This window comes from Rhodococcus huquni (assembly GCF_055231055.1).
Genome location: NZ_JBUYWE010000006.1, coordinates 54,966 through 168,306 on the forward strand (window position 1 = coordinate 54,966; position 113,341 = coordinate 168,306).

The window sequence follows — 113,341 nt, forward strand, 5'->3', positions numbered from 1 at the left end:
TCTCCGGAGACACTGCCCTGCTCGAGGAATTCGCGCGAACGTTCGCGATCGATCAGGCGTAGGCGAGTACGTCCACGCGGTCGAGGGAATCCCACACCATCTCGAAGCGCTTGTGAGTCATCTCGTCCGCATCTGCGAGCAGGGCCATCAGCAGAAGTCGTGGATTCGCCTCCCAAGCGAAGGCTGCATCTGCCACCACCCGATTGGAGAAGAGGCCCGAGCGGGCGATGGAATCCACCCAGTCGTCGACCTCGCCGTTGTGAATGCGGGCCACGGACTCGAGGCTGTACGGCCCCGCCAGGAAGTCGAGCCCGAACACCGCGCTGATGTAGTCACCGGGAGTGAAGGTCGTTGCGTTCGAGGACAGGTTCGCTGCGCTCATTGTGGGCCGCCTTTCCTATGCTGCGAGAAACTTTCTCGCTGCTGTCGAACTGATGAGAACGACATTAGGAGCGGGTTTTGTGAGGACCGTAAACCTTTTCTGAGAGCTCGGACAGTTCACGAAACGACGGTCCGAACTGGTAGACAGGGCGGCATGTCCGACAACGAGATCACCTTCGACAGCGGCGACGTCACACTCCACGGAAGCCTCCGGATCCCGGAAGACTCGAGCAAGGCCCCGGCGGCCCTCATCCTCGCGGGCAGCGGCCCCACCGATCGCAACGGCGACAGCGGCCTGCTGGCCGGTGATATCGGAACCCTGCGTCACATCGCGGATGTTCTCGAGAAGAACGGCTTCGCGAGCCTGCGCTACGACAAGCTCGGCAGCGGAGAGACGGCGCTCGGCCCGTACGAGGTCGACGACATCGCAGAACTCGGATTCAACACCTTCGTGGATGCTGCATCGGCCGGACTCGACTTCCTCGCTTCCCAGGACGGCGTCGACGCATCCAAGGTGGTCGTCATCGGACACAGCGACGGCGCGCTCGTGGCCATGGCGCTCGCCACCGGCAAGGATTCGTCCCGTGTGCGCGGCCTCGGGCTCCTCGAGCCGCTCAGCGTTCGCCTTCTCGACCTGTTGACCACCCAGATTCATGCGCAACTCGACGCGGTGGTCCAGACGAACCAGCTCCCTGTCGAGCTGGCCGACGAACTTCGGCTCGCACTCGCCGGCGCGGTCGAGTCTCTGCGCAGCGACGGCACGATCAGCGACGAACTGCCCGAGCCGCTTCGCAACGCGGGCCTCGTACATGCGAACGCCAAGGCACTCGCCGAAGAAGATGCCCTCGATCCGCGCGAACTCGCCGGGTCGCTGCCCGCAGACTTCCCAGTTCTCACCAGCTGCTCGGACAAGGACATTCAGGTCGACGCAGCAGACGTCGACGGTCTCGACTCCGCGCTCGCACACACCAACCTGGTGTCGGTTCGTATGCGCAACGCCAATCACGTCCTCAAGGACGTCGGAGACGAGCCGTCGACGGGTGCCGATTACGTTGAACCACTCCCCTACTCGGCCGAGTTCACCGAACCGTTCGAGCAGTGGCTGACCTCGCTCTGATCGCCGCCGTGCCTACTCGGTGACGGCGCCGCCCAGTGCCCCGAGCAGTGCGCTGGCCAGATCCGAGGCGAGTCCGATGTTCTCGTCGTTGACGAGATCCTGAAGTCCCTCGACCCCACCGGCCTCCATCAACGGCTTCAGCATCGCCAAGACTCGCGACAGGATCTCGGACGAGTCCGAGGTCTCGTCGTCGGCACCGGGCTCCGTGGACTTCGGTGTCTGCTGAGCCTTCGGCTGCTCCTTCGGGGTCGTCGGGGTTGCCTTCGGGGTCGACGGTGCGGCCGGTTCTGCCTTCGGCGTCGTCGGTGCTGCCTTGTCGCCGCCGGGTGGTGTGGCCGCGGCGGCCGTGCCCGCATCCGCGGCCGGTGTGTCGGCTCGCGTCAGCAGGTCCGTGACGATGCCGGTCGTGATCGCGATGGCATGCTTGACCTGGCCGTCCGGACTCTCGAGAGCCGCAGCGTCCTCGGGGTTCGCGCCGTTGCCCATCTCGACGAACACGAGCGGTACCTGAGTCAGCGCCGGCCCGGCGATGTCGGCCCGAGTCTGAATCCCGTCGACGACACCTGCGTAGTTCGCGGGAACCATGCCGTTGGTCTTGTACGCGTCACGCATCGCATTGGACGCGGCCAAGCCGGCACCCGACTGCGCAGCGTCCGCCTTGGCGTCGGGAATCGGCAAGGTCGGGACGATCATGTGGAAGCCGTGATTCCCCGCGTCTTCACCGACTGCGGTGGAATCGGCGTGGATGCTGACCGCAAGGTCGGCGCCGGACTCGCTGGCCGCCCGAGCACGCTCGTCGACGCAGCCTCCCCATCCGGTGTCGTCCTGGCGGCTCTTCTGCACGTTCGCTCCGAGACTCTGGAGACTCGAGGCCACCATCTCCGAGATCTTCCAGTTGATGGTGTGCTCGGGGACGCCTCCGAGTGACGTCATGCCGGTGGTCTGGCAGTCCTTCGTCCCGCCACGACCGTCGTCGACCTGCTTGGCGAGGTCCTGGCCGTCGGCCGACCCCTGGTGCCCCGGATCGAGGAAGACGGTCTTGCCTGCGAGTTCGTTACCAGCGGGTGCGGCGGGGGCCGGCGGTGCCGGTTCGGCATTGGCGGCCACCGGAACGAGAACCGATGCCCCTACGGCAACGGCGCAGAAGCCAGCCCTGATTGCACTTTTCTTCATACGGAAATTGGACGATCGATGTGCGATCGCCACTCTCCTTCCACATCACACGGCAGATGCCACTCGAGTCACATCGCCCACAAGTGAAACACCAACCACAGTGGTAACCGCAAGTTCGCCACCGGATCGAAAGCAACCTGTGACCTGGAGAATCGGGCATGAACGCCGGGCGACAAGCGTCTCACCACCGAGTATTCGAAGTGCAAAGCGCACGGACTCGAGGTAACGTCGTTGGCCAATCAGCGATACACCGGATGAAAGGTACGGCCATGATGCAGCTTCACGCGCTCGTCGGCTCCGTAACTTCCTGGCATCGCGACGCCGCAGACAAGCAGATTTTCAAGCGTAAGACCCCCCGAGAATGACCAGACTCAGTCGATCCGTTCTCGGGCACCCCAGGCAAACGCCTCGGGTGCCCTTTCTTTTACCTTTCACTTTCAGGAGAACCACATGAAACTTCGTATCAACGAACTGTCCACCTCGCCCCCGTATCTCGATCTACCCGACGACCTCACCGGCTATGCCGTGACACTCGACCTCTCACACGCCGAGGCAGGCGACGAGGCCGGGTTGGGCGCACTGATCAGTGAGATCCGCAGTCGCGGCGCAGCACGAGTCGTGATCAGCGGATCCCGCCGTGAACTGATGGGAACAGGCCAAGCCGCCTGAGCACCGAGAACACAAAGCCCGGCCCGGCCGCACTCGAGCGGCCGAACCGGGCATTGGATGGAAATCAGTGCGCGAAGTGACGCGCACCAGTCAGATACAGGGTGACACCGGCTTGCTTCGCGGCGTCGATCACCTCGTTGTCCCGCACCGAACCACCGGGCTGAACAACTGCACGAACGCCACCGTCGAGAAGGACCTGCAGTCCGTCCGGGAACGGGAAGAACGCGTCCGATGCGGCAACCGAGCCCTTGGCCCGATCACCGGCGCGCTGCACGGCCAGATGTGCGGAATCCACGCGGTTGACCTGGCCCATCCCGACTCCGACCGACGCGCCGCCGGAAGCCAGCAGGATGGCGTTCGACTTCACCGAGCGGCAGGCGCGCCAGGCGAATTCGAGATCCTTCAACGTCTCGGCGTCCGCTGCCTCACCGGTGACGAGGGTCCAGTTGCTCGGATCGTCACCTTCGGCGTCGAGAACGTCGCGCTGCTGCAGAAGCGCACCACCCGACACCGGGCGCAATTCGATTCCGCTCGGTGACGGCGCTTCCGCGAGGAGAACGCGAATGTTCTTCTTCCGCTGTAGGACTCCCAAGGCTCCGTCCGCGTAGGACGGCGCGATGATCACCTCGGTGAAGATCTCGGCGACCTGCTCCGCCATCTCGACGGTGACCTCACGGTTGGCCGCGATGACGCCGCCGTAAGCGCTGACCGGGTCGCACGCATGCGCCTTCCGGTGTGCTTCGGCGATGTCCGCACCCACGGCGATGCCACACGGGTTGGCATGCTTGATGATCGCCACAGCCGGGTCCGCGAAGTCGAACGCGGCACGCCAGGCTGCGTCACCGTCGGTGTAGTTGTTGTACGACATCTCCTTGCCGTGGAACTGCTGCGCCTGCGCCAGACCGGCCGGTGCGGCAGCGTTCACGTACAGCGCCGCTGCCTGGTGCGGGTTCTCGCCGTAACGCAGAACGGTCGATCGCTCCCAAGTGGCGCCGGCCCACGCCGGGAAGTCGGACTCGGTCTCGGGTGTCGCGACGGCAACACTGTTCATCCAGCTCGCCACCGCCACGTCGTAGGACGCCGTGTGCTGAAACGCCTGAGCAGCGAGAGCCGTGCGCTCCGCGAGGGTGAATCCGCCACCCGACACGGCGGCGAGCACGTCCTCGTACTTCGCCGGGTCCACCACGACAGCCACGGACGGATGGTTCTTGGCGGCAGCCCGGACCATGGACGGCCCACCGATGTCGATCTGCTCGACACACTCGTCGGGCGTCGCACCGGAGGCGACGGTCTCGGTGAAGGGGTACAGGTTCACGATCACCAGTTGGAAGGCCTCGATGCCGAGTTCGTCCAGCTGCGCAAGGTGCTCCGGCTTGCGAGTATCGGCCAGAACACCGGCGTGCACGCGCGGGTGCAGGGTCTTCACGCGGCCTTCGAGGCACTCGGGGAATCCCGTCAGTTCCTCCACCCGGGTCACCGGAATGCCGGCATCTGCGATCTTGGCGGCGGTCGAACCGGTCGACACCAGCTCCACCCCGGCTTCGTGCAGGCCGGTGGCCAGCTCGACCAGCCCGGTCTTGTCGTAGACGCTGACAAGTGCGCGGCGCACAGCCTTGCGTTCACTCACTGGGGATCACGGCCTTTCGTCCATCGGATAGAACTCCATGGGTGGCGACGGCGGCGATGACCTCCGCCAACAACCGTCGCTCCACAACTTTGATGCGCTCGTGCAGCGTCGACTCGTCGTCGTCTGCGAGCACCGGGACCGATTCCTGGGCCAGTACCGGCCCGGTATCGATACCCGAATCCACGAGGTGCACGGTCGACCCAGAGACCTTGACGCCGTAGGCGAGCGCGTCGGCCACTGCCCGAGCACCGGGGAAGGCGGGCAACAGTGCGGGATGCGTATTGACGATCCGGCCACCGAAACGCTCGAGGAAGGCCGGGCCGAGGATCTTCATGAAGCCCGCGCTCACGACGAGGTCGGGCTCGAAAGCAGCTACCCGCTCGGTGAATGCCGCGTCCCAGGCTGCGCGATCGGCGTGGTCTCGCAGCGAAACCTCGAAATGCGGGATCCCGGCCTGCTCGGCCTGCCCACCTGCGCCGCACTGCCGATCCGTGCCGACCGCCACGATATCGGCGGGGTAATCGTCGACGCCGGACGCGTCGATCAGAGCTTCGAGGAGAGTGCCCGCACCGGAAGCGAGTACGACGACCCGCGCCGGCGTCGGCGGCCGCACATGTACCCGCGGGGCAGTCAGCGCTCTACTCCTGAGAACTCGAAAGGTGGCAGCCGAGATCATCGACCACCCCGAAGCCTAGTCGCTGGGGGTGTGCCTGCTCGTCGGCAGGTCGCCTTCCGTCTCGTCGGAGTGCTCGTCGGAGGGCTCGTCGCCCTTGTCGGCCGCGGCCCCCTCCAACTCCTCCACTTCGGCATCCACGACCTCGGTCTCGGCCGGAGTGGGGCTCTCGTCCTCCGCCTCGATCGCACTACTCGCGTCCGGGTCCTTCACTTCTTCGTCCTCGACGATTTCGGCTTCGAGAACGCGACCCGGCGCACTCGCGGCCGAAGCGGCGGCGGGGCGCGCGGTCTTCTCACTCCCCTGCTCGAGCGCCTCCGGCGCACCCGACGGCGTGGCCACGATCGCCTCCGGATCGGTGGGCTCCCCGGGCTGCTGGGGTTTGTCGGACGGGTCAGCCGGGGCCTCGTCGGCAGGCGCGCGACGCGAACGCACCCACGCGACGGCAACCGCCGTCACCGATCCGGACAACGCAAGCCACACGAACGTCAACAGGCCGAACGCCCACCAGTTGAGGTCCACTCCGCCGAAAGTGCCCAGATCACCACCGGCCATCAGGCCCGCGAATGCCGCAACCACGCCGACACCCGCTGCCGCCGCCAACACGGTGAACAGCGCCTGCTGACCCGAGACCGTGCGTCCGCAATCTCGGCCAAGAAATATTCCGATCACGAAAGGCACGGCCAACAGGATCGGCCACAAACCACCGGCGGGACCGTCCGGCACCGCAGCAAGAACCGGTAGCGGTGGCAACGCCCCGCCGACGTCGCCGAACACACTCACCGACACGTCGCCGATACGGGCGGTGGCTCCGGTCAGCGCCGCAGTCGCTCCGATCACGACGTTGGGGAGATACAGAACCGACAGCACCGTGAGCCCGAGCATGCCGAGGACGGTTTCACCGCGTTCGAGCAGTTCACCCGTCGTCGACCACGCGAAGACCATCGACACCAACACGGCCAGCGCACCGACTCCGACGAGGGCCGCCAGCGCCCTCGCGGCCGGACGGATCGCCCCGAGGACCCAGGCCGGAACCGATTCCTGCACGTTCGGCCACAGGGACGTTCCCAGTCCGATCGCGAGCGCGACCCCGTGTACCGCGAGCGTCCACAGCACTGCCACCACCAAATTCGGGGTGGACAACGGGATGACGACGGAGGCGTCCGCAATCACCGCCATGGCTGTAAGAGTGATCAGGAAGGGACCTGCCAGCGACGCACCCGCCACGCGAAGGATCCAGTTGCGAGAACTCGCCGAATTCACCGCGCCGGCACTCCCCTTGACGGAGAACCAGACCATCAGCACCGTCGGCAGTATCGGCAACACGCCGAGCGTCGTGTCGTCGATGGTCACGGGAACCTGATGGATGGCGAGCCACATGGAGGCAATCGCACCGAACGTTCCGGTCAGATCACTGTTGGCGGCCATCAGAGTGACCACCACCAGCACGGACAACAGCACCAGTGTGACCACAGCAGGACGGAACGCCGCAGTCAGCAGCGTCCGCACCTCATCCGGGTCCGTGCCTCGGCGGCCGCGGGTGGATTGCCGCTGCGCACGATCGATCAAAGAACTCATCCCCTCGAGAATGGCACCTCGGCGACGGCAGACCCCTCAGGCGCGCCGCCGCAGCGGTCCGAGTGACCGCATGACGGTGGCCTCCGACCGCTTCGGTCGGAGGCCACCGTGACCAGCCGAATTTCTACTTGTCGTCGGTCTTCTTGGAGTCCGACTCCGAAGCCTGCTCACCGTACTCGAGCGGACGCTCGAACGGCGAAGCCTCGGACGGGTTCTGGCCGTACGTCGGCGCTGCGTGCTGAGCCGAACCGAAATTGCTGCTTCCGGCCTGGAACTGCGCGGTCGGCGCTGCGGAGCCCGGGGCCGAATCCTGCGAAGTGGAACCCGCCGTGTCGCCGCCGCTCTGGCCTGCAGGCGAGGTGTAACCCTGGTACTGCTGCTGGCCGTAGGCCTGTTGGTAAGGCGACTGCTCGCCCGAGACCGGGTAGGCACCGAACGGGCCGGTGGTGTCGTTGTCGGCCGACCCCTGCTGCGACTGCGAAGACGCCTGGTCCTGCGCAGACGGCTGGCTGGTGGGGACCTGCTGGGTCGGCGTGGAGGCCGACGAGGTCTGAGCCTGACCGAACGCAGGCGCGGCCGGCGAGGTGTAGCCGGGGTACTGCTGCTGCTGGCCGTAGGCCTGCTGACCGTACTGCTGCTGTGCATAGCCCTGCTGACCGTAAGGCTGCTGGCCATACGCCTGCTGACCGTAGTTCTGCGACTGATCGGTCGGCGCCGACGCCTGACCCTGGCTGTACGGCGACTGCTGACCGTAACTCTGCTGCTGAGCCTGTCCGTACGCACCTGCCTGCTGGCCGGTAGGTCCATAGCCCTGACTCTGGCTCTGCTGCTGACCCGGCACCTGCTGCTGGCCCTGACCGAAGGCCTGCTGCTGCTGGGCACCGTGACCGAAGCCCTGCGACGGCCCGGCGAAACCCTGCGGCGTCGCGGGCTTGGGCTCCGGGGCCTTGACGATTCCCGTCGCGAAGAGAAGTGCCGCCACGGTCACGACGACCTGGATGAAGCCCAGAACCAGAATCGCGATGGCACCGATCTTCAGTGAGCCGTCGGACGACAGTGCCTCGGCCAGAACCGTGAGGAAGCCTGCCACCGTTGCGGCCGCTGCGGCCCCGCCGTAGTTCTGCTTCGGAAGCAGGGAAACGCCGGCGAGCAGACCACCGAGGAGCAGAAGTCCCACGCCGTAGATGCCCGCTTCGAAGGCGTTGGCCGCGATCGCGGGAACGCCGAACGTCGAATCGCCGCCGATCTCGAAGAACTTCGCGAATCCGAGCAGGAAGCTGATGACACCGAGAGCCGCCGCACCTACGAGGAGAAAGAAGCCGAGATCCTTCGAGCTTCCCTCCGAATTCGATGGCGCCGGGGTCGGCTGCGCGGGCGGGCCGTAGCTCGGCCCTCCGGGCGTGAACGTCATGACTTCTCCTTGTCGACATCGTGGTCGTCGGCGTTGTGCGTGTTCGTTTCGACGCTAGCCTACGTAGTCACTCAGGTCACGGCGCGAGTCGGCGGTCTGGCAGGCTCACGAAACCCGCGAGAATGAGGTCATGCAGTACACGCTTGCCGGCCCCGTCGGAACCGAGACGACGGTGGAGACGGAGATCAAACACTCCCGCTTCATCGCCACCCTGCGCCGTGTCTCGACGGAAGACGATGCGCGTGGGTTCGTCGACGCGCAGCGGCGACGCTTCCCCGACGCACGCCACCATTGCTGGGCCTACATCGTCGGCGACGATCAGGTCGACCGAGTCGAACGGTCCAGCGACGACGGCGAGCCCGGGGGCACGGCGGGTCTGCCCATGCTGCAGATGGTGAAGGGGCGTGAACTCGTGAACGTCGCGGTGGTGGTGACTCGCTACTTCGGCGGAATCAAGCTGGGTGCGGGTGGGCTCGTACGCGCCTACTCCGGCGCGGTGGGTTCGGTCGTCGACCAGGCGACGTTGACCGGACGTAGCCGCCTCGAGATGTTCACGCTGAGTGTGGGTCATGCAGATGCAGGGCGGGTGGAAGCGGAATTGCGTGGGCGTGGTGTCGTCGTCATCGACACCGCCTACGGGGAGAGTGCCGTTCTCACCCTCGCTGCGCGCGATTCGGGGGCACTCGAAGAATTGGTCGCCGCCGCCACATCCGGGACGGGAACGCTGGAACCGGCCGGCGCGATGTGGATCGACGCCTCCGGCCTGTGAGTGGTTGACGAGTCTCTGGACTCGTCAACCACTCATAGGCGGCGAAGCCGCCTATGCCTCGACGGAGAGGCTCTGCAGGATCTCGCGCGCGAGGGCAGCGGTCTCGGACGGCGTCTTGCCGACCTTGACGCCTGCAGCCTCGAGTGCGTCCTTCTTGGCCTGCGCGGTTCCCGAGGAACCGGAGACGATGGCGCCGGCGTGGCCCATGGTCTTGCCCTCGGGTGCGGTGAAGCCTGCGACGTAGCCGACGACCGGCTTCGTCACGTTCGCCTTGATGTAGTCGGCGGCACGCTCCTCGGCGTCGCCACCGATCTCACCGATCATCACGATGACCTTGGTCTCGGGATCCTTCTCGAACGCCTCGATCGCGTCGATGTGGGTGGTTCCGATGACCGGGTCGCCGCCGATACCGATGGCGGTGGAGAAGCCGTGCTCACGCAGCTCGAACATCATCTGGTAGGTCAGCGTGCCCGACTTGGAGACCAAGCCGATCGGACCGGAGCCCGCGATGTTCGCCGGGGTGATCCCGACGAGCGACTCGCCGGGCGTGATGATGCCGGGGCAGTTCGGGCCGATGATGCGGGTCTTGTTGCCCTTCGACTCGTTGTACGCCCAGGCGTATGCGGAGTCCTGCACCGGGATGCCCTCGGTGATGACGACGAGCAGCGGGATCTCCGCGTCGATCGCCTCAACGATGGCGTCCTTGGCGAACTTCGGCGGGACGAATGCGATCGAGACATCGGCAGACGTCTCTTTCATCGCCTCGGCGACGGTGCCGAACACGGGAAGCTCCACGCTCGAACCATCAGCAGCGGAGTGAGCCACGGTGGTGCCGGCCTTGCGGGCGTTGACGCCGCCGACGACCTGCGTGCCGGCCTTCAGCATGAGCGCCGTGTGCTTGGTGCCCTCGCCGCCGGTGATGCCCTGGACGATGACCTTGGAGTCCTTGGTCAGGAAGATTGCCATTTGTATATGTCCCTTACTTTGCGGCGAAGGCCAGCTCGGCTGCCTTGTCGGCTGCCTCGTCCATGGTTCCGACTACCGTGACCAGCGGGTGAGCGGCCTCGGCGAGGATCCGGCGACCCTCATCGACGTTGTTGCCGTCCAAGCGGACGACCAGCGGCTTGTTGGCCTCGTCGCCGAGAGTCTTCAGTGCGCCCACGATGCCGTTGGCAACCGCGTCACATGCGGTGATACCGCCGAATACGTTGACGAACACACTCTTGACCTGCTCGTCGTTCAGGATGACGTCCAGGCCGTTCGCCATGACCTCTGCGGATGCGCCGCCACCGATGTCGAGGAAGTTGGCGGGCTTCACGTTGCCGTGCTTCTCACCGGCGTAGGCGACGACGTCGAGGGTCGACATGACCAGCCCGGCTCCGTTGCCGATGATTCCGACCTGTCCGTCGAGCTTGACGTAGTTGAGGTCGTTCTCCTTGGCCTTGAGCTCGAGGGGATCGGTTGCGTCCTTGTCCTCGAACGCGGCGTGCCCGGGCTGACGGAACGATGCGTTCTCGTCCAGGGTGACCTTGCCGTCGAGGGCCAGGATCTGGTCGTCCGGCGTACGCACGAGCGGGTTGACCTCGACGAGGAGAGCATCTTCGTTGATGAAGACCTCCCACAGCTTCTGAATGGTGACCGCTGCGGCGTCGAGCACCTCGGCGGGCAGCTTGCCGGCTTCGGCGATACTGCGCGCGAAGGCGAGGTCCACACCCTTGACGGCGTCGACCGGAATCTTCGCGAGGGCGTCGGGGTTCTCCTCCGCCGTGACCTCGATCTCGACACCACCCTCGACGGAACACATCGCGAGGTAGGTGCGGTTCGTGCGGTCCAGCAGGAAGGAGATGTAGTACTCCTCCGCGATGTCGCTCGCTTCGGCGACCAAGAGTTTCTTGACGACATGGCCCTTGATGTCGAGCCCGAGGATCGACTCGGCGTTGGCCTGAGCCTCGTCGGCGTTGTTGGAGTACTTCACACCGCCGGCCTTGCCGCGGCCTCCGACCTTGACCTGAGCCTTGACCATCACGGGCTTGCCGATTTCTTCGGCAATCTCACGTGCCCCGGCGACCGTGTCGGTAACACGCCCCGCCGATGTCGGCACCTCGTGCTTGGCGAAGAGTTCCTTCGCCTGGTATTCGAAGAGATCCATCTGCTCACCGTCTCGTCTGCGTTGACACCCGCTCGAGGGGTAGGAGCGGGCCTGTTTTGGACTTTAACTAGTTGTCGCGGTCCGATTACGTCCGCATACATGCTATGTGGCCCAGATCACGCAACTGAAGCCTTTGAGGTGCACCTCACCGAGATTTCGTGCGTGATGTGAGGATGGCTGCAGCCCCGATCAACACTATGCCCAGACCAGTGGCGACGACACCCGCCCCCGGGCGAACCTCGTCGACTCGCGCGCTCGTGAGTGGCAGTGCGAGGAGATGCACCACGCCGAGGACCGCAGCGCCGAGCAACAACGCGGCCGCCCGCGCCGGACGTGAACGGGACGCGACCACGAGAGCGACGAGCACGGCGACCGCAAGAATCGCGGGCCCCCACCACTCGAGGCCGCGGCCGAAGTCGGCGAGAGTCGCAGCCGAGTACTCGTCACCACGCACGTCCACCCCGCGATAGAGCGGGAGGGCGAGCCCGACGACGAACGCCGCCACACCGAGCCCACCGACGACCAGAACCGCTTTGTTCGCCGATCGCTCGTCGGACACGTCGATCTCTTCCCGCTCCGCCGACCCTGCGAGTCCGGCGAAGAATCCGACGACCACGGCTCCCGCAGCCGCCACCCACATCACGACGACTCCGATGCCGATGCCGACACCGGGTACATCCGCGGCCGTGACGGCCGATGCCGTGACACCGGTGACGGCGAACGGCACGCCGACCCACAGCACACCGACCGCGGGTCGTAATGCCGCCGCGAACTCCGAGAACCACAACCAGATGCTCGCCACGACGAGAACGACACCGGCGACGAGCACGAGCCGGGTGGCGTAGATCTGCGGCGATGCCGCGACGACCTCTTCGGCAGCCGCATCGAGATTCAGCACGGGAAGAAGCGAACCGACCGCGGCCAGGGCACCCACCACGACTCCGAGCGTGCCGGTGGCGACGTGCCAGCGGGTACGTCTCTGCGCCGCAGCGGTCGCCTCGGCACGCATGGCAGCTTTCGCGACACCCTTCGCGGAAGGAGCGACAGCGCCACTCTTGGCTGGGCGCGCGCCGCCGGCCTCCGAGTCCGTGGACACCGCGAGCGTGCGGAGAACCCGGCGATCGCGAATTCGGTCCAACGGCACGACTGCGAGTCCGGCGAACAGGAGCACTGCCGCCGCGGCCGTTCCGATCACCGATCCGATACCCGGGTCGATGCGATCACCTGCCGACACGGCCGCGACCAGCCGAGTACCTGCCACCGCCAACGCGGCGAGAGCCGAGCCGACGATCGCCGCGGCCGCGACGGGCGGTGCGATCGACGCGAGAGCCGAGGCTGCCACCAGGAGGACTGCGACGGCGATGATGGCTGCGCCCGCCGAGGCAGTGACGTCGGAGTCCACTACGGGTGGCACCAGAATCATCGGATCGTGGGATTCGAGGGCCGGGGCGAACAACGCGCCGCCGAACACCACGGCCACGACGACCACCAGCGCGGAGAGCAGAAACCCGATACGCGACCCGGTGGCCCGTCCGACCTGCTCCGAACTGCGAGCCGAACCGTAGCCGTCCGCAAGAGAAGCCCGGTGCACGGCGAACAAGCCGAGCAGTCCGCCGAGGACCATCAGGAGGTGGCCGGCGAGAACTGCATAGGCACCCGGCCCCGGCCCGAGATCCACGGCGGTCTCCGGCGTGAAGAGTTCGAGCCGGTTCGCATCGACGGCGTCGGTCCACAGTTGAACATCCGCGACGGCGGCACCGAGTGCGACGACTCCGGACCCCGCCAGCAGCGCGCCGGACACCGCCACCCGCCGCGCCAAGAGCGCCACCAGCGCAAGCACCGCCGGCGCGAGGGCGAACACCGCAGCCCAGGCGACTGCCGGCACGGCGCCGGACGCCCAGTCCCCCGCCGATTCGGAGCGGACTGCACCCAGCATCGGGCCGGCCGCTACGGCGGCGCCGCCGACGATGGCGAACGCCACGGCGAGAACGCCGCCGCCACTGCTGTCGGGTTCGTCGTCGAGTTCGGCAAACACGGAGCGTGAGGGAATCCGCTCGGGCTCCGCGCGGCGACCGTCGCCGGCCGCTTTCCGGTCCCCCGGTCGAGTTGTTGATGCCACGTGGCGACGCTAACGCGTCGAGGCTGATTTCGGCGTCGGCATGACACGCGTCGACCGCGTTCCCATCCCGCATGGTGGACACCCATGCGTTCGGCGTCTGTGACACAGATCGTTTCCCCAGCTCATGAAGTGATGCACGTCACATATGGCCAAACGGGCGCGTTACAGGTTGCGCCCATCGCAACCGTTTCGTTACCGTTCCCAGGTCTTAGTCACAGGCAGGTCACAAGCAGGAGGACGAACGGGCACATGCATCATCGCAGCCAGTTCACGACCAGCCGATTCAGAAAGTCCTCGGATCACGTGAACCAAGGCACGCCCGCTCATTCCACGAGGTCGGTTCCGAGCTATCTCGGCGCTGATGGTTCCGAAAGTTCGACCAGCATGTTTCGTAACGAGAACAACGCCGACGCGTACGCCGGCCACTACGCGACCGACTACGGTTACGACGCCGACTACCAGCCGGAATACGAGTACCGAGAGCACGAGTACACGTACTCGCAGTCGCCCACCTCGTACTTCACCAACCCGGGATCCGCTTCACAGGACCGGATGACGCAAGAACCAGCTCCTGCCACTCGTCGCAGTGGAGCTCACCGCATTCCCACCCCTCCCACCGCCCTCAAAGGCCGCGCCGCAGTCCTCGCGGTCGCCGCAGGCGCCGTGGTCGCAGCCGGACAGGCCGGACTCTCCAACAGCTCTTCCGATTCCAGCCAGACCGAGGTCGCGCTCGCATCGGACAACGAATCGACCATCGGCACCACCGCCGAGCCGCAGGCCGCCCAGTTCTCCACGGTCGCAGACAACGGTTCTTCCGCCGCGTCGAAGTCGGATACTCCCCAGGTCCTCAACGTCGCGAACCCCGCGGACCTCTCGCAGTTCAACAACCTTCTCGCCAAGGGTCAGCGCTTCAGCGAAGAGCGCGCCGCCCGCGAAGCCGCTGCGCGTCGCCCGCTGTTCGTTCTTCCCGCCATCGGAAACTTCACCTCCAGCTTCGGCAGCCGGTGGGGAACCTTGCACGCGGGCGTCGACATCGCCGGCCCGATCGGAACGCCGATCGTTGCAGTGGCAGACGGCAAGGTCATCGACTCCGGCCCGGCCTCCGGCTTCGGAATGTGGGTTCGACTCCTGCACGCGGACGGCACCATCACCGTGTACGGCCACATCAATACGTCCGAGGTCACCGTGGGCCAGGAAGTGATGGCAGGCGATCAGATCGCCACCATCGGCAACCGCGGATTTTCCACGGGCCCCCACCTCCACTTCGAGGTGCACCTTCCCGGCGAGAACAAGATCGACCCGATTCCGTGGCTTGCCTCGCGTGGCATCAGCCTCGGTATCGAGCGCGACTGATCCGTTCACCGCTTCACCATGTCTTCCGGTATCACCGACGTTCAACGACGCCTGCTCGACGGCTGGTTGGGGACCTGGCAGATCGTCGACGACTACTCGTGGCCACTCCAGGACACCACCGTCCTGCACGTCCGCACCGCGCACGAGGACTGCATCGTCAAAGCCAGCGCCTCCAGTCACCACATTCCGCGTGAGATCGCAGCCCACCAACAGTTTCTCGGTGACATCCCCGGCGCCGCGCCCACGCTCCTGCACGAATCCGCTGGCGACTTTCTCCTAGTGACCCGCTACGAGCCCGGTGAGATCGTCGAGGGTTCACCAGCCGAGTGGGCGAGCGACACGTACCGACAAGCGGGTGCACTACTCGCTCGGCTACTCGTTCCGGGAGAACAGTCGAGCGACTACGCGGAGAGACTTCGTCGGCAGTGCGCCTTCGATCTCGACAACGCCGCCGGACTGGTGCCGGACGACCAGGTGACCTCACTACGGAGTCAGCTCGATTCCGTTGTCGTACAACCAGTCCCCGTCTCCTTCACACACGGCGACTTCCATCCGCGAAACTGGCTCATCGACGAGGGCCAGGTGTCGGTCATCGACTTCGGCCGTGCCGAACAGCGACATTGGACGAGCGAGTTGTTCCGCTTGCGCAATCAGCAGTTCGTCGGTCGCCCACACCTCGAAGAAGCCTTTCTCGAGGGGCTCGGGCGCACCCTCGACGAGGCCGACGAACACGTCTGGAAGCTCGAGCAGATTCACCAGGCGCTGTCCACGGTCGTCTGGGCGGACAGCATCGGCGACTCGCAGTTCGCCGATGCCGGCCGTGTGATGGTCGGACGACTCGCCTGACGGTTCTCTACAGCTTCACCATCGGCACGCCGCCGATCAGCATCAGACGCACTTTGCCCGCACTGCCGAAGTCGATGGTGACTGTCGCGGTCGCACCCGCCCCCTTCGTTTCGAGGACCGAGCCGAGGCCGTATTTGTCGTGGCTCACCCGATCCCCCACCGACAGAACCAAATTGTTGTTGCGCTTCGCCGCGCCGAACCCTGTCGAATTGCCGCCCGCACCGCCGCCGCTGCTGCCGTAACCGCCGCCGTAGCCTCCACTGCCACGGAGTCGGCCACCGCCGATGGCACCGCCGGCACCGGGGCCGGGATCGACCCGGCGCCAGTCGAGAAGTTCCGTCGGTATCTCCTGCAGAAAACGCGATTCCGGGTTCTGGATCGGCTGACCCCACGCGGACCGCATCACTGCGCGAGTCAAGTACAGGCGATGACGCGCACGCGTGATTCCCACGTAGGCGAGTCGTCGTTCCTCGGACAGTTCTGCCGGATCTCCCAGTGCCCGCATGTGCGGAAACTGGCCGTCCTCCCAACCGGTCACGAACACGACCGGGAACTCGAGGCCCTTTGCAGTGTGCAGGGTCATCAGCGTGACGACGCCGTCTTCGGAGTCGGGGACCTGATCGGCGTCGGCAACCAGCGACACACGCTCGAGGAAGGCTGCGAGCGAACCGGGCTCGGGTTCGCCGTCGCGATCTTCTGCCACATCCGGGGCTTCGTCGAGGCCTGCCGCATTGCGCGCGTCCGCACTGAATTCGCGTGCCACGCTGACCAACTCGTTGAGGTTGTCGAGCCGAGCGCCATCCTGCGGATCGCTGCTGGACGCGAGTTCGGCCTGGTAGCCCGTGCGTTCGAGCACTGCTTCGATGACCTCGCCGAGGTCGCCGATCTCGTCGCTGTCCGGTGCGGGTAGGAGCGCTCGAAGCTCGTCGGTCATGGTCACGAACGCCGCGATGGCCTTCTGCGATCGGGTGTTGAGCAGCGCCACCTTGCCGTCGGCGCCGTCGCGCAGGGCTTGCGCGAAGCTCATATCTCGCTGTTCGGCGTGCACGGCGACGCATGCCTCCGCGCGGTCGCCGATACCGCGGCGCGGCGTGTTCAGGATGCGGCGCAGGCTCACCGTGTCGTTCGGATTGGCGAGCACCCGCAGGTACGCGACGATGTCGCGCACTTCTTTCCGCTCGTAGAAGCGCACACCGCCGACGACCTTGTAGGGCACGCCGAGGCGAATGAAGATCTCCTCGATCGCGCGCGACGAATTGTTGGTGCGGTAGAAGACGGCCATGTCGGCGAACTTCGCGTCTCCGGCATCGACCAGCTTGTCGATCTCTGCGGCGACGAAGGACGCTTCGTCGTGCTCGTTGTCGGCCACATAGGCGGTGATGAGTTCGCCTTCGCCGGAGTCGGTCCACAGTTGCTTCTCGCGCCGTCCGGAGTTCCTCGAGATCACCGAGTTGGCGGCGGACAGGATGTTCTGAGTGGACCGATAGTTCTGCTCGAGGAGGATGGTGCGCGCATCCGGGTAGTCGCGCTCGAACTCCTCGATGTTGCGGATGGTCGCGCCGCGGAATGCATAGATCGACTGGTCTGCGTCACCGACGACGCACAGCTCTGCGGGAGGCACACCGTGCTCCCCCTCCGCCGGCTCGGATCCGACCAGTTCACGCACCAGCATGTACTGGGCATGGTTGGTGTCCTGGTACTCGTCGACCATGACGTGCCGGAATCGGCGGCGGTAGTACTCCGCGACCTGAGGGAACGCCTGCAGCATGCCGACGGTCTCACCGATCAGATCGTCGAAATCCAGCGCGTTCGCCGACCGCAGCCGCTGCTGATAATGCCCGTACACCTTGGCCACGAGCTTCGGGAGCTCCGACGGCTCCTTCTCGGCATCGGTCACCGCCTGCTCGGGATCGACGAGCTCGTTCTTCAGGTTGGAGATGTGCGTGGCGAGAAGCCTGGGCGAGTGCTTCTTCGAATCGATCCCGAGGTCCTTCGAGATCATCGTCAACAACCGACGCGAATCGTCCGAGTCGTAGATCGAGAAGTTGGAGTTGAGCCCGGGCAGAAGTGCTGCCTGAGCACGCAGAATCCGGACACAGCTCGAGTGGAAGGTGGACACCCACATGCTGTGAGCACGGGGGCCGACGAGCTGCGCCACCCGCTCGCGCATCTCGGCAGCAGCCTTGTTCGTGAACGTGATGGCGAGGATCTGGCCGGGGCGTACGTCCCGCTCGGCCAGCAGGTATGCGATCCGCCGGGTGAGGACTGCCGTCTTGCCCGACCCTGCACCCGCCACGATCAGCAGCGGCGACCCGGCGTGCAGGACGGCCTCACGCTGATGTGGATTCAATCCGTGAAGCAGGGCGTCGGACCGAGAATCGGAGTGCGCCGAACTGTCGAGGGGAGCTGTGGTGCCGGCTGGAGCATTCCGACCTGAAACCGACGGGCTGGGAAAGGTAGTCATCGCTCCTCTACGCTACCGTCGCGCACCGACAGGATCGCAGGCGCGCACCTGCACTTGGCCGCGAGACGACGAGCGTGGCAAACTGGTACATATGTTCAGCGCTTCACGTCGCGCACTGCGGCGATTTTACGGGCACCGGCCGCCGGTGCCCGTGAACTGAACAGCTCACGAGCCTCGAGGTCCCACCCGGATCCCGGGGCTCTTTTCGTCAGTGAGCCTGGATCGGTAACGACCCGAGCCGAAACAACGATCCAAGTTCTGAGAAGAGGAGACGAACCCATGAGCATTCAGACCGTCACGGAAGCCGGGGCGAACACCCCCGTGCCGACCACCGAAGCGGAGATCGACGAGCTTCGTCACGAGATCGACCGCCTCGACGCCGAGATTCTTGCTGCGGTCAAGCGCCGCGCAGAAGTGTCACAGCTCATCGGCCGCACGCGCATGGCATCCGGCGGTGTCCGACTCGTTCACAGCCGCGAGATGAAGGTTCTCGAGCGCTACAACGAGCTGGGCCAGGAGGGTCACACCCTCGCAATGCTGCTGCTTCGTCTCGGACGCGGACGCCTCGGGCACTGAGCCGCAGGCGTCTCTCTGGCACTGAGCCGCAGGCGTCTCTCGGGCACTGAGACACCCATACTTCGCGCGACCTCGCGCACCGGATTCGAGTAATCGGTGCACGAGGTCGTTCGCGTCTGTGCCTACTCCTACTGCAGAGCGATGTACTTGGTCTCGAGGTACTCCTCGATTCCCTCCGAGCCGCCCTCTCGTCCGAACCCGGAGGACTTGATTCCGCCGAACGGCGCGGCCGGGTCCGAGATCACTCCCCTGTTGACGCCGACCATGCCGGTTTCGACCGCCTCGGCAACACGTAGCGCCCGATCGAGATCCCGGGTGTAGATGTAGGACGCCAGGCCGTACTCCGTGTCGTTGGCCGCCGCGACGCCCTCTTCTTCCGTCTCGAAGGTGGTGATCGCGGCGACGGGTCCGAACACCTCTTCCTTCAGAATCCGGGCGTGTGCAGGCACCTCGGCGAGCACCGTCGCCGGGTAGTACCAACCCGGCCCGTCCTGCGCCTTACCGCCCAGACGGACTGTCGCACCCGCGGCCACCGCGTCGTCGACCAGTTCGGACACCGTCCGGAGCTGCTTCTCGCTGACGAGCGGTCCGAGTGTGGTGGCGGAGTCGGAACCCGGTCCGAGCACGAACTCGCCCATCTTCTTCGTCAGCTTCTCGGTGAACTCTTCGTGAATCGACTCGGCCACGTGGAATCGGTTGGCCGCCGTGCACGCCTCGCCGCCGTTGCGGAGCTTCGCAAGAATCGCACCGTCGACCGCTGCGTCTACGTCGGCGTCGTCGAACACCACGAACGGGGCGTTTCCACCGAGTTCCATCGACGTGCGCAGCAGTCCCTTCGCCGACTTCTCGACGAGCATCCGGCCTACCCCGGTCGATCCGGTGAAGGTGAGCTTGCGCAGTCGCGGGTCTTCGAGCAACGGGTCGGTGATGTCACCCGATCGGGACGTCGGCAGCACGGACACCACGCCCTTGGGTATTCGCGCGTCGTCCATCAATCGCGCCAGGTACAGCAGGGTGAGCGGCGTTTCCGACGCCGGCTTGACGATCATGGTGCAGCCCGCGGCCAACGCAGGTGCCAGCTTCCGGGTGCCCATCGCCAACGGAAAATTCCACGGCGTGATGGCCAGGCACGGCCCTACGGGCTGCTTCGTGACCAGGATCCGGCCGGTGCCTGCGGGAGCCTGCGTGTATCGGCCGGCGACCCGCACGGCCTCCTCTGCGAACCACCGGAAGAACTCTGCGCCGTACTTGATCTCGGCGCGACTCTCGGGCAGGGCCTTACCCATCTCCAGGGACATCAGGAGCGCGAGTTCCTCGGTGCGTTCGACGATCCTGTCGTAGACCCCGCGCAGCAGCTCACCGCGTTCACGGGCGGGTGTACGTGCCCACTCCGATTGCACGGCGACCGCAGCATCGAGGGCGCGTCGGCCGTCGTCCGGGCTGGCGTCGGAAACCGTGGTGAGCACGTCACCGGTCGCCGGGTCGTGTACCTCGAAGGTGGCGCCGGCCTCGGCGTCCACCTCGTGACCGCCGAGATACAGCTTGGTGGGAACCGTTCGAATGAGTTCGAGTGCATCCATGGCCTCCATCATGCGCCCGAAAGCTCGGTAGAGGCTGGTGAAGGACAACGCGGGACGATTCGGGCACCAGACACTAAGCTCGACTCTCGTGAGCACAGACATAACCCGAACCGACGCCTGGCAAAACCTTCGCGCCCACCACGCCGGTATCGAATCTGTGCACCTGCGAGAGCTCTTCGCGAACGATCCTGCCCGCGGCAGCGAACTACAGGTCACTGCCGGCGATCTGTACGTCGACTACAGCAAGCACCGTGTCGACCGGGAGACACTCGCTCTGCTGGTCGACTTGGCTCGCACAGCTGGAGTCGAGGAGCGCCGCGACACCATGTTCGCCGGCGGCCACATCAACACTTCCGAGGACCGCGCCGTCCTCCACACCGCACTTCGACTCCCCCGCGACGCCACGCTGGAGGTCGACGGTGAGAACGTCGTCGCCGAGGTCCACGAAATTCTCGATCGCATGGGCGATTTCACCGACCGAGTGCGCTCCGGACAGTGGCGTGGTGCCACCGGCAAGAAGATCGAAACGGTCGTCAACATCGGTATCGGTGGCTCCGATCTCGGCCCCGTGATGGTCTATCGCGCGCTGCGGCACTACGCCGATGCCGGTATCAGTGTCCGGTTCATCTCCAACATCGATCCGTCCGACCTGGTCCGGAGTCTCAACGGGCTCGATCCGGCGACCACGCTCTTCGTCGTCGCGTCCAAGACGTTCTCGACACTCGAGACACTGACCAACGCTACCGCCGCGAAGCGCTGGCTTCTCGAGTCACTGGGCCTCGGAAACGATGCGGTGGCAAAACATTTCGTCGCGGTGTCCACCCACGCCGAACGCGTCGCCGAGTTCGGTATCGACACCGACAACATGTTCGGATTCTGGGATTGGGTCGGCGGGCGCTACTCCGTCGATTCCGCGATCGGACTCTGTGTGATGGCGGCGATCGGCCGCGAGCGATTCGCCGAGTTCCTCGCCGGCTTCCACCTGGTCGACGAACATTTCCGCACGGCTCCCCTCGAACACAATGCGCCGGTCCTTCTCGGACTGCTCGGCCTCTGGTACTCCAACTTCTTCGGTGCGGAGTCACGCGCGGTACTGCCGTACTCCAACGACCTCGTGCGCTTCGCCGCATACCTCCAGCAGCTCACGATGGAGTCGAACGGCAAATCGGTCCGGGCCGACGGCAGTCCGGTGTCGACTTCTACCGGCGAGATCTTCTGGGGAGAACCGGGTACCAACGGTCAGCACGCTTTCTATCAGCTGCTCCACCAGGGAACCCGACTCGTGCCCGCCGACTTCATCGGCTTCGTCCAACCCACCGACGACCTGCCGACCATGGACGGCACGGGCAGCATGCACGACCTGCTGATGAGCAACTTCTTCGCCCAGACCAAGGTCCTCGCCTTCGGGAAGACGGCAGAGGAGATCGCGGCCGAAGGCACCGATCCCGAACTGGTTCCGCACAAGGTGATGCCGGGCAACCGGCCCTCCACCACCATCCTCGCGCCGAAGCTGAGCCCATCGGTCCTCGGCCAGCTCATCGCGTTGTACGAGCACCAGGTGTTCGTGGAAGGCGTCATCTGGGGAATCGACTCGTTCGATCAGTGGGGCGTGGAACTCGGCAAGACCCAGGCGAACGAACTGCAGCCCGTCCTCACCGCGGACGAAGCGCCCGAACCGCAAGACGATTCGTCCACCACAGCGCTGATCGACTGGTACCGCAAGGGCCGCGGAAGGGCCTCCGGCCCTGTGAGCGGTTAGCGAGTCTCCGGACTCGCCCGCCGCTCACGGTCGCGTAGCGCTCAACGTCCAGTTCTGGGTCGTGTACTCACGCCCGTTGCGGTCGACGAACCGCGCGCGCAGACCATGTTGCTCGATCCATCTGATCGCTCCGATTCGGCGGGACAGCGCCGCCTCCGCGGCCGCGTATGCCCACAGCGGGTCGGCGCCGACGACGGTCACCTGGTCCCACTCCGTTTCGTCCGGCACCGGATCGTCCGCCGAACCGGACCTGATCGCGGTGGCCATCGCCGTTCCGTTGACGAGTTCGACCACGCCGTCGGAGGGAACGTCGATCTGCCAGCCCCCAGCCGGACAGTGGCCGGCGGTCGCGACCACCTCCCCGATCCGTACTGCGGCACCACACTCGAGTTCGGCAGCGACGAGCTCGGCCGCACGCGCCACCGTGTCGGCCTTGGCGGTCTCCGTGAGGTCGAACGAAGCTCCCCACGGGGCGAATACGACGTCGTCGTCGATCTGCACGTCCTGGTACGTAGGTACCGGGTGAACGGGCGGCATCTTCTCGTCGTCGAAACGCGGCAACGCGAGTGGTCCGACGACACCGTCGGTCATTCGGGCCGCCCACAGCGACGACCGCAGCAGCGACGACATGCGTTTGCTCACCTTCACCGGCGCGCCCTGGGAAAGGTTCACACCGTGGATCTCGGCGTCACCACGCCGTAGATCGCAGACCGACGCCGCATCCTCGATGACTCGGGCGATCAGCGCACTCGCAGCCGACAGCGCCGCGCCCTCGGTCACATCGACCTCGACCACGGAATCCCACATAATCCACTGCTCGGCACTGACCATGTCCCTACTCCGTGCGCTAGTCGTCACAGCTCACGTTTCCAGTATGCGCCGTTTGTCCAGTGCTGCCTTTCACCGCTGGTCGCACGCCCGGCGGCCGTAGACTTCCGCTCGTGAACGCCGGACGCCTTGCCCCCGACGCGACCCGACTGAGTGTGGTCGACGAGATCTTCCTCCGCACCCACCACGGCTGGGGCAATCCGGTGGTGATGCAGGGTCTGTGGCGGTGCGCGGATCGGATCGGCCCTGTCCTGCTCGAGTCGGTGCACCAGGCGATCGCCCATGGTCGTCTGGGACGACGCGTGGTGCGCTCCCGCGTTCCCCTGGCGAGACCACGTTTCGTCGCCGACGTTTCGGCCTTTCCCATCGAGTCCCGCTCGCTGCCTGCATCCGACCTCATGAGGTGGGCGGACGAGCAGGCAACGTTCGATATCGACCCGGAGATCGGTCCCGGCTGGCGAATCTCGTTCGCCGATCTCGACGACGGCGGGACCGTCGTGTCACTGGTGTGTTCCCACGTGATCGCCGACGCGCGGGGTCTCGCCGCCGCGATCGAAGACGCGCTGACAGGGGCGTCGCGCGTCGAGCCATGCACGCCGCGCACATCGGACCTCCGTGACGCGCTCGGGCTAGCGGGCAAGGTCCTGTCCAGAACTCTGGTGGCCGTCGCAGGTCTGGTGGTCCACCCGGAACGCCGTCGTGAGCTTCGGCAGCCGGACGCCACTGCAGTCCCCTCCGTCAGGACGTGCACTCGCGTGATCGCCGAGTGGGACGCGAAAGCGTGGGATGCCGTCGCCGAAAGTGACGGCGGGACACCGAACAGCCTGTTCATCTCGGTGGTGGCCGAACTGGCGCGCACCTATCCAACCGAAACAGTCATCGTGAGCGTTCCGATGGACGTCCGCTCGCGTCCGGGCATCGACAACTCGGTCGCAATGGTCGAAATCGTGCTGTCCGGCAACGAATCGGGCCGCCGGACACGCGATATCAGCCGCGCTGCCTACGCATCCCCACCGATGTCCAGCCCCGCGGGCTTCCCGGAAGAGCTGCTCCAGGTGGTACCGGATCGGCTTGCCCACAAGTTGTCGGGCGAGGCGGGCGAACGAGATGCCCTGTGCTCCAACATAGGAAAGCTTCCCGACGGCATGCGGTCGCTCGGCCCCCACACCGCAATCGGAATCGCGACCCGAGCCGTTCACCCACACCCTGTGGTGACCCGGTCCCGAATATTCGCATTCCTCAACGAGTTCGACGGCCGATACACCCTGGCCCTGGAGAGCTCCGCGGATCGGTCGCCCGATGAACTCCGCGCCCGCGTCACGGACGTACTGACCGGGCGCGGCCTGAACCCTGATTTTTGGTAGGTACTACTGCCCGAAGGTGAAGCGAAGGTTCCCATTGATCAGCTCGTTCAGGCGCTTGCGCATTCGAAGGACGGTTTCGTCATCTGGGGGCGGATCGTCGACGAGCAGTGTCCACCGCAGAACCGTGTGGCCCGAACCCTCCCCTTCCAGGTCGAACCTGATCACCGCGTCCGGTCGCCGCGCCCAGATGGACGACCACACGACGAGATCGGGTTCCACCTCCTCGAGCACGGTCGGACGTTGTTCATCGTCACGCATCGTCAACCACCGACGCCGCGGATCACGGTCGGGTCGAATCAGAGCCTCGAAGACCACCTTCTTCGGCGGAGGCTGGGTGCGCCGTCTGGTCGCGACCTCGATCATGGCAACACCGTAACTAGCCGTCATAAGGCTGACGGGCGGTTTCCGGGTCGCCGTATGTGACGGCGCGCTCGCGTCGGGAGTCGGTGGCGAGAGTGGCGGCCCAGTTCAGGAAGGTGCCCATCCGGTTTCGTGGACTTGCCAGGAACGCGATGTGGATCGCTCCCCATGAGACCCAGCCCAGGAAGCCCGAAAGATTCACCGGCCCTACCTGAACGATCGCCTGACGCCGCGCGATGTACGCAGCGGTGCCGAGATCGCGGTACTTGAACTTGGGCCGCAGCTTTCCGTCGCCGAGCACGGCGCGAATCTGTTTACCCGCGAATCGGCCGCCCTGCATGGCGACTTCGGCCACCCCAGGAAGCTTGTCGAGTGACATGACGTCACCGACCACCCATACGTTCGGATGGCCCGGAACGGTCAGATCCGGGAGCACCGGGATGCGTCCACCCGAGTCCGGCTCGACGTCGAGCGCGGTCGCCAATGCGCCCGCGAAGGGCACCGCCTCGACGCCTGCAGTCCACAGCACGGTTTTCGCCTCGTACCGCGTGACCGTTTTCGGTTCGGCTTTGGCCGTGGCTTCGACACCCGTCGCGGACACGTCGGTGACGTGGACGCCCAGATGCGTCTCGACACCGATCAAGTCGAGGGTCTTCTGAGCGGCAGCCGACAACTTGCGATGAAATCCTGGCAGCACACGATCACCGCCGTGGAACAGCAGGACTCGCGCCTCGGTCGGGTCGATCTCGTCGAACTCGTTTGCCAACGCTCGGGTGGCGAGTTCGCGAATCTGTCCGGCGAGTTCGACGCCGGTCGGACCACCGCCGGACACCGCGAACGTCAGCCACGGCCGTCGTTCTTCGGCGGTGGGGAGCGTCTCGGCCATCTCGAACGCGGTGACGATCTTTCGCCGAATCGCGAGTGCATCGTCCAGCGTCTTCATGCCGGGCGCCCACTGGCTGTATTCGTCGTGCCCGTGATACGACTGCCGCATTCCTGCCGCCACGACCAGGTAGTCGTAGGGCAGCGTGAACGTCGTTCCGTCCAGACGAAGGGCTGTGAGCTCCCCCGCTTCCGGGTCGATCGAGTGCGCCTCACCGAGGCTCACCCGCAGGCTCGGCCCCTTCCGGAGCAGGTGCCGCAGCGGGCTGGTGATCTCGCCCTGCGACAACAGCCCGGTCGCGCACTGATAGAGCAGTGGCTGAAACAGGTGACTGGTGCCGCGATCGATCAGCGTGACCTCGGCGTCGACGTCGCTCAATTGCCGCGCGGCGTAGAGGCCCCCGAATCCACCACCGACGATGACGACGCGCTTGACCATATTCGAAACCTACGCCTTCGGCCTGTGCGCGGTCAGCGAGTCCGGAGACTCGCTGGCCGCTCACAGGGGTCAGGCCATGCGAGCAGTGAGAGCGTTCGGGAGGAATCGCAGCGCCACGTCCACCACCTGCCACTTGAGGCCGGGCAGAGCCACACGGGTCGATTCCTTCTCGATCGCGTCGACCATGGCGTCCACACCCTGCGTCAAGGTGGCCGTCATCTGTGCGCTGTCGCCGGCCTTGGAAGACATATCCGTTGCGATGAATCCGGGCAGCAACGTCGTCACCGCGATGTCGGTCTTCGCGAGTTCGGTCGTCAACGATTCTCCGAGGGATGCCACGGCGGCCTTGCTCGCCGAGTACGCAGCCTTGGGCCCGGTCAGACCCCGGTCCGCACTGATGGACGACACCAGCACGAGATGGCCCGAGTTCTGACCCCGGAAAGTCTCGAGCGCTGCCTCGCACTGGGACAGCGCGCCGACGAAGTTCGTTCGTGCCGTCGCGAGATTCGCATCGGCCCGGCCGGTTCCGATCCTGGCACCCTTACCGAGTCCCGCGTTCACGATCACCCGGTCCAGTCCGCCCAACTCGTCCCGCAGCTCCCCGAACACCCGAACGACAGCCTCGTGATCGGTGACATCGAGAGCACGGACGGCGATGCGAATGTTCGGGTGCTTCACCTTCAGCTCCGCTGCCAGAACCTCGAGGTTCTCGAGACGACGCGCGCACAGCGCAAGGTCGCGACCCATCGCGGCGAATCGTCGCGCCATCTCCTCTCCGAGACCCGAACTGGCACCGGTGACGAGGATCTTCTGTCGTTTCATGCAGACACCGTATCGGGTCGTCTCCGGCGGCTTACCGTGGACGAATGGACGAATTCGATGTCATCGTCATCGGAGGCGGGCCGGCAGGCGAAAACGCCGCCGACTACGCAATCGCAGGCAGCACGCGAACCGCGGTGCTGATCGAACACGAACTGGTCGGCGGCGAATGCTCGTACTGGGCCTGTATGCCGAGCAAGGCGCTACTGCGGCCCGGGCAGGTACTCGGGGCGGCGCGCCACATGCCCGGAGTCACCGGGAACGGGCTGGACGTTCCCGCCGTCCTCGCGCGCCGAGACTCCTACACCAGCGGCCACGACGACTCGTCCCAGGTGAAGTGGGCGAACGACCTGGGCATCGAGGTGGTCCGCGGCCATGCTCGCATCAGTGGCGAGCGCACCGTCACGGTCGACGACGGTCGGACACTGCGTGCCCGTGAAGCCGTGGTGATCGCCACCGGCACCACCGCGTCGATTCCAGGTACCCCGGGGATGAAGGAATCGCTCCCCTGGACTTCACGGGACGTGACGAACCTGCGCGAGGTCCCACGCCGAGTGGTGGTCGTCGGCGGTGGGGTCGTGGCGTGTGAGGCCGCGACTTGGCTTCTCGATCTCGGTGTGGAGGAACTGACCCTCGTCGTCAGAGGCCACGGCTTGCTCGCCCGAATGGAGCCGTTCGCAGGTGATCGCGTTGCCGAGGCCTTCACAGCTCGCGGTGCGACGGTTCTGCTCGGCACGGACGTCGCGTCCGTGTCAAGACCGAGCGCGGCGGACACCGGGATCGGCAACATCCACGGCGGCACGGTCACGGTGAACACCTCGGGCGGCGAATCCGTGGAAGCCGACGAAATCGTCGTGGCCACCGGCCGAGCGCCGAGCACAGCAGACCTGGGCATCGATTCGAACCTGCTCGACGACCGCGGGTACGTCGAGGTCGACGACACACTCGCGACCGAGAACGGCTGGCTGTATGCCGTCGGCGACTGCAACGGCCGGTCTCTGCTCACTCACATGGGGAAGTACCAGGCCCGGGTGTGCGGGGACGTCATCGCCGCGCGGGCCGAGAACCGGAGCACCGACAGCCCCCGACTGCGGGCGACGGCCGACCACGGACAGGTACCGCAGGTCGTGTTCACGTCACCGGAAGCCGCCTCGGTGGGGATGACCGAGGAGGAAGCACGAAAGGCCGACATCGATGTCGAAACCGTCGAGGCGGACATCGCGGTGGCCGGATCCTCACTGGCTCGCGACGACTTCTCCGGCCACGCGAAACTGGTCGTCGACCGAGCGACCGACACCCTCGTCGGCGCGACGTTCGTGGGAACCGAGGTGTCCGAACTCGTGCACGCCGCGACGGTCGCGGTGGTCGGGCACGTCCGCATGGACACGCTGTGGCATGCCGTTCCCTCGTACCCGACCGTGAGCGAGGTGTGGTTGCGCCTCCTCGAGGCACGCGGCTGACTCTCAGGTCGGCTCAGCATCGCTGCGTATAGTCGCCGCTATGGCGCGCAGCACAGTCGTGGAGACGACCGAAGGTCCGGTTCGAGGACGTCGGTCCAAGGGCCTCGTGGCGTGGCGAGGGATCCCCTACGCCGCCCCTCCCGTCGGCGAACTCCGCTTGCGCGCGCCCCGACCCGCAACCCCGTGGACCGACGTCCTCGACTGCAGCGCTTTCGGCAACGCCGCCCCGCAGGGCAAGACCTATACGACGTTGCGCCCCGGGAAGTACCAGCCGACCAGCGAGGATTGTCTGACGGTCAACGTGCTGGCGCCCGACAGCGACCCCACCCGGAAACGTCCCGTGATGGTGTTCGTCCACGGCGGCGCCTACGTCCTGGGGATGTCGGCAACCGGGTTGTACGGCGGCTCGTCGCTGGTCCAACGCGGGGACGTCGTGTACGTGTCCCTCAACTACCGACTCGGCGCACTCGGCTACCTCGACTTCAGCACCTACTCCACCCCACAACGCACCTTCGACTCCAACCTCGGACTACGCGACCAGGTCGCCGCACTCGAATGGGTCCAGCGCAACATCGCCGCATTCGGCGGAGACCCCGACAACGTCACCCTCTTCGGCGAATCCGCAGGCGCCAACGCCGTCACCACCCTCATGACCACCCCCACCGCCGAAGGACTCTTCGCCCGCGCCATCGCGGAAAGTTCCGCGCCAGGTCTGGTCACCACGTCGGAACAGGCAGCCGTATGGGCGAAGAGTTTCGTCGATCTGCTGCCGATGGATGTCACCGATCCCGTCGAAGCCCTCGAGTCGGCGACACCTGCGCAGTTGGGCCGTGCCGCCAATCGTCTGAATGCCAAGGTGGTCACCGAAACTCCCGGCCGGCATCCGTTCGGCCCCGTGGTGGACGGGGACTTCCTGCCGCGCACTCCCCTCGAGGCGTTCACCGACGGCTCCGCCCACCGGGTCCCGCTGATCATCGGGAACAACTCGCACGAGGGCACACTCTTCACGAAGTTTCTCGGTGGACTTCCGACCACGCCCGAGCGGATCCACAAGATGTTCGCTCTCACCGAGCCCGAAGCGGAGTCTCGCATCACGGCCGCGTATCCGGAGTACCCGGACGAATCGGCGGCAATCGCCATCGGCGGCGACATCACGTTCTGGGTGCCGTCCATCGCGATCACCGAATCGCACGCGGACCACGCACCCACGTACAGCTACCGGTTCGACTTCGCCCCCAGGTTGTTGGACTTGCTCGACCTGGGCGCCACTCACGCTTTCGAGATGTTCGCCGTGTTCGGCTACGGCAACAGCCTGCTGGGGCGGGCGATCACCCTGCTCGGTGGCCGCCGCGGGATGCGCGCCGTCACGGATTCCGTGCAGGAGAACTGGCTGGCGTTCGCGCGTACCGGGGTTCCGTTGGCATCGTGGCCGGCATACGACTCGGACACTCGCGCGACGATGATGTTCGATGCGACCAGCACGATTCAGAACGATCCACGTCACGAGCGGCGGCTCGCCTGGTCCGGGTACCGGGGCTACACGTCCACACCCGATTCCTCCACAGACGATGACGAACCGACTCGAGACGGGCAGGAGGAACATGCCGACAGTAGATGAGCGGTCGATGCACCTTCGCATCACGACGGACGCCGGCGACGTACTCGGCAAGGAGATCGACGGCGTCACCACCTGGCGCGGAATCCCCTACGCCGCACCACCCGTCGGCGCTGATCGCCTGCGCGCACCGAAACCGGTAGCCCCGTGGTCGGGGGTTCTGCATACGCACGAGTTCGGTTCGCACTCGGTTCAGCCGTCGGTCGAGTCCAGCGAGGACTGCCTGATACTGAACGTCGTCACCCCGCCCGGCGCACCCACCGACGACCAGGCGCCACGTCCGGTGATGGTGTTCGTCCACGGCGGCGGATACTCCGGCGGCTCGTCCGCGTCGGGACTGTACGACGGGTTCTCACTGGTGCGTCGCGGAGACGTCGTGTACGTGTCCCTCAACTACCGGCTCGGCGCACTCGGCTACCTCGACTTCAGCACCTACTCCACCCCACAACGCACCTTCGACTCCAACCTCGGACTACGCGACCAGGTCGCCGCACTCGAATGGGTCCAGCGCAACATCGCCGCATTCGGCGGAGACCCCGACAACGTCACCCTCTTCGGCGAATCCGCAGGCGCCAACGCCGTCACCACCCTCATGACCACCCCCGCCGCCGAAGGACTCTTCGCCCGCGCCATCGCGCAGAGCCCCTGGCCTGCCGCGGTATACGGGTCGAACCGAGCCGCGCGGTGGGCACAGGAGTTCATCGAGACGGCCGGGGCGTCCGATGCCGACGCCGCCGAGTGGCTGGCCGGCACGGAGCCGAAGGCGATCGCCGACGTGGGCCGCCGGCTCGCCAACCGAATCGCCGACGACGAGCCCGGCACCCGAGTCTTCGCCCCCACCGTGGACGGTGACTTCCTTCCGGAACATCCGATGGACGTCTTCGCGTCGGGCAAGGCACATCCGGTTCCTCTCATGATCGGAACCAATGCCCATGAGGGGCGGGTCTTTCCGTTCTTCCTGAACATTCTGCCGACCGACCGGGCCCGCATCGAGCGCATGCTCACAGGCCTCGACCCGGCCGTCGTGAGGCGGATACTGGATGCCTACCCGAAGTATCCGAAAAGGTTCGCCGCGGCGGACCTGGGCGGCGACATCATGTTCTGGGAGCCGTCGATTTCGGTAGCCGAGGGGCATTCACCAACCGCACCGACGTATTTCTATCGGTACGACTTCGCCCCTCGCCTGCTACGGATCACCGGCCTCGGGGCGACGCACGCGACCGAGATGTACGCCGTGTTCGGGCTGAGTGGACTGTGGCGGCGAGTGTTGACGTTGCTGGGTGGGTCCGATGCCTTCGCACGAGTGACGGATTCGGTGCAGGGCCACTGGCTGCATTTCGCGAAACACGGGACACCGGATGCCGATTGGCCCGGCTACGACGAAGAGGATCGCCGAACCCTGATGTTCGACGACGTGAACCGTGTCGAGAGCGATCCGCGGCGTCACCGCCGACTTGCCTGGCAGGGCTACGAGCACCCGCGGTAGGTTCGGTCGTTCACTTCAGCAGGCGCGACATTCTGCGGTCTGCCAAGATTTTTCCTCCGGTCTGGCAGGTAGGGCAATACTGAAACGACCGCTCGGCGAACGAAACCTCGCGGACCGTGTCGCCGCACACCGGGCACGGTAGTCCGGTGCGGGCGTGCACTCGCATTCCCGATCGCTTCTCGCCCTTCAACCTTGCCGCATCCTGCCCGGCCGAACGCTCGACCGCATCGGTCAGCACGGTGCGCATCGTCTCGTACAGGGTGTGCACCTGTTCCGCCGGTAGCGTCTTCGAGGTGGCGAAGGGTGACAGCGTTGCCGTGTGCAGGATTTCGTCGGAGTAGGCATTACCCACGCCGGCAAGCAGCGATTGATCCACCAGTGAGTTCTTGATGCGGGCTGTCGTCGATCCGAGAATCTCCGCGAACTCCGGCTCGGTGACGGCCAGTGCATCCGGCCCGAGCCGCGCGATACCGGGCACCTCCTGCGGATCGCGCACCACCCACACAGCCAGGCGCTTCTTGGTCCCCGCCTCGGTCAGATCGAACGCCGGCGTCGCGCCTTCGCGTGTGAAGAAATGAACCCGCAGCGCGAGCGGCCCCTTCCCCGGTTTCGGGGGCGCCGACGAAGGATTGTCCGTCCAGCGCAACCAGCCGCCCCGGGAAAGATGGGTGATCAACGAGATGTCACCGCAGTCGAGGGCGAGATGCTTTCCATAGCGCGAAGCCCCGGTGACATCGCGGCCCTGCAGGTCGGTGATGGGCGGGTCGAAGGTCTTGAGGACGCTGAGAGCGGCCACGTCGATGCGGCCCACGACCGCGCCTACCGCGTGGCTGCGCAGGAATCCGGCGAGTGCCTCGACTTCCGGAAGTTCTGGCATAGCCGAAGACTACCCACGTCGGAGCATGTACGTGTCCATGATCCAGCCCTTGCGGGCACGAAGTTCGGCGCGCAATCGCACGATCTCGTCCTCCACCTCACGCAGATTTCCTGAGACCAGCACCTCGTCGGGGGTGCCGAGGTAGGCGCCCCACCAGATGTGGACGTCGTCGCCCGGCACCTGGGTGAAGGTGCAATGCGCGTCGAGCATCACCACCGCGTTGTCGACGCCCTCGGGTAGGCCCTCCGCCAGTCTGCGCCCCGTGGTGATGTGAACCGGCTCCCCCACGCGGTGCAGCACGGTGCGATGCGCGGCGGCCAGGGTGTGAACGCTCGTCACGCCCGGAACCACCGACCACTCGAAGGTGACGGCTCCCCTGGCGAGAACGCGCTCGACGATCCGAATGGTGCTGTCGTACAGCGCCGGGTCGCCCCAGACGAGAATCGCGCCCACGTCCTCGCCGACGGCAGCGAACTCGGATTCGAACAGCTCCGCCCGGCGCTCGTGCCAGTCGACCACGACGCCTTCGTAGTCGGCGGGCGTGCGATCGCGGGGCGGATCGACGATGTCGACGACACGATGGGGGTGCGTCACGTGCTCGGCGAGCAGACCGGTGCGTAGGTCGACCAGGTCCTGCTTCTCGTCGCCTTTGCCGATCACGAAGAACACGTCGACCCTGTTCATGGCCTTGACGGCCTGCACCGTCACTTGGTCGGGGTCGCCGGCACCGATACCGATCACGAGTAGTTCACGCACACCCGAACGGTAGCCTCGGCCGAGGTCAGTCCCCGATCCGGTCCCCGGAATCGGGGTGGAACAGATGCACAGCCCCTTCCTTCTTGCGCAGGGTGACCGTGTCGGCGAGCCTCGCCGGAGTGCGGGTGAGCGACCGTGCGACCAGTTCCTCTCCGCCCTCACGGACGTGTGTATGGACGTAGGACTCGCTGCCGAGTTCTTCGATGAGATCGACGACCACCTCGATACCGGCGCCGTCGGTCAGTTCGAGTTGTTCGGGACGCACACCCACGGTGACGGTGTCCACGCCCGCCGAATGCAGACTCGCCATCTGATCGCGCTGGAGCTCGAGCACCGAGCTACCGATTCGCACACCGTCGCTGACGATCGGCGCCGTGAACAGGTTCATGGCCGGCGATCCGATGAAACCCGCCACGAACGCATTGATCGGCTTGTCGTAGAGGTCCGTCGGGGTCGAGAACTGCTGCAACTTGCCGTCTTTCAGAACCGCGACCCGGTCTCCCATGGTCATCGCCTCGACCTGATCGTGAGTGACGTAGACGGTGGTGGTGCCGAGCCGACGCTGCAGAGCCGCGATCTGCGTTCTGGTCTGCACCCGCAATTTGGCATCGAGGTTGGACAGAGGTTCGTCCATGCAGAACACCTGGGGTTCACGCACGATCGCGCGCCCCATGGCGACGCGCTGACGCTGACCGCCGGACAGCTTGGCGGGCTTGCGGTCCAGGTAGTCGGTGAGATCGAGCAGTTTCGCCGCCTCCGCGACCTTCTGCTTGCGTTCGGCGGTGCCCACTCCACGCATCTTGAGCGCGAAGCCCATGTTCTCGCCGACGGTCTTGTTCGGATAGAGAGCGTAGTTCTGGAACACCATTGCGATGTCGCGGTCCTTGGAGGGCACTCCCAGCATGTCCTTGCCGCCGATGGTGATCGTTCCCTCGTCGATGTCTTCGAGCCCGGCCAGCATTCGCAGTGCGGTGCTCTTCCCGGATCCGGACGGGCCGACGAGGACGATGAACTCGCCGTCCTCGATCTCGAGGTCGAGAGAATCGACCGCGAGAGTGTCGGCGCTCTCGTAGATGCAGGATGCTCCCTTGTACGCGATGTCAGCCATGATTGCTCCTGAGTTCGAATCCGAAGTGGGTGTGGACCGGGAGGTGGATCATTTGATCGCTCCGAAGGACAGGCCGCGAACGAGCTTGTTCTGCGCGAACCATCCGGCGAGGATCACGGGCAGAGCCGCCAACGTTGCTGCGGCGGACAGGCGCGCCCAGTACAGCCCTTCACCGGTGATGAACCCGACCAGGTAGACCGGAATGGTCTGAGCCTGAACGGCGGTGAGGTTGACCGCGAAGAAGAATTCGTTCCACGAGAAGATCACGCAGATCAATGCGGTGGCCGCGATACCCGGCGACACCAACGGCAGGATCACCTCCCGCACGGACGTCCACAGGCTCGCACCGTCCATCGTCGCGGCCTCGAGCAGTTCACCGGGAACCTCGAGGAAGAACGACCGCATCATCCACACGGCGATCGGAAGATTCATCGCCGTGTAGAGGATGACGAGCGCCCAGATGTTGTCGAGCAGGCCGATGTCGTTGACGATCACGTACAGCGGCACGATGGCCGCGACGATGGGAAGCATCTTGGTGCTGATGAAGAAGAACAACGCGTCCTTCGTCTTACGCACGGGCCGCAGCGACAACGCGAACGCGGCCGGCACACCCAGCAACAGCACCAGGATCGTCGACATCCCCGTCGCGAACGCCGAGTTGAGCAAGCTCGTCCCGATACCGCTCTCGAGGACCGAACGGAACTGATCCAGCGTCGGTGTGAAGAACAGCTTCGGCGGATCGGTGTAGGCGTCGCTTTCCTGTTTGAACGCGGTGAGCACCATCCACGCAATCGGAAAGAAGAACCCGAGGGCGACGATCCAGGCGACCACACCCCAGATGCTGAATTTGCGAGTCTTGCGTGCCCGTGTGGTCTTGCGGCCCACCGGTGTCGACGCCACCTGGTCAGCGGCGGTATCGGTACTCATCAGGCTGCCTCCTCGTTGCCCGTGAAGCTTTTGAAGATCAGACGTAGAGCAAGCGTCGCAACCACGATGGTGGCAATCACGACGATGACGCCCATCGCGGCCGCTTGACCGATGTCGAACCCGAGGAAAGCGCGCTGATAGATGTAGAACGGGAGATTCGCGCTGGCCGTACCCGGCCCGCCCTGCGTCATCATGTAGATCGAGTCGAACGTGTTGACGAGATAGATGGCTCCGAGCACGGAGCCCAGTTCGATGAACCGCCGCAGGTGCGGCAACGTGAGTTCACGGAACATGGCAAACGGCTTCGCGCCGTCCACCCGTGCCGCCTCGAGGATGTCTCTCGGCATCGACTGCAGGCCCGCAAGGATGAGCAACATCATGAACGGGGTCCACTGCCACACCAGATTGGTCATCACCGCGGCGAGCGGAAACCTGCTCACCCAGTCGATGTCGCCGACCCCGAACGGCGACAGCACGAAATTGATCATGCCGAACACCGGGTCGAACATCGTGGTCTTCCAGAGCAGCGCACCGGCGACGGGTGTCACCAGGAACGGCGTGATGAGAAGAGTTCGCACGATCCCGCGTCCCAGAAAAGCCCGGTCGAGAAGCAGTGCAAGCAACAAGCCGAGGACCACCGAGATCAGCACCGTGCCGACGATGAGTATCACCGTGTTGACCGCGACCTCACGAAACTGGCTGTCCTTGAACACGTCCACATAGTTCTGCAAGCCGACGAAGGCTCTCGAACCCGGCCGCACCAGGTTCCACGACTGGGTGGAGTAGTACAGCGTGAAGACGAAGGGAATCTGCGTCACCACGACCATGAATATCAGCGCCGGCAGCAGCGGCCCTCTCCGCCGCCATCCTTCGGCCTTCGAAACGCTGTCGTCCTTGGCTGCCCGCAACTCACGAGCCCGATCGGCCGTGCGTTCGGCAGGTCTCGCCGCGATGGTTGTCATTGGTCCTCCCGATACGTGGCGCCGACCACCTCGGCGTACTGCTGTGCCTGAGCGAGCGCATCGGGCACCGACTTCTGGCCGGCTATCGCCGCACTGATCTGTTGGCTGACCCTGGTACCCAGATCCTGGAACTCCGGGATGGCCAGGAACTGCACCCCGGTGTACGGAACCGGGTCCACCGTCGGAGCCTCTGGAGTCGCGTTCTCGATGGCTTCGAGAGTCAGCGGTCCGTATGCAGCCGCGGCCTCCTTGTATTCCGGAATCTCGTAGGTGGACAGGCGACTGCCGGGCGGCACCCGCTCCCAGCCGAGTTGTTCACCGACGGTGCGCATGTAGTTCTTGTCCGTCATCCAGGAGATGAAGCGCCACGCTGCGTCCGGGTTCTCGCTGCTGACGGGAATTCCCAACGCCCAGCTGTAGAGCCAGCCCGCGTTGTCCTTCTCCTCGATGGGCGCGGGTGCGTAGCCGATCTTGCCGACGACCGCGCTCGACGCCGGATCCTCCAGCGTGGACACGGCGGACGTGGAGTCGTACCACATGGCCACTCGCCCCTGAGAAAGCTGCGTTGCGCACTCGCCGAATCCACTGGTCGCCGCACCGGACTGGCCGTGTTCGCGGACGAGATCCACGTAGAACTGCACTGCACGTTCCACCTCTGGGCTGTCGAGCTGTGCGTTCCAGTTCTCGTCGAACCACCGGCCTCCGAACGTGTTGATCACGGTGTCGAGCGGCGCGAGAAGCTCGCCCCACCCAGGCTTTCCGCGAAGGCAGATGCCGGACACGTCCGGGCTGTCGAGCCTGGCCGCCGCGTCCGCGACCTCGGTCCAGGTGGGCTTGTCGGACAGCTGGATTCCGGCCTGCTCGAACAGATCCTTCCGATACATCAGGAACGAGGATTCGCCGTAGAACGGCATCGAATACATGTCGCCTTCGTACGAGAGCGACTCGCGAAGGGTGGGAATGAAGTCGTCCTGGTCGTACCCCTCGGTCTTCTCCGCGTAATCGGACAGATCGGTGAGCCAGCCGTTCTCGGCCCACTGCGGGGTTTCGTAGTTGCTGATCATCACGACGTCGAACTCGCCGCCACCGGTCGCGGTGGAGGCGGTGATCTTGGCGCGGGCCTCGTTCTCCGAGAGCGTGACGAATTTCAGATCGACGTCGGGATTGTCGGCCTCGAACTGGGATGCGAGTTCACGTGCGTCCTGCATCTGCGAGTTGGAGACCATCGCGATGGTGATGGTCTGATCCGAACTGCCGAACGAGCCCGCCCCTGCACACCCACTGAGCGTGAGACAGAGCGCACCTGCCCCTGCCGCCAGCGCCATTGCCGGTCTTCTGCGTACGGTCACCAGTTCTCACCTCTCCTACACGGCTACTGCTCGAGCAGCCAACGGGCACAGTCGATATCGCAGACGAGCATCTTTGCCAGCCCACCGCGGAGGGCACCGAGTGCCGCTCGATGTTTCACGACGCCGCCGGTCACGAGAATCGACCCCTCGCAGGCACGAATGTCGTCGAGTCGCACGGACATCGCCCGCCGATCGAGCTCGCCCCCTACCTCGGTGCCGTCGATTCGATAGAAGCGGCCACCGACCTCACCGACCGCACCGAGCCCGGTCAGGACCGACAGCATGTCGGTGTCGATGAAACTGCCCTCGAACAACGTGGTCGATCGGGACACGTCCCCGGTGCCGAACATCATCATGTCGGCACTGCTCCCGGCCGCCAGGGCCCGCGAGAGCACCGAGTCGTTTCGCATCGACACCACCGTCGACTCGTCCGCGTACAACGGGACCGGAAGTCGAACAGTGTCGGCATGCAGTTGCTCCGCACACCTACCGAGGATGTACTCGGTCCCGGTCTGGTAGTTGATCGCACTGACCGAGCCGTCGAGTTGGACGACGGTGGCGCACGTTGCGGTACCGGACGGCAGCGCCTGCGCGAGCGCCACCGTTTCGGGGCCCCAGGTGAATCCGAGCGTGTCGCCGCGTCGAATGCGACGAACCACCAGCGACGCTGCCGCTCGGCCGACGCCGTTGAAACTGTTGTGATCATCCACGGAACCGGCGGCATCGACCGAATCCGCCACCACCACAGCCTCGACGAGACCGAACTTCGCTTCGAGCGCGTGCTCCTCGCCGGAACGCAATGACTCACGCAAGTGGTCCGGCACCGACACCTCGATGCGGACCAACCCCTGCGCCCGCGCCCGCGCCACGAGGCGGCCGGCGGTCGCACGCGAGACGCCCAACCGCGTTGCCACTTCCGCCTGAGTGAGGCCGTCCAGGTGGTACAGCGTGGCCGCCCGCAAAGCCAGGCGCAGATCCTCCGTCGACGCGGTGAAGGCGGTCCGCTCGCTGGACGTCACTGTCACTCCTCGTCGTGAAAGGGAAAGAGTCGGTGAGCAGATGCTCACTAGCCGCTCTTATGCTCAGTAAGCTAGCATCGAAATGTGACCCACACAACAGTCTCGCCGCAAATCCCCAGCACGATGCGTGCGTCGGTACTCGCGGAACCGGGCCGAGTCGAGGTCCGTGAGCTACCCGTGCCGCTGCCGAACCGGGGCGACGTCCTAGTTCGGGTCCACTCGGTCGGTGTCTGCGGATCGGACACTCACTATCTGCGCGAAGGCCGAATCGGGGAGTACGTGGTGGACGCGCCGATCGTGCTGGGCCACGAGGCCTCCGGCGTGATCGTCGACGTCGGGGCCGACGTCTCCCCCGAGCGAATCGGGCAACGGGTGTCGATCGAACCGCAACGCCCGGACCCAGCCAGCGACGAGACCAGGCGGGGTCTCTACAACCTCTGCCCGCACATGCAGTTCTACGCAACCCCACCGATCGACGGCGCACTGTGCGAGTACGTCACCATCGGATCGGCATTCGCGCATCCCGTCCCGGACGACATGACGGACGACGCGGCTGCACTGTGTGAACCCCTGTCCGTCGCCATCGCCGCCGTCCGGAAAGCGGGGGTCTCCGCAGGTTCCCGTGTTCTCGTCGCAGGCGCCGGCCCCATCGGAATCGCCACGACGCAAACCGCACTCGCCTTCGGTGCGGTCGACGTGATCGTCTCCGATCTGGATTCGGGGCGTCGCGACGCCGCCACCGCCTTCGGCGCCACCGATGTGGTGGATCCGAGAGAATCGGACCTGTCCGAACTCCGGGTCGATTCGTTCATCGATGCGACCGGTGTTCCTGCCGCGGTCGATTCCGGCATTCGGGCCGTGCGCCCAGCGGGGTCCGTGGTGCTGGTCGGCATGGGCGCCTCGGACATGAGCCTCCCGATCCAGGTGATCCAGAATCGTGAACTGGTATTGACCGGCGTGTTCCGATACGCGAACACGTGGCCCACCGCAATCGCCCTCGTCGGCTCGGGGCGCGTGAACCTCGATGCGATGGTCACCGCGACCTTTCCGCTCGACGAAGCCGAGGCCGCGTTGAATGCCGACAGGATTCCCGGCAACCTCAAAGCCGTCGTCCGTGTTCGATCGTGAAGGGGTGGACAGTGGACCGGCCAGAACGAGAAGAGGAGTGATCCGATGCGGCTGAGCGCGCAGACGTTGCCGAGCCTGGGCAACGACGTGGCGGTGCCCGAATACGACCGTGACGACATCACGGTGGGAATCGTGCATTTCGGTGTCGGCGGGTTTCACCGTGCCCACCAGGCGATGTACGTCGACCGCCTGCTCCGCTCGGGTGCGGCCCGCGACTGGGGCATCTGCGGAGTCGGCGTCCTGCCCGGCGACCGGCGCATGAAGGAGGTGTTGGACGCCCAGGACGGGCTGTACACGCTCGCGCTGAAGCATGCCAACGGCACCTGGGATGTCAGCGTGATCGGCTCGATGGTCGAGTATCTCTTCGCACCCGACGACCCGGAAGTCGTCATCGAGCGAATCGCGGCCGAGAGCACCCGAATCGTCTCCCTCACCATCACGGAAGGCGGCTACAACTTCACCCACGACACCGGCGAGTTCGACCTGCAGAACCCGGACGTCATCCACGACCTCACCGACGGTTCCGCTCCGCGAACCACGTTCGGCCTGGTGGTCGAGGCCCTGTCCCGCAGGCGCGCGCGGGGGCTGACCTCGCCGACGATCATGTCGTGCGACAACATCGAGGGCAACGGCTCCGTCGCCAGGACGATGTTCCTCGCCTACGCAGAGCGCAAGGATCCCGAGGTCGCCGCCTGGATGCGCGAGCACACCTCGTTTCCCAACTCGATGGTCGATCGCATCACCCCGGTCACCACTCCCGAAGTCACTGCGGCACTGTCGGACCGGTACGGGATCGACGACGCCTGGCCGGTAGCGGCCGAGCCGTTCACTTCGTGGGTTCTCGAAGACTCGTTCGTTCTGGGCAGGCCCGCATTCGACGACGTCGGGGTGCAGGTGGTCGACGACGTGGCCCCGTACGAGTTGATGAAGCTGCGCCTCCTCAATGCCAGTCATCAGGCCCTCTGCTACTTCGGGTACCTGTCCGGATATCGCCTCGTCCACGATGCGGCCGGCGACCCGTTGTTCGCGCGCTTCCTGTCGGCGTACATGGACGAGGAGGCCACACCCACCCTGCGGCCGGTTCCCGGGGTCGACCTGGACGGGTACAAGCACACACTGATCGAGCGATTCTCGAATCCGGAGATCCGGGACACCATCGCGAGGCTGTGCGCCGAGTCCTCGGATCGGATTCCCAAATGGCTCCTCCCGGTGATCCGCGAGAATCTCACCGCAGGCGGCTCCGTTCGACTGTCGGCCGCGATCGTGGCGAGCTGGGCCAGATACGCAGAGGGGGTCGACGAGGAAGGTGCGCCCATCGACGTCGTGGATCGGTTGAAGGAATCCCTGATCCCCATCGCGCAGAGCCAACGCGACGACCCGACCGCATTCATCGTGAACCGTTCGGTGTTCGGCGATCTCGCCGATCACGCAGCGTTCGTAGAGGCGTACGTGTGGGCGCTCGACTCGTTGCATCGACAGGGCGCCCGCGCCACTCTCGAGTCGCTTCTCGGAGAGGGTGCGTCATGACGGTTGTGATCGGCGAGGCACTCATCGACGTCGTGCGTGACGTCCACGGCAACACCGCCGAGTACGTCGGTGGCAGCCCACTCAACGTGGCCGTCGGGCTCGCACGACTCGGTCACCCCACTTCCTTCGTCACCCGCATCGGAGACGACGAGCGGGGCAATCGAATCCGTGCTCACCTCGACGAGTCGGGTGTGCGCCTCGCCCCGGGTAGCGTCACGACCGCGCGGACAGCGGCCGCACAGGCCACGCTCGACTCGGCCGGTTCGGCGACCTACGAGTTCGACATCGACTGGGACATCGACGGCGTGCAACCTCCCCCGCGGCCGCTCTGCGCCCACACCGGATCCATTGCCGGGGTGATGGATCCGGGCTGTCAGACCGTCGCCGAAATGCTCGCGAACTACCGAACCTCCGCGACGATCAGTTACGACCCCAATGTGCGGCCCAGCCTCGTCCACGACGCGCAGGCTGCGCGCGAACGGATCCGGCGGCTCGTGAACCTCGCCGACATCGTCAAGGTCAGCGACGAGGACCTGCACTGGTTCGATCCGGACAACAGTCCTGAACACATTGCTCAGCAGTGGCTTTCGATCGGACCCGCCGTAGTCGTGGTGACTGCGGGCGCCAAGGGCGCGTTCGCGCTCACCGACACCGGGCGCATCGACATACCCGCGCACGACGTGCAGTTGGTCGATACCGTCGGAGCGGGAGACTCTTTCATGGCAGGGCTCCTCGACGGGTTCGCGGCACAGAAACTCCTCGGCGCCGAACGTCGCGAAGCCCTGCGCGCCGTCGACGACGCATCACTACGAGTGGTGATGAACAACGCCGCAACCGCCTCGGCGCTCACCGTCGCGAAGGCCGGCGCCGACCTTCCGACACGTGCGATTCTGGACGAAGCCTTGGGAGGGCAGCCATGACCCTGGTCGCCGGAATCGACTCCTCCACTCAGTCGTGCAAAGTGCTCGTGTGCGATGCGGACAGCGGAAGCATCGTCCGCGAGGGACGTGCTCCGCACCCGGACGGAACCGAAGTGGATCCCCAGGCCTGGGGGCACGCGTTGGACGCGGCAATCGGTGATGCGGGCGGGCTGGACGACGTGGCGGCGGTCTCCGTCGGAGCACAGCAGCACGGGATGGTCTGTGTGGACGACTCGGGTTCCGTCGTGCGCAAAGCACTCCTATGGAACGACACCCGCTCCGCCGATTCGGCCGAGCATCTCGTCGCGGACTTGGGCGGCCCGGATGCGTGGGCGGAGGCGGTGGGCGTCGTTCCACTGGCCGCCATCACCGTCACGAAACTGCGCTGGCTCGCCGATCACGAGCCGGTCGACGCCGATCGAACGACGGGGGTCTGTCTACCGCACGACTGGCTCACCGGACAGCTCACCGGCGCAACAACTCCGGATGCGCTGGTCACCGACCGGGGGGATGCCAGCGGCACCGGCTACTGGTCCGCCGCCGAGAACAGGTATCGAACCGATCTGTTGTCTCTTGCCCTGCGCGGACGAACCCCCGCCGTGCCGCGCGTGGCGGCCCCGCACGAACGCGTCGGCGAGACATCGTGGGGCGCTCTCGTCGGCCCCGGGACCGGGGACAACGCTGCGGCCGCGTTGGCGCTCGACGCGCAGGAGGGCGACATCGTGGTGTCCGTCGGCACCTCTGGAGTGGTGAGCGCGGTGTCGAACACGCCGAGCCACGACGCCAACGGATTCGTTGCCGGGTTTGCGGACGCTTCGGGCCGGCACCTGCCGCTGGTGTGCACTCTCAACGCCGCACGGGTGCTCGATGCCACGGCGACACTGCTCGGAGTCGATCACGACGAGCTGTCCCGACTGGCACTTTCTGCGCCGTCCGGTAGCGGCGGTCTGGTGATGGTGCCGTACTTCGAGGGTGAGCGAACGCCCAACCGACCACACGCAACCGGGGCCGTTCACGGGCTCACCCTGTCCAATACCACCCCCGCGCACCTCGCGCGTGCGGCCGTCGAAGGGTTGCTGTGCGGTTTGGCGGAGGGAATCGATCATCTGGTGGAGCAAGGCGTGAACGTGCGGCGGATCCTGCTCGTGGGCGGTGGCGCCCGATCGAAAGCACTGTGCGAACTTGCCCCCGCAGTGTTCGGTGCTCCGGTCCTCGTTCCACAACCCGCGGAGTACGTCGCGATCGGGGCGGCCCGGCAGGCCGCATGGACACTGGCCGACGAGGAAGCACCGCCACGATGGCAGGGCTCACCCGCCACGACCTTCGAAGCGGACCCCACGCCCACGGTCCGCGAACGCTACGCAGAGGTTCGCGGGTAAGACCCCTCATTGCTCCGTGAGTTGTTCGCGGAGCGTGCTCAGGGTTCGCGCCAATATGCGGGAAATCTGCATCTGGGACACTCCGACACGACTCGCTATCTCTGTCTGCGTCATCGAACCGAAGAACCTCAGCATGAGCACGCGCCGTTCGATCGCCGGAAGCTTCTCCAACACGGGCCTTATGGCATCGTGAATCTCCACGTTCGCCAGCTCGGCATCCTCCTCACCGACCAGTTCGGACAGTGACAGATCTTCCGAGTCTCCGAACGTAGCGTCCATGGACAACGTTTGATACGCATTCTTGGCGAGGAGACCCTCGGAAACCTCGTGAACATCGATACCGAGTTCCGCAGCGATCTCACTCGCAGAGGGCGAGCGGCCGAGCGTTTGCGACAGCCGATCCACCACCTGGTTGATGTGGGCGTTGAGTTCCTGAACTCGTCGTGGAACGCGCATGGTCCAGCCGGCATCTCGGAAGTGACGCCGAACTTCGCCCATGATCGTCGGAACGGCATAGGAGACGAATTCGAAGCCGCGTCCCGGCTCGAATCCGTCGATCGCTTTCACGAGGCCGAGGCGCGCGACCTGCACCAGATCGTCGTGGGCCTCACCGCGCCCTTCGAATCGACGTGCGATGTGCTCCGCCAATGGAAGGCACCGGGTGATCGTGGCGTCGCGCAGCGTCGATGCGGCCGCGGAAGACAGATCCAGTTCAGCGAGCTCCGACAGTGCGGGCACCACATCCTTGTAGTCGTCCCGCTCTCTCCGGCGCCGCTCACCGGGCGGGGATGTGGGTGCCATCTAGTCCAAGTTCTTCCGCTTGACCAGTTCGATCGTCGTTTCGTGCTCCCCTGTCGCAGTCTGGTCGTGAGACACCGAGACACTCGACATCAAAGTCTCCAGCACGTGCCAGCCGAAGCTCTCGCGTTCGGGTAGTTGCGCAGCCCCTGTGACAGAGCTGAGCGTGACCCGCATTTCCGATTCCGTTACCGCGAACGCGCAGGTGATATCCGCACCGATCGGAGCTGCCGCAACAAGTTCGGAGCACACTTCGTCGACAGCCAGTTTGATATCGGCGACATCATCGAAGACGTAGTCGCCGAGAATTGCGAGTGTTTCGGTGACCGCACGCACCACCGGAAGCTGCTCGAACTCGGCGGCGATGTGCAGTACCACCGGAGTGTCCGATCTAGCCTTCATCGAAGTCACCTCGTCGACCTTGCGCATCTGATCTCCACATCCGTGCCCTCCATCCCAGCAGCACTTCACGCGCAGCATACCCAGCCGCGATTCCGTGTAATCGCGCCTGAATCAGAACCAAGCTTCGGTACTGGGCTGAAGCCTGCACTTCACTTTCTCGCAATCCGCCACCTCTTCCGTGCGTCGCCCAGCACTTTGGTCGGCAGTGGCCGTGCGACATCCGTCACGGAGGCACGCCGGTCGCTGCCCGACGTCGGAGATCCGATCCGGACTGAATTCACGTGTGCCTCCTCGGTATGTTCGACGCGACCCGTCGCCGTGTGCCCACTGTTCCGTTCGGATAAACGATGGGCTCAGATATGACGAAGGAGTGCCGCGCATCCGTCGGTGGGGGCAATCCGGTCGTCGACTCTGATCAGTTCTCCACCCAGCGCCAGAGTCGCGTACGGCAATGCTTCGTCGGCGCGACGGGTGCTCACCGTTGCCGATCCGAATTCGGACAGCTGCCCGGCGTCGGTGGCGACCCAGGTCGTCTCGTCCCCCACCAGCACTGTGCGGTCCGCAATGTCGCCGATGACGAGAGTGTCCACGTTTCCTGCGCGCAGCGCATCACAGACCGCGTCGAGGCCGTCGGCCGCCAGGCCGGAGCTCTTGCCCAACTCTGCGTTCAACCGCTCGGCGATATCGTCGATCGCCCCACGTCTGAGTTTCGCAAATTCCTCGGCGACGGCGGTGCGCACGGACTCCGTGTCGGCTCCCTCGGCCCGCGCTCCCGCCTCCAACTCGACGGCAAGTGCCCGCGCGCGTTCCGACAACGCCCCGAACAGGTCCTCACGCGAGCGTGTCTCGCCGACGAGGAATATCGGGTCGGGGTGGTGTTCCCCCGACAACTTGTCGATACGGTGGGCCACCTCGGATACGTTGCGTCGCATCGCCTCCTCCGCGCGCGGCTGCGGGTCGCCATAACCGGGTGTCTCGGCGCCGGCGGCCTTGTGTATCGGATAGTCACTGCCACTCAGCGTTTCGGACAGCAGGGTGCTCTTTCCGAAATGGTGGATCGAGATGTCCGCGCCTTCGTGGTCCACGAACACCAGCATGTAAGTCTGCCCACTGACACCGTGTTCGACCGCCGGAACGAGGTACGGCTGATCCGAGTACCGTGCCTCCGATGCGTCGGGTGGGCGCAGAAGTGGCTCGTCCACGAGGACCCTCTCCTCGTTCGCGATCACAGCGCGTCCGCTGCGGCCCACCGCAGGGGTGGCCTGCTCGACCGCATCCGCGAGAATCTCGAGTGCCTTCGGCGAGGCCCCCTGCTCTTCGAGACGAGACCTCATGTCGCGCAGTTCCAGTTCCAGGCGTTTCGCCGCGTCTTCGGTCCTGTGAGAATTATCGAAGTAGACGGACGTAAACGGGCCCGGAGCCGTGATCAAATCGTGAAACCGATTGGTGTGCACAGTCACTCCTCCAATCCGTGCGACGTTCACCGAACGTGTGCCCGGAAGTCGCTGCGGCAAACAAAACGCCGCTGGTTCACCCGGGCCAACTCCACTCCGCAACTTCCGGAATATCGGCGCCGTACTGCCGGGTCCACGCACGAGCATTCGCTCTCGCGTCGACCATGTTCTGACGAAGCCCGGCTGCGCTCTCACGTAGGTGTGGCACGCGGTCGACGACATCGATCACGAGATGGTATCGGTCGAGGTCGTTGAGCATGACCATGTCGAACGGCGTAGTGGTGGTCCCGTTCTCCTTGTAACCGCGGACGTGCATTCGACCGTGAACGGCGCGCCGATACGTCAAGCGATGAATGAGCCAGGGGTAGCCGTGGAAGGCGAAGATGACGGGGCGATCACGTGTGAACAACGTGTCGAACTCACTGTCGGGAAGGCCGTGCGGGTGCTCCGTGTCCGGCAGCAGACGCATCAGGTCGACGACATTGACGACCCGAACCCGCAAGGAGGGCAGACGCTCTCGCAGAATCGATACGGCAGCGAGGGTTTCGAGTGTGGGGACGTCTCCGGCACAGGCCAGGACCACGTCGGGAGTTGTCCCGGGATCATCGTTGGCACTTGCCCATTCCCAGCTTCCCACGCCGCGCGCGCAGTGCAGTGCTGCTTCTTCTGCAGACAACCAGTCGGGCTGCGGCTGCTTCCCCGCGACGACCACATTGACGTAGTGGCGTGAACGTAGGCAGTGATCGAACGTCGACAGCAACGTATTGGTGTCCGGAGGAAGGTACACCCGCACGATCTCCGGCTTCTTGTTCACCACGACATCCAAGAAGCCCGGGTCCTGGTGGGTGAAACCGTTGTGATCCTGGCGCCACACATGGGACGACAACAGATAGTTCAGACTTGCGATGGGGCGTCGCCACTCGATCTGTGCGCTCGCATCGAGCCATTTCGCATACTGGTTGAACATGGCGTCGACGATGTGCACGAACGCCTCGTAGCAGGTGAACACGCCGTGCCGGCCGGACAACAGATACCCCTCCAGCAGCCCTTGGCAGACGTTCTCGGAAAGCACCTCGACGACCCGGCCGTCGCGCGCAAGATTCTCGTCGAACTCGCCGATCCGCGGCTGCCAATCGCGGCCAGTGACCTCGAGAATGTCCTGAAGACGATTGCTGGCCAACTCGTCCGGCGCGAAGGTGAGAAAGTTGTCGACGTTCCGGGCCGTGACATCACGCAACCAACCGCCCAGCACTCGTGTCGCCTCGTGATTCGTCCGGCCGGGGCCGGGCACGTCCACCGCGTGGTCACGCCAATCGGGCAGACGCAGATCACGGAGCAGAACCCCACCATTGGCGACCGGATTGGCACTCATCCTTTTCTCTCCGGCCGGGACGAAGTCGTAGATGCCCGCGACCGGCCTGCCGTCCTCGTCGAACAGTTCTTCCGGCCGATACGACTGCAGCCACTGCTCGAGCGTTCGACGATGAGCCTCGTCCGTTCGTGCGGTCGGCAACGGCACCTGATGAGAGCGGAACGTGCCTTCGACCTTTTCACCGTCCACCATCGGCGGGCACGTCCAGCCCTTGGGGGTGTGCAGAATGATCATGGGCCATTCGGGCATGGCCTCCTCCGCACCCCTGCTCCCGCCGCCGCGCGCGTCCGCCTGGATCGTGGCCACTCGATCGAGGCATTCGTCGAGCGCCGCCGTCATCGCCTGATGCACTTCGGCCGGATCGTCTCCCGCGACCACGAACGGGGTGTAGCCGTAGCCTCTCAACAGCTCGAGCAACTGCGACTCCGGTATGCGGGCGAGGATCGTGGGGTTCGCGATCTTGTATTCGTTCAACGCGAGAATCGGGACCACCGCCCCGTCTCGCGCGGCATCGATGAACTTGTTCGAGTGCCAACTCGCTGCCAGCGAAGCGGTCTCCGCCTCGCCGTCACCGATCACGCAGAAAACGGTGAGTTCAGGGTTGTCGAAAGCTGCACCGTAAGCGTGCAACAGCGAGTAACCGAGTTCGCCACCTTCGTGGAACGATCCGGGCGTCTCGGGGGCGCAGTGGCTGGGTACTCCGCCAGGGAAGGAGAACTGCCGGAAGAACGTCGACATGCCCTCGACGTCCTGGGAAATGTGGCCGTACAACTCCGAGTACGTTCCCTCGAGCCACGCGCAGGCGTTCGGCCCTGGTCCGCCGTGTCCCGGGCCCGCGACGAACACCGAATCGAGATCACGCCGAACGATCTGTCGGTTGACGTGCGCCCAGATCAAGTTCAGTCCCGGAACAGTCCCGAAGTGCCCCAGCAATCTCGGCTTGATGTGCTCTGCCTGCAACGCCTCCCGCAACAACGGGTTGTCCATGAGATAGATCTGTCCGACCGACAAGTAGTTCGCGGCCCGCCAGAAGGCATCGATGCTTTCCACTTCTGCACGAGAGAGAGGGCCGGACGCGTCACCGAGTTCGTAGGGACGCGGAGCAACCGTCTGCAGACCGTTCTGATCCGCCTCGGCATCCGGTGCGTCGTCCGTTCGTCTGCCCTCTCCCAGCGCATGCTCGATCATCTCGAGCGCCTGGGCAGTGGCGGCGTCGACGACCGCTTCCGGATTCCCCTCGAATCGATGCAACTCGGCAGTCGTGCGCCCCTTGTCGAACAGCCCGAACCATACGGTGCCGGGCGAGTCTCCCTCCTGCGAATCCGGGCCGCCGACACCTGTCACGGAAATGGCGATATCCGCCTCGAGTAGGTCTGCTGCGGACCTCGCCATCGCACGCGCGCTTTCGTCACTCACCACTGACCCCGGCACACCGAGGATTCGGTGTTTTACCGAGGACGCATAGGCGACGACGCTGCCTCGGTACCACTCCGACGAGGACGACGCTGCACCGAGGAGGCACGAAATACGCCCACCGGTAAGCGATTCCGCCGCAGCGACCGTAAATGCTCGTCGCCGCGCCACCTCGGCGATCCTTTCCGCGGTCTTTTCGTTACTCGTCATGGCACCTCGGCCTCTTCCGTAGGTGATGTCGGTATGCGTCGGCGTGCGCGATGGCTGGTGTCAGACAACGGAAAGAGCTCGCTCCGGCGACACCTGCACACGGCCACCACGAATCGGTCGGAGGACACCACGTGCCCGTCGGGCATCGTGATGCTCACGGGACCCCGCACCAGTGTGGGCCGCCCGGTATTCGTCGAACGCATTCGACCCCCGGCGAGTTCCATTCCGGAAAGGCACGTTCACTGTCGCGGCAGTCGGTCATCCCGGCGAGTGCCCACAGCGGCCGCGAACGAAACGCCTGGACGAGAACGATTTCACCGGCTTCAGCCAGATCGGATACTCGAGCCCCATGTCGGACGGATGATCGGCCGTCCCCGCTAGTGATAGCCGAAGAACTTGGTGTGTAACCGTCCAGCGGGAGTCCTCGGGTCGGCACGGACCCGGTCTCTGCCACCGATGTAGCGCTCGATGATAGTCACGAGGCCCAGGCTCGCAAGTAGCAAGACGACGACGAGCAGAACGTTGACATCCATGTTTACTCCTCGATCAACCGGTGACTGCTACGCCACCGAAGATGAACAAATACACCAACATGAGAGTGAAGAGGACCCAGCCCGCCCCCTGCCATAGCGGCCAGGTCCCGCCTCGCGTCCAAGCGCGGTACGCGCGTACGAACGCGCTCACCCCGCCGGCGAGCAGAATCGCCGTGGGGACGCCCGCCAGCAGGTATCGATCGGGACTCTCGCATATACGGAAGGCCGCGTCGTCGCACGCTCCCTCGGCCCCGATCGTTGCCCACACGACGATCCCCACCATCGAACCGAGCGCTAGAACTATCGCCACGCCGGTGTGGAGCGCCGCTTTCCGGAAGGTGGTTCGGTCGGACCATCTCTTCTCGACGTCGTTCACCACGGCGACCGTCCTTACTACCCTCGATTGCTATCCATTCGAGCCGAGCCGTGCAGCAAGTAGCTCCTTGCCTGCTCACCGCCCTTCCGGCTCTCGGCCTGTGCCCGACGGAAGAAGTCGGCCAGTCATGTGCGCTTCTCCTTCTACCGTGGACGGTCCGCTACGCCTACCCGAACCGGGTCGTTGCCAATCAGGCCGCACCATCGCTCACCAGTTCGCGTGCGTTACCGCTGCCGCTGCGTTCGCTCTCGCAGTGTTGATGGCAGTGTGGTGATCGGAGCGTGCGAATTGCCGCGCACCAAACAGGAGGTGTGATGACCGACCCGCTCGGGCACTCGCTTGCCGACATGGCCCGCGATCTGCTCGCAAAGCCCACGGTCCAGCAAACCTTGGACGCCATCGTGAATCACGCGGTGGACCTGGTCGACGGATGCGAGGCGGCAGGCATCCTTATCGTGCGTAGTGGCGTCGTGGACACTCTCGCGGCGAGCGACAACGTCGTCCGCGCCTCCGACCGGATCCAGAGCGATCTACACGAGGGGCCGTGCTACGACGCATCCCGCACGCTCACGGAGGCGTACCGCCTCGCCGACGTGTACGCCGCCACCGACAGGTGGCCGCGGTACGCGCCGCGAGCGCAAGAGCTGGGCATCGGCAGCGTCCTCGGCTACTTGCTGTTCACCCACGATGACCAGAATCTCGGCGCGTTGAACCTGTACTCGTCGCAGCCCGGTGTCTTCACAGATCAGTCGGAGACAGTGGGTTGGTTGCTGGCCTCCCACGCCGCGGTGGCTCTGTCGAGTGCTCGCACAGACGCGAACCTGCAGGAAGCGATCGAGACGCGGCAGAACATCGGCGAGGCGGTCGGGATTGTCATGGAACGACTCAAAATCACCGACCATGCCGCGTTCGATCTACTCGTGCGCATCTCTCAACAACAGAACGCCAAACTGCGCACCATCGCCCACACAATCGGCACCACGGGAGAAATTCCGGAGATCTCCGATCGATAGACCCCGAATATATTCTGATGCACTAGGTTCCGCGAGTTGTCTGCGTTCGACGTCAGAAGCGGTCACCTCATCGGCAACGCGGCGATCACGTATTCGATGGACGCCACGACCGAAAACGATCTCGAACAACGAGTTCGTTTGAGCTCAGGGCCCTCGGGTAGTCGGTGCCGTGCGCGGAGCTGCGTGCACGGCAGCACACCACCGTAGGAGGTGACGTCGATGGCGAATGAGAATTCGGGACCAGCAGAAGGCGTAAAGGGCGTCGTCGAAGGTGTCAAAGGCAAGGCAAAAGAAGCGGCCGGCGCCCTCAGCGGAAACGACGACATGACTCGTGAGGGCAGGGCCCAGCAGGACAAGGCCGACGCTCAGCGTGAAGCCTCCGAGAAGGAGGCAGCGGCAGAAAAGGCCCGTAGCGAGGCGAAGGCCGAAGAACAGCGCCAACGGGCGCAGCAGGACGACTGACTACGGCCTCGATTCCGCCTCGTCGAATGGCGTGGCGGAATCGTGGGGCGTTCGTCCAGGGCCGACACTATATCTCTCGTTTCGTGCTGCCCGAAAGCGGACGATCGGCCGCGGTAGATGCAGCCGCGATTGGCGGCCACGCGCCCCTGGCCGGAGACGGATTCCAGTGCGGGGATGTCCACTTCGCCGCTACGGCCGAACTCGCGACTGCACGAATTGCGAACGGGCGTAGGGATCGGTCGTGACCGGCGTCCGGGCGGAGTTCAGCGGTTGCCGAAACACTGGGCTCGTCGTAACGTTGACCGTGCGTGGTTGAGAACACAGCCCCAAGGATGGTCCGGAGACCACCGTCGGTGGCGGCAACGTACTTTGCGTACGCCTCCTCGACCAGCTGCCTGGCGCCTTAGGCATCAGCTGCACTGGCCGAATCTGATACGGCCCTCTTCGGACATCGGAGATTGCAGTCGATATTGCATGCGCGATCGGAGAGTCATGAAACTGTCACGTACCGCCCTCTCGACGAACCACCTGCCCGCGCCATCGAACGCGGCCTATCCGGCAGAGGACGCCGAGATCGTTTCGGATCCGGGACTTCAGATCGTCATCGATACGTACAACCCCGTGGTCGTCGGCCGCGTTCTCGGCGATATCGACATCCTGACCTCCCCATCACTGGCGCTCGCTCTCGCTCAATTGGCAGAGACCGAGACCCCTTTCGTGCTCGACATGACAAATGTCGGCTTCGTCAGCGCGTCCGCTCTCTCGGTTCTGTCCGAGTTCGCCACCACGTCTCGCGACCAGGGCATCCCGTGGACACTGGCCGGGAACCGTTCTCTCTTAAACCTTTTTGAAGCCACGTCGATCTGTACGGATATGTCGACATGCGCTTCGGTCGAGGAAGCGTCGCGGCAGGCTCGCGCATTCTGAGTCAGGGAGACTTGAACCTACAGTGAACGGCCCGTGGGAATTCCATTGCGTTCGTTGCGAATACGTCTTCGCCGCACCCGCAGAGGATCGTATTGCCGCCACCACCGCCGCGCGCCTGAACGGTTGGATCGTGAATCGCTCCGTGCGCGGTGACGAGATACACGAAACGGCGCTGTGCCCAGGGTGTGCCGGCGCCGCTGCTCGGCCGTCTTCGCCGAATCCGACTCGAACCACGACGGATCATTCAGTCATCCGCGAATGGGTCGAGAATCGGGGCGGCGCACCGGCAACCACCACGGATCGAGCGGAATACGAAAAGCGATTACGAATCGACTTCACCGGCGGAGCATCCGAAGAGCCCCTCCAGCGAATCGGATGGGAGCCGTGGCTGGCGAGGTTCGAGGCCGAGGGACTGGCTTTTCGCTGGCACGATGCGGATGTACCCGGCGTCGACACCAGCTATTTCGAACTCGTCCCTCGGGCCGCCGAATGACCTATGTCAAGGCGCCGGGACGGCCGGCGCGAACACGCAATACATCCTGAGCTGCGTGTACGCCACGATCGTGTGCCGCTCATGCCCATCCAGGAGGTACATGGTGCCGGGCGCCAGTGGATAGGTGGTCTCGTTGTCCCGGTCGATCAGTTCTCCGCGCCCCTCGATCAACCACACTGCTTCGATGTAGTCGGGGTAGTGGAGCGGAGTCTCGGTGTCCGGCGCCACTGTCGTCTCGTGGTAGGAGAATCCGACCTTGTCGTCCGCGAGGATGATCCGCTTGGAAGTCCAGTGATCGGAATCCACTTGCCTGTCGGTATCGGTGATGCCGGCCGTTGTGCGTACGATCATGCGTCTACCTCCGTCCGTGTTCTCAGGAATCTGTCCAGTTCGTTTCGCGCCGAACGCCCCTCGGGCATGCGGTGCATGATCCAGTTGTGGAACATGGCATGGAATTCGTTGTAATCGACGTGTACCCCGGCCGACGTCGCCCGCTCACGAAGGTGTCGTGCATCCGCCAACAGGATGTCGCTGGTGCCGGTGAAGACCGCGATCGCTGGAAATCCCGTCAGGTCCATGAACAGCGTGCTCAACTGTCGGTCGAGTGGCGACTCTTCGCCTGCGTACCAACGTCCTGCCTGTTGTAGACCCGCCATACCCAGTTCCGGGTCCTTCGGATCGATTTCGACCGAAAGCGGATCGTCCGTCGCGAGATTCAACCACGGCGAGAACAGTGCAAGCGCGGCCGGCATCGGCCCCTTTTCTTCCCGCAATTGCGCGGTCAACCACAGCGCCAGGCCGCCACCGGCTGAATCGCCGAAAACGATGCGGTCTTCGTCCGCGCGCGGGCCGACGAAACGGTCGTACGTGCCACGCACCATTCGCTGTATCGCTGGATGATGATATTCGGGAGCCATCGGATAGATCGGAAACACCACTGTGGCATCGGTGGTCTGGACGATCCGAGTGATGAACCGCCAGTGGTGTCGTTCCGGTTGTTCGACGAAAGCGCCGCCGTGTATGTGCAGTATCCGGACCGAACTTCGACGCTCTTCAGGCTTCGGGGACAGCAGGTAACACGGGAATCCGTCGACAGTCTCACGCCGTACGTTGGTCGCGCGTCGTACGAATCGAGGCGGAACTGTCCGCTTGGGGTCCTGATGGTGAGACAGGCGATCACGCATCTTGTGTGGGTCGGTGTAGAACTTCTTGCTACGCCGCGCACGTAGCGAAGCCGTCACAGCCCACGCCCGTAACGAAACCATGGACCCGCATTGCCCGGATTCGGGACTTCTCAAACAGCGTGGACCTCCGATCCGCCAGCCACCGATTCGACCTTGATTGCGTACCGCACTCTCGGGTACCCGGCCGGAAGATCGGAACGGACATCTAAAAGATGAGGTGGCGAGGCACGTGGAACGGAATGTCGAACGCGGACGCTACGACGGCGATACGTCGCGAACTCAACGCGAACACGCCGGCGAAGCTTTGACGGATGCCCGCGGGTATCCGGGCTTCATCGCGATAGGCGTGTCCTTCGTTCTTCTCGGACTCTTCCTGGTTGCTCTGGGCGGAGGGTTCGAAGGCTGGGCGATCATCGCCGGAATTGCTTGTGCAGTACTACTGATCGGGGGCGTGGTCCACGTACTCCTCGAGTACCGGCGAGTTCGTCAGATCAACAATCAGCAAGGACGGCCCGACATGGAAGGCCACTGATTCTCACAGCACGTCGAGAACAACCCATACAGCGGCTGCGGCGAAGAGCAGCACCAGCACCACAGTGGCGATGATGGCGCCTATCCCGGTAGGTGGAAAGGACCAGCTCGTTCGCGGCTCCGGTGCTGAGAGTCCTGAGGTCTGGCCCGACTCGGGCGGAGTCTCCCCGGGCGACACCCCACCGCCGGCTTCGAGGTTCGGAGTGTCTTCCGGGTCCGGGTCTGGTCCCGAAGTCGGGTCGGTCATCGGCAATTCTCCTCGTCCTCGAAATCTGCAAACGGAGCTTTGTTGTTCAGTTACCCGAAATCCAGATTTCGACACGAGGGATCTCGAAGTCACGCAAAGTGCATGTTCTCTGCTGATCTGGGTAACACTCGGCCATGACTGATCTACGCGCACTTGCACTCAATTGCTCACTCAAACCCTCACCGGCAGAATCGAGTACCGATCTGCTCGTCAAGCAGGTCCTCGACGAACTCGAAAAAGCAGGCGTGGGAACAATCGATACCGTTCGACTTGTCGACGTCGATGTTCGGCCCGGCGTAGAACGAGATATGGGCAGCGGAGACGCCTGGCCCGGCGTCGCCGAGAAGGTCATGGCGGCCGACATTCTCGTCTTCGGTACGCCGACCTGGCTCGGTCACCCCTCCAGCGTCGCGCAGCGCGCTCTCGAGCGGTTGAACGCCGAGTCTTCCCAGACCAGCGATGACGGTGTGCCAGTCCTGTTCGGAAAAGTGGCCATCGTTGCCGTGGTCGGCAATGAAGACGGCGCCCACTCGATCATCGCCGACACGTTCCAAGGGTTGAACGACTGTGGATTCAGCATTCCAGCTCACGGCGCGACTTACTGGAACGGTGAAGCGATGAGTGGCACCGATTACAAGGACCTCGAGGAAACCCCGTCGGCCGTGGTGGGCACGAACAAAACGTCCGCTCGGAACGCCGTTCATCTCGCTCGATTGTTGAGTAAGTCGGGATATAAGCCGAGCGATCAGTAAGGACCCCATGGAAACCGGGCAGTTGCATCGACTGGCGGCCGTCGACGGTCCGTTCACGTCGATCTACTTCTCCGATCCGGGAATCACGGTCTCGGCGTTCGAACGAGAAGTCCAATGGCGAGAAGAGCTGCGCCGACTCGGCGAACTCGACGTACCGAAACAACACATCGAGCACCTCGAGTCGACGGTCCTCGATGGGGCGCCGCCAGAGCCACTCGTCGGTCGCGCACTGATCGCGAACGACCAACAGATCTGGCTCGACCAACTCCTGTGCCGAGCACCGAAAACAACAATTGCGCGACACTCGCGCCTACCGCATCTGCTTCCGCTCATCGAATCCGGCCTGCCGACAACGGCGTACGCGTCGGCAGGCCGTCCGTTCGACAACCCGACTTGGGTGGAAGGTTTGTGGGCTGTGTGCGACGCCCTACGGCGCGGAGCCGTCGGCACTCTGGCAATCGGGGATCTGCGCGATCGAGAAGTCGTCGTCGGTGACATGCCGAACTGGGTTGCGACCGAGACCGACTTGGTTTCAAGCCTCGGCTCGATCACGGCAACGACCGAGCTTGCTGTCGACGCTTTGCCCTATGCGGCCGTTGCCACCGCCAGCGCGATCGTTCTCCTGCGCGGTCAGTTCTCGGTCACCGACGGATGCGGTGCTTTCATTCGCTCCGACGTCGACCGCCACGTCCCCACGACGGGAGAAACTCTTCCGGAAAGCTCGAGACACCCCGGGCCGGTGGCCGACGTCAGGCACATATAGCGCGAAGACTTCGAGGTCACGGACCTGCATCTGGCGTTGTGCGCCTGCTACGAACTGCATTGTCTTGAAGGAGGCGGAACCCCACATCTGGGTCGTGCGGCGCCTACAAGGGCAGTCGAAGGCTCAATGCCGGGCTCCGCGCGCATGGTCGCTGCCCTGAAACGTTTGGAGGCCCCGAGGGACTGCGTTCACTTCTACGCGGAACATGTGGAGGCGGATGCCGTACACGAGCAGGTGGTGCGCCACGACGTCGTCGGTGATCTGCTTCGCCGGGAACCGCACCTCGAAGCAGACGTCGTGTTCGGCATCGAGGCCACCGAATTGCTCGAGAGTCGGTTGAGCAATCACCTACACGGCGCCTGGATCGTCGGACACAACTCGTTCGTTCGTAGCAGTGATTGAAAGATGTTCATCCGGGTAATCGCCACCGTCATGGCCGCACTCTGTGAATGTCAGGAGGTCAAGGATGCCCAAGACGGCAAAGTCCGGAAGTGCCGAGAAAGGCGAACTGCCCGAGACGCTGAGGCGCTCGTCTGCGAAGGCTCAACGCACCTTCGCGAAGTCACACGATTCCGCTGCCGAGGAATACGGCGAGGGTGAACGGGCACACCGCGTCGCGTACGCCGCCCTCAAAGACAGCTTCGAGAAGGTCGGCGATCACTGGGAGGAAAAGAAGTCTCGTGGCCCGTCGGACTCACGAGCACGCAGCGGTGGTCCGAACGCCAAAGGCACATCGGCCGAAGGTGTCGATGCCAACTCCTCGAAGAAGCATCTGTACGACATCGCAAAACGACTCGATATCTCGGGACGTTCCACGATGTCCAAAGCGGAACTCGTGGAAGAGATCCAGAAGAGCAACCGACGTTCGTCTGCACGCAGCCGCGGCTGAAGGCGCTATACGGGCCGCAGGTCCGGAACGTCCTGCGCTGTGCCCGAGCCCAAAGCGTATGCGAGGTGCCCGCCGAGGGCGCCGGCTGCACCGACCAGCGAGACGGCACCAGCGCTGAGCGCCTTGGTGAGTGCATCCGGGGCCCCGCCATCGCGCCGCCGTACGTACGAGACCAATATCAAACCTGCTCCCGTGGCATTTCCCGCAGCATGTATCAATCCCACACGACGTTGGCGTTCGTCACCCACGGACCAGTCCGCCCATCCGGTGGCCAACACTCCCCCGAGAGACAGCAGACCGATCCCCAGCAGACGTCTGGACGCTGCAGCGTCGTCGGTGAAGGTGTCGAACACCGTCGCAGCAATCCAGGTGCCGATCGGGAGCGAGACGAGCGCAGGATGCAGTGGATGCCCCAGCCAGTCACCACGTAGAGCGCGATCCGCCGCCGAATCGTTCAGAACTCGCCGGATTCCGTCACGAATCGGGGTGCCGATTCCGTCGAGGGCCGTTGCCTTCTCGCTGTAGCTCAACAGCTTTCGCACAGGACGTGTCATGGTGTCAGTCCAATCTTTACGGCTCCGTCCAGCTTCTTCTGGAAAATGTCGTAGGCATGAGGGGCGTCGTCGAGCGCCATTCGGTGGGTCGCGAATCCGTCGACACCGAGAGGATCCTCATCGGTCAGTAACGGCAGAATCTCGGGAACCCAGTGCTTGACATTTGCTTGCCCCATATGGAGCTGAATCTGTTTGTCGAACATGGTCAGAAGCGGCATCGGGTCCGCGACGCCCCCGTAAACGCCGGACAGTGAAATGGTTCCACCGCGACGCACTATGTCTATCGCGCTGTACAGCGCGGAGAGACGGTCCAGTCCGGCCTTGGACAGCACCGATTTTCCCACCGCGGACGGAAGAAGTGAGGTGAGTGTCTGCGCCGCCTTCGCGACCGGCGCGCCGTGCGCTTCCATGCCGACTGCATCGATGACCGAATCGGTCCCCCGCCCGTCGGTCTTGTCTCGCACCGCGTCTGCTGGGCCGTCACCCAGAGATGCGAGGTCGAGTACGTCCACACCACGCGCTGCGGTTCGCTTCAGCCGCTCCGGAACCAAGTCGACGCCGATCACCCGGAATCCGCGATGGTGCGCGATCCTAGCCGCCATGTCGCCGATCGGCCCGAGCCCCAACACTGTCACGGAGCCGCCGGGCGGAATGTTCGCATATTCGACTGCCTGCCATGCGGTGGGCAGAACGTCGGAAAGGTATACGAAACGCGAATCCGGAGGGCCGTTCGGAACCTTGATGTGGGTGTAGTCGGCATGTGGCACGCGCAGATATTCGGCCTGACCACCCGGGACGCTTCCGTACAACTCGGAGTATCCGAAGAGGGCAGCGCCGCTGCCCATCTCACGAACCTGCGTGGTTTCGCACTGAGTCTGCAGTCCGACATCACACATCACGCAGGCACCACACGAGATCTGGAAGGGAATCACCACTCGATCACCGATGGACAGATTCGTCGCCTCGGCGCCGACTTCCACCACCTCGCCCATGGCTTCGTGGCCGAGGATGTCTCCCTGCTGCATGAAGGCGCCCAGCACTTCGTACAAATGTAGGTCGGAGCCACATATGTTCGTGGTGGTGACACGAATAACGGCGTCCGTCGGCTTCTCGATCCGTGGATCCGGAACGGTGTCCACGCGTACGTCTCTCTTACCCTGCCAAGTGACGGCCTTCATCTCGAGATCGCTCCCTTCCCGAACCTGGCGGTTCGAGCGACCGAGTACCCAAGCGCGACGTGCTCAATCCGGAGCCGCGATATTCATCTCGTCCGGGTGCGCACCGACGCGGTTGCCGTTGTCGAGGGTGTCGAGTTCGCTGAGGTCCTGATCGGTGAGCTCGAAGTCGAAGACGTCGATGTTCTGCGAGATCCGCGCCTCGTGCACCGACTTGGGTATGACGATCAGACCGTTCTGAAGGTGCCACCGGATCATGACCTGGGCCGGCGACTTGCTGTGCCGATCGGCGATGCGCGTGATCATCGGATCGACCAGCAGAGTGTTGGGCTTCGACGCCTTGCCCCAACCGGAGTTGCTGGTGCCACCGAGCGGACTCCACGACTCGACGGCGATACCGTGCTCGGACGCCTTTTCACGAATCGCACGTTGAGGCAGGTTGGGGTGCAGTTCCACCTGATCGACGGCGGGGAGCATTCCCCCGCGGTCGACCAGAAGCTGCAGGTGGTGCGGTTCGAAATTGCACACGCCCACCGACTTCGCGCGACCGGACTCGGCGATCTTCTCCAACGCCTCCCACGTGCGGAGCAGTCGCTCGTCGTTCTTCAGCGGCCAATGGATCAGATAGAGGTCGACGTAGTCGACGCCGAGCTTGTCGAGACTGGCGTCGAACGCTTTCTGCGCCGGCTCGTACCCCTGGTCGGAGTTCCAGAGTTTGGTGGTGAGAAAGACGTCTTCGCGGGCCACGCCGGAGTTGACGATTCCGCGCCCCACACCGGTCTCGTTGCCGTACGCGGCGGCGGTGTCGAGATGACGGTATCCGGCCTCGTCGAGCGCATACGCGACGCCGCGCTCCGTCTCGTCGTCGGTGGCCTGCCAGACTCCCAGACCGAGCTGCGGGATGGTGGTTCCGGAATTCAGCGAGATGTCGGGAATGCTCATCAATCCAGGCTAACGAGCCGCCGCAGTGCCTGCAGACCTCCTGCGTAAACTGGCCGACGTGACTGTGCCTACCCCGTACGAGAATCTCCTTCGGCTGGTCCAGACCGAGGGCACCGCCAAGGCCGATCGCACCGGGACCGGGACCCGGTCCGTGTTCGGCCACCAGATGCGCTGGAACCTCGCCGACGGTTTCCCGCTGGTCACCACCAAAAAAGTGCATCTCAAGTCGATCGTCTACGAACTCCTGTGGTTCCTGCGCGGCGAATCGAACGTCGGGTGGCTGCGGGACAAGGGCGTCACCATCTGGGACGAGTGGGCAGCCGACGACGGTGAGCTGGGGCCTGTGTACGGCGTGCAATGGCGAAGCTGGCCCACGCCGTCAGGCGAGCACATCGACCAGATCACGCAGGTCATCGAGACACTGAAGACCAACCCGGACTCACGGCGCATCATCGTCTCGGCCTGGAACGTCGGTGACATTCCGGAGATGGCACTCGCGCCGTGCCACGCGTTCTTCCAGTTCTACGTCGCCGACGGGAAACTGTCCTGCCAGCTGTACCAGCGCAGCGCCGACCTGTTCCTGGGCGTTCCCTTCAACATCGCCAGCTACGCCCTGCTCACCCACATGGTGGCGCAGCAGACCGGACTCGAGGTCGGTGACTTCGTCTGGACCGGCGGCGACTGCCACATCTACGACAATCACGTCGACCAGGTGAACGAGCAGCTCACTCGTGAGGCGTTCCCCTACCCGACGTTGAAGCTGAACAAGCGCGACTCGATCTTCGACTACACCTTCGAGGACGTCGAGATCGTCGGCTACGAACATCACCCCGCGATCAAGGCGCCGGTGGCCGTCTGATGGCGGATCGAAAGGTGAGCCTCGTCTGGGCGCAGACGCGCGGCGGCGTCATCGGAATCGACAACACGATTCCGTGGCACGTCCCGGAGGACATGGCCCACTTCAAAGAGGTCACCGCCGGCAAGCCGGTCGTGATGGGCCGACGCACCTGGGACTCGCTTCCGCCACGATTTCGGCCACTGCCGGGCCGACGCAACATCGTCGTGACCCGGCAATCGGGCTGGACGGACGTGGGTGCCGAGCCGGCGACTTCGGTCGAGGAAGCGCTCGCCCTGTCCACCGAGGACGTCTGTGTCACCGGCGGCTCCCAAATCTATACAGCGGCAATGCCGTTCGCCACGGAGCTGGTGGTCACCGAGATCGACGCGGAATACGACGGCGACACCTACGCACCCGAAATCGGCGAAGACTGGAAGGCCGGCACCGTCGGCGCATGGTTGCGCTCGGAGAAGAACGGGGTTCGCTTTCGTTTCGTGACCTGGACACGGCCGCGGACCGCACGCGGTTAGTCGATTCGGCGCTACCGCCACAGCCTGGTGGGTCATACTCCAAGGAAGTAATTCGCAGCAGCCCCTGCGATGTCGGACCCTGCCAGGAGTGGCTCCACATGGACAAGAAGTCTCTGACCGCCCTTGCACGCCAGCAGCTCAAGCTGGCGGCCGGAGCGTCGAGCGGCCGCAGTTCACAAACCGTGTACGGCGGACACGCACGCAGCCTCCGCCAGACGCTGGTGGCACTGACCGCCGGCCAGGGAATGGCAGAACACGAGAGCCCCGGAGAGGCCACCGTCCTGGTTCTGGACGGAAAGCTGACCCTGACGTGCGGTGACGACTCGTGGAAGGGCTCCACGGGAGACTTCCTCGTCCTACCGGCAGGGCGACACAGCGTCGAGGCAATCGAGGACGTCGCCTTCCTGCTCACCGTCGCAATGTGAGGGACCGCCTCTCCACCGCCGTCCGCGGCCTGAATCCCGGGTACTTCGCCTTCGTCATGGCGAGTGGGATCGTCTCGGTCGGTCTGCATCTACAAGACGTACGTGCGCTGTCGGCTCTCCTGCTGGTGATCGCCGCAGCCGGGTACGTCCTACTCCTCGCACTGAACGGCTGGCGCCTTGCGTGCCACCGGACCGAGATGCTCGACGATCTGAACGATGCACGGCGCGGATTCGGCTACTTCACCTTCATCGCCGGGACCAACGTTCTCGGTGTTCGCCTCGCTATGGACGACCACCACATATTCACCGCCGTCCTGTTCGTGATAGCCGTGGCGGTATGGCTCGTGCTGGGATACGTCGTGCCGTGGACCGCTGTACTCGGCACCGAGGAACGGCCGGTCATCGCCCGGGCCAACGGCACGTGGTTCGTGTGGGTGGTGGCGAGCCAATCGATCGCGGTCTCCGCTGCGACCCTCGAGCCCATCTACGACGGTGCCCGCGAGATCCTCGCGGGTGTCGCCGTCGTGTCGTGGTCGGTCGGCATATTCCTCTACGCGGCAGCTGGAATCTTCGTGGCAGCGCGCATGCTGATGTACCCAGTGCGCCCGAAAGACCTGTCGGCGCCTTACTGGATCGCAATGGGCGCGTGCGCCATCACCGTCCTCGCCGGCGCACGGATCCTCGAGATGGCCCACACGCCCATGACATCGGCGACCCACGGTCTCGTTTCCGGTCTGTCCGTGATGTTCTGGGCGTTCGCCACCTGGCTCGTTCCGGTCCTGGTCGCGGCCGGTTGGTGGCGGCACATCCGCAATCGGGTCCCGCTGCGCTACGACGCATCACTGTGGAGCATCGTCTTTCCGCTCGGCATGTACGCGGTAGCGGGGATCTACCTGGGTGACGCCGACGACCTATCCCTCGTGCGCGCCATCGGAAGCGCGGAACTGATAGTCGCCGTCGTCGCCTGGATCTGCGCCACCGCGGTCATGTCACGTCACCTGTGGCGCACGATCCTCACCGACAGGGCCGCGTGACAGGCTCGGCGCCGAGCCGAGCCTGTCACCTTCGACAACCGTGCGCAGCTACCCCGACAAACCCAACTTCAGCCCGTCCGCCGAGCCGCTGGGTAGCCGAAGGTTCGCGTCCGGGACGCCCGTGCCATCCGGGCCGAACGGCACCTCGGGCGCGTAATCACTGGTACCGGGCGCAGCCTGCAAGGTAGTGATGTATTTCCACAATCCGTCGGCCAGCGCTCCGCCACCGAGTGCCAGCGTGCCGATGACACCGCCTCCGGCGGCGAACGCAGCCATCGTCGCCGGCACGGTGGCCAGACACCCGGGGCCGACGACCAGGCACGAGCCCAGCCCGACCACTCCCCCGACTGCCGCGCCGACCAAGAGTCCGATGAGGCTGCCCACAGCAGGCCCCTTGCTCATCTGACCGGCGAAATCGTTCATCGCCAACTGGTTCTCCATGGGAGAAGCCACGGCGTGGATGCCGGTCTCCGGCGCCAACTCCAAGGTGCGACCACCGTCGGTGATGTCGTGGTCGATCGAGTGCGATACGCCGTCCAGGATGTAATCGAGCGGAAGTGCGACCAACTGCACGCCTTCGTCGTCACGGACCGCAACCGATCGGCCATCCGGCGCCGGAACGAAAGTGGCAGCATCCATGGTCGTGACGACGGAGCCGTTGCCCGTCGAGATGTGATACCCCAAGGGCGCGTCCGATTGGGGTGCGGCGGTCGCGGGAGTCGCAGCGATCGTGACCGTGCACGACACTGCGAGCGCCACCAAAGCTGTTGCGCGAAAATTCTTCACGTCGCCCTCGGTTCAGTTCTCGGCTGCGGGTTGCGGGGACGGCACGCCCGGTTGCCCCTGAAGATCGGCGGCGTACCTGCTCGTACCCGGCTCGGCATCGAGGGTGGTCACGTAGTCGTACACGGCCACACCGGCAGTGGGGCCACCGCCGATGACCAGACCGGCAATGCCGCCCACACCCGAGACCAGTGCCATGATCGGCAGTACTGCAACCACACATCCGATGCTGAGCACCGCGCACGCAGCGCCCGCGAGAACGAAGCCGACACCGACACCGAGCACTGCCCCGACTGCCGTACCCACGAGGGACCCGATCGATGTCCCGATACTGACCGCGTTGATCAGATCGTTCATCGCCAACTGGTTCTCCAGAGGAGAAGCCACGGGCTTCAGCGCCGAGCGATCCAGATTATCGAGGTTCGGCGTGAGCCGCAGCATGCTGCCGTCCTCGGAGATCGCCGATCCGACCGGTACGTTCTGGCCATCGAGGTTCACTGCCAAGGGCAGTGAGTCCAACAGATTTCCAGCCGTGTCCCGGACACCGATGGATTGCCGATCGTCGGCGAGCACGAACGTTCCGTTGTCCAGAGTGGTGAGCACCGAGTCGCTGTCGAGTGTCGCCTGGTAACTCACCGGCGGCGGAGCACTCGGAGCGGGGTCCGCGACGGCGGGGGTGGCACTGACGATGCTGGCGGCAACGGCGGCCGCTGTGAGCGAGACGAGACGAAGTTTCATTCCTGGTTCCTCATCATGTTGCGAGTGTGAGACCGATTGCTGACGTGTACTTTTCGAGCCGCAGATCACGAACGGGTGCTCACCACCTCCCCGTCTGCAGTGCTGCGTCGACCCGCGAGCGCGAGCGACAGCACGACACCGAGAATCGCGACGATGCCGCAGCATCCCCAGACCAGGACGTACGCGTACTCGTTCGAGAGGGTGTAGCCGCCGAGTGACAGATCGAGGAGGTGTCGGTTCATAAGGACGGCGAAGACGGCACCGGACAGCGCGCCGGCAATCGTCTTGAGAGTGTTGTAGACACCGGTTCCGATACCCGTCTGGTCGTGCGGGAGTGCCGCGATGATCAGCACCGGCAGCGATCCGAGGACCAGGCCCATACCCAGGCCGGTGAGTGTGAAGGCGACAAGAAACTGCCACGGGTGATCGTGTGCGACGACGAAGAAGCCGAAACCACTCGCAAGCAAACCGAACCCGACCGTCATGGTGATGTGAGCGCCGATGACCTTGACGATGCGATCGGCCAAGGTCGCACCCACGAACGCGCCGAGACCCGTGGGTAGCGCAAGTAGCGCCAGATGCATGGTGTCGTAACCGAACCCGAAGCCGACTTCGGAGGGTGTGGCGATGAAGGTCGCGCTGGCAGTCTGGTAGCCGAACATGATGAAGCCGAGAATGAAGCTGAGCGCGTACAGCGGAGCAAGAGAGCGATTCGCGATCAGACGCAGGTCGATGAGCGGACTGCTCCCGGTCAGCTCGACGCGGCAGAAAACCAACAGGGCCACAACTCCGCACACGAACAACGCGATGACCGCGGGCGAACTCCAACCCCAGGTTCCGCCCCTGGCCAAGCCGAGCAGCACTGTTCCGATACCCAGTGACAGCAGTGCGGCGCCGGGCCAATCGAGACGGCTGAAGCTACGAGTGGTCGACTCGGGAATCAGGAAGTAGACGACCGGCAGGCAAGCCAGGGTGCACGCGGCAGGAAACCACAAGAGAGCGTGCAGGTTCGAGGTGTACTGAGACAGAAAGCCGATACCCAGCGAACCGATGGTGGCACCGAGAAGAATTGCTCCGGCGAGCATCCCGACAGCCGCACCGGCTCTCTTGCCTCCGACGCGATCGCGGACGATCGCGAACTCGAGTGGCAGCCACACTGCGAAAACGCCCTGGAGAGCACGTCCCACCAGCAGCAAGGTGAAGTTGTCGGCCGTCGCGACGATCACGGATCCAAGAGCGACGCACGTCATCGTGATCTGGATGATCCGGCGGTGACTGTAGATGTCTCCCAGCTTCGCGAGCAGCGGAACGGAGATACTCGAGACGAGCAGGAAGACGGTGTTCACCCAGTTCAGATCGCCGGAGCTGACCTCCATCTCTCGTCCCATGAGCGGAATGACCGCGGGTATGGAGCCTTGCAGAATGCCGCTACACAACTCGATGAACACGAGAAAGCCGATGACAGTGAGCAATCGGCGGTTCGGTTGATGCTCGTCTGTGGTGCCGGTTGTGGCATAGGTCGCGGACATGCTTCTCCTAGCTGTGTGAGTGGCGGGCATGCGAATCGCATGCGAATTGGAGAACGACACACCGGCACTGGAAGCCAGGCATTCAGGCGCGGCCCTCATGGATTCCGTTTCGTCCGGGTCGACTCACAGTCCGCTGAACCGCGCCCGGTGTCAATACGCTACCGTCAGTAGCGCTAAACGTTACCAAACTGTTACTTTACCGAGAACTGGGTCGCCTATACGCCCGTCAGAACGGATAACGTCCCGTACGGTGGCCGAACAGAACAGGAAACGATTAGTGTCGTTTAGGTACGAATTGGAGGACATCGATGAACGGGACACCACGAGGCGCGGGTCTCTACACCGACGCACAGCAGGCCGTGACTCACTGGCGGGATCGCCTCGTCGAACTGAGCCACAGCCTTCACCGCGAACCGGAACTCGCCTTCGCCGAATACGCGTCGGCCGACAAGGTTGCCACCGCGCTGGAGGACGCCGGCTTCGACGTGCAACGCGGGGTATGCGGCCTGCCGACTGCCCTCGTCGCCGAGTACGGCACAGGAGATCTCACTGTCGGAATCTGTGCCGAGTACGACGCCCTGCCGGAGATCGGACATGCCTGCGGCCACAACGTCATCGCCGCGGCCGGCGTGGGTGCGGCGATCGCACTGAAAGCCGTCGCCGATACCGCCGGCATCCGGGTGAAGCTGCTCGGGACACCTGCCGAGGAGCACGGCTGCGGCAAGGTGCTGATGCTAGAACGCGGAGCCTTCGACGACGTCACCGTCGCGATGATGGCGCACCCGAGTCCGGTGGACCTCGCCTCCGCAGATCTGGGGACGATGGCGTCCTGCCGGTTCGAAGCGATGTTCACCGGCCGATCCGCCCACGCGGCAGGCATGCCGCAGCAGGGCATCAATGCCGCGGACGCCGCTGTGGTCGCGCAGGTAGCGGTGGCGCTGCTCCGCCAGCAAACAGCACCGGACGCCCGAATCGCCGGGTTCGTGCACGAAGCTGGAACTCGCACGAACATCATTCCCGACCGTGCGGTTCTCGAGTACGAGGTCCGGATGCCCACCATCGCTCGACTCGCGGATCTGAAGGGACGCGTCCTGAACTGCTTCCACGGCGCTGCGCTGGCCACCGGCACCACCGTGGAGATCGTGGAGTCGCACCCCGACTACATCGACATGCGCAACGATCCGTGGCTGACAGAGAGGTACGCGGAGCATCTGAAGGCAGCCGGTCGCACGGCGTTCCCGATGCCGCCCGGTCCACTCGGAGCCTCGACCGACATGGGAAACGTCAGCCACGTCCTGCCCTCCATCCACCCGTGGATCGGTATCGAGGGGATCGAGGCGCTCCCGCACAGTCCGGCGTTCGCCGAAGAAATGACCGGCGCCGCGGCCGACGCTGCACTCCTGGACGCCGCAGTGTTGCTCGCACACACCGCGATCGACCTCGCTCTCGACACCGAACACCGCTCGCACTACGTGGAACTGCACACCGCTCGGCTCTCGACGCCACCACGCGCTTCCACCCAGGCCACCAGCTGACGCCTGCCGCCGTCACTCGGCGGCTAGGCTCGTCCCCGAGCAACCGGTGCACCCGACAACCGACACCGGTGCACCGACAACCGACAAGGGGAGACGCATGTCTGCGGAATCCACGGGCGTCAACGCACGGCGGCGGGGGCGGCCACGCGACGAGCAGGCTCGCCTCCGCGTCATGGAAGCCGCCGGCGAGCTCCTCGACGAAGTCGGTTACGCGATCACGATGGACGGGCTGGCCGCCCGCGCCGGCGTGGCGAAGAAGACGATGTACCGGTGGTGGCCGAACAAGGCTGCGATCGTCACCGACGTACTGATCGAACGTTCCCCGGTCCTGTCGATCCCCGATGTCGGTGACACCCGCGCCGAACTGCTCAGGACGTTCGAACTCGGAGCCAGTTACGCCGAAGGTGGATTCGGCGGCAGCATCGACGTGATGCTCGAGGTCGTACGCGAAGACGTCGCGGCGGCAACACGTCTGCGCGAGCACGTCATCGGCCCGCGCCGAGAAATCGCACGCGGCGCAGTGCAGCGCGGCATCGCGCGCGGAGACCTCCCGGCCGACATCGATATCGACGCACTCATCGATTTGTGGAACGGCTTCGTCTTCTTCCGAGGCTTCGTCCGCCCGGCGACGTTGCCCCCGCACACCGTCAACCAGTTGATCGACCTGGCGGTAGCAGGCCATGTACCCAGATTGGCCCGAACGTCGACCTCGTGAGAGGTGGGTGGGCTACCGCTCCCGCCGGGGGCGGACGACCATGACCGGACAGTCTGCAGTGTGAACCAGGGCGTTACTGGTGGACCCGAGGAGCATGCCGGTCAGCCCGCCGCGGCCGCGCCTGCCGACCACGATCAGCTGTGCGTCCTCCGCGAATCCGCTCAGGACTCGCACGGGGCGGTCACGCGCCACGATCCGTTCCACGACGACGTCGGGAAAACGGCTGCTGTGTCCCGCGATCCGCTCGGACAGCACCGCTTCTTCCGCAGTCTGAATTCGACTCCAGTGTGGATCCGCAGGGGCGGCGCCGAGTGACGGTTGCACACTCACATCGCTCCACACGTGCACCGCGACGAGCTTCGCTCCGCGCAGGGACGCCTCCTGGAAGGCGACCTCCGTTGCCGCCTCGCTGTGTTCGGAACCGTCCACGCCCACCACGATCGGCCCCTCGGCCGGAGGCCGGCCGTCCGTCGTGCGCCCCCGGACCACCACTACCGGCGACTCTGCGTGGGCAAGCGTGGCAGCGGCTGTCGATCCCACCACGAGGCCGGTGAACTCGCCGTGGCCTCGTGATCCGAGCACCACCATGCGAGCCGCCTTCGACAGCTCGACAAGGGTGGACGCAACCTTGCCGCGGTGCCCCTCCGTCTTCACGTCGAGGGTGCCTGACGCGGACTGCCGGGCGAACGCCTTCGCGTCCGCGAGGTACCGACGAGCAGATTCTTCGAGCTCGTCCCGAAAGCTCTCCGCCAGATACGGCTCGGAGTAGTAGAACGACGGTATGTGGACAACCGACACGATGTGGAGCGGCCGCGATGCAGATACTGCAGCGCGCGCTGCCCATCCGACTGCCTGCGTCGCAGATTCCGATCCGTCGACCGCCACCACTATCGGCCGGTTGTCACTCATACCCTCACTCCTGTCAGGCGTCGCAGATCTTCCGGAACTGCTCGATGAGCTCGACTCGCCCAGCCCGGTCCGCAGCGAACGGAGTGACGTTCACCGTGGTCACACCGGATTCGGCGAAGGCCGCGAGACGCTCCTTCACGTAGCTTTCGGGGCCGATCAGCGAAACCGCACGAACCAGATCATCGGGGACTGCCGCGGCGGCTTCCTGCTTCTTTCCCGACAGATAGAGGTCCTGGATGGTCTCGGCTTCCTTCTCGTACCCGTAGCGGACTGCCAGGTCGTTGTAGAAGTTCTTGCCCTTCGCACCCATACCGCCGATGTACAGCGCGAGGCTCGGGCGCACCCAGTCGAGCATGTGGTCGACGTCGTCACCGATGGCCAGCGCCGGCGATGCGTACACCTGCAGATCACCCAGACTGGGATCTCGCTTGGCCTTACCCTTCGCGAGCGCCTCGCCCCACACGCTCTCTGCCTTCTCGGGGTGGTAGAAGATCGGCTCCCAGCCCTCGGCGATCTCTGCCGTGAGCTCGACGTTCTTGGGTCCGAGTGAGGCAATGAGCACCGGGATGCGCTCACGCACAGGGTGGTTGATGAGCTTGAGCGGCTTTCCGAGGCCGGTGCCCTTCTCGGCGGGCAGTGGCACCTGGTAGTACTTGCCGTCGTACTGCACCTTCTCGCGCTTCCAGACCTGACGGCAGATCTCCACGACCTCGCGGGTACGGCCGATCGGGGCGTCGTACTTCACGCCGTGGAAGCCTTCGACCACCTGTGGGCCCGAGGCTCCGATGCCCATGACGAAACGGCCGTCGGACACGAAATCGAGGCCCGCCGCCGTCATCGCGGTGAGGCTGGGGGTACGGGTGAAGATCTGGAAGATCCCCGACGCCAGCTCGATCGTGGAGGTCTTCGCAGCGAGGTACCCGAGCTGGCTCACCGCATCGAACGAGTACGCCTCCGGAACGAAAGCGACGTCCAGTCCGGCCTTCTCCAGATCGCCCACTTCGGCTGCCGTCTCGGCGAACCCGCCGCTGTAGTTCAAGCTCATTCCGATGCGCACTCTGCTACCTCATTCGTCGACCGACAGTGTTGTCCGAACGTTCTGTCCCGACCCTAGTTCGCCTTGGGCCGCACGACCACGACAGGGCAATTCGCCTGACTGATCAGACTGTTGCTGGTGGAGCCCAACAGCATGCCGCGGAATCCGCCCCTGCCGCGGCTGCCGACCACTACGAGCTGAGCCCTCTCGGTCCAGTCGAGCAGCCGGGCCCGCGGATTGTCGATATAGATCTTGCGCTCGACCTGCACGTCCGGAAACTGCTCCTGCCACCCGGCCAAGGCCTCGGCGAGAACTGCTTCCTCTTCGTCCTCGATTCCGCGGGGAACCAACGCCGCCGCGCGCGGGTCCTCGAACGCAGTCGGCCCCAGATCACTCCATATGTGCACGGCCACGAGTGGCACGGAGCGCAGGTCCGCCTCCTGGAAGGCGACCTCGACGGCGCGGACGCTGGTGGAGCTCCCGTCGATGCCCACGACGACCGGGGCTTCGGGGCGAATCTCCCCCCGCACCACAACCACGGGACAGTGGGCATGTGTTGTCACACTGACGGCGTTGTTTCCGAGAAGTGCAGTGGTGGCCGCCCCCACACCGGAAGCGCCGATCACGATGACCCGTGCCTGCTCGGAGAGATCGACCAACCACTGCGCACTGCTCCCGATCGACAATTCCGTCTTGATGTCGAGGTCCGCCTTGTACTCACGCGCGAGCGCTTCGGCATCCTGCAAGATGGACTTGCCGCTGGCCTCCACCCACTCGAACACGCCCCCGGAATCGATGTACGGGCCACCGAACCCGTACGGGGCGAAATCGAGGGCATGGATGATCTCGAGGCGAAGCCCCCGCTTCGCTGCGACACCTGCTGCGACTCGAAGCGCCGCCCACGCGGAGTCCGACCCGTCCACACCGACAACCACACTGTTGCGATCAGCTGTGCTCATGGTCACACACTAACCCTCCAGCGGTGTTCATCACTTAATTCGTATCCTGGATGCGAATTAACCTACCGTGGGGATCATGCAGCTCACGCAGTTCACCGACCTCGGATTGAGGGTCGTGATGCGCTTGGCGGTGGAAGAGTCGGATTCGCGTCCCGGCAGCCGCGACATCGCGCGGCAGCTGTCCATTTCCTACACCCACGTGACGAAGGTGATCACCCGGTTGTCCGAGCTGGGAGTCGTGGATGCACGTCGCGGACGTGGCGGCGGTCTCGCCATCACAGAACTCGGGCGCACCACTTCCGTCGGCTGGATCGCCCGACGCCTGGAGGGCGAAGGTGAGGTAGTCGAATGCGAGGGCGCGAACCCGTGTCCACTGCGCAGCGCATGCCGACTCCGCTCCGCGCTGAAAGCTGCCCGTGAGGCCTTCTTCGCGTCACTCGACACTGTGACTGTCGAAGATCTGACGGCCCAGCCGAGCCGAGGCGTACTCCTCGCGCTGCCCGGCGTCGGCGCCCCCGAAAACGACAGCGGAGCAGAAGGTTCCGCCCGATGATTGGAGAAACAGCCATGCTCTCCCCCGAATCCCGCGAGACGATTCGCGCCACCCTCCCGGCCGTCGGTGCCGCAATCGGAGAAATCACCACACTCTTCTACAGCACGATGTTCGCCGACCATCCCGAGCTCGAGCGTGACCTCTTCAACCGCGGCAATCAGAAGCAGGGCGACCAGCAGCGCGCACTTGCGGGCGCCATCGCCGCCTTCGCGACGTTGCAACTCGAGCCGGACGAGGCACGCACCCAGGCAATCCTGTCTCGGATCGCCAACAAGCACGCGTCCCTCGGCATCGAGCCCGATCAGTACTGGGTCGTGCACAAATACCTGTTCGCGGCCATCGTCGAAGTACTCGGCGAGGCCGTGACCCCCGAGGTCGCGAAGGCCTGGGACGAGGTCTACTGGCTCATGGCCAACACCCTTATCGCCATGGAGGCCGGGCTCTACGAGGATGCCGGCGTCGAGGTCGGCAAGGTGTGGCGCGAGGTTCGCGTGGCCGAACGGACCCATCAGTCGACCGACACCGTCTCCTTCGTCCTCACCTCCACCGACGGCTCCAACCTCCCGACCTTCGTTCCCGGGCAGTACCTTTCCGTCGGGGTGACCCTTCCGGACGGCGCACGACAGATCCGGCAGTACAGCCTCTCCTCTGCGCCGGCCCACGGTGATTGGCGCATCACCGTGAAGCGAATCGCCGAGCGTAGCGGACACGACACCATTGCTCCTGCCGGCGAAGTGTCGAACTTCCTGTACGACAACGTGTTCGAGAACGACACCCTCTCCGTCTCGACGCCGTTCGGCGACCTGACTCTCGAGGACGACGATGCACCGGTCCTGCTGGTGTCCGCCGGCATCGGCTGCACCCCGATGATCGGCATGCTCAGTCACCTCGCCGAACGTGAAGATGCCCGAAAGGTCAGCGTCGTTCACGCGGACCGCTCCCCCAGCAATCACGCCCACCGCCTCGAGCTGACCGAACTCATCGGCCGCCTTCCGTCCGCGTCGATGCATCGGTGGTACGAGGACCTCGGATCCCGTAGTCCAGAAAGCGACCTGAGGGCAGGCCGCGCCGACCTCGAAGAATTGGACGTCACGCCGGAAACCCGGGCCTACCTGTGTGGACCACTGCCGTTCATGCTCGGCATGCGGGAAGCTCTGCTGGCGAAGGACGTTCCCGCAGAGAACATCCACTACGAGGTGTTCGGCCCGGACAGCTGGGCGGGGGCACCGACGCCCACCGCGTAGCCACTCACCTGGCGACGGCCTCTTCCGTCGAGGCTGCTGTCCTGACCGCGGACCCACCGGTGCTCCGCGGACTCAGGAACAGCAGTCCGACGGCGGCCGCACCCTGTCACTTCGGCCAGGTGTGGACAGCGGCACCACTTCGCATGTGCGCGACGTAGTCACCGAGCATGCCTGCCAATGCTTTACCCCTGGATTCGCCGCCGCGCTCCCGCTTCGCCACCTGCTCACGCTGCCACGAGGCACCGTTCTGTCCTGTCACGCAACGCCCCTCGATCACTCCGAGGTATCGATCCCGTGCCTCGGTGTCGAGCCCGTAAGCAGTGAGTCCTTCGTCAGCGAGCTTCAGCAGCCGCCGCAGCACCAACTCGTCGACGCGAACGTGACCGATGTCCGGCCAGTACTGGTGAGCCTCGAGACCGTATTGCGCGCCCGTGTGAAGGTTCTCCCTGGCCGCATCGAACGACATGGACGACCACAGCGGGCGTTCGGCGTCGACGAGTCCGCGCACCAGCCCGTAATAGAAGGCCGCGTTTGCCATCGTGTCGAGCACGGTGGGACCTGCAGGAAGAACCCTGTTCTCGACCCGCAGGTGGGGCTTGCCGTCCGCGTGGTCGTACACCGGGCGGTTCCAGCGGTAGATGGTGCCGTTGTGCATCTGCAGTTCGTGCAGGTCCGGAAGCCTGCCTGCATCCAGTTCGGCGATCGGATCGGTTTCGGACACCTCCGGCAGCAGCGCCGGAAAGTAGCGCGAGTTCTCCTCGAAGAGGTCGAACACCGACGTGATCCACCGCTCCCCGAACCACACCCGGGGCCGTACCCCTTGATTCTTCAGCTCGAGCGGACGAGTGTCCGTCGCCTGCTCGAAAATCGGAATACGCGATTCGTGCCACAGTGCCCGCTCTGCAAGGAACGGCGAGTTCGCTGCGGTTGCCGCCTGAACACCGGCAATACATTGGGCCGCATTCCAATGCGCCGCAAACGCATCGGGGGCAACCCGCAGATGAAGCTGCAACGAGGTGCAGGCGGCCTCCGGGACCACCGAGTTGGCATCGGCTCGCAGATGTTCACGTTCGCCGCCGGACAGGGCAACGCCCTCGAGATTCAACTCGATGTCTTCCCCGCGAGCAGCGAAGATCTGGTCGTTGAGCAACTCGTAGCGCGGATTTGCGGTGATCCGGTCGCGGCCGAGGTGTTCGAGGTCGAGCGTAGGCAGCATTCCCACCATGACGAGCTGTGCGTCGTGACGATGCATACGGGCGTCGGCAACATCGAGGGACGCACGCAGGTTACGTTCCAGCTCCACGGCACCGTCGCCGGTGAGCGGTCCGGGCACGACGTTCATCTCGACATTGAACTGCCCGAGCTCGGTTTGGAAGACGGCGTCGTCGTCGATCGATTCGAGGACGGCCTGATTCGACATCGCCGGCTGCATGTCCGCCTGCACGAGATTGAACTCGATCTCCATGCCCAGCAACGGCTGTGGTGGTGCCACGTCGTCGACGAATGCGCCCTCGGCCAGCATCCGTTCGAGCGCGTCGGAGCACATGCGCACCTTGTCGCGAAATGCCCTGCGATCAGCGCGGGTGAACGTGCGTGCAGTCACTTCGGTACCCAAGAACGCGCTCCGATCGCCTCCGTCGCAGCCCTCGCGGCACTGCCGTGAGCATGAGCATAACGATTCGTCCCACACCGCGAGCCAATCACGGGTTAACCTCGGAACAGCACATGTGAGCGGAAGGAACGATGATGAAAACAGGAACCGACCCCAAGAAGAAGAAGGCGCAGTTCGCAGTGGGTTCACGCGTGAAGACGCGCCACTCGACCGACTCCGACATACCTGAAAAGAAGCGTCCGCTGGAGGCCGGCGAAATCGTCGACGAGTTCGGCGGCGTGGAGAAGATCGACAACGAGCGATACGGCCGCGACTGGGCGGTCTCGAAGCGCTGGGCAGTCGCTCTGGACATCGGAACCCTCGTGTTCCGTGACGACGTCGACCTGGAGGCCGAGTAGGGCCCGGCCTGAGCCGGGCCCTACTCGGGGGAACTATCGATCGTGGACGACGCTCACATGCTGCTGGATGCGTCCGTCCAGGTGACTGCTACTCCGCGGGTCTGCAGCCACTGTGCGGGGTCGACCTTGCTTCCGCTCGGGTCGTGGACCTCGAAGTGCAGGTGCGGGCCGGTGGACTGGCCCTGGTTGCCGACGGTGGCGATCGACTGACCCGCCGTCACCCGCTCGCCGGTGCTGACCGAGTAGTCGTTCACATGTCCGTAGACAGTGACGGTGCCGTCGTCGTGCTGCACACGAACCCACTGGCCGAAGCCCGAAGCCGGGCCCGCGTCGATGACCTGCCCGTCCGCGGCCGCAAGCACCGGAGTGCCGATCGGTGCCGCGACGTCGAGTCCACCGTGGTGCGCTCCCCACCGTGACCCGAAGGACGACGTGAGCGTGCCGGAGACCGGCTGAACGGTGGTGGGCTTGATCGGGTTGAGCGAGTTGATCCACTGCTGGGCCTGAGCCGCCTGGGCCTCGAGGTCCGGTGCCACCGCGTCGAGTTCCGTGGGGACCTCCGGGATCTCGAACCCTTCCGGAACCACGCCGGCGGGAACCTCGAACGGCAAGCCCGCGATCGACTGTCCGACATGGTCTGCGGCGTTGCCGGGGCTGGCCTCGAAGGACTGAGCCTCGACTGGCGCAGCGGCTGCGCTGCCCGCTCCGAGCTGAGCACCTCCGGCGACGATGGCGCCGGTAGCTGCAGCAACCGTGGCTGCCTTCAGTCCGAATGCCGAACTGGTCTGGTCGCGGTGGCGACCACGTTCTGCGCTCGGATCGATAGCGAACGGGACGGAAGAATTACCCGCCCGGTGGTGGGAGCCCACAGTTGTTACCTCGTCAGTCGTCGGAATGCAGCTCGCGCTGTGAGCGCTTGCTCCTCTGTCTTCGCGAAGCAATGTAACAAATTGATATAGGTGAGCGCCACCGTTACCCGTTCTTGATCTTGGCGTGTGCCTCGATGTCGGCCTTGAACGCCTGATAACGGGCCACATGCTCGGGGCGGCGGCGAATGATCGCCCACGCCACGCCGAGCACGACGAACCACACCGGCGTCACCAGAAGCGCCTGCAGCGTGTCCTCCTCCTGCGTCAGCGCCCACACGATGAACACGAAGAATGCGAGCACGACCCAGCACATCACGACGCCGCCGGGCATCTTGAACTTCGACGCCTCGTGCAGATGAGGCCGACGACGGCGGTACACGAGGTAGCTCGCGAGGATCATCGTCCACACGAAGATGAAGAGGACCGTCGAAATGGTGGTGACCAGCGTGAATGCGTCGATCACGGATTCGCCCGAGAACAGTAGGACGATCGCCGACAGCAGGAAGATGCAGGAGAACATCAACGCGTTCGCGGGGACCTTCCGCCCGCTCAGACGACCGAGGGCTCGCGGCGCATCGCCTTCCTTCGCGAGGCCGAACACCATTCGGGACGTCGAGTAGATCCCAGAGTTCGCGGACGACGCCGCCGACGTCAACACCACGAAGTTGACGACCGACGCGGCGATGCCCAGACCGGCCAGGGTGAACATCGCGACGAACGGGCTGCGCTCCGCACTGATCTCCCGCCACGGGGTCACCGCCATGATCACGAAAAGAGCAAGAACGTAGAAGAGCAGGATGCGAATCGGAATCGAGTTGATCGCCTTCGGCAGGTTCTTCTCCGGGTTCTTGGCCTCCGCGGCCGTCGTTCCCACGAGTTCGATTCCCACGAACGCGAACACGGCGATCTGGAAGCCCGCGACAAACCCCATGATGCCGGTCGGGAACATGCCCCCGTCGTTCCAGAGGTTGTCGAATCCCGCCTCCGAACCGTTGGGCGCGGTGAAGTTGCCGAACACCATCACCAGACCCACGATGATCAGGGTCGCGATGGCGATGATCTTGATGAGGGCGAACCAGAACTCGGTCTCACCGAAAGCTTTCACCGTCGGAAGATTGAGAGCGAGCAGCACGAGGATGGCCGCGAGCGCCGGGACCCACAGCGTCAGATCGGGCCACCAGTAGGCGATGTAGCCGGAGATCGCGACGATGTCTGCGATTCCGGTGACGATCCAACAGAACCAGTACGTCCACCCCGTGAAGAAGCCTGCCCAGGGACCGATGAGGTCAGCCGCGAAGTCCGAGAACGACTTGTACTTCAGGTTCGACAGGAGCAGCTCCCCCATCGCCCTCATGACGAAGAAGAGCATGAAGCCGATGATCATGTAGACGAAGAGAACCGACGGGCCGGCCAGCGATATCGTCTTGCCGGACCCCATGAAGAGGCCGGTGCCGATGGCCCCACCGATGGCGATCAGCTGGATGTGTCGGTTCGCCAACTGGCGTGACAGCTGCGGTTCCCCGCCCGGCTCGGCCGGGGTAGCAGGCACGGACACGTCACGGTCGGACATGTAGATCTCCTCGTCGTCCTTGTGTCGGATGTTCGTAAGGTACGCGGGAGTCCCGGTGCGCGTGCAGCATCCCTACCGAATGTCCGTTTCGACCGAATGCCGTGTCGCCCAATCAGACCAGGGGCGGGACGAGCGCGAGCCGTCGCGCCGGTCGGCGCCCCTCGGACGCGAATTCCTCGACGAACTGCACGAGTGATCGGTGCAGCACGGACAACTCGCCGAGCGTGTAGGTGTTGCTGTTCCCCAGGAGATCGATGTTCAGTGCACCCATCGCGCTGCGGTACACGTCCACCTGCAGGTCGTGTACCGGCCCGGACGTGAGAATCCCGACGCCTGCCCGGAATCCGGCAATGTCGACGGCCGCTTCCTCGAGCATCAGGTTGACCACCGCACCGAAAGGGCGCGCTGCGGGGTGTGCGCCCCGATCGCGTTGCATGTCCTCGAACCGGTACCGCTGGTGCCGGAGCGCACCCAGAAGCGTCATGCGCGCCATGTCGATACGCTCGGCCGCCGAACTCTCGGTGACATCGGCCAGCAACAGTGGAACGACGTTGTCGACCGAGCCGGCGGCATCACGCATGGCGCGACTCGTCCGACCGGAAGTCATCAGCCCCAGAACCACATCCGAACGACCGGACCGCTGGGAGAAGAACGTGGCGAGGGCGGCGATCACGACCGAAGCCATGCCTCCGGTCTCGCTGCCGAGAACTTCGAGATCACGTCGATGAGCCGAACTGAGTTCTGCCGTGCACTGCAGTGGGACCGTGGCCATGACACGCAGGTCGTCCTGAGTGCTGAGATTCGACAGACGGTTACGCCAGTACGATCGATCGTCACCGAACCTCGGTGACGATCGATAGCGGTCTTCGAGATCTGCGAGCTCTTCCAGGTCCGCAGCACGCGTTCTCGGAGCCGCGAGCCCTGCGATGTCTGCGTTGTAGATCTGCGCGGTACGGCGCACCAACGCCACGACTCCGTAACCGTCCAATGCAACGTGGTGAGCACGGACGTACCAGAAGTAGCGGTCGGGACCGACACGAAGCAGTGCCGATGTGACGAGCTGACTGTCGGTCATCGCGACAGGCGCGGCGCAATCGGCCCTCATCCACCGGTGCGCGGCACCTACCGGGTCCGGCTCTTCGGTGAGGTCGACGAAGACCACACATCGTTCCAGGTCGGTGTCCACGAACTGAAACGGTTCGCCATCCACCTCGACGATCCGCAGCGCTCCGGAACCGTATTCGATCGCGGCTGCCCCGGCGGCCCGTCGTAGCACCCCCACGTCGACGTCGTCGAAGACCTCGACGTACCTGCCGATCACCAGAGGAACTTCGGGATCACGCTTCTGCGCGACCCAGAGGCCGCGTTGCGCATTCGTCAAAGGGAACACGGCACGCTCCTCCCCGGTCCGATTCGTGGTTCCTCGAGTCAGTGTAAGCACGCAATAGTGTCCCGAACCACACCACCGCCCCCGCAGCCCCCACCTCGAGAGGCGAATCTCCCGGAAATGTCAGAGCTCGGCGCGCTCGAGGGCATCGTCGAACCGCTCCGACGCCTCCGACTCACTCGCGCCTTCGGCAAGCGCGCCCGAGTACACGGCGCGCATTTCGTCGGCCACCGCGTCGAACTTCTTCATCCAACGTTCGGAATCGTCACGCCAGTATCCGACGGCGGACACTCTGTCGAGCGGCCACTGTCGATCCTTACGAGCGAGTTTCCGAATCCGCCGGCACGCGGCGGCTTCGCAGGCCAACCACAGGTACTGCCCGGTCGAGGATGCGAGGTCGACCGACACGGCCAGGTCGGCAAGGGCGCTCGGGGCTTCCCCGTTACCCGTTCCAATCCTGCTCAGCACCTCGACGCCGTCCCGGGTTTCGAGGTAGTCGAGTTCGTCGGCCGTCGGTACCTCGAGAAGCACTGTGGCGGTGACGGACGGCGGAAGCTCCTCGACTATTCGCGCAAGTGCCGGAAGCCCGGCCAGGTCCGCACCGAGAACGACATGGCGCACATCGTTCGGGGGTCGGTACCACCCACGTCCCCTGGTGAAGAGCACCTGGTCTCCCACCTCGGCTTTCTGCGCCCACGTCGTGGCGACGCCGTTCGAGTGGACGACGAAATCGACCAGGACCGAGTCCGATTCGATCTTCCGGATCGAATAGTTGCGCGCCTCAGGCGGTTCGGCGACGTCGAAATACCCCCATGCCCCGTTTCGAAGTTCCAAAGGCGGCGGCGGCGCGCCGTCGGCGCCGAAGAAGATCGCAACGGCTTCGTCTGCGAGTCCGGGCAAAGGCACCGAATCGAGTCCGGGAACGGAGAATTCCACCCGAATCAAGTGAGGTGTCAAAACCTGCGTGGACACTACCGTGGCGTACGCGAATCCCATGACCTCGAGGCTAACCGCTCACGTCCACGGCATGGTGTGCCACGTTCACCGCTCGGTAGCACCGTCTGGAGCTCCGACGAACTGCACGAGCTCACGAGCGAGAACCTCCGGTCTGTCCTCGCACACGAGGGTGTAACTGTCGGCCACTTCGACCAACCGCGCGTCGGGGAGAATCCGGGTCCAACGCTCAGCGTGCTCGAAAGGAAAGAAGGGTGCCTTCCGTGGCCACAACAGCAGTACTGGCTTGTCGAATCGGCGCAATCGCTCGGCGGCCGCGACGGTGTCGCGGTAGTCGATGCCGACGAGAAACCGCCTGAGGTCGTCACGGACACCGGGCTGGGTGACCAACGGGAGGAACCAGGCCTCCGCAATGTCGTCGGGAACTCCATGTGTGGCGAGCGTACCGACGCCGAGCCGCCGTACCAGCCGACTTCGCGTCGCCTGGCACCCGAGAGTGAACAGGGCCGGCACGCGCGCAACGTACTGCGCGATCCGGATCGAGCGCGGCAGGAAGTTGTCGAACGAGTCGCATGGCGTGAACAGAACGCGGGCGACCCGGTCGCACCCGCTTGCCAATAGAAGCTGCGCGATGGCGCCGCCCGTGTCGGTGGCCACCAGAGTGACGTCGCGGAGATCGAGTGCGTCGAGGAACTCGCCGAGCAACGCCGCCACACCCGAGGGTGTCGTGTCGGCGCCTGGACGCATGGCAATTTCGTGAGCCCCCAACGGCAGATCGGGCGCAACAAATCTCAGTCCTGCCGAGACGACCGGCTCCTCGAGCTTCCGCCAAACGCTCGAATTCACGAACACCCCGTGTACGAAAACGACCGGCGAACCTTCTCCGCTGTCGCGGTACCGAATGATTCCGTCCGACAGTTGGACTTCTCGCGTCGATGTCATCTCGACTCCTTCGTAATCCGGCGGCCGAGGAAGCGCCGCCGACCCAACAGTGGCCCCAGACCCGAACGCCACCACGGCAACCAGGCTCGCGGCCGACGCACCAGCGTGGCCGACAGCGGCGTCGGATCGAAGAACGACGTGCGCTCGGAGACCAGGCCGTCGCCGTTCAGCGTCAGTCGATCCACCGCCTGGACGGATACCGGGCCGCCACCGGCGGTTCCACGAAGCTCCAGGTGAATGAACAGCACGTCGTCGCGAGCGGCCCAGCTGAGTACTTCGCCGCGTACGTCGGGGATGAGACCGATCAGTCGCGCAAATTCGTCATGCCAGACCGCCAACCCCCGGCCCGCTCGGAGGAGTGGCTGGACGAGCTCGACATCCGGCGCGAGCAGGTCGTCCCAGGCGTGGGCGTGCGGGTTACGCCAGCCGGTAGCGAAACGCTCGACGGCAGCGGCACGCTGTGCATCCGTGACATCTGAAACCATGCGACTCTCCAGTACTTCAAGTCTTGGTGATACCGATAGTATCTCAAGTACAGTCGGTCGCATGACCGAAGTCAAGCCCCAACGTTTCGAGTACGTGGAACAGACCCGCCGAGCGCTCCTCGCCGCGGCCGAAGACCTCTACATCTCGCAGGGCTACTCCTCGACCTCGATCGACGCCGTCGCCAACGCCGCGCGGTTCACCAAAGGTGCTGTGTACCGGCATTTCTCGGACAAGAAGGCCCTGTTCCAGGCCGTTTTCGAGCAGGTCGAGACCGAGACGATGGCAGAGCTCGAACGCCGACTCGGCCCTCAGAACGTCGATTGGGCAACCGCTGCAACGGCGCTCGAATTGTTCCTCGATGCCTGCGTCGAGACCCGATTCCGTCGCATCGTCCTCGAAGAGGGACCGACCGTGTTCGGCTGGGCGCAATGGCGCGCCCTGGACCAGCAGTTCACCGGAGACGTACTGGCCCGCGTACTCACCGACCTGATGGATGCAGGCCTGATCGAACGGCAAGACGTGGAACTACTCGCGCGCCTGTGCTGCGCGACCATTGCCGAGGCCGCGCTGGCCGTCGCTCAAGCCGCCCCCGAATCCACCCAGGTGAAGGAACAGTCACTCCACACCATGCTGCGCATGATGTCGGGGCTACGCGCGCCCTGACATCACTACGTCCGAATCGGACTGTCGCGATCGACGCGCGGAGAACGTTGCGAGAACACACAGCACTGCAATGACGAAACATACGACCGTGTACCAGAGATTTCCGATCGGATCGCCATTGCTCGTCACGCCGCCCACCGCCCCGAAATAGTCGGGCAACGCCGCGACCCAGAGCAGTGCCATCACGCAGAGATAGACGATGCTGTATGTCCGCACGAATCTGTTGTCGTAGGCCGGGCCGTCGAATGTGCCTTCTCGTAGCCTGTTCCACTGTCGATACAGAACGATGACGGCCACGATCGCCACCACCGCAAGTTCGGTGGCATAGAGAATCCCTCGGATCGCGTCGCTTCCCATCCCCAGGACGGTTGCTGGAATCGGCAACAGGAACGTGCCCAGCGAGGCAAGGAGGCCGATGACAACTGTGCGCCACACCAACCCGATCCCGGAGAAACGACGCCCCTGATCGACGTGTCTTCCGACGAAGAACTGGACACAGAAGGCCAACGACATCGGCCACAACGCCGCGAACACCACGACGCTCGGCAACGGGACCGAGTCGAACATCGGTTGATTGATCGGATTGGTCGTCGACCACTCCCACCACCGAAGCTGTGGTCCGAGGTGATCGAAGATCTCGTAGAACGCGTGGTGAACGAATCCGGCGCAGACTGCCCCGACGAGCACGCCGTATCGACGGAACACGCCCAGCATCTTGACGATCTCGAATGCAATCGTGGCCATCAGCGGATAGATGGCGATGATGTAGAGCGGCAGTCGACCCCACATGAAGTCGACGGTGAACACGTTGTGCGCGAACATCGTGTCGACGTGTTCTTCGATTCCGAACGCAGCCGGGAAATACAGTGGCGGTTCGATGATGAACAGATAGGCCGTAGCGCCGAACCACAGAACCAAGTTGGTCGGATCGCCATGCTTGCGCAGGCGGATCACTGCGAACACGAGGGCCAGTATCGAGCCCACGACGATGGTCAGCTCGAGGACCGGCAGGGTCCAGTTCTCCAAGGCCAACGGGTTACGGAACTCCACCAACCCGCCGGCCTCTCGACACGAGAACCCCAGCGCCGTGGCAAGTTGATCGAAGGTGGGTGAGCAGAGCTCGGTCATCGATTCGCTCCCCTACGACGTGACGGTGTCGGCGGTGTACCAGCGGGTGACGTCGTAGCCGGCCTCGTACCTCGAGAACCACACATCCGCCAACGCGGGGAGCTTCTCGTGATCCGGATTGTGTTTGGGTAGCTGGCTCCGAACGACGCCGGCAAGGGCGACAAGTTGCTCGCCGAGTGGAAGATCGTCGAATGCGCGGGGCATCGTGCCGTTGTACTCGGCGTGCAGAAAAGGCAACCGGCTCTTCAGGTTCTGCTTACGCCGGTACGAAGCGAACATCGAGAGTGCGTCGATCTTCCGTTCCTCCAGCGGTACGTACTTGTTGAATCCTTCACATGCCAGCCTGATCACGTACAGAACGTGACGGAAGATCGACGGCGCCACCCGCATCCGGTAGAAGTCGCTGCCCACAACCGAATCGAAGATGATGAGCGCGGAGCTCCGGTGCTCCACTTCCTCGACGAAGTGCCAGATGAACAGTGACGCAACGCGATCGTCTCCCGGACGGAACAGACTCGAGTCATTGTCGAGCATCAGCTTGAAGACGGGGGTGAACGTGGCTTCCAGATCAGCGGTGTAGGCGAGTCGGTACTCGACCGACGTTTCCGCCGTGAGCTTGTCGAATGCGCCGATCACTTCATCGAGCGTCTCCTGGAGCTGCGGGTACGCCTTGATCAGCCCCTTCGCGTGTTGCCGGTGCGCTGTCGAGTGCTGACCCTCCTGGCGCACGAAGGCGTCGGCCTCCTCTGCGACCGCAGGATCGGCGATCAAGGGCATGGCCTCGCGAATGAGGTTCACGATCATCTTCTCGAAGCCGATCGCGAGAAACGACACCGCGTTGGCCATGCTCGAGAACGCTGGGTTCTCCTCGTTCCACAAGAACGGGACGTCGTAGTCGGCAAACGCGAAACGCATCTTTCGAATCTGTAGGTCGGTCACTGCGTGATACCTCGTCTTCCCGGAGTCGGCATTTCGTGTGACGCCGGATCGGGTCACCGCAGCCATAGTGACAGCAACCATACATAATGGCAATGGTTTGTATGATTACTTCGGAAGCTCAACGTTTCCGCTGGTCCAGCGAGTAAGCGATGCTCCTGTGTTAACGTCTCGACGTGGCACGCAGGCGCGGTTGGGGTGGGAGTCCACCAGGGAGCGACGAAGAAGCTTCGCGTCGAATCGTTTCTGCCGCAGTCGATCTCATCGCAGAAACCGGCTCGGCCATCAGCATCGCCGATGTCGCCGAGACTCTCGGGGTCATTCGCCAGACGGTGTACCGGTACTTCCCCACTGCCGACTCACTCATGCGCGCTGCCGCCATCGCCTCTGTCGACGGATTTCTCGACCGCCTCGCGGAGCGGGTACACGGTCTGACCGATCCGGTGGAGTCGATGACCGAAGGCGTCGTCTACACGCTGGCGGAGGTCCGCCGCACCCCACACCTGGGCATTCTGCTCACCGGCACCTACTCGAGCGCCCATCCGGACGGGCTGACCTCATCGGAGGCCCAGACGTTCGGCATGACGATGATCAAACGCTTCGACGTCGACTGGGAGCAGTACGGGTACGACGAGACGTCACTGGCAGAGCTCGTCGAATACATTCTGCGGACGATGCAGTCTTTCTTCCTCTCACCGGGCAACCCACCGCGCACCGACGACGAACTGCGGCGCTACCTCCGGCGTTGGATGGGATCCGCAATCAGTGCGCAGAAGCAGATCCAATGATCCAAACCACGACGACGCAACCCACAATGTGCGCGGTGGGCCGCCCTGCCGATACACTCACCTGGCGCAAACCCCGCCCTCGGGGACCTGATGAAAATACTATTGCACCAGTTCAGAGCGCTGCCAGAGTGCGCAGTGGAACGCGATCGGCGAAATTGGGAACGCGAACGGCCCCTAACCGCTGGTCGACCGCAAAGTACCCGGCCTTATGGGACGGGCTCCCACCACCCGTCAGCTGGCTTTGCGTGGGGTCGCGCAAGCACAGCTTCAATTGGCGCTATCGTCACAGCGACGTACCAGGTACTACCTTTGGGGTTGAGATGACGACTGGACTTGCCTCACCTCCGGTGAGCACCCTGGCGGAGACAACTCCACGCCTCCTCGCCTCCGCCTTCTCCACCGCGATGATTCGGCAGCTGGCTCGAAGCGGACGATTGCCAGAGCTTCCGCCGCTCGATCATCTTGCTCGGTCGGTCGACGCCAACACGTCGTTAGGCGACGCCTTTGAGGCCGCGTACCAGGTCCTGTCGGCGTCGTACCGGTCCGAGTACATCTACAAGAACTCCGTGGTATCGAAACTCATCTTCGGTCGTCATCGACCCACCACGGCGAATGCTCTCGTGGAACAGCCGATGGGCAATTCGATAGCCGACATAGTAGTGGTCAACGGCACGACGACGGCGTATGAAATCAAGACTGATCTGGATGACTTCGCCAGACTGAAATCGCAGTTGGATGACTATGCGAGCCACTGCGAAAGTGTGTGAAAGATTCCTTCGTCACCAAGCCGACGAACGCCGAATATTCGGGGGCTGAGTGGTTCACGAGCGATCATCTCAGCTTCAAGGCCGATGGCTGGCCGGGCCTATCGGATTTCACAGTCCTCCCACCCGAACCACCGAGGGCAGGCGGACGACAACCACGCGTCGTCGTTGCACATATGACATACCAACACACGAACAAGTCGCTGTGGGTTCAGCACCTCCAATCAATCGACCCACCCCACGCAGCGAGCACTTCTGGCAGTAAGATCCTTGAGGTCGCAAAGAAACTCGACGACGAAAAGACCGCGGCGCCAACAAAATACGAAAACTCGCCGGGAGTCGATTCATATGACAAACTACTAACAACTGGGTACTCCACCAGTTTGCCCAAGAACAAGCAGTTTCAGATTGCCCATCATCTCTACACGGTCGCAAGCACTATCTGACCTAGCCCGACTTCCGCCGATACTCATACCTCGGCAGTGATTCTGAGCGGCACTTAGTCTCAAGCGGCGACTGAGCACGGTATCGATTGCCCTTGTTTCAGCCTACCTAGGGGGTACTACGCGATGCTGTCGTTCATGAGCCAAAGTTTCGCGCGGAGCACATACAGATGGCGAAACAGTGGGGACCCTGCGGCAACTTGGGAGGTAACGCTGCCAGAAGCTGACGTGAACCGGTACAAGCGTCGGGACTGGTGGGCATCAACGGGGTGGGGATGCACTGTGGCCGTCTCCGCATTGTGGATCGCGATCGTGGACGCCTTCCCAGCTGCGAACAGCCTGTTGATACTGCTCGTATTCATTTTGCTTGCCCTCCTCAATCTGGGTCTTATGGGCCGTCGCTGCGTCGTTTGGATTCAAGTGGCGACTGCTGATGCGAAGGGCCCGTCGCCAAATCGTTGGCCCCCGACGTGGCTGAAGCAGGCTAGTGATGGATTCAAGAGTCGACTGGAGTCCGATGCAGACCGTGAACGTTTCTCGCGGTTCTGGGAGGATACGTTCTACTCACTCTTCGTCTCCGTGGTAATTCCGGTTGGTGTCGTGTCTGTCACTGCAATCGCGAAATCTGCTTTGCAGAGTCTCAGTGTCACGCCAGAGCAGCAAATACTTTGGATGGCAATCGCCGCTGGCCTCGCTGGCCTAGCTGCACGATTGGCAAGTCGTGGTTTCACTGCCTTTCCGCCACTCCTTGTCACCGTTGCTGCCGAAGAGTGCGAGTCCGCTTGAGGCCCAGAATCCGAAGCTATTCTGGCAGAACACTTTTCCCGTTCGACGCGCGAAATCGGAGTCAACCTGGATTTTGCTTGACTTCACAGCTCTCGCATTGGCGCCGGCATCCAGGTGGTGGCCCGGTGCGAGCACTCGCAACTACGTCGTAATCGTCGGGACGTTCTCACGGCACCGCACGGACTGCGTCTACCTCAACGGGGGTTCAGGTCGACCATCCGATGGAGATGTCACCGAATCGGTTGCGAACAGCCCCCAACGGACGTCGACGTAGCTTCACGGTGCAAGAATGATTTTGTGCCGATCACGCCCGAGGTTCGCAGTCGAGCCGCAGCCGAACTTGCGCACTACTTGAAGGACCGGCGCGAGCTTCCGACCCCTTCGGTACCAGTTGGTGACAATCAGTGGGATGCGTTTGTGCACCAGTTCGCGTCCGTCCCTGACGCATTCGCCAACGTGTCCAACGTCGTACGTATTGCGGCTTCCGATGGCCAGTTCGGGGTCTTGCGAGCCGCGTCCACTGAGGCCGTCGCACTCCTGTCAGAGATGAGTGGGCGGATTCGCGCGGGGTGCATGCTCGATCACCCCAAGAGCATCTACGCCATCCAACTTCATGAACTACTTGATAAGGCGGCAGACCGATGGCTTGCCCTTCTGATTGACGGCATGCTCCAACCAGCGCATCAGAATCCGCCAAACTGCATTGCCGAAGCCTTCGAAGCTATCTTGACCAATGCCTCGACCAATGCACAATCAGTCGGTGAACGCGACCACTTTGACCCATGGATGTCCGTCTTCGGCGTGGAAGGCTCCGCCCTCCGCGACGCCAATGACACATTCACAGTTCCACTACTGGTCGCACAGTTCCACAATCGACTCGACGACCTTCAATTTCGGATCGACCGCCTCTACGGCCCACTGGACGCCACGAACCTCGACAGAATCAAAGCTCTTCAGTTCACCCAGGTACTACTGGAGTCCGCGAATCCCGCCGAAACCATATGGGCAGCGCAACACACCCGAGTGCTGCTGGGCGACCGCTTCGCGACGAATCCGGACAATACCGCGAGCGCACTACGTGCGCTGTTGGACAACGTCGAAGAAAGCTACGCCAACTGGCTCATGATCCGCGAGGCCAACAGCAAATTCGAGACAACAACAAAGCAGAACCTTCGCGCCATGATCCGCCTTGACCTGTACCGACGGATGACCGAAGGTCAAATGAAGCCCTGGTGTTGGACATTGGTGCGCTTAATGACCGACGCATCAGGCGCCCCACCGATGCTGTCACAACTAGTAGACCGCCTACGCGCCACCAACGATTCACTCGCAGTGGCATTCGCGTCCTGCATCGTGCCCGCGCTTCGAAACGCAGCAGCGCACGAGGACTACCACTGGGACTCGCAGAGACTCAAGCTACTGAGCAATGACACCGAACTGGACCCAGACGTGCTGTGGCAGCTAGCTATTCGCGGGCACGGTCTCATGGCCGGCGCTGAACTTGGCTGGGCTATGGCCTGCGCCGACAACCCCCAACTCGTGAACGCCCAGCAACAGGCCAGCGATCGTGAATCGTCCACGCTCCTGCAGATCGACAGCGCGCTAACACGATTCGCCACAAACGGCCTCCACGTCCGCGAATGGGAACTGGAACGCGGAGAACTGACAGTCCAACTCTCGGATCTCTCATTTTACAAGATCAATCCGTGTGCACAGGCAATGATGGAGGCAATTCTTGCGATCGATGACGTCGAACGCATCAAAGTCGATATTCCGACGATTCACGGTCCCGCCATGGTTGCCGGCCGCAGCTTACTCGTCGCAATGGTCCAGACGTGGTGGACAGCCAGATGCAACTTCAAGGAAATGCCGTCGGCCGTCTTCCTCCCCGTTCTCTTCGAATCACGAATGACAATCGAGGCACCTGATCTCGCCGCTCAATCCATGGTATGGCTGGCACTCAACGAAGCTGCATTGTCATTCGAGGAGTGCCACCACACGTCGTCGCTCGAAACAGGTTTAGTTCGAGCCGAACTCGGCGTTTTGACGCTCAAGCTTCAGATGGTCTCGCGAGCACTTGAGATTTGCTCAATAGCCGAACCAGTTCAGACGCAACAGCTCTGCGGCCGCGAGTATCGCGCCATCGTCGGGGCAGCAACCTACGCGAACGAGGCATCAAAAGCAGACATTCGGCCGCACCAGGTTGTCCCCTCCCTGACGCAACTGACACGGATGGAAAACAGAGTTTACGACTTACTAGAATCGAAAGTGGCGGTCGCTCCACTCCCCACGATCGAATCACGACCGTTGGAGACACCGGAGACCTGAGAGATGTTCTCCTACAGCGACTCTACTGCATCACGCACGAGCGCATTGGTTTTCGCTGTACCGCGCAGGTCGCCCAAGAACTCGTCAACATTCCGGCTCGCCCAATTCACGCCACACCCGAGCAGCGGCGCGGGAACGATCGCTCCAGCGAAGTCAGCGTGCCCGAACATGAAGCGAAGCTTGGCCTCAGGACCCCGATCTCGCGATCTGTTGGGCGACGCCGTCAAGAAGCAATCCCACACCTCGCCGGTAGGCGCCTTCAGGGTCGTTGGCCTTGCCGGTCTCCTCCCCGAGAGCGCGGGATACGCGTGTCGCGGTTGGGAATCGGTCTGGGTCGCCGATGGCTGCGGTGAGGGCGGGTTCGATGTGCGACCACCAGTCGGCGTCATGGTCTTCGCCGAGCTGGCGAGAGTCTTTGTTCGCAAGTGCCTCCCGGGCGGTCCCGTGCACGAGGGATAGCAGCGCGGTCAGGGTGTGGTCCATGTCGATGTCGGTCAATCCGATCCCGTCGAGGGCACGTAGCTCGGCCTCATACTTGGTCGATGCACCGGGGCCGGGGACGACCCGTCCCGTGGCAAGCTCGGTGATCCATGGATGGGCCTGGCAGCTCACCCAGTTCGCTTCTGCGATCGCCGTGACGCGGCCGCCAGTCGGCGTTTTCGGGGATCGTGAAGGCCGTGTAGGTCGCGTCCGCGACGTGATCGAACATGAGCTCGACGAGTTCGGCCCGGCCACCGGGGCGCACGATCGCCCTCGACGAGCCCACCACAGGACTCCACATCGCCGACATCGCCCGACTTATCGAACTGCTCGACCGACTCATCACAAACGGGGCGACACTCATAGTCATAGAGCACAATCTTGACGTCATCGCCGCCGCCGACTGGATCATCGACATCGGGCCAGAAGCCGGACACGACGGCGGCCAAGTCGTCTACGAAGGCACCCCCAGACAGATGATCACAGGCAGCGAAACCCACACCGCCGAACACCTTCGGCGCCACCTCAACAACTGATATTGACCGCCGACGGCGACTCAGTCCGACCGCCACTCGCGTATCAACGACAGCAGCACCAGCAAATGCTACCCAGAGACCTTGTCACGAAGCACATTTCGCTGGACGTAAGTGCCCGGAAACTGAGACTGAGTGACTTGCTGGTTCTCCAGAGCCTCTATGCGTGCACCCAAGGCCGATATACGCGACGCGAGGAAGGAATCGATGCCACCCCATAGACCACTCGCAAACCAACCCAACCGTCGACACCCGGCACTTCGTGCCCGTTTACCGCCTGCCCACGCTAAGACAAGCATGATCACCGGTGGTGCACAAAATGCCACCGACGAAGCTGCGATCACGCCAATCGCAGAGCCGCCCATAACCACACAACACATTGCCGTCATAGCTACCAAATACACGCCCATGGACGAGAGCAATATTTTGGGGAGCTTTGTCCGCTCCTCGTCCTGCTTGGAGTACGACGTCCAGCGCAGGAGAACCGTGTACCAGACAAATATCTGGGCACTCAGAACGATAGTCGCCTGTACGACAACGAACCCCCACGGAATCGCAACGCTGCCAACAAAGGCTGAGACGAGCACCAGTGTCGCCACGAGCGCGAGCACGAAAGCGGCAGCAGCGGAGCCAAGGGCGCGCCAAAGCAGCGCGCCGTCATCCGAGCGATCCTGGGTATCCGTCTCGACTGCCGTGTATCCCGCGGCCCGCGACGTCGCCGACCCCTGAGCGTTCGGCCACTCGACAAACCGCCCTCTACGGGCGACGAACTGCTTACGCTGCCGCCTCGCGTCCATGAGCAACCGACGGCCCTCCGCACCCGACCGGTCCGACACCACAACTGTTGCAGCGAAACCGACACTAAAGAGTGCGGCCACAACCACCGCCACCAGCTCTGAGCCTTTGTGGCCATCGGTCCCAACTCCAACGGCCAAAACTACAGCGAAAACCACACAGGTCACCGAGGCAAGCAACGAGAGAAAGGACAATAGCTTGGCCCACAAAGCTGTCAACGTCGCCTCGTGCAGCGTGCCTGCGTCATGACGCGCCAACGACACGGCGACATTCACTGTCACGATGACAGCGACCAGACCCGAGCTAAGGACCAGGGCGACTTGAGAATCAATCAGTCCTGAGAGATTCGCTCGCCACGCCGCAAAGCTGGCATCACCAGCATGTTCCGTATCCGAGGTCGTGAACAGCGCCACCAATGCGGCGAGCAACCCGCAGATCGCAACGGACATAACTGCTACCAGCAGTACACCGCCCCACATCACCCCGCGTGCATTTCGCACCGCAGAATCGAACTCCACGTCGTCCACCTGCAAGACTGGAGACTGACCTCCCGCGGCAATCGCTCGCTCAGACGAATTCAATTCCGCCTGCGTCGACCCTGTTGACCTACCCTCGCAGTTGAAGCGGCCAGTCCGCTGCGTTGCAATCGTCGCTCCAACCGAGGCCGCCGCCACAGTCCCGACAATAACCGCACTACGAGCGGCTCCCCAGCGTTGCCCGTTCCTATTCACGTCCACCCCTGTCGTTCGAATCCGGTCAGTTCATTTGAGCGACTACTTCGCCTGAGGATGGCATAGCGTACGCACCGTTCGTGGGACCACACGAATTTCCCAGCGGCAGAGACAACACCGTTCGTGAACCGCGAAGTGCACCTGCCCGATGAGATTCATGGACGGCAAATTTGGAACGAAGTGGGGCTCCATTCAGAAGCCGGGCGTTGCTGTCGCAAGCTCCTGATCGCGCCCACAGTCACTGGCAAGTAGGTAAGAAGGCTGAGTCCCCGCGCCAACGAACGTGCGCGCGCGAAGATCGCCGCACCAAAGCTTCACCCCACCCACTTCATAGGGGCTTGCAAGTCGAGCACCCGAACGAGATGTCACCGAGACGTTCGGCGCTGATCCGGCCGCACCGTCGACATCGCGTGTGGTGCGGGTCGTCGATGAAGGACGGGGCTGTCAGCGGCCCAAGGTATTCGTAGCCGTGTTCTTCGGCATGAGCTTTCGCCTCTTCGAAGGGCACCGGGACCGGCTCGGCTGACGCCCATTCGCTTTGCATGTCCCGTGAGTGGCCAGCCCATGCGCGCCAGTGGCAGGCACGGCACGTCGGCTCGCCGATTGCATTCTTGTCCAGGGTGTACTCGAACCGGTAGTGGGCCTGGACTGTGCAGGTCAAACATTCGGTCAATTGCCAGTCATCGACGCGGGTGAACGATTCCAACGCTCTGAGCCCGCCCTTAAGCTGCTGCTCGACGATGTGGTGCTCGCACCACGTTGGTTTGGTCCTGGTCCTGAACGCGGCAGTGTTTGCGCAGTCCGCGCTCGAGCAGAGTTGTGTTGTCGGTACAGGTTCTCGCCGCAATGCCCTCGGCGGCTTCGGTTTCGGCCTCTCATCCAACGGCACCTTGCGAAGGCGAGGAGTTATCGGCAACGAAGACAGGTCACCTTCGACGGTTTCCAACAGGGCGTCTGGGCCGGCCAGCGGCTTTCCTTCCAGGCATCGCAGGAAGTCGTCCTCGGTCATCACCTCGATCGGTTGGCCCTTTGCTTGTAGCTCGAAGGCCCGTCGAGTTTTACCGGTGACGTTCGACCCTGGCCGCAACACCGCCGGATTGATGTCACCTACCACCAGCACCTGAGTCTTCTTCGTCGTCGCCTCTGCAGCGATCGCGCCGACACGCGCACACTCCTGCCACGCGATCTGTCGAGCCATCGACATCAGCGTGCCTGTGAACACCACCACCCGCCCGAACAGATACCCGTCGACGTCCGCGTCGGGGTTCAACTCGGGGCGGACGAGACGGGACTCTCCCGAAACAGAGACTGCCACGCTGCCGCTGTACAAGCCGGCAGTCATTCGGCCGACACGAACGCCCACCGACTCGGCAAGTTCGTCGAGCGTGTTCGCGCCTGCCTCAGCCGCCAAGCCACACACAACCGCAACCACTGCATGCGCATCTGCGAGCGCATCGTGATGATCCACCGGCGCACCGCCGAAATGCTCAACCACATACGGCAGCCGATACGTCGGCAATGCCAATGCCCGACGAGCGGTCACCAGCGTGCACAGAAACCGAAGCTCGGGCCACTCGATATTGTCCGCCGCACACGCATACCGGATCACACCGACGTCGAAACCCGCATTGTGTGCGACCACGACATCGTCACCGATGAAATCGACGATCCGCGGCAGCAAATCTCTCCACCTCGGCTCACCTGCCACCCGCTGGGCGGTGATCCCGTGCAAGGACACGTTGAACCCCGAAAAGTGGTCCACTCGCTCAGGCGGACGCATAAACCAATGACGCTCTGCCACAGGAACACCGCCGCGAACCCGCACCAAACCAATCGAGCATGGCGAGCCTCTATATGAGTTCGCTGCTTCGAAGTCCACAGCTACGTAGTCGAGCATCACGCCGCCCGAACCGGCAACACCCGGGCTGCGAACTTCGGTGGCAACTCCGCGAGTATCGGGCTCCTCATCTCCTCCGGCAGAATCAGCGAGGGCTCACCGGTGCGTGAGTCCACCGTCCGCCGCCGACGCTGCTCCTCAGCTGCCAACCAGCCCGCCCACATACCGCGGACATAATTCGCCACCGCCAGCGCACGGTATTGCGGCTCGTCGGCCACCGGCAGACCCAACACCGGGACATCCGGGAAGACAGGGCGAACCAACTTCTTTTTGTTCCGGCGCCTGTACTCAACGATCGCGTGCACAATCTGTTGCTGCCAGTCGGAGGTCTCTGAGATGAAGTCACCGAACTCACTCACATCCAGCGCGCTCCCTAAGTCAGCCAGAGGCACGGTCCCGTCAGTCAAAACCACCACGCGATTCGTGATCAACGCCCGCACCCGAGCGCTATACCTATCGTCATCGTTCTGGAGCACGACCGCGTTCGTGTGACGTACCTGTGCACCCTCACGCGACGTCAACCACACCGCAGTCTCATGCCCACCCTCAGACCGGCCCACCACCGCAAATCCGAGCATTACTCCCCCACCTGTCCACGCGCGAATAGTCCAGTAACGATACGACGCCCACTCGCCGGCGAGCTGTAGATCAGTCGACGTACAGCAGCCATCCCGCAACGCTGCGCTGCGGGGTGGCTGCGCCACCATTCAACCTGCTTCTGATCATTCCGACGCGGTACACGTCCGGCAGACCGTGCGTGGAACTGCACTGGCGCGCCGGACCCAATCCGGTCTCCTAGAGGAGGAATCTGACAGTTGTCACGCATCATCGGTGCCAGAAGATCACCGATACGTTTGCTACCAAGGCGTGCATGCAGAAGACAAGCCATCCACGGCTGATGGCCTCCCCACCAATTCGTGGATAGTGACAATGGATTCGGATTCGATGCATCGAGCGACTCTGGTTTGATCAAGAAAATCGGCGTCTGCCTGCAGACAGAAGGGCTCCCACGCAAACTCTCTACAGACAGCCGACTCATTGTTATCGAACCCGCAGTGGCAAATGATCCCGGGTTCACGACTGTGCATGCAGCAGCCCACGCCAGATCGTGTCGGCGAAGGTCACAGCATTTGGGCGGAATGTGCATCGCCTGTCTTGACGCCTATCCGTGCTCACGCGGTCACCGATTCGGAGCGGGTACTCGATTCGGCTGACGCAATCTTCCGCTGGCTGAGAACTGCGCTCGCACTCCCGACGACCAGAACCAGCATCGCGAACCCGCCGTAGAGCAGGCGTGCCGAGCCGAGATCCGTATCGGCGAGGTTTACCAGTACGCCTGCCAGTGCGGCGCCGAAGGCGTTGGCCACGAGTTGGACGATGTTGATCGCCGCAGACGCCTTATCGCCCTCAGTCGGATCGGTGACGCTGTGCATCGCTCCGGACGCCAGATGTGGCCAGGCGATTCCGATTCCGGCACCGAGCACCAACAGGGTCACGGCCCACAGCAGAACGCGAATGCCGCTCGCCGACTCCGTCTGCAACAGTGCGGTGGCCGCCAATCCCGCCGCGATGACGAGGGGTGAGACCAGGACGATGAGGCGCGTTGTCGCCGGTCGTGATGCACTCGCGCTGGGTATCTCACCAAGCGTCCAGCCCGCAGCCAGAGCGGCACCGAGGAACCCTGCGGCAAGGGGTGCAAGCCCGCCCAGTCGCTGGCCGAACAGCGGCACGAAGGTTTCGGTGGTCGAGGCGATCGCAAGGATCGCGATGGTGAGGTATATCCATCGCAATGTGGAGCCCGGGGCGAATGTGGCGGCTGGCAGAACCGTCGCGCCACCTCGGCGTTCGTGCAGGTAAAACACGACAAGCAGCGCGATTCCGAAGGCGACCGTGCCCAACGTCGCGGCGTGCGAGGACAGCAGACCCGCCACACTGATCGACATGGCGGCAGCCACGATCAGCACTAGCGACGTTGCGGGGAAAGCTTCGCGTTCACCGCGTTCGGTGGTAGCGGCACTCAGTGCTCGCGGCACCGTGAGGGCCACGCCGATCGAGACCGCGATGAGGATCGCGAAGGCAAGGCGCCAGTTCGTGTACTCGGCCATCGCGCCACCGAGGGTAGGGCCGAGAAAGGTTCCCACGCCCCACATCGCCGAGATCAGAGCAGTGCCACGGGCCCACAATGCCGACGGCAGGGTCGATCGAATCAACGCGTAGCCCAGTCCGGCGAGCAGGCCGCCACCGAGACCTTGCACCGCGCGGCCGCCCAACATGATCGACATGGTCGGTGCCACGGCACAGATCACCGATCCCGCGGCGAAGGCCCCGAGCGCCGACAGGTACGCCGCTGTGGGGCCGACCGCAGCGAGGAAGCGGCTGACGAGCACGGACGTAATGACCGAGCCGAGAAGGAACACGGTTGTGGCCCAGGCGTACAGCTCTTCGCCGCCGATGTCTTCGATGGCCGAGGGTAACAAGCTGGTGGTGAGAAAGACGTTGGTCGCGTAGAGGGCGACTCCGCCGGCGAGGACGGTGATCACGCCGCGATGGCGCGGTCCTAGTAGTTCTTTCCAGCTCCCGGTTTCCGGCTGATCGGCAGCAGTTTCAGACATCGTGTCGATTCCCTTCGGATGTCGATCGTTTCAGGTTGACGGCACCACCGTAGCAAGTTGTCGGACGTCTGGCGACTTACGTCTGACGCGATGTAGTATGACCTCCCGACGGCACCATCCCGCGAACTGAAAGGCCCCTTCATGGCACTGAAAGCCATCGAGTCGTCTCCGACGACATTGGACCTGGTCACAGCACAGATGATCGAGCAGCTCACCGGCGGCGAATGGCCGGTTGGCAGCAAGCTTCCCGGCGAGGTTGCGCTGTCGAATCAAATGAATGTCTCCCGCACCGTTGTAAGGGAGGCAATTCGCGGCCTGGCGCGACTGGGCATGCTCGATCCCGTGCACGGTTCCGGCACCTATGTGCGGACCACGCACAGCCCTGCCGCGATGTTGGAGGGTCTCGATCACGCCGGTGTTGCCGAGATCTTCGAGGTTCAGATGGCCTACGACGTCCAGGCAGCGGGTCTGGCAGCCGCTCGGCACACCGAAGACGATCTGATACGGCTGCGCGCCCTACTGGACCAGCGTGACAAGTCCGAGTCGGATCGATCCGACCCGCAGCAGTTCGCTGCAGACGACTCCGATTTTCACATGGAGATTGCGCACATTTCAGGGAACGCGTTGCTGTATGAGACGTACAGGTACTTCGTCGGTCGGCTTCGCGACGGCCTGCATCTGGTGCATTCGGACACCACGGTCCCCTCGTGCGGGCACGACTCCCATGCCGCGATCGTCGAGGCGATTGCGTCTCGTGACGTGGCCGCAGCCCGGCGGGCGGCCTACGAGGTAGTTGCCATGTCGATTGCAGCCATCGACAACAGCGATGACGCGGAAGCGAACTGATGGAGCACCAGAGCGTCACCGTCCGCGAAGGGCACCTTCTCGGAATCCGCAGTGAGGGGGTGGCCACGTTCCACGGCGTGCCTTACGGGGCGTCAACCGCGGGCGCCAACCGCTTTGCGGCACCGCAGCCCGTCGAGCCATGGGGCGGGCAGCGTGACGCCACGCGGCCGCGCGGTTCCGCACCTCAGCTGCCGTCGCCGTTTGCTGAGATATTCGGCGACCCCCCGCCAGACTCGTTCGATGAGGACTGCCTACACCTATCGATCTGGACTCCGGGAACAGAGGGTGATTCCTTACCTGTGATCGTCTGGATTCACGGCGGGAGCTTCCTGTCGGGGTCGCCCTACCTTCCCCGTTACGACGGCGCTGAGTTCGCACGCGAGCACAATGTCATCGTCGTGCTCATGGGGTACCGGCTCGGCGTACTGGGTTTTCCTCACTTCACAGCCGATACACCAGAGTCAGCTCCCCTTCTGAATGCAGGTGCGTGGGACGTCTTGCAGGGGCTGCGATGGATCAACGCGAACATCACTGCCTTCGGCGGCGATCCCTCCAGGGTGTGCACGATCGGGCAATCGGCGGGAGCGCAGCTTCTCGCACACCTGCTTCCCCGCGAGGAGCTGGCCGAATACACCCACGCCGCGATCTTGCAAAGCGCCCCGTTCGGGATGGCCCCAGTTGCGGAGAGTGAGCTCGACAGCAGTGGCGTGCGATTCGAGGAACTACAGCCGCTTGCTCTGTCCGGCGTCATGGAAGAACAGGCGCGTGTGGTGCGTCAATCGGCACAGGCAGGTCTTCTGAATCCGCCGCTGCGATTGACGCTCGACGGTGACCTCGTACCCGACACGAATCTGCCCAGACCACCAGCATCCATTCCTGTCCTGGTCACAACTACTGTCGATGAGTCGTCTCTCTGGTTCGACCCGAGGGCGAAGAACCCTGGTCAGACAGAAGCAGGAACTGACAGTCCGTCTCCGACGAGTGCGGCGTTCACCTCGTCAATGTTCACCGATCCTGCGCACGACTATCTTCGCCAATTCGAGTCTGCTGCGACGCCTGGATACTTTCTTCAGTTCGATCTCAGCACCCGTGGCGCTCTGCGTGGGATGGGGTCCCCACACTGCGTCGATATTCCCTTCATCCTCGGCCACGCGCATTCGCGTACCGCGCCACTGCTGCAAAATTGGAACGATGAAGAGTTGACGCGAACACGGACTCTGGTGCGCGGAATCTGGGCCGAGTTCGCAGCCACGGGTCGGCCACCCCTACAGCCGTTCCCCCACCGTAACGTCGTCAGCTCTCACGGCCTGTCCGATAGCGAGTAGTAAACTGTTCGACAAGTGATGAGCGTCCAGCATCATGCCGATCAATGCACATCCGGCCTTGGAACTGCCACTCAGACAACGCGTTCGGCCGGGAGCTTTCCGCCCCCGGCCGAACGCTTCTGACGCTTCCTACATCACTCCCAAGTAACAGTGAGCGGTGAGTGGTTCAAGCTCATCACAATCGGGCGTGGGATCCGACGCTGCCGGCGCAGGAGTCCCGTGATTCCGTTCAGCAGAACACGTGGCCGCCGATCGAGCCACGTCAGCGATTCCTCGGCCGCTTCGAGGACCTGCTCGATGTGCTCAGGTAGCACAGTGAGCGGCGGATAGAACCGCAGGACCGGGGTCTGGAGCTCCTCGTTGAGAGAGTGTCCGAGGTGAATTCCCCTCTGCCCCATCTGCATGGCCAATAGTGATTCGGCTGCAGGATTGCGCATCCGCAGGCCCGCCATCATCCCGATGCCCGGCGCGTCGACCACGTGCTTGGGGTGCCGCGCAGCAATGTCTGAGAGCCCTTCGCACAGAATCAATCCGAGCTCCCGGGCACGCTCGACCAATCCACCGTTGACCACAGCCTCGATAGCCGCGGTTCCTGCGGCCGCCGAAGCCGGGTACAACAGGTGCTCGTCCTCGACGTGTTCTGCCTCGATTGAGGTGTCCGACTGGACCCGCGCAATGAGCTCACTGGTCGTGGCCAGGACCGCGACAGGAACGTGGCCGCCGGTGAGCGCTTTGGATAGCAGGAGGACATCGGGAGTGACGCCCTCGTGGTCACTCGCGAGCATTGCGCCTGTCCGACCGAACCCAGTTTGGATTTCGTCGGCGACGAGCAAGGTCCCCGTCTCCGAACAGGCCTCGGCCACACGCGTCAGCCACCCGGAGGGAGGCACTCGGAGGTTTCCCCCGCCGAGCACGGGCTCGATGAACGCCGCCGCAACATCACGGCGAGCTACCGCTGCGGCGAACGCATCTGCGTCGCCAGGCGGCACCGTCACGACGTTGGAACCCGGATCGGCGAAGGGCGCGCGATGGGCTCCACCCAGCAGCGAGACCGCGCCCAAGGTCTTCCCGTGGTAGCCCCCGGCAACGACAACAATCTTGTCGCGCTGAGGCTGCGCCTGCATCACCAGCTGCAACGCGAGCTCTGCGATATGTGCGCCCGAGTACCCGAACCGCATTTCGGTCAGCTGCGATGGAAGAACGTGCCGGACGAGCGCGTCCATGAGCTGGGTCTCAGCAGAATGTCGAACTCCTGGGAGGATCGGTTCAGCATCGAAAGCGTCGATCACTTGTGCCGAGACCGCGGAGTTGCGGTGACCGACGAGAAACACCCCGTAGCTTCCGGCCCAATCCAGATATTTGCTCCCGTCTTCGCCGTGGACGTAGTGGCCGGCGGCATGCGATTCGATCGGCCTGTTTACCGAAGCGAGCATGGTTGTCAGCGACGGATTCCAATGTCGACCAAGCGTGTGGAGAATTTCCTGGCGTTCCACTTCAGACGTAGCAGTCACAGTTTCCTCTCCTCGATCTGCGAGACATCTAGCCCCATAATCGTTTCCGCTGCAACCTGTATGGCGACGTCAAAGTCGTCGTCGTCGATTGTCAGAGGTGGCGCAAAAGTGAGGGTTCGCCCTGCCGCCGGATGCCCCGGGTAGAGTGACTGTTCCTCGAGGAGACGTTTCGCTGCCAGCGTTGCGATTGGTGTCGTGAACGTCACCGAGGCGTGGAGCCCGTCCACTGAGACCATGGCAACGAGGTCGTTGTCCAACAACGGTTCCCAACACTGCAACCATCGTGCCCCCCGCTCTGCACACCAATCCGTCAGGGCTGCGATACTGTCGGGTTCGAGCACGGCTGCAATCGCAGTCGACGCCATTGGGTTGGCCCCGAATGTGGAGCCGTGCACGGTGCCGTTTCTGTGACCGAAGACTTTCCGATACAGCTCGTAGCTGGTCACCGCTGCGCCAACCGGTACGAGGCCCGCGCTAAGCTGACTGCCGAGAACCATGATGTCAGGGGTGATCCCCAGCGCACTGAACCCGTATGGGTGACCCAAGCGGGCTGGCCCACTAGCCCGTTCGTCTCCGACCAGAAGAGTTCCTGCAGACCAACACTTCTGGCGGAGTGCACGCCACCACTGGTCGTCCAACGCAGCGAGGGGTCTTTCGGGCCCTACCGGCGAAATGACCACGGCGGCCACTGTGTCGTCGATGAGGCCGAGAAGGTCGGCCGCTTGGTGGCCGGGCACCGTCCGAGGCATGAGTGCCTGCCCCGCCCACAATGGACGGCCCGCCATGATGGAGCGGCCGTGCACGAGTGCACCGTGATTCTCTCCAGACAGTCCGACGACGACCGAACGTTCGGGGTTTAGGCCACGTGAGAGCTTGAGTCCGAAGTCGAGAGCCTCGTCCCCACTGTTGCAGACGTAGCTTAGATCGAGTGGGCCCGGCGCGTAGTTCGCGAGAGCGGTGACAGCTCGTGCCAACGGCCGGCTCAGCAGACCCCGGCTCGAGAGTGGCACCTTCCGAAGCTGTGCGATCATCCGTCGCTTCATGTCCGGCGATGGGCTTCCGTGCCCCGCTGTCCGGAAGTCCGTCTCTGGTGCCGAGACCGACTCCCACGCGAGGGCATACTGCTTGAGAACTGTCAATTTGTGTCCTTGTTCAGTGTGGGCTCCAGCGGATTTGGCTGTCGTTTGACTAGCCGACGAAGCTCTGGGCGTTGACGATGTGTCGGGCCGGGTCGGTGATCGCACGGCGACCGTGCATTACGCGGGTGTTGTCGATGAGCACGGTGTCCCCGTCCTGCCAGGCGATGTCTTCGGTGACGACGGCGCTGGCACGTCGGCACTCGTCGAGCAACTCGTCTGGAATCGGCTCGCCGGTGTCGAAGCAGATCACGGGTGATTCGTAGTTGTACGAGGGACCAAACACACTGTTTGCCCATGCCAACTGGTCTCCTCCGCGCGGGGTGCGCGCTGCTGGGGAGTCGAAGGTGTAGGTAATCGCGTCGTCATCGGTGGAGTCGATGGTGGTGGATCCGTCTGAAGTGACCAGAGATCGCAGATCGTCAAGGTCCACGGCATCGGGTTCCATGCCAGTTCCGAGCGAGTACGCCGTGAATCGTCGCCATGCGGCGCTGGGTACCGTCCGCGTGAAGCGCAAGGACCGTCCTTTGAACTGGGATTTGGCATCGTCGGAGAGTTCGTCCCAGACACGCAAGCCGTCACAGACTGTCGTCTCGGATCCTGATTCGGCTGCTTGGAGGCAGTGGAACCAGACGAGGTCGGGTAGGAACGGTGTGGCGCCGTTCTCAAGATGTAGCCCGATCTCGCCGGTGCCCGAATCGACCTTCTGTGCCACCTTCCCTTCGAACTCACGGGCCGGATCAAGGCTCAGCTTGCCACTGTGATGTCCGACCAGTTGGTTGAAAGTCTCTATGTCACTTATGAATCCGCGTGCCAGAATGTGTCCTGCTTCACTGAGGGTGGTGAGTAGGTCGTAGTCCAGCAGGCGAAGCAGGCTGGTGTCGCGATCGACCGGCTCGATGAGGATTCCGGTGCCTTCCCCGAGCGGGGAAATTTCGAGTCCGTAGTCGGCGATACGCTCGACGGAGGTCATATTGTTCTTCCCTTCTAGTGAAGCTGTTGGTTAGTTGGAGGTCGCTGCGCTGGGCTGCAGCCACGTTGCGGCCAGGTCGCGCCAGATGTCGTCGCGTCGCGGTCTGCCGGTCACGGTGAAGTAGTTGGCGCGAACGTTCTCGGTGTCGGGGATGACCCGAAATCGTTCGGGCTGATCGGTGTAGGAGAGATTCGCGGTTGCGAACCCCTCCAAATCGGATGCGGTCACGTCAGATCCCGGGGTGACGAAGACCAACGCGACGACGCGGGGCAGATCATTGCCGAAGACGACGACGTCAGAGACCCCGGGGATCCTTCGCAGGTTGGACTCGACATACTCCGGCGAAACGTTGCGACCGATGCTGGTAATGATCATGTTCCGGCTGCGGCCACGGATCACGACATAGCCGTCACTGTCGATGTCTGCGAGGTCCCCGGTATGGAGCCAGCCCTGTTCGTCGACCGGCAAACTCGTGGGGTCGAGCGCTTCGTATCCGGCAAGCAATGAGGATGAGCGCACTAGCAGCTCACCTGAATCGTCAGTTTTGACCTCGCAGTGCCTCAGTGGTTGACCGACGGTGCCGATCTTGGTACGCCCCGGTGCGTTCCACGCGACCACGGACGAGTTCTCGCTGAGTCCATACCCCTCGAGGACATCGATCCCGTGGTCGTGCAGGGACTGAAGGGTGGCGGTAGATACCGGCGCCCCGCCGGTCAGGAGCGTTCTGTCGCGCACCCGGCAGAGTAGGGCGGGATCGCGTGTGGTCCGCTCATCGAGCAAGTCAACCAACACCGGCGGCAGGAACGCCGTGTTGCTGTCCGAGTCGAGGAATGTGTCGAGGACGGTTCCTGGTTCGGCGCCGGGCATTCCCAGTTCGGCCGTGCCCTCGGCGAGAAATGTGACAGTTCCTCCGCGAACGAGAGGCAGGTAGATCGCTAGGATCTGCTCGATGAGCAGGCTCAGTGGCACCGTGGACAGATAGTCTTGAAATGCCCCCTCCGCTGCAAGTTCGTCGATGGAGTGCACGACCTCGGACAAGCCCCGTCCGCTTACTTGGACACCTTTCGGTGCTCCTGTCGTGCCTGAGGTGTGGATGACTTTGGCCACGACGCCGACTGGGTCTTCCAGGTCATCGGCGGACAGAGTAGGGAGGCCCGACGGCTCCACTCTTGCAGCTGCGGTGCTGATTTCGATCAGGGGAACCTCGTCTCCGAGTCCCCACTGGTTCATACTCTCGCGGCCTTGCTGGTCGACGAGGCAGAAGTCGCACCGACTTAGCAGACTTCTCGCTTGTTGTGCTGTAAACGAAAGGGGCACAGGAACCTCGACCATTCCCGCGCGTAGAAGTGCGAGGTCACCGATCACCCAATACTCCGAGTTCTTCGCGACGAGGCCCACTCTGGTCTCTGCGACGAGACCGAGACCCTGTCGCAGGTGTTGCGCTAGTTCTGCTGTCTGCCGGTCGACTTCGGTGTAGGTGAGCACCGTTGAATCCTCGCCCTCACTACCGAGCCGTTTGACGAACACTCTTTTCGCATTCGCCGGGTCGGAAATCGCTCGGATGATCCACTCGTTTGCCATGTCAGCCCCCTGCTGTAATTGTGTGGTCCTTGTTGTCGAGTTGTGGACTCATCAGCTGCTCGCGGTGTTGAGCACTCGCGGTTGAATGAGTTGCTCACCTTGAAGAGTCAGGTCGATCACTGCGACCTCCGCGCCTGAGTCGTAGTACGAGCCCCAGTCCGACTGCATCTCAGCGGGCAAATGACTCTTGTAGGCGGGGCCTACGGTCTGCAGATCGATTCCAGCGCAGCGGATCTGTGCAGCTACGGCGCTACTGACCGTGCAGACGATCGCAGTTGCCCCACGGCACCAGCACAGGCTCGGTATCAGCCTGATCAACGCACCGCCGAGGCCTGCAGAGGAAGTGACCAGCGGGCCGACTTCTACGATCTCTTCTCGCCGGGGCACCGAAGACAGGCCTGTTGTGCGCGCAACGACATCTTCTACTGGAGCATCGAGATAGTACTCGCAAAACAGTGGATCGTCGGGCTCACCGAACGTGACTCCTGCTACGGCCAACCGCGCGTCGGCGCTGATGCCGTCATCGCTTTTCGACAGGGCAGCAAACAATTCGGGGCTCGGATCGATATCTGCGCCGTGATCGCGCAAGTATCGGGTCTGAACCAGATCGACGCACGAATCCCAGTCAGTCAATCCTCGTCGTATCCAGCGTAAACGCATGCAAAAATCCCCCAATCATTGTGTGCCTACGAATGTCATCAGAGGACTGACAACTACGATCAAGTTAGCCTGGGGGGCAGAAGCGGTCAACAGGACGCCACCCTGTTCACCGCACATTCAGTTCGAGTCAAGAACTTCTTAGCCTCACTCCACCGATGGGACTGCTGCACTGCGGATGGCCGCAGTCGTAAAGTGGCGTGATGTGTGCGCAGATCAGACGGGTGCGGCGTTGACGAAATCACGCCCCCGAAATAGATGCGCCAAGCCACGATCGAAGCCGGGTACAGACCTGGGTCCGCTTGCGGCGATACGAGGAGTCTCGCGGTCGAGCGGCCGGAATCGCCTGCTCAAGCAGGAGAATAGGATTCTGCGTTGTGTTGCTGCATAGCTGTCGCAAGCGAACCTACTGGGGAAGCCTCTACCCGTTAGGTAGGGAGTCGACTGCCGACGGGATTGTCGCCGCGGTTCCTTTTCCTCGAACGCCGAGCACCAGGATTTGTCTCGGCTGATCGTGTTCAATGGGTGGTATGGGAACGGACGCCACCCCGCCAACCTCCTCGGCATCGACGGGCGCCAGAGGGTGGCGGTCAACGCGAAGTGTGCGAAACGATCGGATCACATCAGGATTGGACGACGATCCCCTTTCTCCCGCGCGTATCAAATACCTGATCGGCAACTTCGGACGATCGCGCTTGGCGGACGCGATCGATGTCAGGCCCTCGCAGCTGACCAGCTGGGCCGCAGGAGAAAAGTCGCCAACGCCAGAGTCGGCAGTGACCATCGTCGATTTCGAGCACATCTTTGCCCGCGCACGCCTGGTCTGGGGCGTCGACGCCGCTAAATCCTGGATGACGAGTCCGAATAGTTTCCTCGCGGGCGCTCGGCCTGCCGCCGTCCTACGTCAGGAAGGATGTTCGCGCGTACTCGAGGCTCTCAACGCCGAGATGTGGGGAAGCTCCGCGTGAGCTGGCCCAATAGTTCGTCGTGACGATCGTAGCCTCGTGGACGAGCAACCGGTGTGTTCGTGGCCAGGCAGCGCTTCACCGGCCTACAGAAGTCTCCCTGGTTCGTCGGCGTGAACTCGGATGCGCGAACGGTGCACGCACACTGCGGCTCGCAGCTCATCGGCCTGGGACTCACACTCCCAAGTGCGCACGGTCCACCTGCGGCCGGCGACTCGAGAGTTCCTGTTGGCGTCCCGATTCTGGTTCCGGATAACCTTCGGTTTCAGTATTCGGAATTGCGTTTGGGCGGTTCCGTACTCAGGAAGGCACTGCCGACGGGCCTTCACCGCTTCCAAGCGCCGGGTGCCGTGCTCTCGTCCGTTTGCACCCTTCAACCCAGACTCGCGCTGACCGCCTCCGCCGGCGTCGTCACTTGCCACCAAATTTTTCGCGTCATACACCGGAGTGGTTCCACTAGCCGGCGCGCGACGTCATGAAGCGGCCGTGATCGTCTCGTACTGACGACGTTTGCCGCGGGCACACATGCTAAGGACGCTTCCTCGGTCGGCCCTGCCAAAGGCTGCCCCTAAGGGCCGTTCGCCGAATTGATCGGGACCGGTCTATCGTCTACTTTGTTTCACTTCGCTGCTGCCGTCGATGGTCCGCGGGTGCTTTCTCTCGACCTACCCCTGCTCGTCGCGCACCGAAATGTGTCGACGTCGCGAACAGTATTCTCAGCGCTCCTGCCCAGATCAGAGCGGCACCGAGCATGTGCACGATCACCAGCGGTTCTGTCTCTCTCCACAGTGCTTGCAGCACGCCCACGGCGCCCTGCATCAGGAACAGAGCCAGGAATACGCGTACGCGCGCGGTAACGTTTCGCACTCCTTGTGCGCATGCGGTGCGCCATACCATCACGCCCACAACGAAAGTGAAGATCGCGACGAGGGAGTGTGCGATCACGATCACGGTCCAGTCGAAGGGCATCCGGTGAATCGCCGACGAGTCGCCTGCATGAACTCCCGAGCCGGTCACCGCCGCGCCGAGTACCACCAACAGCGAGGTACTCGCGACCAGCCACCGAAGGCGCACTGACAATGTCCGACTGGGCCTTTCGCCTCTTGGCGTTGAGTCCCGGTACTCGACGAGCTCTATTGTGTACGTCGCCGCGGTCAGCAGTAGCATGGCGGCGAGGAAATGCCCAGCGACCACGTAGGGACTCAAGCGAGCCAGGACAGTGATTCCTCCGACGATTGCGTTGAGCACCACGATCCAGAACTGGATCCATGCCGAACGCAACACAATGGGGTCCGAGGTGCGTTGGTAGCGGGCGATAACGATCAACGCGAGTACGACGACACTCAGCACCCCGGTGAGTAAGCGGTTTCCGAATTCGATGACGCCGTGGATTCCCATCTCCGGCGTCGGTGCCAGCCCCTGCTCAGTGCACGATGGCCACGTCGGGCAACCCAGCCCGGAGCCGGTCACACGAACAACTCCTCCTGTCACGATGATCATCACAGTCCCGACCATGGATGTCACCGCCGCCGACCGTAGACTGTTCCGTCCGAACGACATTCGATCCGCGAGTCGCCCCTGCCGAGGGACGCGGCCTTCGGACGCCCGCTCACCGTTCGGCACGGCCGAACGCTTCCCTGCGCAACACGTCCCAGAACGTCGGGGTTCCGGACGTCGTGATCGCCTCGATCACGTGGCCGACGTGCGCATTGCTGACCACCACGCGAACGAGAGCGTCGGCTAGATCGACACGGGCTGTGTAGTGCCCTGGTTGGCCCGGGATGCGAATGGCGTAGTCGGTCACGGAGTCGCGGTCGAAGAGCCCCGCCGCGCGAACGATCGTCCAATCCAACTCCGAGCAGTGGACGACCTCTTCCATCCGTGCGTTGTCCTCATACACGGTCCGACCCATATGAAGCAGGACCTTGAACATCAGCCGGCGCAGAAGATCCTCGTTCGGTGGCGACTCGAACGTCACACCCATCGTGCCGACGCACGCGAATCGCCCGACGCCGTGCGCAGACATTGCCTTAACGATGTTGGCGGTTCCTTCGGAGTAAATACTCACCGCCTCTTTGGTGTAGCCGGGGCCGCCGAGCGCGGAGATGACCGCTTCGTGTCCCGCAACCGCCCGGTCGACGGCGGTCGGGTCCATCGCGTCGGCCTGCACGACCCGCAGACTCGAGCTGTCGATGGGGACTTCGCTCGGCCGACGCACAACAGCAGACACACTGTGGCCTCGCTCCAACGCTTGCTGCACAACCAGCCGACCCGTCTTTCCGTTCGCTCCGAACACGGCAATCTTCATATATATCTCCTGGTAGAACATTGGTCTAGAAACCGAACGTTGATCTGGCGTGGACCACCGTACTACGCTCACGGGGTGGCTGACCCATCGAACATCGACGGCGCACGCAGCGTATGGCTGCGCCCAACACCACCAGCACGCACAGTTCCCCCGCTGACCAGAGAAAGGATCGTCGCTGCAACAGTGGCGCTACTCGACGCGGAGGGCCTTGAGCGGCTCACGATGCGCAGACTCGCGGAGCGTCTGGGAACCGGGGCAACGACCCTGTACTGGCACGTCGACACAAAAGACGACGTGATCGAACTGGCGATCGACGCAATCTTCGCCGAAACATCAAAGCCCGCACTACACACGGACGATTGGCGACGCGACATCAGCGCACTGCTGACCGACTGGCGCGCAACACTAATGCGACACCCTTGGACGGCCGCACTGGCCGCGAACAAGCGACCTCTCCTCGGACCGGAATTCCTCGAATGGATGGAATACTTGCAGGCAGCTTTGCTGCGAGCCGGGGTCAGTAGCACTCATGTCTCAGCGGCCGCCTGGACCTTGGTCAGTCACGTGACAGGCAACGCAGCAAGTCGTTCCAACCGCAGAACCTCACCTGAGGACGAGCGTGCGAGCCAGGAACTGTTGGCCGCGGACCAAGACCGTTATCCCACCCTGGTCGACCATCACTACCCGGTCGACCACGACTGGGACTCCAACTTCGAGATTGGTCTGACGTTCATTCTCGACGGACTCACCAGTCACATCACCGCAAATCGACGATCCTCGAGATCGACCTTCCGCGAGGGCGTCGCTGGGATATGACGTGAAGCCCGAGCACGCCTTTGAGCGCCACCAGAGGCCCGGCAACCATATGTAATGTGATGAATATCACATTTGGGCGGATTTGCTTAATACATTGAACCGGCGCGCCGAGTGAAATACCGCCCGACGATCCCAGAATGCCGTACGAGCTTTTCGGCGTACGCCATCATAACCAACACAATATGTGTGCAATGAATTGTTTCCATCGCCCAACTAATCGCACACACAACCCGCGCGGTGAGCCCACACCAAGATAGGTCGAACCGACGGGTCTGACGCATCGCATTCACCTGCGCGCGCATCCGCCCAGACGTCAAAGCTAGCCTCCCCCAAGGTTCGGGCCATCTCGAAACCTGTAGTTCAGAACACATTTCACGGCGCTGCACGAACTACAGTCGGAGGACCAGCGGCACCACGGTGCCGCATCACCGACTCACTGGGAGGCCCAAGAAGGAGCGCATACTCAAAAGAAAAAGCAGCCGGACTGCAATCCGACTGCTTCTCGAAAACTTCGTTCAGCGCACCATCGCTGAATCTCACACCCAGGCCATGAACCTTGGAGGCTTTTCTGTGTCCATTTCACCTTGCAACCCCAACTTTGTCAAGCGGAACACGTCCGACTTACGGGGCGTGCGCTGATGACACATCACCCACATCCACGCAATTCACCCTCGGTGACTGTCAGCGAGGCCATCGAAGTCGTCCTCGAAGACTGGGCCCAACGGGTTAAGGACGCAACACTCTCGCCGCAGACCCTCGAAAAGGCGACGATCATCCTGCGCCGTCTTGCAGCGTTCGCAGCCGCTCACGACATCACTCACCTCACGGAACTCACCCCGGAGCTAATCGGTCGATTCGTGAGTGCACAGGGGCGCAGTCGACACGGCCATGTCGCCGAATCCGCGCTCGCAACTAGGCACAACCGACTCGCAAATCTGCGGATGCTGACCCAAGAGTCGATCCGCCGAGGATGGCTGAGCTTCGACCCGACTCGACTCGTCGACCTCGAGCCACGCCGACAGTCCACTACTCGCCCCATCACAGAAAGCGAAGCTGACCTGCTGCGGCTCTACGCCGATCGAGGCGGCAGCACCCGCCACGCATCTAGTGTGGCATGCCTCCTGGCCGGGGCACATTCCAACGAGGTGGGGTACCTCCCTCGATCAGGTTTCGATCCCGACCGAGGGCGTATCCAGTCCCCTGGCGCGACCGGTCGACGACCCCGCTGGCTGACACTCGACCCGTGGGAACTGCGCGTCCTCACTGAGCGTGCCGCGTACCTTGACAGCACACCAGCCGACCCCTACAACAATCCGCCGATGCTATGCACCCGCTCCTACGGAAGTGAGAGCCAGAGACAAGCACGCATAGGCGTGACGGTGCGGGAAATCACCACCCGCGCAGGCCTATGCGGTGACCCGACCATCAAGCCAAGCTCCCTCACCGCCTACGCCGCCCGCCGAGAATTCGAGCACCGCGGGATCGAAGCCGCAACTCTCCGAGTGGGCGGAGTTTCTCTCGACCACACATCAAGAATCATCGGGTACCGGTGGCTTCCCGATTCCGACGAGACCGAATCATGAAGCGGGCACATGGTGCCGAGCGCATCAACCAGAGTGAGATCCGCCAGCGCGCAACACCACTGGACCGCACGCTTCTCGAGATCGACATCGTCGAGGCGGTCGCCTCCGCGCCCACCGCCTACGAGATGGGGGCCGCGCTCCCACAATTCGAGCCTGGTGGCCCAGGATGTCCGCCCCACTTCCCCCGGTGGGTTCCCGTGATGCACCAGATCCTCGCCGGCGCCCTCGGCTCCCATTCCAAAGCGTCCCGGGTAATGCAAAACCCCTACTACTGGAGGGCAATCCGGCGTCACGCCCGCAAGCACGGCGCACAACAAGCGCGTAGACAACCCCCAGAACACTGGCACCACACGTACTCACACAGGATGCTAGACAGGCACATCGACACTCTCCAGCACGCGCTCCGTCGCGACGCATGTGACCTCGCCCGCGAGTTGGGTTGCCTGGACCCAGAAGCACCGTTCTCGCATACAAATCCTCTACGCGGTCAATTCGTCTGCGGTGACGGCAAAGTCGCCGCATCGCCCGTGCGCAAACGCACTGTCGAAAAGTGGGCGGAATCCGGAGCCGGCCGAATTGTCTACGCGCATCTAGAGAAGCAAAACGGCGAGGATCATGAATCCACCTGGGAATACGGGTCCAAGTTCGCGTTGCTCCACACCAGACCGGACAGCACCCGCAATAACAAGGTGATACTCGACGTCGACCGGGTGCCTCACGGTAAGGGCTATGGTGGCGAGGCACGCGTCAGCCTCCAGATGATTGAACGTCTGGCAAGCACCAAGAATGTACGTATCGACGGTATTTGCTATGACGGCGCCTTCACTGGGATGCATATCGACCCCTTGCTGAAGCGAGGGATGACAGTCCTCTCCCCCATGCAAAAGCACAATCGGACAACACCGTTGGAGTTGCTCCCCTGCGAGTGCGGCGACGTCCATGACTTGGTACTCAAAGGCGGAACCCTTCACGAACGCACCATCCTCGACACTGGAGAGAAGCACGAGACCGCTCGCCCTCGAGCGAAGGTCTTGCGGCGAGAGAACGCCAATGGAGTGTTTCGCCAATACGTCGAATTCGCCATGCGATGCGGGACCATCCATCCGATTCGCGTCGATACCACCCCCGAAGACCGAGCACGCGATTTCAACCGAGCCCACCACTTGCGGCTTCACATCAAGACAGACACCGGAGACAGCGTCTACGACCGTTGCTACGGCTGGCGCGAAGACGCTGAATCAGCTAACAACACGCTTGATCGCACTCTCTACGGCGGCCGCATGATCGCCTACACCGCTATCCGCCAGCTCACCGTCATGATCGGATTCGCCGCCGGACGCAACGCCATCGCCCGATGGCTCCACCGCCGCCAACACCCCGAAATGCCAAAGAGCAGCTGAACACCACCGCACACAAACTGCACGACCGTCGCCACCCCGCACACCCCACGGTGTGCGGGGCAGACGGCATTGCCGATACACTCACCGAGCGCACGTGAGAAGTCGAACGCCACCATCGTTCGGCAGCCCACGACGCAAGGACACCGCGAAAAAGAAGAAACGCCCAGATCACCAGGGTTTTACTCACCTATTCGCGTACGTCCCCCGCCCTCGTAGCTCAGGGGATAGAGCAACCCTCTCCTAAAGGGTAGGTCGCAGGTTCGAATCCTGCCGAGGGCACCATCTGACCTGCGGTTACTTGTCAGAATCACCCTCCGTGCACCCCGCGTGCACTAACACCTCCCCCACTGCCGAACTTAGAACGGCCCCCGAAGGTGCTACCAACACCGATCGAGGGCCTCGGCACAACGGAGAACACCCGTCATGAACCGTTCCCGCAGTCTATCTGCACCCCCTAAACGTCACCGTGGGCGACTTTTCACCGTCAGCCTTGATGCTGGGACGGTCGGCTCCTATGCCGTCACGATGGGCGTTCTACGCCTCGCAGACGAATTGGGTTGGCACGCATGACAACGGCCATTGCGTGCCTGGGATTGAACCGCCCTGTGACGGTGAGTCTCATCCGCGTGCGCTTCCCGTAGTCGCTCCCCACGTCGTCATCTGCGGGAGCCCGACGCTAACCAGCCCCGACCGAGTACGTGCTGACAATCCGCTGAGACTCGGACAGCGGAGCTTCCCGGCCGACTGATCCCCGACCGAGAGGTCAACCAACAGCTCCACGCGCCCACGAGGCCGTGGGGCTATAGGTCGTGGGACGGAACGACGGTCAGCGGAAAATTGGGAGGCATGGCTTGGGAGGTTCCAAGCAAGGCCTTCAGTCCGTTTGGGAAACGTGCCCCTAGATTCGTGCGGGGTTGGAACCGATCGAGCATCGCCTGCGTCCGACTAGGCATGGACGACGAGGACAAATACACCGAGCACGAGCACTTTATGATCTGGGAACTTGAGATGTACGCCAGTCGGCAGCGCGAGGGCAGCGGCCTCGGCGCCGGGAATACGACGAATAGCCTCAGTGTGCTTTGCGTCGGTCGATAGCTTCCTTAGCGGCCAGCACCATATCGGGCAGTTCCAGCCCGAGCGCCTCCGCGATATCGGCGTAAACGTCTACGTTCGGGGCCGTTTCAGCTTTGCGGATCCGGCCGATGGTTTGCTTGCTGACTCCGATTTTGTCTGCAAGTTCGACGTCGGTCATGTTGTCGAGCTCGAACATTCTGTTATGGATCTGCCGCCCCAGTTCGACGGTCCATTTCCCGGGGGTTCGGGTTGCCGTCGCGGCCCCAGCTTTTGAGTCTCCGCGTGGCCCAGCGGAGCCGGGTGGCGTCGTCTGCTGTCCCTGTCCACGTTCCGCCCGCTCGGCGTCGTACACCTTCCGTGCCACCTGCTCAAGAAGCGCTAGTTGCTCGGCCGTCGGCGGTGGCGCTCTGTCCAGAAAGTCCTGCACCCACTCATCCTCTGTCATACGGAGATTATGCCCACCAATGCGGGTGGCCCGGCGGACCTTCCCTACCCACCTGGGCGACCAGAAACCTCTGAGGTCCGTACACCACCGGCACGGGTCGCTAACGTTGTTCATGTGAGAGCGAAACCGATCGAAGTTGAACACGCACGCGAAGCTCTCGGAAGGGCCATCAAGCACGCGATGATCGACGCCGGACTCAAAGACGGACCCACATCACTCGCAGACGCCACCGGAAACAGAATCGGCCGCATAACCGCTTGGCGAATCCTCGACGGGACACGGGCAACCAACTTTGATGAGCTACTCGTCCTTGCGGCCGCACTAGGTCTCACCTACCCCCAATTCGCCCAAGCCACCGCCGATGAACTCGACAACCTGCACGGAACGGCGGGCCGGGCACGTCTTCCCTACGCACCCGGCCCGCCGGCACAACCATAGTCGAACACTTGTTCGATAATATGGGACGGGTGAGAACGGTCGAACCATCCCCGGACCGATGCCCCGACGGCCACCCTCTCGGCCCCCACCGGTGCCTAGTCGGGTGGATGGCGTGCGCCTGCACCAACGCCCGAAACGGGGGTCACCGGACGTTCTACTGCCGGGAATGCGGGACCGTCATCTACCGGCCGCCGTGCGAGGGTGCGCAGCCGCAGCGGGATCGCTGGGCGCACTAGGCGTATCCCGCACTTGCTACGGCACAGTCGTCCAAAGCGGCCGTTCTTGCCATCCCTCAGGGAATCCCATGTCTCCCTCTGGAGACAGTCCGTCAATCCTCGGAAACTTCTTTACGTGGGTTCGGAGATCCAGATGCCAGGTGGACCACGGTGATATCTGACGAGTCAGGTACGCGAG

Annotated in this window: 111 protein-coding genes, 1 tRNA gene and 1 pseudogene (2 of these 113 only partly in view); 49 read left to right on the forward strand and 64 right to left on the reverse strand. The window is 63.7% G+C overall.

Going from position 1 to position 113,341, the window contains the following annotated elements; translation table 11 throughout:
* Positions 1–62: the final stretch of a winged helix-turn-helix transcriptional regulator gene (locus ACZI8R_RS12950; protein ID WP_463380033.1), read on the forward strand. It extends 589 nt beyond the left edge of the window; the window shows 62 of its 651 coding nt (coding positions 590–651); the start codon falls outside the window, past its left edge; its stop codon occupies positions 60–62.
* Here the strand turns inward: ACZI8R_RS12950 and ACZI8R_RS12955 are convergent.
* Positions 53–382: a hypothetical protein gene (locus ACZI8R_RS12955; protein ID WP_463380034.1), complete on the reverse strand. Its 330-nt coding sequence runs from the start codon at positions 380–382 to the stop codon at positions 53–55. The two genes, ACZI8R_RS12950 and ACZI8R_RS12955, sit on opposite strands and share 10 nt — an antisense overlap.
* A 153-nt stretch (positions 383–535) precedes the next feature.
* On the opposite strand from ACZI8R_RS12955, the gene ACZI8R_RS12960 reads away from it, so the two are divergent.
* On the forward strand, positions 536–1,498 hold the full coding sequence (locus ACZI8R_RS12960) for an alpha/beta hydrolase (protein ID WP_463380035.1): 963 nt from the start codon (positions 536–538) through the stop codon (positions 1,496–1,498).
* A 12-nt stretch (positions 1,499–1,510) separates the two neighbouring features.
* Here the strand turns inward: ACZI8R_RS12960 and ACZI8R_RS12965 are convergent, their stop codons facing one another.
* Positions 1,511–2,671 carry an N-acetylmuramoyl-L-alanine amidase gene (locus ACZI8R_RS12965; RefSeq protein WP_463380036.1) on the reverse strand — a complete coding sequence of 387 codons (1,161 nt, stop codon included), beginning with the start codon at positions 2,669–2,671 and terminating at the stop codon, positions 1,511–1,513.
* A gap of 450 nt (positions 2,672–3,121) precedes the next feature.
* Here ACZI8R_RS12965 and ACZI8R_RS12970 point away from each other — a divergent pair, with 450 nt between their 5' ends.
* Positions 3,122–3,340 carry a hypothetical protein gene (locus ACZI8R_RS12970; protein ID WP_463380037.1) on the forward strand — a complete coding sequence of 73 codons (219 nt, stop codon included), beginning with the start codon at positions 3,122–3,124 and terminating at the stop codon, positions 3,338–3,340.
* Positions 3,341–3,404: 64 nt separating this feature from the next.
* On the opposite strand, the gene purH is transcribed toward ACZI8R_RS12970, so the two are convergent.
* The 4 genes from purH to ACZI8R_RS12990 form a co-directional block, all read right to left on the reverse strand.
* Entirely contained in the window at positions 3,405–4,967 is a 1,563-nt protein-coding gene (purH, locus tag ACZI8R_RS12975) for a bifunctional phosphoribosylaminoimidazolecarboxamide formyltransferase/IMP cyclohydrolase (RefSeq protein WP_463380038.1), read from the reverse strand.
* Entirely contained in the window at positions 4,960–5,643 is a 684-nt protein-coding gene (gene purN / locus ACZI8R_RS12980) for a phosphoribosylglycinamide formyltransferase (protein WP_463380039.1), read from the reverse strand. Before purN ends, purH begins: the two co-directional genes overlap by 8 nt.
* A gap of 15 nt (positions 5,644–5,658) precedes the next feature.
* Positions 5,659–7,218, reverse strand: a complete 1,560-nt coding sequence (locus tag ACZI8R_RS12985) for a cell division protein PerM (RefSeq protein WP_463380040.1) — start codon at positions 7,216–7,218, stop codon at positions 5,659–5,661.
* A 124-nt stretch (positions 7,219–7,342) separates the two neighbouring features.
* A complete protein-coding gene (locus tag ACZI8R_RS12990; protein WP_463380041.1) occupies positions 7,343–8,629 on the reverse strand; it encodes a DUF5336 domain-containing protein in 1,287 nt (428 codons plus the stop codon).
* Positions 8,630–8,759: 130 nt separating this feature from the next.
* Here ACZI8R_RS12990 and ACZI8R_RS12995 point away from each other — a divergent pair, with 130 nt between their 5' ends.
* Positions 8,760–9,398 carry an IMPACT family protein gene (locus tag ACZI8R_RS12995; protein ID WP_463380042.1) on the forward strand — a complete coding sequence of 213 codons (639 nt, stop codon included), beginning with the start codon at positions 8,760–8,762 and terminating at the stop codon, positions 9,396–9,398.
* 51 nt (positions 9,399–9,449) lie between these two features.
* Here the strand turns inward: ACZI8R_RS12995 and sucD are convergent, their stop codons facing one another.
* From sucD to ACZI8R_RS13010, 3 genes are all read right to left on the reverse strand, one after another.
* Positions 9,450–10,364: a succinate--CoA ligase subunit alpha gene (gene sucD / locus ACZI8R_RS13000; RefSeq protein WP_463380043.1), complete on the reverse strand. Its 915-nt coding sequence runs from the start codon at positions 10,362–10,364 to the stop codon at positions 9,450–9,452.
* 13 nt (positions 10,365–10,377) lie between these two features.
* Positions 10,378–11,547, reverse strand: a complete 1,170-nt coding sequence (gene sucC, locus ACZI8R_RS13005; protein WP_463380044.1) for an ADP-forming succinate--CoA ligase subunit beta — start codon at positions 11,545–11,547, stop codon at positions 10,378–10,380.
* 145 nt (positions 11,548–11,692) lie between these two features.
* Complete coding sequence (locus ACZI8R_RS13010; RefSeq protein WP_463380045.1) at positions 11,693–13,666, reverse strand: hypothetical protein; 1,974 nt, start codon at positions 13,664–13,666, stop codon at positions 11,693–11,695.
* A gap of 384 nt (positions 13,667–14,050) precedes the next feature.
* On the opposite strand from ACZI8R_RS13010, the gene ACZI8R_RS13015 reads away from it, so the two are divergent.
* Together ACZI8R_RS13015 and ACZI8R_RS13020 are read left to right on the forward strand one after the other, a co-directional pair.
* Positions 14,051–15,019 (forward strand): M23 family metallopeptidase, encoded by a 969-nt coding sequence (locus tag ACZI8R_RS13015; RefSeq protein WP_463380046.1) that lies wholly within the window; start codon positions 14,051–14,053, stop codon positions 15,017–15,019.
* 18 nt (positions 15,020–15,037) lie between these two features.
* The gene (locus tag ACZI8R_RS13020; protein ID WP_463380047.1) at positions 15,038–15,865 is read left to right on the forward strand and encodes a phosphotransferase; all 828 of its coding nucleotides are present in this window, start codon (positions 15,038–15,040) and stop codon (positions 15,863–15,865) included.
* A 7-nt stretch (positions 15,866–15,872) separates the two neighbouring features.
* On the opposite strand, the gene pcrA is transcribed toward ACZI8R_RS13020, so the two are convergent.
* Positions 15,873–18,329, reverse strand: coding sequence for a DNA helicase PcrA (gene pcrA, locus ACZI8R_RS13025; RefSeq protein ID WP_463380048.1), 2,457 nt, complete (start codon positions 18,327–18,329; stop codon positions 15,873–15,875).
* A 279-nt stretch (positions 18,330–18,608) separates the two neighbouring features.
* On the opposite strand from pcrA, the gene ACZI8R_RS13030 reads away from it, so the two are divergent.
* On the forward strand, positions 18,609–18,905 hold the full coding sequence (locus ACZI8R_RS13030) for a chorismate mutase (protein ID WP_463380049.1): 297 nt from the start codon (positions 18,609–18,611) through the stop codon (positions 18,903–18,905).
* A gap of 128 nt (positions 18,906–19,033) precedes the next feature.
* Here the strand turns inward: ACZI8R_RS13030 and ACZI8R_RS13035 are convergent, their stop codons facing one another.
* Positions 19,034–20,485: an NAD-dependent succinate-semialdehyde dehydrogenase gene (locus ACZI8R_RS13035; protein ID WP_463380230.1), complete on the reverse strand. Its 1,452-nt coding sequence runs from the start codon at positions 20,483–20,485 to the stop codon at positions 19,034–19,036.
* A gap of 88 nt (positions 20,486–20,573) precedes the next feature.
* Here ACZI8R_RS13035 and pgi point away from each other — a divergent pair, with 88 nt between their 5' ends.
* Positions 20,574–22,244, forward strand: coding sequence for a glucose-6-phosphate isomerase (pgi, locus tag ACZI8R_RS13040; RefSeq protein WP_463380050.1), 1,671 nt, complete (start codon positions 20,574–20,576; stop codon positions 22,242–22,244).
* Positions 22,245–22,268: 24 nt separating this feature from the next.
* Here pgi and ACZI8R_RS13045 read toward each other — a convergent pair whose 3' ends face one another.
* Positions 22,269–23,075 (reverse strand): FAD:protein FMN transferase, encoded by an 807-nt coding sequence (locus tag ACZI8R_RS13045; RefSeq protein WP_463380051.1) that lies wholly within the window; start codon positions 23,073–23,075, stop codon positions 22,269–22,271.
* A 110-nt stretch (positions 23,076–23,185) separates the two neighbouring features.
* Between ACZI8R_RS13045 and ACZI8R_RS13050 the strand changes: the two genes are divergently transcribed.
* The gene (locus ACZI8R_RS13050) at positions 23,186–24,436 is read left to right on the forward strand and encodes a hypothetical protein (RefSeq protein WP_463380052.1); all 1,251 of its coding nucleotides are present in this window, start codon (positions 23,186–23,188) and stop codon (positions 24,434–24,436) included.
* A gap of 3 nt (positions 24,437–24,439) precedes the next feature.
* On the opposite strand, the gene ACZI8R_RS13055 is transcribed toward ACZI8R_RS13050, so the two are convergent.
* The 3 genes from ACZI8R_RS13055 to ACZI8R_RS13065 all read right to left on the reverse strand — a co-directional run bounded on the left by ACZI8R_RS13055 (position 24,440) and on the right by ACZI8R_RS13065 (position 26,939).
* Positions 24,440–24,799: a hypothetical protein gene (locus ACZI8R_RS13055; protein WP_463380053.1), complete on the reverse strand. Its 360-nt coding sequence runs from the start codon at positions 24,797–24,799 to the stop codon at positions 24,440–24,442.
* A 13-nt stretch (positions 24,800–24,812) separates the two neighbouring features.
* Positions 24,813–26,117 (reverse strand): NAD(P)/FAD-dependent oxidoreductase, encoded by a 1,305-nt coding sequence (locus ACZI8R_RS13060; RefSeq protein WP_463380054.1) that lies wholly within the window; start codon positions 26,115–26,117, stop codon positions 24,813–24,815.
* 69 nt (positions 26,118–26,186) lie between these two features.
* Positions 26,187–26,939, reverse strand: a complete 753-nt coding sequence (locus ACZI8R_RS13065) for an SDR family oxidoreductase (protein ID WP_463380055.1) — start codon at positions 26,937–26,939, stop codon at positions 26,187–26,189.
* A 44-nt stretch (positions 26,940–26,983) separates the two neighbouring features.
* On the opposite strand from ACZI8R_RS13065, the gene ACZI8R_RS13070 reads away from it, so the two are divergent.
* From ACZI8R_RS13070 to ACZI8R_RS13080, 3 genes are read left to right on the forward strand one after another with little or no spacing between them, the layout of a single operon-like run.
* Positions 26,984–28,396: a dihydrolipoyl dehydrogenase family protein gene (locus ACZI8R_RS13070; protein ID WP_463380056.1), complete on the forward strand. Its 1,413-nt coding sequence runs from the start codon at positions 26,984–26,986 to the stop codon at positions 28,394–28,396.
* Positions 28,397–28,436: 40 nt separating this feature from the next.
* Positions 28,437–30,014, forward strand: a complete 1,578-nt coding sequence (locus tag ACZI8R_RS13075; protein WP_463380057.1) for a carboxylesterase/lipase family protein — start codon at positions 28,437–28,439, stop codon at positions 30,012–30,014.
* Entirely contained in the window at positions 29,998–31,497 is a 1,500-nt protein-coding gene (locus tag ACZI8R_RS13080) for a carboxylesterase/lipase family protein (protein WP_463380058.1), read from the forward strand. The genes ACZI8R_RS13075 and ACZI8R_RS13080 overlap by 17 nt, the downstream gene beginning before the upstream one ends.
* A 10-nt stretch (positions 31,498–31,507) precedes the next feature.
* On the opposite strand, the gene ACZI8R_RS13085 is transcribed toward ACZI8R_RS13080, so the two are convergent.
* From ACZI8R_RS13085 to ACZI8R_RS13115, 7 genes are read right to left on the reverse strand one after another with little or no spacing between them, the layout of a single operon-like run.
* Entirely contained in the window at positions 31,508–32,374 is an 867-nt protein-coding gene (locus ACZI8R_RS13085; RefSeq protein ID WP_463380059.1) for an Fpg/Nei family DNA glycosylase, read from the reverse strand.
* A gap of 9 nt (positions 32,375–32,383) precedes the next feature.
* Positions 32,384–33,130: a precorrin-6A synthase (deacetylating) gene (cobF, locus tag ACZI8R_RS13090; RefSeq protein WP_463380060.1), complete on the reverse strand. Its 747-nt coding sequence runs from the start codon at positions 33,128–33,130 to the stop codon at positions 32,384–32,386.
* Positions 33,131–33,155: 25 nt separating this feature from the next.
* Positions 33,156–34,238: an ABC transporter ATP-binding protein gene (locus ACZI8R_RS13095; protein WP_463380061.1), complete on the reverse strand. Its 1,083-nt coding sequence runs from the start codon at positions 34,236–34,238 to the stop codon at positions 33,156–33,158.
* A 48-nt stretch (positions 34,239–34,286) separates the two neighbouring features.
* Positions 34,287–35,165 (reverse strand): carbohydrate ABC transporter permease, encoded by an 879-nt coding sequence (locus ACZI8R_RS13100; protein ID WP_463380062.1) that lies wholly within the window; start codon positions 35,163–35,165, stop codon positions 34,287–34,289.
* On the reverse strand, positions 35,165–36,127 hold the full coding sequence (locus ACZI8R_RS13105) for a carbohydrate ABC transporter permease (protein WP_463380063.1): 963 nt from the start codon (positions 36,125–36,127) through the stop codon (positions 35,165–35,167). Before ACZI8R_RS13105 ends, ACZI8R_RS13100 begins: the two co-directional genes overlap by 1 nt.
* On the reverse strand, positions 36,124–37,452 hold the full coding sequence (locus ACZI8R_RS13110) for an ABC transporter substrate-binding protein (RefSeq protein WP_463380231.1): 1,329 nt from the start codon (positions 37,450–37,452) through the stop codon (positions 36,124–36,126). Before ACZI8R_RS13110 ends, ACZI8R_RS13105 begins: the two co-directional genes overlap by 4 nt.
* A 47-nt stretch (positions 37,453–37,499) precedes the next feature.
* Positions 37,500–38,495, reverse strand: coding sequence for a sugar-binding transcriptional regulator (locus ACZI8R_RS13115; protein WP_463380064.1), 996 nt, complete (start codon positions 38,493–38,495; stop codon positions 37,500–37,502).
* Between the two features lie 123 nt (positions 38,496–38,618).
* On the opposite strand from ACZI8R_RS13115, the gene ACZI8R_RS13120 reads away from it, so the two are divergent.
* The 4 genes from ACZI8R_RS13120 to ACZI8R_RS13135 are packed head-to-tail and all read left to right on the forward strand — an operon-like array spanning position 38,619 to position 43,449.
* Entirely contained in the window at positions 38,619–39,623 is a 1,005-nt protein-coding gene (locus ACZI8R_RS13120) for an NAD(P)-dependent alcohol dehydrogenase (RefSeq protein ID WP_463380232.1), read from the forward strand.
* A 45-nt stretch (positions 39,624–39,668) separates the two neighbouring features.
* A complete protein-coding gene (locus tag ACZI8R_RS13125; RefSeq protein ID WP_463380065.1) occupies positions 39,669–41,150 on the forward strand; it encodes a mannitol dehydrogenase family protein in 1,482 nt (493 codons plus the stop codon).
* Positions 41,147–42,070 (forward strand): carbohydrate kinase family protein, encoded by a 924-nt coding sequence (locus ACZI8R_RS13130; protein WP_463380066.1) that lies wholly within the window; start codon positions 41,147–41,149, stop codon positions 42,068–42,070. Before ACZI8R_RS13125 ends, ACZI8R_RS13130 begins: the two co-directional genes overlap by 4 nt.
* Positions 42,067–43,449 (forward strand): xylulokinase, encoded by a 1,383-nt coding sequence (locus ACZI8R_RS13135; protein ID WP_463380067.1) that lies wholly within the window; start codon positions 42,067–42,069, stop codon positions 43,447–43,449. Before ACZI8R_RS13130 ends, ACZI8R_RS13135 begins: the two co-directional genes overlap by 4 nt.
* 6 nt (positions 43,450–43,455) lie before the next feature.
* Here ACZI8R_RS13135 and ACZI8R_RS13140 read toward each other — a convergent pair whose 3' ends face one another.
* From ACZI8R_RS13140 to ACZI8R_RS13170, 7 genes are all read right to left on the reverse strand, one after another.
* On the reverse strand, positions 43,456–44,250 hold the full coding sequence (locus ACZI8R_RS13140) for a SigB/SigF/SigG family RNA polymerase sigma factor (protein WP_463380068.1): 795 nt from the start codon (positions 44,248–44,250) through the stop codon (positions 43,456–43,458).
* Positions 44,251–44,676 (reverse strand): ATP-binding protein, encoded by a 426-nt coding sequence (locus ACZI8R_RS13145; RefSeq protein WP_463380069.1) that lies wholly within the window; start codon positions 44,674–44,676, stop codon positions 44,251–44,253.
* A gap of 326 nt (positions 44,677–45,002) precedes the next feature.
* The gene (locus tag ACZI8R_RS13150; protein ID WP_463380070.1) at positions 45,003–46,103 is read right to left on the reverse strand and encodes an Rv2629 family ribosome hibernation factor; all 1,101 of its coding nucleotides are present in this window, start codon (positions 46,101–46,103) and stop codon (positions 45,003–45,005) included.
* Positions 46,104–46,179: 76 nt separating this feature from the next.
* Positions 46,180–49,098 carry a phosphoketolase gene (locus tag ACZI8R_RS13155; RefSeq protein WP_463380071.1) on the reverse strand — a complete coding sequence of 973 codons (2,919 nt, stop codon included), beginning with the start codon at positions 49,096–49,098 and terminating at the stop codon, positions 46,180–46,182.
* Entirely contained in the window at positions 49,095–49,322 is a 228-nt protein-coding gene (locus ACZI8R_RS13160) for a CDGSH iron-sulfur domain-containing protein (RefSeq protein ID WP_463380072.1), read from the reverse strand. Before ACZI8R_RS13160 ends, ACZI8R_RS13155 begins: the two co-directional genes overlap by 4 nt.
* 153 nt (positions 49,323–49,475) lie before the next feature.
* Positions 49,476–49,631 carry a hypothetical protein gene (locus tag ACZI8R_RS13165; RefSeq protein ID WP_463380073.1) on the reverse strand — a complete coding sequence of 52 codons (156 nt, stop codon included), beginning with the start codon at positions 49,629–49,631 and terminating at the stop codon, positions 49,476–49,478.
* A gap of 13 nt (positions 49,632–49,644) precedes the next feature.
* Complete coding sequence (locus ACZI8R_RS13170) at positions 49,645–50,010, reverse strand: hypothetical protein (RefSeq protein WP_463380074.1); 366 nt, start codon at positions 50,008–50,010, stop codon at positions 49,645–49,647.
* A 311-nt stretch (positions 50,011–50,321) separates the two neighbouring features.
* Here ACZI8R_RS13170 and ACZI8R_RS13175 point away from each other — a divergent pair, with 311 nt between their 5' ends.
* The 4 genes from ACZI8R_RS13175 to ACZI8R_RS13190 all read left to right on the forward strand — a co-directional run bounded on the left by ACZI8R_RS13175 (position 50,322) and on the right by ACZI8R_RS13190 (position 52,902).
* Positions 50,322–51,020 (forward strand): GAF and ANTAR domain-containing protein, encoded by a 699-nt coding sequence (locus ACZI8R_RS13175; protein WP_463380075.1) that lies wholly within the window; start codon positions 50,322–50,324, stop codon positions 51,018–51,020.
* Between the two features lie 219 nt (positions 51,021–51,239).
* Positions 51,240–51,482, forward strand: a complete 243-nt coding sequence (gene mbp1 / locus ACZI8R_RS13180; protein WP_463380076.1) for a microaggregate-binding protein 1 — start codon at positions 51,240–51,242, stop codon at positions 51,480–51,482.
* A 492-nt stretch (positions 51,483–51,974) separates the two neighbouring features.
* Positions 51,975–52,409 carry an STAS domain-containing protein gene (locus ACZI8R_RS13185; protein WP_463380077.1) on the forward strand — a complete coding sequence of 145 codons (435 nt, stop codon included), beginning with the start codon at positions 51,975–51,977 and terminating at the stop codon, positions 52,407–52,409.
* 22 nt (positions 52,410–52,431) lie between these two features.
* Positions 52,432–52,902, forward strand: coding sequence for a hypothetical protein (locus ACZI8R_RS13190; RefSeq protein WP_463380078.1), 471 nt, complete (start codon positions 52,432–52,434; stop codon positions 52,900–52,902).
* A gap of 6 nt (positions 52,903–52,908) precedes the next feature.
* On the opposite strand, the gene ACZI8R_RS13195 is transcribed toward ACZI8R_RS13190, so the two are convergent.
* Positions 52,909–53,253, reverse strand: coding sequence for an ectoine synthase (locus ACZI8R_RS13195; RefSeq protein ID WP_463380079.1), 345 nt, complete (start codon positions 53,251–53,253; stop codon positions 52,909–52,911).
* Positions 53,250–54,143: an alpha/beta hydrolase fold domain-containing protein gene (locus ACZI8R_RS13200; RefSeq protein ID WP_463380080.1), complete on the reverse strand. Its 894-nt coding sequence runs from the start codon at positions 54,141–54,143 to the stop codon at positions 53,250–53,252. The genes ACZI8R_RS13195 and ACZI8R_RS13200 overlap by 4 nt, the downstream gene beginning before the upstream one ends.
* 172 nt (positions 54,144–54,315) lie before the next feature.
* On the opposite strand from ACZI8R_RS13200, the gene ACZI8R_RS13205 reads away from it, so the two are divergent.
* Positions 54,316–54,618: a hypothetical protein gene (locus ACZI8R_RS13205; RefSeq protein ID WP_463380081.1), complete on the forward strand. Its 303-nt coding sequence runs from the start codon at positions 54,316–54,318 to the stop codon at positions 54,616–54,618.
* A 3-nt stretch (positions 54,619–54,621) separates the two neighbouring features.
* On the opposite strand, the gene ACZI8R_RS13210 is transcribed toward ACZI8R_RS13205, so the two are convergent.
* Positions 54,622–54,864 carry a DUF6480 family protein gene (locus ACZI8R_RS13210; RefSeq protein WP_463380082.1) on the reverse strand — a complete coding sequence of 81 codons (243 nt, stop codon included), beginning with the start codon at positions 54,862–54,864 and terminating at the stop codon, positions 54,622–54,624.
* A 134-nt stretch (positions 54,865–54,998) separates the two neighbouring features.
* Between ACZI8R_RS13210 and ACZI8R_RS13215 the strand changes: the two genes are divergently transcribed.
* The 4 genes and pseudogenes from ACZI8R_RS13215 to ACZI8R_RS13230 all read left to right on the forward strand — a co-directional run bounded on the left by ACZI8R_RS13215 (position 54,999) and on the right by ACZI8R_RS13230 (position 57,268).
* A complete protein-coding gene (locus ACZI8R_RS13215) occupies positions 54,999–55,616 on the forward strand; it encodes a flavodoxin family protein (protein ID WP_463380083.1) in 618 nt (205 codons plus the stop codon).
* Between the two features lie 7 nt (positions 55,617–55,623).
* Entirely contained in the window at positions 55,624–56,379 is a 756-nt protein-coding gene (locus ACZI8R_RS13220; RefSeq protein WP_463380084.1) for a hypothetical protein, read from the forward strand.
* A gap of 123 nt (positions 56,380–56,502) precedes the next feature.
* Positions 56,503–56,781: pseudogene (locus tag ACZI8R_RS13225) on the forward strand (iron-containing redox enzyme family protein); the annotation flags it as partial.
* A gap of 64 nt (positions 56,782–56,845) precedes the next feature.
* The gene (locus ACZI8R_RS13230; RefSeq protein ID WP_463380085.1) at positions 56,846–57,268 is read left to right on the forward strand and encodes a ChaB family protein; all 423 of its coding nucleotides are present in this window, start codon (positions 56,846–56,848) and stop codon (positions 57,266–57,268) included.
* Between the two features lie 5 nt (positions 57,269–57,273).
* On the opposite strand, the gene ACZI8R_RS13235 is transcribed toward ACZI8R_RS13230, so the two are convergent.
* The 3 genes from ACZI8R_RS13235 to ACZI8R_RS13245 all read right to left on the reverse strand — a co-directional run bounded on the left by ACZI8R_RS13235 (position 57,274) and on the right by ACZI8R_RS13245 (position 59,939).
* Complete coding sequence (locus ACZI8R_RS13235; RefSeq protein ID WP_463380086.1) at positions 57,274–57,822, reverse strand: DUF2231 domain-containing protein; 549 nt, start codon at positions 57,820–57,822, stop codon at positions 57,274–57,276.
* Complete coding sequence (locus ACZI8R_RS13240) at positions 57,819–59,000, reverse strand: alcohol dehydrogenase catalytic domain-containing protein (protein WP_463380087.1); 1,182 nt, start codon at positions 58,998–59,000, stop codon at positions 57,819–57,821. Before ACZI8R_RS13240 ends, ACZI8R_RS13235 begins: the two co-directional genes overlap by 4 nt.
* A 63-nt stretch (positions 59,001–59,063) precedes the next feature.
* Positions 59,064–59,939: an aldo/keto reductase gene (locus ACZI8R_RS13245; protein ID WP_463380088.1), complete on the reverse strand. Its 876-nt coding sequence runs from the start codon at positions 59,937–59,939 to the stop codon at positions 59,064–59,066.
* Positions 59,940–59,997: 58 nt separating this feature from the next.
* On the opposite strand from ACZI8R_RS13245, the gene ACZI8R_RS13250 reads away from it, so the two are divergent.
* The 4 genes from ACZI8R_RS13250 to ACZI8R_RS13265 all read left to right on the forward strand — a co-directional run bounded on the left by ACZI8R_RS13250 (position 59,998) and on the right by ACZI8R_RS13265 (position 62,766).
* Positions 59,998–60,798, forward strand: coding sequence for a thymidylate synthase (locus ACZI8R_RS13250; RefSeq protein ID WP_463380089.1), 801 nt, complete (start codon positions 59,998–60,000; stop codon positions 60,796–60,798).
* Positions 60,798–61,307 carry a dihydrofolate reductase gene (locus ACZI8R_RS13255; RefSeq protein WP_463380090.1) on the forward strand — a complete coding sequence of 170 codons (510 nt, stop codon included), beginning with the start codon at positions 60,798–60,800 and terminating at the stop codon, positions 61,305–61,307. The genes ACZI8R_RS13250 and ACZI8R_RS13255 overlap by 1 nt, the downstream gene beginning before the upstream one ends.
* A gap of 98 nt (positions 61,308–61,405) precedes the next feature.
* Positions 61,406–61,732, forward strand: coding sequence for a cupin domain-containing protein (locus tag ACZI8R_RS13260; RefSeq protein WP_463380091.1), 327 nt, complete (start codon positions 61,406–61,408; stop codon positions 61,730–61,732).
* A complete protein-coding gene (locus ACZI8R_RS13265; protein ID WP_463380092.1) occupies positions 61,729–62,766 on the forward strand; it encodes a tellurite resistance/C4-dicarboxylate transporter family protein in 1,038 nt (345 codons plus the stop codon). The genes ACZI8R_RS13260 and ACZI8R_RS13265 overlap by 4 nt, the downstream gene beginning before the upstream one ends.
* Before the next feature lie 48 nt (positions 62,767–62,814).
* Here the strand turns inward: ACZI8R_RS13265 and ACZI8R_RS13270 are convergent, their stop codons facing one another.
* The 3 genes from ACZI8R_RS13270 to ACZI8R_RS13280 form a co-directional block, all read right to left on the reverse strand.
* Entirely contained in the window at positions 62,815–63,552 is a 738-nt protein-coding gene (locus ACZI8R_RS13270) for a DUF8020 domain-containing protein (protein ID WP_463380093.1), read from the reverse strand.
* A gap of 12 nt (positions 63,553–63,564) precedes the next feature.
* On the reverse strand, positions 63,565–64,287 hold the full coding sequence (locus ACZI8R_RS13275; protein WP_463380094.1) for a DUF8020 domain-containing protein: 723 nt from the start codon (positions 64,285–64,287) through the stop codon (positions 63,565–63,567).
* Positions 64,288–64,352: 65 nt separating this feature from the next.
* A complete protein-coding gene (locus tag ACZI8R_RS13280) occupies positions 64,353–65,816 on the reverse strand; it encodes an MFS transporter (protein ID WP_463380095.1) in 1,464 nt (487 codons plus the stop codon).
* 308 nt (positions 65,817–66,124) lie between these two features.
* Here ACZI8R_RS13280 and ACZI8R_RS13285 point away from each other — a divergent pair, with 308 nt between their 5' ends.
* Together ACZI8R_RS13285 and ACZI8R_RS13290 are read left to right on the forward strand one after the other, a co-directional pair.
* Positions 66,125–67,351, forward strand: a complete 1,227-nt coding sequence (locus ACZI8R_RS13285; RefSeq protein ID WP_463380096.1) for an amidohydrolase — start codon at positions 66,125–66,127, stop codon at positions 67,349–67,351.
* Positions 67,352–67,448: 97 nt separating this feature from the next.
* On the forward strand, positions 67,449–68,066 hold the full coding sequence (locus ACZI8R_RS13290) for a TetR/AcrR family transcriptional regulator (RefSeq protein ID WP_463380097.1): 618 nt from the start codon (positions 67,449–67,451) through the stop codon (positions 68,064–68,066).
* Between the two features lie 12 nt (positions 68,067–68,078).
* Here the strand turns inward: ACZI8R_RS13290 and ACZI8R_RS13295 are convergent, their stop codons facing one another.
* The 3 genes from ACZI8R_RS13295 to ACZI8R_RS13305 are packed head-to-tail and all read right to left on the reverse strand — an operon-like array spanning position 68,079 to position 70,970.
* Positions 68,079–68,975 (reverse strand): universal stress protein, encoded by an 897-nt coding sequence (locus tag ACZI8R_RS13295; RefSeq protein WP_463380098.1) that lies wholly within the window; start codon positions 68,973–68,975, stop codon positions 68,079–68,081.
* A gap of 13 nt (positions 68,976–68,988) precedes the next feature.
* Positions 68,989–70,032 (reverse strand): LLM class F420-dependent oxidoreductase, encoded by a 1,044-nt coding sequence (locus tag ACZI8R_RS13300; protein WP_463380099.1) that lies wholly within the window; start codon positions 70,030–70,032, stop codon positions 68,989–68,991.
* A 53-nt stretch (positions 70,033–70,085) separates the two neighbouring features.
* Positions 70,086–70,970, reverse strand: a complete 885-nt coding sequence (locus ACZI8R_RS13305; protein WP_463380100.1) for a universal stress protein — start codon at positions 70,968–70,970, stop codon at positions 70,086–70,088.
* 76 nt (positions 70,971–71,046) lie between these two features.
* Between ACZI8R_RS13305 and ACZI8R_RS13310 the strand changes: the two genes are divergently transcribed.
* The gene (locus ACZI8R_RS13310; protein ID WP_463380102.1) at positions 71,047–71,523 is read left to right on the forward strand and encodes an RrF2 family transcriptional regulator; all 477 of its coding nucleotides are present in this window, start codon (positions 71,047–71,049) and stop codon (positions 71,521–71,523) included.
* 14 nt (positions 71,524–71,537) lie between these two features.
* A complete protein-coding gene (locus ACZI8R_RS13315; protein WP_463380233.1) occupies positions 71,538–72,767 on the forward strand; it encodes a globin domain-containing protein in 1,230 nt (409 codons plus the stop codon).
* Positions 72,768–72,873: 106 nt separating this feature from the next.
* Here ACZI8R_RS13315 and ACZI8R_RS13320 read toward each other — a convergent pair whose 3' ends face one another.
* Positions 72,874–74,382 carry a glutamate-cysteine ligase family protein gene (locus ACZI8R_RS13320; RefSeq protein WP_463380103.1) on the reverse strand — a complete coding sequence of 503 codons (1,509 nt, stop codon included), beginning with the start codon at positions 74,380–74,382 and terminating at the stop codon, positions 72,874–72,876.
* A 131-nt stretch (positions 74,383–74,513) separates the two neighbouring features.
* Between ACZI8R_RS13320 and ACZI8R_RS13325 the strand changes: the two genes are divergently transcribed.
* On the forward strand, positions 74,514–74,777 hold the full coding sequence (locus tag ACZI8R_RS13325) for a hypothetical protein (RefSeq protein ID WP_463380234.1): 264 nt from the start codon (positions 74,514–74,516) through the stop codon (positions 74,775–74,777).
* A 53-nt stretch (positions 74,778–74,830) separates the two neighbouring features.
* On the opposite strand, the gene ACZI8R_RS13330 is transcribed toward ACZI8R_RS13325, so the two are convergent.
* The 6 genes from ACZI8R_RS13330 to ACZI8R_RS13355 all read right to left on the reverse strand — a co-directional run bounded on the left by ACZI8R_RS13330 (position 74,831) and on the right by ACZI8R_RS13355 (position 80,984).
* Positions 74,831–75,646, reverse strand: a complete 816-nt coding sequence (locus ACZI8R_RS13330) for a M23 family metallopeptidase (RefSeq protein ID WP_463380104.1) — start codon at positions 75,644–75,646, stop codon at positions 74,831–74,833.
* A gap of 103 nt (positions 75,647–75,749) precedes the next feature.
* Positions 75,750–77,216, reverse strand: coding sequence for a D-serine/D-alanine/glycine transporter (gene cycA / locus ACZI8R_RS13335; RefSeq protein ID WP_463380105.1), 1,467 nt, complete (start codon positions 77,214–77,216; stop codon positions 75,750–75,752).
* 112 nt (positions 77,217–77,328) lie between these two features.
* Complete coding sequence (locus tag ACZI8R_RS13340; protein WP_463380106.1) at positions 77,329–78,606, reverse strand: condensation domain-containing protein; 1,278 nt, start codon at positions 78,604–78,606, stop codon at positions 77,329–77,331.
* 120 nt (positions 78,607–78,726) lie between these two features.
* Positions 78,727–79,599 (reverse strand): siderophore-interacting protein, encoded by an 873-nt coding sequence (locus ACZI8R_RS13345; protein ID WP_463380107.1) that lies wholly within the window; start codon positions 79,597–79,599, stop codon positions 78,727–78,729.
* A 45-nt stretch (positions 79,600–79,644) separates the two neighbouring features.
* Positions 79,645–80,499: an alpha/beta fold hydrolase gene (locus ACZI8R_RS13350; protein WP_463380108.1), complete on the reverse strand. Its 855-nt coding sequence runs from the start codon at positions 80,497–80,499 to the stop codon at positions 79,645–79,647.
* Positions 80,496–80,984: a nuclear transport factor 2 family protein gene (locus ACZI8R_RS13355; protein WP_463380109.1), complete on the reverse strand. Its 489-nt coding sequence runs from the start codon at positions 80,982–80,984 to the stop codon at positions 80,496–80,498. Before ACZI8R_RS13355 ends, ACZI8R_RS13350 begins: the two co-directional genes overlap by 4 nt.
* 61 nt (positions 80,985–81,045) lie before the next feature.
* Here ACZI8R_RS13355 and ACZI8R_RS13360 point away from each other — a divergent pair, with 61 nt between their 5' ends.
* Positions 81,046–81,648 (forward strand): TetR/AcrR family transcriptional regulator, encoded by a 603-nt coding sequence (locus ACZI8R_RS13360; RefSeq protein ID WP_463380110.1) that lies wholly within the window; start codon positions 81,046–81,048, stop codon positions 81,646–81,648.
* Here the strand turns inward: ACZI8R_RS13360 and ACZI8R_RS13365 are convergent.
* Both ACZI8R_RS13365 and ACZI8R_RS13370 read right to left on the reverse strand, forming a co-directional pair.
* On the reverse strand, positions 81,634–82,776 hold the full coding sequence (locus ACZI8R_RS13365; protein ID WP_463380111.1) for a DUF7802 domain-containing protein: 1,143 nt from the start codon (positions 82,774–82,776) through the stop codon (positions 81,634–81,636). The genes ACZI8R_RS13360 and ACZI8R_RS13365 overlap by 15 nt on opposite strands.
* A 12-nt stretch (positions 82,777–82,788) precedes the next feature.
* On the reverse strand, positions 82,789–83,715 hold the full coding sequence (locus ACZI8R_RS13370) for a metal-dependent hydrolase (RefSeq protein ID WP_463380112.1): 927 nt from the start codon (positions 83,713–83,715) through the stop codon (positions 82,789–82,791).
* A 173-nt stretch (positions 83,716–83,888) separates the two neighbouring features.
* On the opposite strand from ACZI8R_RS13370, the gene ACZI8R_RS13375 reads away from it, so the two are divergent.
* The 5 genes from ACZI8R_RS13375 to ACZI8R_RS13395 all read left to right on the forward strand — a co-directional run bounded on the left by ACZI8R_RS13375 (position 83,889) and on the right by ACZI8R_RS13395 (position 88,821).
* On the forward strand, positions 83,889–84,500 hold the full coding sequence (locus tag ACZI8R_RS13375) for a TetR/AcrR family transcriptional regulator (RefSeq protein WP_463380113.1): 612 nt from the start codon (positions 83,889–83,891) through the stop codon (positions 84,498–84,500).
* 347 nt (positions 84,501–84,847) lie between these two features.
* A complete protein-coding gene (locus ACZI8R_RS13380; RefSeq protein ID WP_463380114.1) occupies positions 84,848–85,267 on the forward strand; it encodes a sce7726 family protein in 420 nt (139 codons plus the stop codon).
* Positions 85,264–85,710, forward strand: coding sequence for a sce7725 family protein (locus ACZI8R_RS13385; protein ID WP_463380115.1), 447 nt, complete (start codon positions 85,264–85,266; stop codon positions 85,708–85,710). Before ACZI8R_RS13380 ends, ACZI8R_RS13385 begins: the two co-directional genes overlap by 4 nt.
* Positions 85,711–85,989: 279 nt before the next feature.
* Positions 85,990–86,493: a hypothetical protein gene (locus ACZI8R_RS13390; protein ID WP_463380116.1), complete on the forward strand. Its 504-nt coding sequence runs from the start codon at positions 85,990–85,992 to the stop codon at positions 86,491–86,493.
* 297 nt (positions 86,494–86,790) lie between these two features.
* Positions 86,791–88,821 (forward strand): hypothetical protein, encoded by a 2,031-nt coding sequence (locus ACZI8R_RS13395; RefSeq protein ID WP_463380117.1) that lies wholly within the window; start codon positions 86,791–86,793, stop codon positions 88,819–88,821.
* A 186-nt stretch (positions 88,822–89,007) separates the two neighbouring features.
* Here ACZI8R_RS13395 and ACZI8R_RS13400 read toward each other — a convergent pair whose 3' ends face one another.
* Positions 89,008–89,556, reverse strand: a complete 549-nt coding sequence (locus ACZI8R_RS13400; protein ID WP_463380118.1) for a TetR/AcrR family transcriptional regulator C-terminal domain-containing protein — start codon at positions 89,554–89,556, stop codon at positions 89,008–89,010.
* Between ACZI8R_RS13400 and ACZI8R_RS13405 the strand changes: the two genes are divergently transcribed.
* Positions 89,529–89,837: a hypothetical protein gene (locus ACZI8R_RS13405; protein ID WP_463380119.1), complete on the forward strand. Its 309-nt coding sequence runs from the start codon at positions 89,529–89,531 to the stop codon at positions 89,835–89,837. The genes ACZI8R_RS13400 and ACZI8R_RS13405 overlap by 28 nt on opposite strands.
* A 68-nt stretch (positions 89,838–89,905) precedes the next feature.
* Here the strand turns inward: ACZI8R_RS13405 and ACZI8R_RS13410 are convergent, their stop codons facing one another.
* From ACZI8R_RS13410 to ACZI8R_RS13425, 4 genes are all read right to left on the reverse strand, one after another.
* Complete coding sequence (locus ACZI8R_RS13410) at positions 89,906–91,156, reverse strand: hypothetical protein (RefSeq protein WP_463380120.1); 1,251 nt, start codon at positions 91,154–91,156, stop codon at positions 89,906–89,908.
* 532 nt (positions 91,157–91,688) lie between these two features.
* The gene (locus tag ACZI8R_RS13415; RefSeq protein ID WP_463380121.1) at positions 91,689–93,257 is read right to left on the reverse strand and encodes an exonuclease domain-containing protein; all 1,569 of its coding nucleotides are present in this window, start codon (positions 93,255–93,257) and stop codon (positions 91,689–91,691) included.
* Entirely contained in the window at positions 93,257–93,835 is a 579-nt protein-coding gene (locus ACZI8R_RS13420) for a hypothetical protein (RefSeq protein ID WP_463380122.1), read from the reverse strand. Before ACZI8R_RS13420 ends, ACZI8R_RS13415 begins: the two co-directional genes overlap by 1 nt.
* A 594-nt stretch (positions 93,836–94,429) precedes the next feature.
* Positions 94,430–95,869, reverse strand: a complete 1,440-nt coding sequence (locus tag ACZI8R_RS13425) for an MFS transporter (RefSeq protein ID WP_463380123.1) — start codon at positions 95,867–95,869, stop codon at positions 94,430–94,432.
* Between the two features lie 141 nt (positions 95,870–96,010).
* On the opposite strand from ACZI8R_RS13425, the gene ACZI8R_RS13430 reads away from it, so the two are divergent.
* Complete coding sequence (locus ACZI8R_RS13430) at positions 96,011–96,715, forward strand: FadR/GntR family transcriptional regulator (protein ID WP_463380124.1); 705 nt, start codon at positions 96,011–96,013, stop codon at positions 96,713–96,715.
* A complete protein-coding gene (locus ACZI8R_RS13435) occupies positions 96,715–98,040 on the forward strand; it encodes a carboxylesterase family protein (RefSeq protein ID WP_463380125.1) in 1,326 nt (441 codons plus the stop codon). The genes ACZI8R_RS13430 and ACZI8R_RS13435 overlap by 1 nt, the downstream gene beginning before the upstream one ends.
* Positions 98,041–98,174: 134 nt before the next feature.
* On the opposite strand, the gene ACZI8R_RS13440 is transcribed toward ACZI8R_RS13435, so the two are convergent.
* From ACZI8R_RS13440 to ACZI8R_RS13460, 5 genes are read right to left on the reverse strand one after another with little or no spacing between them, the layout of a single operon-like run.
* Positions 98,175–99,551 (reverse strand): aminotransferase class III-fold pyridoxal phosphate-dependent enzyme, encoded by a 1,377-nt coding sequence (locus ACZI8R_RS13440; RefSeq protein WP_463380126.1) that lies wholly within the window; start codon positions 99,549–99,551, stop codon positions 98,175–98,177.
* A complete protein-coding gene (locus ACZI8R_RS13445) occupies positions 99,548–100,795 on the reverse strand; it encodes an aminotransferase class III-fold pyridoxal phosphate-dependent enzyme (protein WP_463380127.1) in 1,248 nt (415 codons plus the stop codon). Before ACZI8R_RS13445 ends, ACZI8R_RS13440 begins: the two co-directional genes overlap by 4 nt.
* Positions 100,740–101,660 (reverse strand): TauD/TfdA family dioxygenase, encoded by a 921-nt coding sequence (locus ACZI8R_RS13450; RefSeq protein WP_463380128.1) that lies wholly within the window; start codon positions 101,658–101,660, stop codon positions 100,740–100,742. The genes ACZI8R_RS13445 and ACZI8R_RS13450 overlap by 56 nt, the downstream gene beginning before the upstream one ends.
* A 30-nt stretch (positions 101,661–101,690) precedes the next feature.
* Complete coding sequence (locus tag ACZI8R_RS13455) at positions 101,691–103,241, reverse strand: AMP-binding protein (RefSeq protein ID WP_463380129.1); 1,551 nt, start codon at positions 103,239–103,241, stop codon at positions 101,691–101,693.
* A gap of 51 nt (positions 103,242–103,292) precedes the next feature.
* A complete protein-coding gene (locus tag ACZI8R_RS13460; protein WP_463380130.1) occupies positions 103,293–103,916 on the reverse strand; it encodes a thermostable hemolysin in 624 nt (207 codons plus the stop codon).
* Positions 103,917–104,527: 611 nt separating this feature from the next.
* On the opposite strand from ACZI8R_RS13460, the gene ACZI8R_RS13465 reads away from it, so the two are divergent.
* A complete protein-coding gene (locus ACZI8R_RS13465) occupies positions 104,528–104,866 on the forward strand; it encodes an antitoxin Xre/MbcA/ParS toxin-binding domain-containing protein (protein ID WP_463380131.1) in 339 nt (112 codons plus the stop codon).
* A 606-nt stretch (positions 104,867–105,472) separates the two neighbouring features.
* Here ACZI8R_RS13465 and ACZI8R_RS13470 read toward each other — a convergent pair.
* Together ACZI8R_RS13470 and ACZI8R_RS13475 are read right to left on the reverse strand one after the other, a co-directional pair.
* On the reverse strand, positions 105,473–106,378 hold the full coding sequence (locus ACZI8R_RS13470) for a COX15/CtaA family protein (RefSeq protein ID WP_463380235.1): 906 nt from the start codon (positions 106,376–106,378) through the stop codon (positions 105,473–105,475).
* 94 nt (positions 106,379–106,472) lie between these two features.
* The gene (locus ACZI8R_RS13475) at positions 106,473–107,171 is read right to left on the reverse strand and encodes an NAD(P)-dependent oxidoreductase (protein WP_463380132.1); all 699 of its coding nucleotides are present in this window, start codon (positions 107,169–107,171) and stop codon (positions 106,473–106,475) included.
* 75 nt (positions 107,172–107,246) lie between these two features.
* Here ACZI8R_RS13475 and ACZI8R_RS13480 point away from each other — a divergent pair, with 75 nt between their 5' ends.
* The 4 genes from ACZI8R_RS13480 (at position 107,247) to ACZI8R_RS13495 (ending at position 111,252) form a co-directional block, all read left to right on the forward strand.
* Complete coding sequence (locus ACZI8R_RS13480; protein WP_463380133.1) at positions 107,247–107,987, forward strand: TetR/AcrR family transcriptional regulator; 741 nt, start codon at positions 107,247–107,249, stop codon at positions 107,985–107,987.
* Between the two features lie 674 nt (positions 107,988–108,661).
* Positions 108,662–109,570 (forward strand): integrase, encoded by a 909-nt coding sequence (locus ACZI8R_RS13485; protein ID WP_463380134.1) that lies wholly within the window; start codon positions 108,662–108,664, stop codon positions 109,568–109,570.
* On the forward strand, positions 109,567–110,970 hold the full coding sequence (locus ACZI8R_RS13490) for a hypothetical protein (RefSeq protein WP_463380135.1): 1,404 nt from the start codon (positions 109,567–109,569) through the stop codon (positions 110,968–110,970). The genes ACZI8R_RS13485 and ACZI8R_RS13490 overlap by 4 nt, the downstream gene beginning before the upstream one ends.
* A 206-nt stretch (positions 110,971–111,176) precedes the next feature.
* Positions 111,177–111,252: transfer RNA gene (locus ACZI8R_RS13495), tRNA-Arg, on the forward strand.
* A 787-nt stretch (positions 111,253–112,039) separates the two neighbouring features.
* Here ACZI8R_RS13495 and ACZI8R_RS13500 read toward each other — a convergent pair.
* The gene (locus tag ACZI8R_RS13500) at positions 112,040–112,489 is read right to left on the reverse strand and encodes a helix-turn-helix domain-containing protein (RefSeq protein WP_463380136.1); all 450 of its coding nucleotides are present in this window, start codon (positions 112,487–112,489) and stop codon (positions 112,040–112,042) included.
* A gap of 114 nt (positions 112,490–112,603) precedes the next feature.
* On the opposite strand from ACZI8R_RS13500, the gene ACZI8R_RS13505 reads away from it, so the two are divergent.
* Complete coding sequence (locus ACZI8R_RS13505; RefSeq protein ID WP_463380137.1) at positions 112,604–112,927, forward strand: hypothetical protein; 324 nt, start codon at positions 112,604–112,606, stop codon at positions 112,925–112,927.
* Positions 112,928–113,179: 252 nt separating this feature from the next.
* Here the strand turns inward: ACZI8R_RS13505 and ACZI8R_RS13510 are convergent, their stop codons facing one another.
* A protein-coding gene (locus ACZI8R_RS13510; RefSeq protein ID WP_463380138.1) for an Abi family protein crosses the window boundary here: on the reverse strand, positions 113,180–113,341 show its end. The gene runs 834 nt beyond the window's last position; only the last 162 of its 996 coding nucleotides appear in the window; its start codon lies off the right edge, out of view — the gene reads right to left on this strand; it ends in the stop codon at positions 113,180–113,182.

Bases quoted from the DNA above. Each gene is read 5' to 3' on its own strand.
- ACZI8R_RS12955 (WP_463380034.1), bottom strand. From the start codon at position 382: ATGAGCGCAGCGAACCTGTCCTCGAACGCAACGACCTTCACTCCCGGT.
- ACZI8R_RS12960 (WP_463380035.1), top strand. From the start codon at position 536: ATGTCCGACAACGAGATCACCTTCGACAGCGGCGACGTCACACTCCAC.
- ACZI8R_RS12965 (WP_463380036.1), bottom strand. From the start codon at position 2,671: ATGAAGAAAAGTGCAATCAGGGCTGGCTTCTGCGCCGTTGCCGTAGGG.
- ACZI8R_RS12970 (WP_463380037.1), top strand. From the start codon at position 3,122: ATGAAACTTCGTATCAACGAACTGTCCACCTCGCCCCCGTATCTCGAT.
- purN (WP_463380039.1), bottom strand. From the start codon at position 5,643: ATGATCTCGGCTGCCACCTTTCGAGTTCTCAGGAGTAGAGCGCTGACT.
- ACZI8R_RS12985 (WP_463380040.1), bottom strand. From the start codon at position 7,218: ATGAGTTCTTTGATCGATCGTGCGCAGCGGCAATCCACCCGCGGCCGC.
- ACZI8R_RS12990 (WP_463380041.1), bottom strand. From the start codon at position 8,629: ATGACGTTCACGCCCGGAGGGCCGAGCTACGGCCCGCCCGCGCAGCCG.
- ACZI8R_RS12995 (WP_463380042.1), top strand. From the start codon at position 8,760: ATGCAGTACACGCTTGCCGGCCCCGTCGGAACCGAGACGACGGTGGAG.
- sucD (WP_463380043.1), bottom strand. From the start codon at position 10,364: ATGGCAATCTTCCTGACCAAGGACTCCAAGGTCATCGTCCAGGGCATC.
- sucC (WP_463380044.1), bottom strand. From the start codon at position 11,547: ATGGATCTCTTCGAATACCAGGCGAAGGAACTCTTCGCCAAGCACGAG.
- ACZI8R_RS13015 (WP_463380046.1), top strand. From the start codon at position 14,051: ATGTTTCGTAACGAGAACAACGCCGACGCGTACGCCGGCCACTACGCG.
- ACZI8R_RS13020 (WP_463380047.1), top strand. From the start codon at position 15,038: ATGTCTTCCGGTATCACCGACGTTCAACGACGCCTGCTCGACGGCTGG.
- pcrA (WP_463380048.1), bottom strand. From the start codon at position 18,329: ATGACTACCTTTCCCAGCCCGTCGGTTTCAGGTCGGAATGCTCCAGCC.
- ACZI8R_RS13030 (WP_463380049.1), top strand. From the start codon at position 18,609: ATGAGCATTCAGACCGTCACGGAAGCCGGGGCGAACACCCCCGTGCCG.
- ACZI8R_RS13035 (WP_463380230.1), bottom strand. From the start codon at position 20,485: ATGGATGCACTCGAACTCATTCGAACGGTTCCCACCAAGCTGTATCTC.
- ACZI8R_RS13045 (WP_463380051.1), bottom strand. From the start codon at position 23,075: ATGGTCAGTGCCGAGCAGTGGATTATGTGGGATTCCGTGGTCGAGGTC.
- ACZI8R_RS13055 (WP_463380053.1), bottom strand. From the start codon at position 24,799: ATGATCGAGGTCGCGACCAGACGGCGCACCCAGCCTCCGCCGAAGAAG.
- ACZI8R_RS13060 (WP_463380054.1), bottom strand. From the start codon at position 26,117: ATGGTCAAGCGCGTCGTCATCGTCGGTGGTGGATTCGGGGGCCTCTAC.
- ACZI8R_RS13065 (WP_463380055.1), bottom strand. From the start codon at position 26,939: ATGAAACGACAGAAGATCCTCGTCACCGGTGCCAGTTCGGGTCTCGGA.
- ACZI8R_RS13070 (WP_463380056.1), top strand. From the start codon at position 26,984: ATGGACGAATTCGATGTCATCGTCATCGGAGGCGGGCCGGCAGGCGAA.
- ACZI8R_RS13075 (WP_463380057.1), top strand. From the start codon at position 28,437: ATGGCGCGCAGCACAGTCGTGGAGACGACCGAAGGTCCGGTTCGAGGA.
- ACZI8R_RS13080 (WP_463380058.1), top strand. From the start codon at position 29,998: ATGCCGACAGTAGATGAGCGGTCGATGCACCTTCGCATCACGACGGAC.
- ACZI8R_RS13085 (WP_463380059.1), bottom strand. From the start codon at position 32,374: ATGCCAGAACTTCCGGAAGTCGAGGCACTCGCCGGATTCCTGCGCAGC.
- ACZI8R_RS13095 (WP_463380061.1), bottom strand. From the start codon at position 34,238: ATGGCTGACATCGCGTACAAGGGAGCATCCTGCATCTACGAGAGCGCC.
- ACZI8R_RS13100 (WP_463380062.1), bottom strand. From the start codon at position 35,165: ATGAGTACCGATACCGCCGCTGACCAGGTGGCGTCGACACCGGTGGGC.
- ACZI8R_RS13105 (WP_463380063.1), bottom strand. From the start codon at position 36,127: ATGACAACCATCGCGGCGAGACCTGCCGAACGCACGGCCGATCGGGCT.
- ACZI8R_RS13110 (WP_463380231.1), bottom strand. From the start codon at position 37,452: ATGGCGCTGGCGGCAGGGGCAGGTGCGCTCTGTCTCACGCTCAGTGGG.
- ACZI8R_RS13120 (WP_463380232.1), top strand. From the start codon at position 38,619: ATGCGTGCGTCGGTACTCGCGGAACCGGGCCGAGTCGAGGTCCGTGAG.
- ACZI8R_RS13125 (WP_463380065.1), top strand. From the start codon at position 39,669: ATGCGGCTGAGCGCGCAGACGTTGCCGAGCCTGGGCAACGACGTGGCG.
- ACZI8R_RS13130 (WP_463380066.1), top strand. From the start codon at position 41,147: ATGACGGTTGTGATCGGCGAGGCACTCATCGACGTCGTGCGTGACGTC.
- ACZI8R_RS13135 (WP_463380067.1), top strand. From the start codon at position 42,067: ATGACCCTGGTCGCCGGAATCGACTCCTCCACTCAGTCGTGCAAAGTG.
- ACZI8R_RS13140 (WP_463380068.1), bottom strand. From the start codon at position 44,250: ATGGCACCCACATCCCCGCCCGGTGAGCGGCGCCGGAGAGAGCGGGAC.
- ACZI8R_RS13145 (WP_463380069.1), bottom strand. From the start codon at position 44,676: ATGCGCAAGGTCGACGAGGTGACTTCGATGAAGGCTAGATCGGACACT.
- ACZI8R_RS13155 (WP_463380071.1), bottom strand. From the start codon at position 49,098: ATGACGAGTAACGAAAAGACCGCGGAAAGGATCGCCGAGGTGGCGCGG.
- ACZI8R_RS13160 (WP_463380072.1), bottom strand. From the start codon at position 49,322: ATGGAACTCGCCGGGGGTCGAATGCGTTCGACGAATACCGGGCGGCCC.
- ACZI8R_RS13165 (WP_463380073.1), bottom strand. From the start codon at position 49,631: ATGGATGTCAACGTTCTGCTCGTCGTCGTCTTGCTACTTGCGAGCCTG.
- ACZI8R_RS13175 (WP_463380075.1), top strand. From the start codon at position 50,322: ATGACCGACCCGCTCGGGCACTCGCTTGCCGACATGGCCCGCGATCTG.
- mbp1 (WP_463380076.1), top strand. From the start codon at position 51,240: ATGGCGAATGAGAATTCGGGACCAGCAGAAGGCGTAAAGGGCGTCGTC.
- ACZI8R_RS13185 (WP_463380077.1), top strand. From the start codon at position 51,975: ATGAAACTGTCACGTACCGCCCTCTCGACGAACCACCTGCCCGCGCCA.
- ACZI8R_RS13195 (WP_463380079.1), bottom strand. From the start codon at position 53,253: ATGATCGTACGCACAACGGCCGGCATCACCGATACCGACAGGCAAGTG.
- ACZI8R_RS13210 (WP_463380082.1), bottom strand. From the start codon at position 54,864: ATGACCGACCCGACTTCGGGACCAGACCCGGACCCGGAAGACACTCCG.
- ACZI8R_RS13215 (WP_463380083.1), top strand. From the start codon at position 54,999: ATGACTGATCTACGCGCACTTGCACTCAATTGCTCACTCAAACCCTCA.
- ACZI8R_RS13220 (WP_463380084.1), top strand. From the start codon at position 55,624: ATGGAAACCGGGCAGTTGCATCGACTGGCGGCCGTCGACGGTCCGTTC.
- ACZI8R_RS13230 (WP_463380085.1), top strand. From the start codon at position 56,846: ATGCCCAAGACGGCAAAGTCCGGAAGTGCCGAGAAAGGCGAACTGCCC.
- ACZI8R_RS13235 (WP_463380086.1), bottom strand. From the start codon at position 57,822: ATGACACGTCCTGTGCGAAAGCTGTTGAGCTACAGCGAGAAGGCAACG.
- ACZI8R_RS13240 (WP_463380087.1), bottom strand. From the start codon at position 59,000: ATGAAGGCCGTCACTTGGCAGGGTAAGAGAGACGTACGCGTGGACACC.
- ACZI8R_RS13245 (WP_463380088.1), bottom strand. From the start codon at position 59,939: ATGAGCATTCCCGACATCTCGCTGAATTCCGGAACCACCATCCCGCAG.
- ACZI8R_RS13255 (WP_463380090.1), top strand. From the start codon at position 60,798: ATGGCGGATCGAAAGGTGAGCCTCGTCTGGGCGCAGACGCGCGGCGGC.
- ACZI8R_RS13260 (WP_463380091.1), top strand. From the start codon at position 61,406: ATGGACAAGAAGTCTCTGACCGCCCTTGCACGCCAGCAGCTCAAGCTG.
- ACZI8R_RS13275 (WP_463380094.1), bottom strand. From the start codon at position 64,287: ATGAAACTTCGTCTCGTCTCGCTCACAGCGGCCGCCGTTGCCGCCAGC.
- ACZI8R_RS13280 (WP_463380095.1), bottom strand. From the start codon at position 65,816: ATGTCCGCGACCTATGCCACAACCGGCACCACAGACGAGCATCAACCG.
- ACZI8R_RS13285 (WP_463380096.1), top strand. From the start codon at position 66,125: ATGAACGGGACACCACGAGGCGCGGGTCTCTACACCGACGCACAGCAG.
- ACZI8R_RS13290 (WP_463380097.1), top strand. From the start codon at position 67,449: ATGTCTGCGGAATCCACGGGCGTCAACGCACGGCGGCGGGGGCGGCCA.
- ACZI8R_RS13295 (WP_463380098.1), bottom strand. From the start codon at position 68,975: ATGAGTGACAACCGGCCGATAGTGGTGGCGGTCGACGGATCGGAATCT.
- ACZI8R_RS13305 (WP_463380100.1), bottom strand. From the start codon at position 70,970: ATGAGCACAGCTGATCGCAACAGTGTGGTTGTCGGTGTGGACGGGTCG.
- ACZI8R_RS13310 (WP_463380102.1), top strand. From the start codon at position 71,047: ATGCAGCTCACGCAGTTCACCGACCTCGGATTGAGGGTCGTGATGCGC.
- ACZI8R_RS13315 (WP_463380233.1), top strand. From the start codon at position 71,538: ATGCTCTCCCCCGAATCCCGCGAGACGATTCGCGCCACCCTCCCGGCC.
- ACZI8R_RS13325 (WP_463380234.1), top strand. From the start codon at position 74,514: ATGAAAACAGGAACCGACCCCAAGAAGAAGAAGGCGCAGTTCGCAGTG.
- cycA (WP_463380105.1), bottom strand. From the start codon at position 77,216: ATGTCCGACCGTGACGTGTCCGTGCCTGCTACCCCGGCCGAGCCGGGC.
- ACZI8R_RS13345 (WP_463380107.1), bottom strand. From the start codon at position 79,599: ATGGGATTCGCGTACGCCACGGTAGTGTCCACGCAGGTTTTGACACCT.
- ACZI8R_RS13350 (WP_463380108.1), bottom strand. From the start codon at position 80,499: ATGACATCGACGCGAGAAGTCCAACTGTCGGACGGAATCATTCGGTAC.
- ACZI8R_RS13355 (WP_463380109.1), bottom strand. From the start codon at position 80,984: ATGGTTTCAGATGTCACGGATGCACAGCGTGCCGCTGCCGTCGAGCGT.
- ACZI8R_RS13360 (WP_463380110.1), top strand. From the start codon at position 81,046: ATGACCGAAGTCAAGCCCCAACGTTTCGAGTACGTGGAACAGACCCGC.
- ACZI8R_RS13365 (WP_463380111.1), bottom strand. From the start codon at position 82,776: ATGACCGAGCTCTGCTCACCCACCTTCGATCAACTTGCCACGGCGCTG.
- ACZI8R_RS13405 (WP_463380119.1), top strand. From the start codon at position 89,529: ATGAGCTCGACGAGTTCGGCCCGGCCACCGGGGCGCACGATCGCCCTC.
- ACZI8R_RS13415 (WP_463380121.1), bottom strand. From the start codon at position 93,257: ATGCTCGACTACGTAGCTGTGGACTTCGAAGCAGCGAACTCATATAGA.
- ACZI8R_RS13420 (WP_463380122.1), bottom strand. From the start codon at position 93,835: ATGCTCGGATTTGCGGTGGTGGGCCGGTCTGAGGGTGGGCATGAGACT.
- ACZI8R_RS13425 (WP_463380123.1), bottom strand. From the start codon at position 95,869: ATGTCTGAAACTGCTGCCGATCAGCCGGAAACCGGGAGCTGGAAAGAA.
- ACZI8R_RS13430 (WP_463380124.1), top strand. From the start codon at position 96,011: ATGGCACTGAAAGCCATCGAGTCGTCTCCGACGACATTGGACCTGGTC.
- ACZI8R_RS13435 (WP_463380125.1), top strand. From the start codon at position 96,715: ATGGAGCACCAGAGCGTCACCGTCCGCGAAGGGCACCTTCTCGGAATC.
- ACZI8R_RS13450 (WP_463380128.1), bottom strand. From the start codon at position 101,660: ATGACCTCCGTCGAGCGTATCGCCGACTACGGACTCGAAATTTCCCCG.
- ACZI8R_RS13455 (WP_463380129.1), bottom strand. From the start codon at position 103,241: ATGGCAAACGAGTGGATCATCCGAGCGATTTCCGACCCGGCGAATGCG.
- ACZI8R_RS13470 (WP_463380235.1), bottom strand. From the start codon at position 106,378: ATGGTCGGGACTGTGATGATCATCGTGACAGGAGGAGTTGTTCGTGTG.
- ACZI8R_RS13475 (WP_463380132.1), bottom strand. From the start codon at position 107,171: ATGAAGATTGCCGTGTTCGGAGCGAACGGAAAGACGGGTCGGCTGGTT.
- ACZI8R_RS13490 (WP_463380135.1), top strand. From the start codon at position 109,567: ATGAAGCGGGCACATGGTGCCGAGCGCATCAACCAGAGTGAGATCCGC.
- ACZI8R_RS13500 (WP_463380136.1), bottom strand. From the start codon at position 112,489: ATGACAGAGGATGAGTGGGTGCAGGACTTTCTGGACAGAGCGCCACCG.